85 protein-coding genes and 2 pseudogenes are annotated in these 83,240 nt (G+C 53.9%); 34 read left to right on the forward strand and 53 right to left on the reverse strand.

The window, feature by feature from the left end:
* Window positions 1-71: 71 nt before the first annotated feature.
* From U8U68_RS12275 to U8U68_RS12350, 17 genes are all read right to left on the reverse strand, one after another.
* Entirely contained in the window at window positions 72-1,460 is a 1,389-nt protein-coding gene (locus tag U8U68_RS12275; RefSeq protein WP_322201200.1) for a VaFE repeat-containing surface-anchored protein, read from the reverse strand.
* Between the two features lie 96 nt (window positions 1,461-1,556).
* The gene (locus tag U8U68_RS12280; protein WP_322201202.1) at window positions 1,557-1,898 is read right to left on the reverse strand and encodes an HNH endonuclease signature motif containing protein; all 342 of its coding nucleotides are present in this window, start codon (window positions 1,896-1,898) and stop codon (window positions 1,557-1,559) included.
* A 101-nt stretch (window positions 1,899-1,999) separates the two neighbouring features.
* Window positions 2,000-2,401, reverse strand: coding sequence for a hypothetical protein (locus U8U68_RS12285; protein ID WP_322201204.1), 402 nt, complete (start codon window positions 2,399-2,401; stop codon window positions 2,000-2,002).
* Window positions 2,402-3,195: 794 nt separating this feature from the next.
* On the reverse strand, window positions 3,196-6,087 hold the full coding sequence (locus tag U8U68_RS12290) for a SpaA isopeptide-forming pilin-related protein (protein WP_322201206.1): 2,892 nt from the start codon (window positions 6,085-6,087) through the stop codon (window positions 3,196-3,198).
* A 162-nt stretch (window positions 6,088-6,249) separates the two neighbouring features.
* On the reverse strand, window positions 6,250-6,651 hold the full coding sequence (locus tag U8U68_RS12295) for a hypothetical protein (RefSeq protein WP_322201208.1): 402 nt from the start codon (window positions 6,649-6,651) through the stop codon (window positions 6,250-6,252).
* Between the two features lie 27 nt (window positions 6,652-6,678).
* Entirely contained in the window at window positions 6,679-7,089 is a 411-nt protein-coding gene (locus U8U68_RS12300) for a hypothetical protein (protein WP_322201357.1), read from the reverse strand.
* 119 nt (window positions 7,090-7,208) lie between these two features.
* Complete coding sequence (locus U8U68_RS12305; protein ID WP_322201210.1) at window positions 7,209-7,847, reverse strand: hypothetical protein; 639 nt, start codon at window positions 7,845-7,847, stop codon at window positions 7,209-7,211.
* A 152-nt stretch (window positions 7,848-7,999) separates the two neighbouring features.
* Window positions 8,000-8,305, reverse strand: coding sequence for a type II toxin-antitoxin system RelB/DinJ family antitoxin (locus U8U68_RS12310; protein ID WP_322201212.1), 306 nt, complete (start codon window positions 8,303-8,305; stop codon window positions 8,000-8,002).
* A gap of 85 nt (window positions 8,306-8,390) precedes the next feature.
* Window positions 8,391-10,247, reverse strand: coding sequence for a VirD4-like conjugal transfer protein, CD1115 family (locus U8U68_RS12315; RefSeq protein ID WP_367575820.1), 1,857 nt, complete (start codon window positions 10,245-10,247; stop codon window positions 8,391-8,393).
* Window positions 10,240-11,391 (reverse strand): hypothetical protein, encoded by a 1,152-nt coding sequence (locus U8U68_RS12320; RefSeq protein WP_322201217.1) that lies wholly within the window; start codon window positions 11,389-11,391, stop codon window positions 10,240-10,242. The genes U8U68_RS12315 and U8U68_RS12320 overlap by 8 nt, the downstream gene beginning before the upstream one ends.
* A 156-nt stretch (window positions 11,392-11,547) precedes the next feature.
* On the reverse strand, window positions 11,548-12,243 hold the full coding sequence (locus U8U68_RS12325; RefSeq protein ID WP_322201219.1) for a DUF6100 family protein: 696 nt from the start codon (window positions 12,241-12,243) through the stop codon (window positions 11,548-11,550).
* Window positions 12,227-12,766 (reverse strand): DUF5697 family protein, encoded by a 540-nt coding sequence (locus tag U8U68_RS12330; RefSeq protein ID WP_322201222.1) that lies wholly within the window; start codon window positions 12,764-12,766, stop codon window positions 12,227-12,229. The genes U8U68_RS12325 and U8U68_RS12330 overlap by 17 nt, the downstream gene beginning before the upstream one ends.
* A 258-nt stretch (window positions 12,767-13,024) precedes the next feature.
* Window positions 13,025-14,530 (reverse strand): VirB4 family type IV secretion system protein, encoded by a 1,506-nt coding sequence (locus U8U68_RS12335; protein ID WP_322201224.1) that lies wholly within the window; start codon window positions 14,528-14,530, stop codon window positions 13,025-13,027.
* Between the two features lie 33 nt (window positions 14,531-14,563).
* Window positions 14,564-15,379 (reverse strand): TraC-like domain-containing protein, encoded by an 816-nt coding sequence (locus U8U68_RS12340; protein WP_496196381.1) that lies wholly within the window; start codon window positions 15,377-15,379, stop codon window positions 14,564-14,566.
* Window positions 15,333-15,773, reverse strand: a complete 441-nt coding sequence (locus U8U68_RS22795; protein WP_496196380.1) for a hypothetical protein — start codon at window positions 15,771-15,773, stop codon at window positions 15,333-15,335. Before U8U68_RS22795 ends, U8U68_RS12340 begins: the two co-directional genes overlap by 47 nt.
* Before the next feature lie 2 nt (window positions 15,774-15,775).
* Window positions 15,776-18,817 carry an NlpC/P60 family protein gene (locus U8U68_RS12345; protein ID WP_322201227.1) on the reverse strand — a complete coding sequence of 1,014 codons (3,042 nt, stop codon included), beginning with the start codon at window positions 18,815-18,817 and terminating at the stop codon, window positions 15,776-15,778.
* Between the two features lie 17 nt (window positions 18,818-18,834).
* Window positions 18,835-19,194, reverse strand: coding sequence for a hypothetical protein (locus U8U68_RS12350; protein WP_322201229.1), 360 nt, complete (start codon window positions 19,192-19,194; stop codon window positions 18,835-18,837).
* A 481-nt stretch (window positions 19,195-19,675) separates the two neighbouring features.
* Between U8U68_RS12350 and U8U68_RS12355 the strand changes: the two genes are divergently transcribed.
* Together U8U68_RS12355 and U8U68_RS12360 are read left to right on the forward strand one after the other, a co-directional pair.
* A complete protein-coding gene (locus U8U68_RS12355) occupies window positions 19,676-19,948 on the forward strand; it encodes a hypothetical protein (protein ID WP_322201231.1) in 273 nt (90 codons plus the stop codon).
* The gene (locus tag U8U68_RS12360; protein ID WP_322201233.1) at window positions 19,941-20,162 is read left to right on the forward strand and encodes a hypothetical protein; all 222 of its coding nucleotides are present in this window, start codon (window positions 19,941-19,943) and stop codon (window positions 20,160-20,162) included. Before U8U68_RS12355 ends, U8U68_RS12360 begins: the two co-directional genes overlap by 8 nt.
* Window positions 20,163-20,292: 130 nt before the next feature.
* On the opposite strand, the gene U8U68_RS12365 is transcribed toward U8U68_RS12360, so the two are convergent.
* From U8U68_RS12365 to U8U68_RS12395, 7 genes are all read right to left on the reverse strand, one after another.
* Window positions 20,293-20,562 carry a hypothetical protein gene (locus U8U68_RS12365; RefSeq protein WP_322201235.1) on the reverse strand — a complete coding sequence of 90 codons (270 nt, stop codon included), beginning with the start codon at window positions 20,560-20,562 and terminating at the stop codon, window positions 20,293-20,295.
* Window positions 20,550-20,711, reverse strand: coding sequence for a hypothetical protein (locus U8U68_RS12370; RefSeq protein WP_322201237.1), 162 nt, complete (start codon window positions 20,709-20,711; stop codon window positions 20,550-20,552). The genes U8U68_RS12365 and U8U68_RS12370 overlap by 13 nt, the downstream gene beginning before the upstream one ends.
* The gene (locus tag U8U68_RS12375) at window positions 20,704-21,045 is read right to left on the reverse strand and encodes a nucleotidyltransferase domain-containing protein (protein ID WP_322201239.1); all 342 of its coding nucleotides are present in this window, start codon (window positions 21,043-21,045) and stop codon (window positions 20,704-20,706) included. The genes U8U68_RS12370 and U8U68_RS12375 overlap by 8 nt, the downstream gene beginning before the upstream one ends.
* A 61-nt stretch (window positions 21,046-21,106) precedes the next feature.
* Window positions 21,107-21,736, reverse strand: coding sequence for a hypothetical protein (locus U8U68_RS12380; RefSeq protein ID WP_322201241.1), 630 nt, complete (start codon window positions 21,734-21,736; stop codon window positions 21,107-21,109).
* On the reverse strand, window positions 21,633-22,784 hold the full coding sequence (locus U8U68_RS12385) for a hypothetical protein (protein ID WP_322201243.1): 1,152 nt from the start codon (window positions 22,782-22,784) through the stop codon (window positions 21,633-21,635). The genes U8U68_RS12380 and U8U68_RS12385 overlap by 104 nt, the downstream gene beginning before the upstream one ends.
* 88 nt (window positions 22,785-22,872) lie before the next feature.
* Window positions 22,873-23,190, reverse strand: a complete 318-nt coding sequence (locus tag U8U68_RS12390; protein ID WP_322201245.1) for a helix-turn-helix domain-containing protein — start codon at window positions 23,188-23,190, stop codon at window positions 22,873-22,875.
* A 3-nt stretch (window positions 23,191-23,193) separates the two neighbouring features.
* Window positions 23,194-23,523: a type II toxin-antitoxin system RelE/ParE family toxin gene (locus U8U68_RS12395; protein WP_322201247.1), complete on the reverse strand. Its 330-nt coding sequence runs from the start codon at window positions 23,521-23,523 to the stop codon at window positions 23,194-23,196.
* A 429-nt stretch (window positions 23,524-23,952) separates the two neighbouring features.
* On the opposite strand from U8U68_RS12395, the gene U8U68_RS12400 reads away from it, so the two are divergent.
* From U8U68_RS12400 to U8U68_RS12435, 8 genes are all read left to right on the forward strand, one after another.
* Entirely contained in the window at window positions 23,953-24,252 is a 300-nt protein-coding gene (locus U8U68_RS12400) for a 23S rRNA methyltransferase (RefSeq protein ID WP_322201249.1), read from the forward strand.
* Between the two features lie 316 nt (window positions 24,253-24,568).
* On the forward strand, window positions 24,569-25,048 hold the full coding sequence (locus U8U68_RS12405; protein ID WP_322201251.1) for a hypothetical protein: 480 nt from the start codon (window positions 24,569-24,571) through the stop codon (window positions 25,046-25,048).
* Between the two features lie 15 nt (window positions 25,049-25,063).
* Window positions 25,064-25,537 (forward strand): hypothetical protein, encoded by a 474-nt coding sequence (locus U8U68_RS12410; RefSeq protein ID WP_322201253.1) that lies wholly within the window; start codon window positions 25,064-25,066, stop codon window positions 25,535-25,537.
* A 90-nt stretch (window positions 25,538-25,627) separates the two neighbouring features.
* Window positions 25,628-25,855: a hypothetical protein gene (locus U8U68_RS12415; protein ID WP_322201255.1), complete on the forward strand. Its 228-nt coding sequence runs from the start codon at window positions 25,628-25,630 to the stop codon at window positions 25,853-25,855.
* Window positions 25,855-26,112, forward strand: a complete 258-nt coding sequence (locus U8U68_RS12420; RefSeq protein ID WP_367575821.1) for a Txe/YoeB family addiction module toxin — start codon at window positions 25,855-25,857, stop codon at window positions 26,110-26,112. The genes U8U68_RS12415 and U8U68_RS12420 overlap by 1 nt, the downstream gene beginning before the upstream one ends.
* A 496-nt stretch (window positions 26,113-26,608) precedes the next feature.
* Window positions 26,609-26,950 (forward strand): hypothetical protein, encoded by a 342-nt coding sequence (locus U8U68_RS12425; protein ID WP_322201257.1) that lies wholly within the window; start codon window positions 26,609-26,611, stop codon window positions 26,948-26,950.
* Complete coding sequence (locus U8U68_RS12430; RefSeq protein WP_322201259.1) at window positions 26,902-27,525, forward strand: hypothetical protein; 624 nt, start codon at window positions 26,902-26,904, stop codon at window positions 27,523-27,525. Before U8U68_RS12425 ends, U8U68_RS12430 begins: the two co-directional genes overlap by 49 nt.
* A 601-nt stretch (window positions 27,526-28,126) precedes the next feature.
* The gene (locus tag U8U68_RS12435) at window positions 28,127-29,497 is read left to right on the forward strand and encodes an S-layer homology domain-containing protein (RefSeq protein WP_322201261.1); all 1,371 of its coding nucleotides are present in this window, start codon (window positions 28,127-28,129) and stop codon (window positions 29,495-29,497) included.
* 236 nt (window positions 29,498-29,733) lie between these two features.
* Here U8U68_RS12435 and U8U68_RS12440 read toward each other — a convergent pair whose 3' ends face one another.
* On the reverse strand, window positions 29,734-30,318 hold the full coding sequence (locus tag U8U68_RS12440) for a helix-turn-helix domain-containing protein (RefSeq protein ID WP_322201263.1): 585 nt from the start codon (window positions 30,316-30,318) through the stop codon (window positions 29,734-29,736).
* 293 nt (window positions 30,319-30,611) lie between these two features.
* On the opposite strand from U8U68_RS12440, the pseudogene U8U68_RS22405 reads away from it, so the two are divergent.
* Both U8U68_RS22405 and U8U68_RS12445 read left to right on the forward strand, forming a co-directional pair.
* Window positions 30,612-30,755: pseudogene (locus U8U68_RS22405) on the forward strand (helix-turn-helix domain-containing protein); the annotation flags it as partial.
* A gap of 184 nt (window positions 30,756-30,939) precedes the next feature.
* Window positions 30,940-31,410, forward strand: a complete 471-nt coding sequence (locus U8U68_RS12445; protein WP_322201265.1) for a hypothetical protein — start codon at window positions 30,940-30,942, stop codon at window positions 31,408-31,410.
* On the opposite strand, the gene U8U68_RS12450 is transcribed toward U8U68_RS12445, so the two are convergent.
* The 14 genes and pseudogenes from U8U68_RS12450 to U8U68_RS12510 form a co-directional block, all read right to left on the reverse strand.
* Window positions 31,297-32,037: a hypothetical protein gene (locus U8U68_RS12450; protein ID WP_322201267.1), complete on the reverse strand. Its 741-nt coding sequence runs from the start codon at window positions 32,035-32,037 to the stop codon at window positions 31,297-31,299. The genes U8U68_RS12445 and U8U68_RS12450 overlap by 114 nt on opposite strands.
* A complete protein-coding gene (locus U8U68_RS12455; RefSeq protein ID WP_437124430.1) occupies window positions 31,946-32,281 on the reverse strand; it encodes a ParB/RepB/Spo0J family partition protein in 336 nt (111 codons plus the stop codon). The genes U8U68_RS12450 and U8U68_RS12455 overlap by 92 nt, the downstream gene beginning before the upstream one ends.
* Window positions 32,235-33,089: pseudogene (locus U8U68_RS12460) on the reverse strand (ParA family protein). Before U8U68_RS12460 ends, U8U68_RS12455 begins: the two are co-directional and overlap by 47 nt.
* Before the next feature lie 135 nt (window positions 33,090-33,224).
* On the reverse strand, window positions 33,225-33,404 hold the full coding sequence (locus U8U68_RS12465) for a hypothetical protein (protein WP_322201269.1): 180 nt from the start codon (window positions 33,402-33,404) through the stop codon (window positions 33,225-33,227).
* A gap of 311 nt (window positions 33,405-33,715) precedes the next feature.
* Window positions 33,716-34,411, reverse strand: a complete 696-nt coding sequence (locus U8U68_RS12470; RefSeq protein ID WP_322201271.1) for a hypothetical protein — start codon at window positions 34,409-34,411, stop codon at window positions 33,716-33,718.
* Window positions 34,412-34,670: 259 nt separating this feature from the next.
* Window positions 34,671-35,450 carry a hypothetical protein gene (locus U8U68_RS12475; RefSeq protein WP_367575822.1) on the reverse strand — a complete coding sequence of 260 codons (780 nt, stop codon included), beginning with the start codon at window positions 35,448-35,450 and terminating at the stop codon, window positions 34,671-34,673.
* Window positions 35,371-35,619 carry an AAA family ATPase gene (locus tag U8U68_RS22410; protein WP_367575823.1) on the reverse strand — a complete coding sequence of 83 codons (249 nt, stop codon included), beginning with the start codon at window positions 35,617-35,619 and terminating at the stop codon, window positions 35,371-35,373. The genes U8U68_RS12475 and U8U68_RS22410 overlap by 80 nt, the downstream gene beginning before the upstream one ends.
* On the reverse strand, window positions 35,573-35,710 hold the full coding sequence (locus U8U68_RS12480; protein WP_322201275.1) for a hypothetical protein: 138 nt from the start codon (window positions 35,708-35,710) through the stop codon (window positions 35,573-35,575). The genes U8U68_RS22410 and U8U68_RS12480 overlap by 47 nt, the downstream gene beginning before the upstream one ends.
* Window positions 35,691-36,782 carry a dsDNA nuclease domain-containing protein gene (locus U8U68_RS12485; RefSeq protein ID WP_322201277.1) on the reverse strand — a complete coding sequence of 364 codons (1,092 nt, stop codon included), beginning with the start codon at window positions 36,780-36,782 and terminating at the stop codon, window positions 35,691-35,693. The genes U8U68_RS12480 and U8U68_RS12485 overlap by 20 nt, the downstream gene beginning before the upstream one ends.
* Entirely contained in the window at window positions 36,779-37,696 is a 918-nt protein-coding gene (locus U8U68_RS12490) for a nucleotidyl transferase AbiEii/AbiGii toxin family protein (protein ID WP_322201279.1), read from the reverse strand. The genes U8U68_RS12485 and U8U68_RS12490 overlap by 4 nt, the downstream gene beginning before the upstream one ends.
* Window positions 37,696-38,304 (reverse strand): type IV toxin-antitoxin system AbiEi family antitoxin domain-containing protein, encoded by a 609-nt coding sequence (locus tag U8U68_RS12495; RefSeq protein ID WP_322201281.1) that lies wholly within the window; start codon window positions 38,302-38,304, stop codon window positions 37,696-37,698. The genes U8U68_RS12490 and U8U68_RS12495 overlap by 1 nt, the downstream gene beginning before the upstream one ends.
* Window positions 38,305-38,481: 177 nt before the next feature.
* Window positions 38,482-38,694, reverse strand: coding sequence for a hypothetical protein (locus U8U68_RS12500; RefSeq protein WP_322201283.1), 213 nt, complete (start codon window positions 38,692-38,694; stop codon window positions 38,482-38,484).
* A gap of 829 nt (window positions 38,695-39,523) precedes the next feature.
* The gene (locus U8U68_RS12505; protein ID WP_322201285.1) at window positions 39,524-39,724 is read right to left on the reverse strand and encodes a hypothetical protein; all 201 of its coding nucleotides are present in this window, start codon (window positions 39,722-39,724) and stop codon (window positions 39,524-39,526) included.
* A 102-nt stretch (window positions 39,725-39,826) separates the two neighbouring features.
* The gene (locus U8U68_RS12510) at window positions 39,827-40,504 is read right to left on the reverse strand and encodes a DUF421 domain-containing protein (protein ID WP_322201287.1); all 678 of its coding nucleotides are present in this window, start codon (window positions 40,502-40,504) and stop codon (window positions 39,827-39,829) included.
* A gap of 123 nt (window positions 40,505-40,627) precedes the next feature.
* On the opposite strand from U8U68_RS12510, the gene U8U68_RS12515 reads away from it, so the two are divergent.
* Genes U8U68_RS12515 through U8U68_RS12525 form a run of 3 tightly spaced genes read left to right on the forward strand, consistent with a single transcriptional unit; the run spans window position 40,628 to window position 44,279 of the window.
* Window positions 40,628-42,082 (forward strand): spore germination protein, encoded by a 1,455-nt coding sequence (locus U8U68_RS12515; protein ID WP_322201289.1) that lies wholly within the window; start codon window positions 40,628-40,630, stop codon window positions 42,080-42,082.
* Between the two features lie 13 nt (window positions 42,083-42,095).
* Window positions 42,096-43,181 (forward strand): GerAB/ArcD/ProY family transporter, encoded by a 1,086-nt coding sequence (locus U8U68_RS12520; RefSeq protein WP_322201291.1) that lies wholly within the window; start codon window positions 42,096-42,098, stop codon window positions 43,179-43,181.
* Window positions 43,182-44,279, forward strand: a complete 1,098-nt coding sequence (locus U8U68_RS12525) for a Ger(x)C family spore germination protein (RefSeq protein ID WP_322201293.1) — start codon at window positions 43,182-43,184, stop codon at window positions 44,277-44,279.
* 133 nt (window positions 44,280-44,412) lie between these two features.
* Here U8U68_RS12525 and asnB read toward each other — a convergent pair whose 3' ends face one another.
* The gene (gene asnB, locus U8U68_RS12530) at window positions 44,413-46,266 is read right to left on the reverse strand and encodes an asparagine synthase (glutamine-hydrolyzing) (protein ID WP_322201295.1); all 1,854 of its coding nucleotides are present in this window, start codon (window positions 46,264-46,266) and stop codon (window positions 44,413-44,415) included.
* Between the two features lie 465 nt (window positions 46,267-46,731).
* Between asnB and U8U68_RS12535 the strand changes: the two genes are divergently transcribed.
* From U8U68_RS12535 to U8U68_RS12555, 5 genes are all read left to right on the forward strand, one after another.
* Window positions 46,732-47,157, forward strand: a complete 426-nt coding sequence (locus U8U68_RS12535; RefSeq protein WP_322201297.1) for a Fur family transcriptional regulator — start codon at window positions 46,732-46,734, stop codon at window positions 47,155-47,157.
* Complete coding sequence (locus U8U68_RS12540) at window positions 47,132-47,608, forward strand: GNAT family N-acetyltransferase (RefSeq protein ID WP_322201299.1); 477 nt, start codon at window positions 47,132-47,134, stop codon at window positions 47,606-47,608. The genes U8U68_RS12535 and U8U68_RS12540 overlap by 26 nt, the downstream gene beginning before the upstream one ends.
* Window positions 47,609-47,743: 135 nt before the next feature.
* Window positions 47,744-48,286 (forward strand): NADH peroxidase, encoded by a 543-nt coding sequence (locus U8U68_RS12545; protein ID WP_322201301.1) that lies wholly within the window; start codon window positions 47,744-47,746, stop codon window positions 48,284-48,286.
* A gap of 12 nt (window positions 48,287-48,298) precedes the next feature.
* The gene (locus U8U68_RS12550; protein WP_322201303.1) at window positions 48,299-48,532 is read left to right on the forward strand and encodes a hypothetical protein; all 234 of its coding nucleotides are present in this window, start codon (window positions 48,299-48,301) and stop codon (window positions 48,530-48,532) included.
* 11 nt (window positions 48,533-48,543) lie between these two features.
* On the forward strand, window positions 48,544-48,699 hold the full coding sequence (locus tag U8U68_RS12555; RefSeq protein WP_322201305.1) for a rubredoxin: 156 nt from the start codon (window positions 48,544-48,546) through the stop codon (window positions 48,697-48,699).
* Between the two features lie 60 nt (window positions 48,700-48,759).
* Here U8U68_RS12555 and U8U68_RS12560 read toward each other — a convergent pair whose 3' ends face one another.
* From U8U68_RS12560 to U8U68_RS12575, 4 genes are all read right to left on the reverse strand, one after another.
* Window positions 48,760-50,157: a hypothetical protein gene (locus U8U68_RS12560; protein WP_322201307.1), complete on the reverse strand. Its 1,398-nt coding sequence runs from the start codon at window positions 50,155-50,157 to the stop codon at window positions 48,760-48,762.
* A gap of 371 nt (window positions 50,158-50,528) precedes the next feature.
* Window positions 50,529-51,431, reverse strand: coding sequence for a glycerophosphodiester phosphodiesterase family protein (locus tag U8U68_RS12565; protein ID WP_322201309.1), 903 nt, complete (start codon window positions 51,429-51,431; stop codon window positions 50,529-50,531).
* A gap of 143 nt (window positions 51,432-51,574) precedes the next feature.
* The gene (locus U8U68_RS12570; RefSeq protein ID WP_322201311.1) at window positions 51,575-52,522 is read right to left on the reverse strand and encodes a hypothetical protein; all 948 of its coding nucleotides are present in this window, start codon (window positions 52,520-52,522) and stop codon (window positions 51,575-51,577) included.
* Window positions 52,523-52,680: 158 nt separating this feature from the next.
* The gene (locus tag U8U68_RS12575) at window positions 52,681-52,914 is read right to left on the reverse strand and encodes a helix-turn-helix domain-containing protein (protein ID WP_322201313.1); all 234 of its coding nucleotides are present in this window, start codon (window positions 52,912-52,914) and stop codon (window positions 52,681-52,683) included.
* A gap of 150 nt (window positions 52,915-53,064) precedes the next feature.
* Here U8U68_RS12575 and U8U68_RS12580 point away from each other — a divergent pair, with 150 nt between their 5' ends.
* The 6 genes from U8U68_RS12580 to U8U68_RS12605 all read left to right on the forward strand — a co-directional run bounded on the left by U8U68_RS12580 (window position 53,065) and on the right by U8U68_RS12605 (window position 61,925).
* Window positions 53,065-53,697, forward strand: coding sequence for a hypothetical protein (locus U8U68_RS12580; RefSeq protein WP_322201315.1), 633 nt, complete (start codon window positions 53,065-53,067; stop codon window positions 53,695-53,697).
* 96 nt (window positions 53,698-53,793) lie between these two features.
* Entirely contained in the window at window positions 53,794-54,606 is an 813-nt protein-coding gene (locus tag U8U68_RS12585) for a PHP domain-containing protein (protein ID WP_322201317.1), read from the forward strand.
* A gap of 435 nt (window positions 54,607-55,041) precedes the next feature.
* The gene (locus U8U68_RS12590; protein WP_322201319.1) at window positions 55,042-55,992 is read left to right on the forward strand and encodes an ABC transporter permease; all 951 of its coding nucleotides are present in this window, start codon (window positions 55,042-55,044) and stop codon (window positions 55,990-55,992) included.
* A 17-nt stretch (window positions 55,993-56,009) separates the two neighbouring features.
* Window positions 56,010-56,930, forward strand: coding sequence for a carbohydrate ABC transporter permease (locus tag U8U68_RS12595; RefSeq protein ID WP_322201321.1), 921 nt, complete (start codon window positions 56,010-56,012; stop codon window positions 56,928-56,930).
* A 205-nt stretch (window positions 56,931-57,135) separates the two neighbouring features.
* Window positions 57,136-58,833, forward strand: a complete 1,698-nt coding sequence (locus U8U68_RS12600; protein ID WP_322201323.1) for a type 2 periplasmic-binding domain-containing protein — start codon at window positions 57,136-57,138, stop codon at window positions 58,831-58,833.
* A 527-nt stretch (window positions 58,834-59,360) separates the two neighbouring features.
* Window positions 59,361-61,925 (forward strand): beta-mannosidase, encoded by a 2,565-nt coding sequence (locus tag U8U68_RS12605; protein WP_322201325.1) that lies wholly within the window; start codon window positions 59,361-59,363, stop codon window positions 61,923-61,925.
* Window positions 61,926-62,015: 90 nt separating this feature from the next.
* On the opposite strand, the gene U8U68_RS12610 is transcribed toward U8U68_RS12605, so the two are convergent.
* The 6 genes from U8U68_RS12610 to fucO form a co-directional block, all read right to left on the reverse strand.
* Window positions 62,016-63,179 (reverse strand): glycoside hydrolase family 130 protein, encoded by a 1,164-nt coding sequence (locus U8U68_RS12610; protein ID WP_367575824.1) that lies wholly within the window; start codon window positions 63,177-63,179, stop codon window positions 62,016-62,018.
* 307 nt (window positions 63,180-63,486) lie between these two features.
* Window positions 63,487-63,663 carry a hypothetical protein gene (locus U8U68_RS12615; protein WP_322201327.1) on the reverse strand — a complete coding sequence of 59 codons (177 nt, stop codon included), beginning with the start codon at window positions 63,661-63,663 and terminating at the stop codon, window positions 63,487-63,489.
* 294 nt (window positions 63,664-63,957) lie between these two features.
* Window positions 63,958-64,161 carry a nucleoside triphosphate pyrophosphohydrolase family protein gene (locus U8U68_RS12620; RefSeq protein ID WP_322201329.1) on the reverse strand — a complete coding sequence of 68 codons (204 nt, stop codon included), beginning with the start codon at window positions 64,159-64,161 and terminating at the stop codon, window positions 63,958-63,960.
* Window positions 64,162-64,377: 216 nt separating this feature from the next.
* Entirely contained in the window at window positions 64,378-64,809 is a 432-nt protein-coding gene (locus U8U68_RS12625) for a GNAT family N-acetyltransferase (protein WP_322201331.1), read from the reverse strand.
* Window positions 64,810-64,821: 12 nt separating this feature from the next.
* Entirely contained in the window at window positions 64,822-65,985 is a 1,164-nt protein-coding gene (locus U8U68_RS12630) for an AGE family epimerase/isomerase (protein ID WP_367575825.1), read from the reverse strand.
* Window positions 65,986-66,086: 101 nt separating this feature from the next.
* Window positions 66,087-67,232, reverse strand: a complete 1,146-nt coding sequence (gene fucO / locus U8U68_RS12635) for a lactaldehyde reductase (protein WP_322201335.1) — start codon at window positions 67,230-67,232, stop codon at window positions 66,087-66,089.
* Between the two features lie 219 nt (window positions 67,233-67,451).
* Between fucO and U8U68_RS12640 the strand changes: the two genes are divergently transcribed.
* From U8U68_RS12640 to U8U68_RS12650, 3 genes are all read left to right on the forward strand, one after another.
* Complete coding sequence (locus U8U68_RS12640) at window positions 67,452-69,614, forward strand: Tex family protein (RefSeq protein ID WP_322201337.1); 2,163 nt, start codon at window positions 67,452-67,454, stop codon at window positions 69,612-69,614.
* Window positions 69,615-69,779: 165 nt separating this feature from the next.
* On the forward strand, window positions 69,780-72,578 hold the full coding sequence (locus U8U68_RS12645) for a glycoside hydrolase family 3 protein (RefSeq protein WP_322201339.1): 2,799 nt from the start codon (window positions 69,780-69,782) through the stop codon (window positions 72,576-72,578).
* A 228-nt stretch (window positions 72,579-72,806) separates the two neighbouring features.
* On the forward strand, window positions 72,807-73,835 hold the full coding sequence (locus U8U68_RS12650) for an aldo/keto reductase (RefSeq protein WP_322201342.1): 1,029 nt from the start codon (window positions 72,807-72,809) through the stop codon (window positions 73,833-73,835).
* 228 nt (window positions 73,836-74,063) lie between these two features.
* Here the strand turns inward: U8U68_RS12650 and ilvD are convergent, their stop codons facing one another.
* Window positions 74,064-75,788, reverse strand: coding sequence for a dihydroxy-acid dehydratase (ilvD, locus tag U8U68_RS12655; RefSeq protein ID WP_437124431.1), 1,725 nt, complete (start codon window positions 75,786-75,788; stop codon window positions 74,064-74,066).
* 342 nt (window positions 75,789-76,130) lie between these two features.
* Here ilvD and aroD point away from each other — a divergent pair, with 342 nt between their 5' ends.
* The 5 genes from aroD to U8U68_RS12680 all read left to right on the forward strand — a co-directional run bounded on the left by aroD (window position 76,131) and on the right by U8U68_RS12680 (window position 81,833).
* A complete protein-coding gene (gene aroD / locus U8U68_RS12660) occupies window positions 76,131-76,862 on the forward strand; it encodes a type I 3-dehydroquinate dehydratase (RefSeq protein WP_322201344.1) in 732 nt (243 codons plus the stop codon).
* Between the two features lie 16 nt (window positions 76,863-76,878).
* Window positions 76,879-79,005, forward strand: coding sequence for an AAA family ATPase (locus U8U68_RS12665; protein ID WP_322201346.1), 2,127 nt, complete (start codon window positions 76,879-76,881; stop codon window positions 79,003-79,005).
* Window positions 79,006-79,076: 71 nt separating this feature from the next.
* A complete protein-coding gene (locus U8U68_RS12670; RefSeq protein WP_322201348.1) occupies window positions 79,077-80,069 on the forward strand; it encodes an ABC transporter substrate-binding protein in 993 nt (330 codons plus the stop codon).
* Window positions 80,023-81,063, forward strand: coding sequence for a FecCD family ABC transporter permease (locus U8U68_RS12675; protein WP_322201350.1), 1,041 nt, complete (start codon window positions 80,023-80,025; stop codon window positions 81,061-81,063). The genes U8U68_RS12670 and U8U68_RS12675 overlap by 47 nt, the downstream gene beginning before the upstream one ends.
* Window positions 81,060-81,833: an ABC transporter ATP-binding protein gene (locus U8U68_RS12680; RefSeq protein ID WP_322201352.1), complete on the forward strand. Its 774-nt coding sequence runs from the start codon at window positions 81,060-81,062 to the stop codon at window positions 81,831-81,833. The genes U8U68_RS12675 and U8U68_RS12680 overlap by 4 nt, the downstream gene beginning before the upstream one ends.
* Window positions 81,834-81,945: 112 nt before the next feature.
* Here the strand turns inward: U8U68_RS12680 and U8U68_RS12685 are convergent, their stop codons facing one another.
* The gene (locus U8U68_RS12685; RefSeq protein WP_322201353.1) at window positions 81,946-82,128 is read right to left on the reverse strand and encodes a hypothetical protein; all 183 of its coding nucleotides are present in this window, start codon (window positions 82,126-82,128) and stop codon (window positions 81,946-81,948) included.
* A 192-nt stretch (window positions 82,129-82,320) separates the two neighbouring features.
* On the reverse strand, window positions 82,321-82,998 hold the full coding sequence (gene tsaA / locus U8U68_RS12690; RefSeq protein WP_322201355.1) for a tRNA (N6-threonylcarbamoyladenosine(37)-N6)-methyltransferase TrmO: 678 nt from the start codon (window positions 82,996-82,998) through the stop codon (window positions 82,321-82,323).
* Between the last annotated feature and the right edge of the window lie 242 nt (window positions 82,999-83,240).

An 83,240-nucleotide genomic window follows, 5' to 3' on the forward strand; every position in this document is an offset into this window, starting at 1 on the left:
TTTCTTCAAATTGTTTCCGACTGATGTCACTTGGATAGCTTTTCCTCACCTGTCTTCCCCCCTCATCCCCTCTATTTTATCACTGGACCGGATGGTTGGCTAGATACTAAACAGGTTCTAAACCAGAACAGGAACAGCGTGGCCAGTCCGGCTAAAGACGCGCCCAGCAGAATCAGCGGCAGGGTAATATTGCGGTCGTCGCCAGTCTTGGGAACATCTGGAGTTTTAGGCTTCTCCGGGGTCAGGGTGACGGTCTGGCCTTCGTCGTTGATGTCCACATGGGCGGCAAACACTTTGCCGTCACGGTACAGGGTCTCGAACACCACAATGTCGGTCTTGGCGGTGATTTTGCTGCCATCGAACTTGAAGGTTACGGTGACCTCGCCCTCGGATTTCTCGGGAGTAAAGGTGGCCTCAGCGGTTATTTCCTTGCCATCCACCAGGAACTTTTTGCCCGTAGACTTGTCCATGAGCACGCCTTTCACGGTGTACTCCTTGCCGGGAGTCAGGCCGGTGTAGGTGACCTTGTCCTCCAGCACCAGTTCTTTGGCAACCGTAGTTTCTTTCTTGCCGTCAATGGTTGCGGTGGTCTTCAGCTTGGGCTGACGGATGACTACCGTCTGGTCATCATCGTCAATGTCAGCGTGAACAGCAACCTCGATGTCCTCATGATATAGGGTCTCGAAGGCCACGACTGACTTGCCCGCGAGGCCGCTGGCGTTGAAGGTAAAGGAGAGGTCAACCGTGCCGTCGGTCTTATCAGGTGTGAACTCGGTCTCAGCGGTGATTTCTTTGCCGTCAATCAGGAGCTTTTTACCTGTAGATTTATCCATCAGCACACCCTTGACGGTGTAGGCCTTGCCCGGTGTCAGGTTGGAGTAGGTCACAGTGTCGGTCAGGGTGATTTTCTCCAGCGGGTCAGCCTCTTTTTCTCCGTCTACGGTGGCTTTGGTCTTGATATGGGGCTTGTCCGGCTCCTCGAACTCTATGGTCTGGTCTTTGTCGTTGATGTCTGTGTGGGCGGCGACTTCCTTGCCATCATGGTACAAGGTTTCAAAGACTACCACAGATTTTCCGGCCAGAGCAGAGGCATCGAAGGTGAATGTAATTTCTTCCGTACCACTGGCCTCTTCCGGAGTGAACTCTTTTTCTGCTGTAACTTCTTTGCTATCCACCAGCAGTTTTTCACCAGTGGCCTTGTCCATGAGGATACCAGAGAGCTTATAGGTCTTACCGGGGGTCAGGCCGGTGTGCATAGCCCTTATTGCCCTCACACCGTAACTCTTGGAGAGATAATAATCATATGGCAGCGCGCAAAGCCCATCCTGGGTTTCCACCATCCAGTCCTCGGTGGTCTTGCCGAACCAAGTACCTGCCTCGTCAGTCCACTCGCTTTCAGGCTTATCATCATTGCCGTTGGTGTTCAGAGTGTGGGCGTTCCATTTGGTTTCTGTGCGCACTTTTTGCGATAGGTAATCCTTTGAAGTAATCTCCAGATTTTCCCCCGCTTAGCACCGTGCGCGACAGTTTCCCGTCACACGGCGCCCCATCAAACATTACCTATATTCGATTTTACAGTTGCCAACCAATGAGCGAAATTTGTTCAGCTTGGCAAAGTTCAGTTTCACGTCTTTCAGCTTGTCCAGGTATTTCTGTATGGTGTTGGATTCAGTAGCGTGAATGAGCTTATGTACATCCCCTGTTACCAACGCGAGGTTAGAATAATTATCCAACCTTTTACTGGCTTTAGGAATTTGGTGGTGTACCTCCATATCTCCCAACCTTAGCGGCTCCTTTGAAATTGCACACTTCCCACGCTGGGAAACGTACAACGAGATACGGTTATCGTTCAATTCCGCACTCTGCCCTTGGATGGGATTCTCCATTATCTGCTGCAAGATGTATGGACTCACTGCCTTTTGCAGCTCATGAATTTTAGCCCTTCCGATTTCTGCATAATTGCTTATTTCTTGAGAAAAGCACATAGGCGGCTGCGTCGTTATCCTTGCAACAGGGAACAGCGCGATACCAGCCACATTTCCATGGTAGGAATACCCAATGGGCGCATACGTCCATCAGGCTTGGGAATCTCTACCCGGCGTACTGACTGGGGGTGGAAGTTTTGCAGTCTTTGGCGGACATAGGCAATCAATTCTTTGGGCTGTTTTTCTCCTACCTCTATAATGGTAGTCGAATTTACCCCATTAGTCTTACTGCCCTTATTTTTCTTGATAGAGCGGTATGCCAGCATGATATTTTGTTCGCTGACAATCAGCTCCATCAAGTGTGTGAAAACGTCTTCGCACTGACTGCATTTGTACAAATCATCAAAAATCGCTTGGGTATCATAATACTCGTTGTTTCTTAATAACTGTCTTTTCTTTGGCTTATTGGCTGCCATAAGTCGGCACACTCCAATCTCTTGAAGTTTTTGCCTCTCTTAGTCATACTCGAACCTTATGCAGAATGATATTTCATCATCAGAACTGTAACATCGATTTACTGTAATATCTGACTAGTGGCTATCCCTCCATGGGTCTTTTATCCCCACTTCATCGGTACTATGCCACCACATTCACCAGCACAAGGGCAGGTTATATCAATGACTTTCCCTGCCGCCGTTTCATCGGGTTCAGGCCCTCCGCGTTGCTGGCTTACCACGTTCCAATCATCCTATCCGTAATAGTTTTACTATCCAGTACCCTTAGGTCTTCTCTATAAGCCTGTCTGCTTGCCACCGCCTGTAACGGTGCAGGGGCTTTCATAACGGGCGAGTTTTACTCATCCCCACAGACCTCACTCTCAGGTGAGATTGGCCTTTCGACCAATTCCGGATTTAGACCCGTACAATCGAGAATACGCCTCCACCATGCTGTAACATAATGGATTCTAACCATAGATACTGAGAGTTGACCTCCGGTCAACTCTTGGACTCCCGGCCTATCACGCACTCGACCACCTCTGGTTCGCTGTTCCTGTACCGCGTTGCCGCGGCCTTAGGGCGCGCTCTCAGCCGACTTCACCGAGCTCATAACACTTCTGCCCCTGAAAGCATCCATGCCATTCGGAGTATCAGAGCAGGCGTTTCCGGGCGTTACCCCTTCATTCCACCTGTCGGACGATTAGTTCTATGAGACCATCTTATGAAGCTCCTTTCAATCTTCTCTTTCTTGGCTCCACGCCTAACCTTTTCAGTTAGGAACGTGTCGCACCGCCATTTTCGTCCGTGACAAGGATATGGCTCTCACCAGTAGTCTGAGAGGTCAGCTTAAAGGCCACGTTCGCAAAGCGATGCATGGTGTCCTCGCACACCTTGACAAACTTCAGCTCGCCCCGGATCACCTGATTATAGGCCGCGTCCCCCTCCCGGAACTCGGTGATTTCACCATCCTTCCGGACTGTGAAATCCCGGACCTTCTTGTCGGTCCACAGATAGCCTTTGCCGGGCTTGCTCTCCGCAAGAGTATAGGTGCCGTAGGGCAGGGCGCGCACATCGGACTGCGCCACGCCATCCTTGACCTCGATGGTAAGGCACACCTCATCCGGCTGGTACAGAGCGCCGTTTACATACACGGCATTCCGGCTCTTGTTGGTAATCTCAAACAGTGTACCGTCCAGACTGGCCATGCCCAGGGGGGTCAGCAGCAGGGATTCCAAGTCGCGTTTCTCGATGAGAACGCCGCCGCGAACCACCTCGTTGTCCATGAAGAACGGATAGACCTTGAGGTTTTCCGTGACTTCCACCTGCTGGTCGGGGGCGGTGTTCAGCATGGATTCATTGGTGGCGCTTTCGTGGAGGATATAGGAGCCGTAGGGCAGAGCGTCCGGGGCGGTGCTGGCCTTACCCTCGCTGTCGGTGGTAAGAGTCAAAGCTACCTCGCCGGGAGCTATGCTCTTATCGTTGACAATGACCGGATTCCGGCTGTCGTTGATGATTTCAAAGGTAATGCCGGAAAAGTCCGCGTCACCCTGGGGCGTGCTGCCGGTGATGGTGTCCCGTTTCTCCACGGACAAACCGCCGCGCACCACATTGTTGTTGGCGGTTACAACATACGTCTTTTTGTACTCAGTAACCGTCACGGTCTGCTCCGTAAAGGTGTGGAGCATGGAGGCGTTGGTAGCAGTCTCCCGCAAGGTATAGGTGCCGTAGGGGAGGGTTTCATCCTCGGTGCTGGCATAGCCGCTCTCGTCCGTAATGAGGGTAGCGACTACTTGACCGGGGGCGTAGGTGGTGCCATCCACTTCTACCGGGTTCCGGCTGCTGTTGACGATCTCGAAGGTGATACCGGAAAAGTCCGCGTTGCCCTGGGGCCGTTCCCCGGTCTGGCTGTCACGCTTTTCCACGGCAATGCCGCCCCGCACCACATCATTCTCAGCCGTGAAGGTGTACATTTTCCCATTCTCGGAAACGGTGACAGGGATTTCTTCCGTGAAAGTCTTGAGCATGGAGGCGTTTGTCTTGCTCTCCCGGATGAGATAATCACCATAAGGCAGCACATTGGGGCCGGTGGTGGCTACGCCCTGGGCGTTGGTGGTGATGGTCATGGCAACCTCGCCGGGAGCGGCTTTCTTGCCGTTTACCTCCACGGGATTCCTGGACTTGTTGACGATCTCAAACTGGATACCGGAGAAGTCAGCATCACCCTGGGGCTTCTTGCCGGTCTTGCTGTCCCGCTTCTCAACAGAAACACCGCCCCGGATCACCTCGTTGCTGGCAGTGGCGGTGTTGTCATTGAACTCATCGTTGGAGCCGGTGGGAATCTCGCAGAGTTTAGTGGAAACGGTGCTCACCTGATAGCCGGGGCTGGCGGAGATTTCCCGGAGGGTCCAGTCTTCGCCGTAGGGATAGTAGTCGGTGGTAAACTGGCCGTTTTCGTCCGTTGTATACTCCTTGACCAGCGTACCGCCCTGGTATACCCCAAAGGTCGCGCCCTTAAGGGAGCCGTTGCCCTGGGGTGTGGAGCCGGTCTTGTTGTCGGCTTTGGTGACCGTGACCCGCCAGCGCTTCAGCTTATTCTCAAAATGGATGGAGGCGGTCTGGCCCTCGGTCAGGGTAAAGGTCTGAGAATCCGGCTTGACGTACTTATTGGGAACATTGATCTCTGTAGCAGTGTAGGTAATCTTACTGCCGTCAGCAGCGTAAATAGGTAGGCCTTCAATGTCGATATTTCCGCTCGCATCTGTAGTCTTGGTAGTGCTGCTACCATCACTGCCGGTAATCTGGAACTGGATGCCAGAAACTTTGCCGTCCTCGGAGGTCTTCTTTAACCCGGCGCTGCCCACCGCATCGGTCTTGACCTTAATATAGCATCGAACGGGATCGCCGCCGTCCGCGTTGTATGTGGCAAAATCCTGGAAATTCCTGTCGCTGGTGCGCCAGACCGCTACCGCGCCTTTGCCTCCTGCTGTAGACGCACTGCTCTCCACCGCCGAAGAAGTTTTGACGGTCAAAATCGGCTCCGTAGAGGATAGCGTCAGCTTATTTCCGTTCGCCACAGCCTGAACACCGGGAATTGCGTTCCTGAAATTGTAGTTGGCCAGAACGCCCTGAGAATCCGTAACAGTGGCGCTATACTTACTGCCGTCCCAGCGAAGGGTGATGGTCTCTGCCTTCGCTGCCTCCTTGCTGGCAAAGCTGGGAACCTTGAAGTAATCGTTGAGCCGTTTCTTGAGGTCCCGGTAATATTGCATGAATTTCGTGGGATTGTGAGCGCTGGCTGAAATCATCTGCATATCATCGTCCACGCCAGCCTTTATGCCGATCAGCCCATTTGCCTGGACAAAAGCATTCCCGGCAACAGTCTCCCAGATGAGCACCTGGGTCACGAGCCATTTATCGCTATCGTCACTCCGGGCGGCGTATGGGCCGGACGCGTTCCACTGGAATCCCAACGCGAGAATTGTTCCGATGGTCTCCTGGTTGCCGGTGGTGAGGTCCATCCAGGTATGGTAGCCTGTGGCGGAGCACTCTCCTCCGCCGCAAGAGTCGGTGCAGGAGTGAAACTCGGCTTCTCCGATGGTGCTGGAGAGGGGAGCGGTTCCGGTTCCGACTCCGGCGTGGGGGCGGGTACGGCTGAGCCAATACAACTCAGCTGATAGCAGGAGCTGCCGCCGATCTCCAGCCGGAGAACGCCGTCGTCCCCAACAGGGATCGTGCCGGGGTACATGCCGGAGTCCGTCTTGAGTCGGAACTCCACCCCAGCCCAAGAGGAGCGCACTCAAAAACACTCCACCAGTGCTTGTCGGAATTTACAACTGTTTTTTCAAAATTTTTTCATAGCCACGCTCAGCTTCGCCCATACAGCGGTTCAGCATCTCTATGAATCGCTCCCGGGTCAGCTCGGTGTCCAGCCATTGAGTGGCACGGTAGGCGTAGCAGTGGGTGTCGCTGTTGATAGTGTGGCAGCCCAGGATGCTGTGCAGGTTCATGTCGTTAGTATCGAGGAACTGGGCCACGGAGGCCGGTATCGGGATGGCCCGGGCTAGGCAGATTACCATGAGCGGATGGAGCGGGGAGAAAGAGATTTGCAGATACCACCCGCTCAGATTGACGGACAGGCTCATTCCGTCTTCATACTCTATGGGCAGCGCCTCTCGAAGCATTGCACGGGCATTGGACGCAAGCTCAGCACGGCGGGCCTGCTCTTTCACTGATATAGTCCCTATACGCGCCGCCCCCTATCTCGCCGCCGCGATGTGGGTAATGGCTCCCCAAATCCGATTGCTCTCGTGGTTGATACCAAGAATGCGCACGGTGACCCGCGCCCCTCGGGGCGGCCTGCCCCTCTTGGGATAGCTACACAGACAGTCGATGCCGCCGTCAAGAGCCACGAACACGCCGTTCACATCCACCATGCTGACCGTGCCCACATAGCAGCTGTCCACCGAGTACATCCTCAGCGCTTTCTCATAGGGATTCTCCCCTGCCTGCTTGACCGAAGCGGTCACTTTAACGCTATCCCGACCGCTGCGCTCCACCTCCAGCACCTTCACCAGCACCCGCTGGCCCGCCTGGAAGTACAACCCTGCGTCCATCCAGCGCTGGTAGCTCAGTTCACGGAGGGGAATATAGGTCTCCAGGCCGAACAGGTCAACGAAAACACCTGCTCAGATGACGGAGACGATGCCGGCCTCGGCGCATATGCCGGAGTAGATACGATGGTTGCCGTCCCGGTCCGTGCCGAAGTAATACTCTTTGCGCTTGGCCGTCATAGCGTCCAGCCGACTGCCAACGGCAAGATTGGACTGCTGGTCGAGCCCTTGACAACGTAATCCACTTCCGCACCCAGGCGTTTTGTGAGCATATAATGGTAGAGTTCGTCCGGGGAACGCCCACGGGTGTCCTCCGGCAATGTGACTGCCTCCTCAGCGGGAATGATGACCTTAAACGCGCCGTGGTAAATGACTGCCATGGAACCGGTCTTGGAGTTCACCGCGCGCTCCACGCCCTGCAGGGTACCGGTCAGGATGCGCCCCGTTTTCTGGGATTCCACCAAGTCCAGCAGGTCGTTGCGTGCTTTGTCCGCCTCGGTTTCCACGGTGCGGCCCGTGTCGATGCTCAGGACAGAAACCGGTCTGGCAGCAGAGCGCTGGCGCACTCTCCTCCGCCTGATCACGACGCCGTCGCCGGGTGCAGGTGCCTCTGTACCAGACTGGGTTGAAATTGAGGTCGTCTTCCGCTGTCGGCCCGCCTTCAGGGTGGTTTCAGAGTCGGTCTGGGGAGCAGCGCCTTCATCGTCCGGAGCGATTTCGCTTCCTTCTGCCAATTCTGAGCTGGTCTGGAGAAACGGGGGTTCACCATGCTCGATGGGGCCCTCTTCAGCGCTGAGCGGATTATGCACACCCATTTCAGGACCGGTCTGGGGTCATTTCCGTTTCGGTCTGGGGGATTTCGTTTTCGTAAATATCGGTTATAGTTATAATAATTCCTCCTTTTTTGCATGGAAAAAGCACCTCACAAAGAGGTGCGGATTGGTTTCTAATGCTATTCTATAATGTGTCATTTAGTGCAATCTTTTCGGATTTCCTCAAAGACCTTGCCAGCCGGTTTGGTTCTGCCCTCAAGAACATCCTGGTACCCCTTCTCCAATTCCGCGTCAAGCTCCTGTGGGGTCAGCCTACTCATGTCCACAATCTTTGCCTGTGGCAGCTTTATTTCAAAGGGAATACCTCGCTGCAAGATGATCTGCTTGTAAAACATATTGATGGCATTAGAAACAGGGATGCCAAGCGCGGTCAAAATGCTCTCGGCCTGTTCCTTTACCTCCGGCTCAATGCGGGCATAGAGATTTGCTGTTTTTGCCATGAAAAACGCTCCTTTCCTGTGGCACCGATTGGCTTTTCTTATATTATATCCTATTGTCCGCACAAAAGCAATATGTTTTTGTGAATTAGAAATCTGCCGGCGGCTTTGCAGAGCTGTACAGGCTGGACGTTGACTTTCGTGCCGACTTCGGCTCATCCCGTTCTGGTGGTGATTGAGCAGGCTTTGGAGTAAGTTGCCGCTCTGCCCAATAATTCAAAATAGAAGTCCTCTCCAGCTCGCCCGCCATAGAGTGCTTGGTGTAGTCCAGCTTCTTGAGTCTGAGAACATTGCAGCCCCGAATGATACACAGCAGCTCCTCGTTTGGCAGCCTCAGCACTTCATCCGGGGTCAACAGTTTCCTCCATCCTTGCCCTTCGGTCTGCCTATACTGTGGTATGAACTGGGTCACTGCCATAGTTTGCCGGGTGGTGGATGTGGAGTCCACCCGGATGCTCATGTCCCCGCTCCGGGAGGAGAAATACTGCGCGGTCATGTCGTCCGTACACCCCAGCATGAGCTGGATGTCAGCATTGCCGATTATCTCCGACCATAGATTGTTGGGGTACCGGTTCTGTAGCTGCCCCAGGCTCTGCACCGCCAGCATCACTCGGATGTCCCGGGAACGAATCACCGAGAGAGACCTGGCAAAATCCGAACCGTCCGCCGCGCCGCCGATTCTGCCGATATTGTTGAACTCGTCTAAGATTAGATTCACCGGCACGACACATTTCCCACCCGGCTGGCTGTCCGCGAATCGGGTCAACCTTATAAACAGGAATGAGAAAAACAGCGAGGACAGGAACGCCATAGTAGCGTCTTGGTCGCTCAATATAATGTAATATGCACACTTTCGCTGCCCAGGCGCGGTCAGGTTGATGTCCGAGCGAGTGATAATGTTCCGCACCGACTGGTTCTGCAGCACCTGCAGCCGGGTGCCCAGCCCAAGCACGATTCCAGAACGCACCGCGTCACTGGACTGAGAGAACAGGTTGAAAGGCGCCCGGGCCGGGTGGCTCAGAGGGAGCTTACTGAACATAGCGGTGAGCTGGCGCTCGCTGTTCTGGGTGAGGGTCTGGTAAACAGTGGCCAGGTTCTTGGATTCAGCACCAAGCGTACTATCCTGGTCTATATAAAGGATAAGCGCTTTCAGCAGATAAGCCTCTCCGTTGTCCCAGAAATGATCCGTTTCGCCGGAACTGGTATTTCCGATGATGACGTTCGTCAGCACCTGGGCCATGAGGGTATCGCCGCCTAAGTCAGCCATGCAGTTCCAAGAGTCGCCGTGGGCGGGGTCTACCAGATTGAACACCTTGACCTCATACCCATGCTTGCGGTACAATTCCGAGGTATCGTCATACAATTCTGACTTTGGATCAGTTATTACCACCGACTCCCCTCGCCTAATAGCCTGGAACAACGCGTTGCGTATGACTGCCCGGGACTTCATGGTGCCGGACGCGCCAAACACCGCGACGTGCCGATTGAGCCGGGTGTCCTCGGGCATACAGACCGCCCTGCCACGGTGCTCACCAAGAATCGTACCCTTGGCTTTGTTGATGGAATTGATTTCCAGAACCGACTGCATCTCCTTCTCACTCATCCAGCCTGCCGTGCCGTAGGCCCCGGTGGAGCTGGTCTTGAACCCGCGAGGGTCAAAGTCTTTTCCAGCAAACCGGCCTTGCAGCTTGAAAAAAATCGCAAGGCCACCTGTCAAAGCAAGAATCAGGCCCATGCCTTTCAGCCCGTTCAAACTAAAGGCTGCCGGAAAGCATACCACAGGATTCCAGTCCACCGGCTCCATCTGCACCTGCCCAGCGATACCGTCCCGCGCCAGCCAAACCTCATAGTTCGTAAAAAGTTGCCCAAGCACCTCTCCCAGATATAGCAGCGCCGTGACCGCCAGCACAATGCTGATAATCACGGCCACCCGGCGCTTATTCAAAAGTATCACTCTCCTTAATTTCTAACGCTTCCTCTATCGCCTCCAATTCTATCGTTTTTATGACTGCCCGACCCTCCAGATACTCTCGCAAGAACTCCACCTGATGTGGAAAACAAAGCACCTCGAAGGGGCCGGGGATGTGTTCGATTGCCTCCTTGAACCGAATGAGCCGGTTGAGGTCACTGTCCAGATGGGAGAAAATGTATCCACCGTCCACACAGGCATCGTACTCGAACCGGCCTATTCCATAAGAACGGGTCTCGGGAAGAAATAGTGCGTCAAGTATACGCTCTTTCCAGTTGGGTACGGTCAAAATACGCATTTGCCGCACTCCCATCTCATTCAGCGGAACAAAGTGGATATGCTGATATGCCGCGTCCGACCGCATGGTTTTATGCTGCCCCGCACTTTTCTCTGAGAATGATTGCAGGGCAATTCCCTCAGAGGCCCCGAAAAGGATCGCGGAGTCCACCGTCTGCACCCCGGCGTTCAGGCGGGCAAGCTCTGTGAGATAGTATACCGTCTTGACCTCGCCCATGCCGTTCCACTTCATGGCGGTGTCGCGGGTATTATAGACCCCATAGCACCCGCCGGGGTAGAACGTCGCGCCGATCATCCTGGTGAAAGTGGTCTTTGCCGTTTCCGGGCCGGAAATCCTCTTTATATCCTTAGAAAGATACAGAGAGGGAGTTTTGAGAACAACCGACTGGATAGCATCATTTTGCAGCCTGGGCAGCAGGTATGGTCTAAGCTCCATTCCCGCCCGCATACAGACTGCCGCTGCCTCCGCCACCCGGTGGTTCCTGTCCAGATGCTGACTGTCACCAGGGAAGTGGTGCTCCCAGAAAGATCCCATATAGTACCGGTAAGCGTCCTCATGCACCCACTCCAAGATAGGTAACGCCCGCTTGTAGAGCCGAACCGTTTTTGCCTTTCCGCTCCCGGTAACAGTGAACAGCCGGCAGGACAACTCGTCACCTGTTTGCGTATTCCGAAACACCTCGGGAGCGCTCAATTTTACGACCAGAGCCTTATAGACCCGCTCACTCCCAAGCAGCCCCAAAGACAGGAACGGGAACTCGCCCGCGAAAGACAGTAGAGCCACCAGCTTTGACATATGACTGCCGGGCCTGAACTGCACCATTGAATCACCTCTTGAATATTGGAAGAACCCGACGTTGGCCGAACTCTCTCGGTCGGGTATCTCCAAGTTTTTTCGCTTACAAAAAGCTGAAAACATCAGCATTTTCACGTTGTCGTTGAGTTGTGTAAATCTAACAACCCCGAAAATTGGCCTATTTTACATATCTTTTCGGGGCAAATCTCCGCAATTTTCGTAGAGTGGCAGGCCCTCCTCGGGCATTGATTTCTCGACAGCCAGCCATTTCTGGAATTCTGCCTTGGGAACAACATAGACCTCCGTGCGCTCCTTCTCAGCGGCAGCACTGCAATAAAAATGATTGCACACCCCGGGGCTGTCATCCGGCATGGTGTAGAGGGCCACAATATCGCTGACGATGTTGACCTCCAGGTTGTCGTGGTCCCGCCACTGGCGTTCTGGCTTGTCCCTGCTGTAGACGTGTCGCAAAATCAGGACACAATCAGGGTAATGCACCGGCGGCTTGTCCTGGAAGAAGCGCCGCATGGCAGGGTAAAGATACCCGCGAATATAGTCGGCGGAACGCTGATTTTTCCTCGGGAGCAGCAGTGGCAACCGTAAGGAAAACCACCCCTCCGCTGTATACCCAACCTCCACCGGGACAGCCTCCCTTATTGCTTTCTCAACGTGCGCCTTTGCAAGCGGGTTCCCGGTATACCCCGGCAATGCCCGGGTCAACAGCGTCAGCCGCTCCGAGTTGTACTCCAGCCGCAAGGCGTGCTCCAAAGCCGCATCGTACCGGCCATTTTCAGCCATCCAGCGGATATTATCCATCTGCTGGGCCATCTGTTTCAACTTGGACTCGGCCTGTCCAAGCACCTCAAGAAATATGCTCATTGTGTACCTCCGTGTAAAATTTTACCTCTGGTTCATCTCTCCCCTGGAACTCCACCGTTGCGAACAGGCACGGTGCTTTGGGAAGTTTCAACCCCTCTGCCATAGCAATGTGGGGCAGGACAATGATATACTTTAGGTCCTCCTGTGGCTGCAAAAGCCGTAATTGGCTCTGCTCGCCCTCATATAGCACCACGATTTCATACCCAATATCCTCCTTGAGGAAGAATAATTGTGACGGATATACCGCCGGATAGTGGTCCAGTGGCCCTACCTGGTCAAAAAATTTCAGCAGTATCCATACCGCCAGAATTGTCCGCTGGTCTGGCTTGCTCATAGGGTCAAGCCCAACATAGTACCCGCCTGAGATATCTTCTATCTGTCCCCGGCGGTGTAGGTTCTTCAAGATTTTCTCAGCCGTGCCCGGCGGTTTCTTTAACATCCGGGTCACTTGGGACCGGGGCAGGGCTCCATATTGGCTCAGCCATTGTACCACATACTGCTCGTCGGCAAGCAGCATGGGCATCACCTCCTTGTAATATGCGCATTTTCAGGCGAATACTCATTTGCCCTGAAATGCGTTTTTTGTAGTTTTCCTTACGATTTCACCCCCAAAATGGCCTGTTTTAGCATGAAAATGGGCCACATAGGGGGCTTTATACGTATTTCAAGCACCAATACGCATTTTACCAGAAATACGCTTTACGCATTACTCATTCCCGGAATTGTGCGCATTCCGCTGTTTCTCTCAATATCGCCTCCAGTTCCGCCCGGTCGGTGGTAATCATTTCCTGCTCCTCGCGTGAGGCTTTGATAACCACCGGCACCTTGTTATTATTTGAATAGACCAGCGCCTCCCCCCCCGCTCGAACCGGGTGATAGAACGGGTCACGTTCTTGGTAAGCTTCAGCACCTCCTGGACGTACCGGGCCTCGTCCGGCTCCAGATTCAAGATAATCTTGTTCTTGGAGTTGTTGATGATAGCCCGCCCGTACTTGCCGTCCTCCAGGCCAAAGAAGTCCGAGAGGTCTTGGGTAGCGGAAATTGCCGCACCGCCGAAGCCCCGGATGGTCTTGAAGATGGTCAGGCAGAAGTCGGCGGCCTGCTTGTTGGAGGACGCGCCCACCAGCTGCCATATCTCGTCTATCATAATGGTTTTTTTCTTGGTGCGGTTGGCCTTGACGTTGTCCCAGACGTAATCAAGCGCTATCATCATACCCACGGGGAGCAGCTTGCCCTTGAGCTCCGAGAGGTCGAGTACGATGTACTTGTTGCTCAAATCCACATTGGTCTGCTGGTTGAAGCTCTGTGCCGAGCCGGTCACGAACCGGCTGACAATGATAGCCACTCTTTTGGTCAGAGGATTTTCCAGCAGATTCTTGTGGAGGTCGCCCAGGATGGGCATTTTCTTCATTTTGGGCGGAGTAGCCTTGCTGTCAAGATAGAGGCTGTCGTTATCGTGAGTAATGCCGAAGTCGGCGTAGGTCTTGATAAGCGCTTCATCCAGCATCTGCTCCTCCTCATTGCTCATATCAGGAATGAGCAATGAAAAGAAAATCATAAGCTGCTGAATTTTCCGGGCCAGCATGGAGTCTTCCTCGCCGGAGTCGCCGTCTATCAGCTCCATCTCCGGCGAAATGGTGTGGCGTATCTCCATCACGTTGATACAGTGCGGCGAGCCAGGCGCGATCTTGATGTACTGCCCACCGATACGGTTGCAGGCCCGCCGGAACTCATGGCCCTTGATGGGGGCCAGGATATAGCACTGGATACCCCGCATCCTCATTCTGAGGGCCAACAGTTGGAGGGTAAAGGTCTTGCCCGCGCCGCTGGTGCCCAGGAGATTCAGGTTGGCGTTTTTGTTCTTGCGGGTATCGAACAGGTCAACGATGCACAGCGAGTTGTTATGCCGATTGACCCCCAGCAGCACGCCGGTATCGTCTGACATCTCGAAGCTGGTAAACATATAGGTGGATGCCGCCCCGCTTGTAAGGACGTTTCTCTGAGACTTTCGCTCCAGAGAGCTGTCCAGCTTGAGGAACGGCATGACCGAGCAGAGAGCCTGTTCTTGCTGAAAGCGGCAATCACTGACTTGCATATCCATTGACTTGAGCATATCAACCATCTGCTGCTTGCGCCAGACAAGTTCCTCATACGTTCGGGCCGAAATCGTGATGAACACGGACATATAGAACAAGTCCTCATTGTTGTTGGCGATACCCTGCTTGATGAAATACCCGGCTTGGATGGAGTTCGTCAGTTCCTCATAGTCGGTGCTGGTGTCCTGCATACTCCTGAGTTTAGTGCGGTTCAGGCGTATGCGCTAAGCCACCTTGTCGATGGTGCGGCTTCGATTTTCCCGGCGAAGATGTACGTCCACGTCAATGCCCTCACCGGCGTTTATCAGTGATGACATCCAGCCCGCCCGAACCGCGCCCGGATAACCGTTACCCCTTATATATAGAAAGGCGTAGTACAGACCGTCCATGACGGTATAGTTGAAATGGGTCAGGTCAATGCCCCGCGGGGCCAGGAAGTGGGTTATATTGATTTTTGGCACCGGGTCAATACCAATCACCTTGCCCCGCGCCGCCATAGTGTCCAGCACCACCCGGTTCACCCTTGCGCTGAAAGGCTCGTCCACACAGGATTGCCGGTTGAAGAACATATACAGAATTTCGGCAGTGGCCTCGTCCGGGTCAGCGGGCTGGATAATGGAGTTACCACACTGCAAAAAGTACGCTCGGGCGTTCTGCTCGGCTGTCTGCAGGGCACTGTATACCCGCCCAACATCCTCCGAATCACCTCGGCGCAACTCCTCATACTGGAATATCAGGAAGAACCGGCGGGTCAACGCCTCCCGGCTGCCAACATCTTTTATGAGGCGGATGTAGCCCTCACCCAGGGACTTGCACTGGTCGTTTTCCTCTGTTTCCAGCTCCCGACGCACCATAGCCACATGGCGGTCAGAATCTGCCTTGCGAGTAATGCTCTTGAATTGCAGCCGCATGGGGGATATCTTCAGCCAACTGGCGAAGGTAGAGATAATATTGAACTGCTCCTCGTCTGAGCGGAGCATAAAGTTGATGGGCTCAATCTCCAGTATCTTCAGATAGCGCCCGTCCACGGTTTCTATCACGCCGTGCTCGATTTTTCTTACCGGCAGGAACCCTTGCGCGGTTAGCTTTCTTTGCTTTTCTCGCTTTCTTTGGGTCATGATAACCCACCCTTTTCATGTGAATTTTTCTTCTGCTCCCGGCAAACTTTATGACGTGCCCCAGGTATTGAAACAGGGAATCGCCGTCAATGCCCATGACCGCAAGCACTCCCAGGGGGAGCAGGGTCACGGTCATGATGACGATTTTTATGGTGCCGGTGACCGGGAGCCACATCAGTTCCGGGTAGCCCGCCAGAATCAGCAGGAACCCAGCCTCGACCGTGTTTCTCAGTTCCAGCATACCGCCGAGAATCTTGCCGGAATCAGTGTAGTTCGCCGGGATAGCGAACACGTTATTGTAAGGTTTTTCGTCCATTTTCATCGTCCTAATCTGTAAATTTGTGCTGTGGTGGTGAAACGGCCCAGACGTAGGGCCTCGTTGTGGTCGAGAACGTAGATGTCAACTCTATGAATATCGTTCTCAATACCCGAACCGCCTCTATCTTCCACCGTGTACATCACGCCGTTTATCTTGATCTGCGTGCCAAATGGATAATGGCTCGACATTGCGACCATTCCCTGACTGACCCGCTTGCCGCTGGCGGTGATACCGGCGGCGTTCTCGCCACAACAAAGAGTGCAGGCACAGTAGTGGGTCACGTCCACCTCCAGGGTGGAGATGGGCGTTCCTGTTTCTGACCCTCCTCCGGGCGCTGGAGCGTCAAAATCAACACCATCTATCCGGCGAAGGTTTAATCCCGCCTCATAGCTAGGAGTATTCAGTATGACGCCCTCGCCGCCTGAGGAGTGTACCCACATCCTCTGCCCGCTCTCACCATAGCCCGCAAACATGAGCACATGCGACCAGTCGTAGCGGCCACCCAGAAAACCTAAGTCACCGGGCTGAAGGTCAGCGGCAGAAACCGCGTGGGAGCTCTCCCACTGCATTCCCAGCGTCCCCATGCCCAGCGCAGTCTTGTAGACCCAATCGGTGAACCCGGAGCAGTCCAGGCCGTAGGGCTGAATCATACCGCTTGTGTGGTCGCCCGCCGCCCAGACCAGCTTGGGGGTGTTCCAATCGTCGTTCCAGCCGGCTTCAGATTTGCCGCCCCAGAAGTAGGGAACTTTGCCCACCAGGGAGAGCGCGGTAGTCAAGATGTGCTTGCGCATATCTGAACAGTGCTGAGCATTGACAAAAGCGATAAGCTCCTCATCGGTCAGTGGAACCGACGAACCAGCCACCACTGAGCCGTACATGGTACGCTTCAGCGCGTTGGCCATGTTCTCAATGGCCTGCCGGTAGGTAATGCCGAACTCGCCGTAGGGTGCGTCCAAATCCAGCCCGAAAGCCGTGGCAATCACCGATGTGTCGAACTGGTGGATGGTGCATTTCACATATTTGACGGTGACGGTAGTGGGAGCAGGCGTGGCCCCAGGTGATGGGGAAGGCGCCGGAGTAGCCTGCACCTCTTGCTGAACCGTGCCCTCGCCGGGGATAGCGTACCACTGACCGCCCTTGACGTCCTCATACACCTTGTAGTCACCACGGGGCGCGGCGTAGCGGGTGGTGTCAAAGAACATCGTCCCCGAGCCATTCTCATGCCGTACCTCAAAATGTCCGTCCTGCCGGGTAGAGCCGTCCACATTGGCGACCTTCTGCTCGAAACCTGGCATGAACGCCTGGAACTGGGCCTGATTGTAGGCCAGAGCTGGCTCGCCGGTCTCGAACTCCGGGGCCTGAGCGTTCTGCTGCATAGCGTACCAATCCACGCCGTTTGCGGACTGCACGATGGAGTGGGGAGCGTCCGGCTCGTCGTAATAGGCCGAGTTATACCAAAGGCTGTTACCCTCCGGCGTGCTTGCCTCCATAACGCCCTCTCCCACCGTGCGGAGCATGGTGCCCTCATCCGCGCCGGGGAAGGCCGCCGCAACCTGGGCGTTCTCGCTGGCGCTGCCGGAGAATGTGGGCGCGTCAAAGAACGCTCCTGCCCCGGCACCAGCGGCCAGCTGATACCACTGACTGCTATCCGAAGCGGTCACCACCGAATGTGGCCCACTGGGAGCCTCGTACTGGGCCGTGCTGAACATCGCGACCTCGGCGGACTTTCCGTCCGCGCCGACTGCCGTGGTGCTGATCTGCCCGCCAGTGATTGACGTACCCTGCAACTGGTAACCGCTCATTTGCGGTATGTAGTTACCCAGAGAGCGGTCAGCAATTTCACCACCAATAGACCCGGAAACGCTGGGTTGACGGCTGGCCACCGAACTGATGGATTCGCCCGTAAGCGTAGCGCCGTTTCGGGCAGCCATGCCACCGAAAGCTCGGCCTACAAAGCCCATCCCGCCGCCTGCTTCCAGAGGAGTGCCGCCAGCGACCACCGCGTCGCGTACATAGCTATTACCCTTGAACTTGCTGGCAAAGCCGGTTGCGAAGCTGCTGCCAGGTGTGCCAACCGAACTCGCCGCAGACCAGCCGCCTGAACCGGGAGAGTGGAACGCCTTGCCAGCACTTTTTGCCCCACTGGCAGCGCCGCTCAAAACCTTTGCTGCCATGAGCATCTCCATGCCCATGCTGGAACCGGTCTGAGCCACGTTCAATCCCAAACTAGCGAGATAGCTGTCAAACCGCTGGGCGGTCTTGAGGAAGGCCAGCGCACAGAAAAGCCAGAGGAAAATGCTGCCATTGCCGTTACTCAGCGCACCGCCGTTACCGATGAACTGTCCAACTGAGGTGCTGAACCCTCGGAGGAACCAGACGTTCATGGTAAGCAGCAGGAGCTGGGAGCCCACCATCCTGCACCAGCTTTTGAAAACCGCCGAGGTGGCCTTGGACGCTCCCATGGAGAACGCCAGCGGCGAGGTGTAGCAGAGCACGCCTACCACAACATACCGCTCTACGGTCTCCAGCAGGAGCTTGAAGTAGTTCCAGCCCAGGGCAATCAGCAGGATGAGGATAAGCAGAGTTCCAATCACCGAAGTGATGGCCACAAAGTTGGCGATGCCGTTACTCAAGGTCTCCTCTACCCCGGCAAAAGTGAAATCTTCGCCGGCCATGCTGATTTCCAGTAGCGCCGTGTAGGGTGCTCGCGCGATGTCCAGCGTGATTAGGAAGATGGGCTTGGCGTAGGCGATAAGGACTGCAAACAAGCCGTTCCGGGCTATGAGGGTCAGAGGGTTTTCTGCTTCCGTGATTGGTCCGCCGAACACTCTAAAAAGCTGCCAGACCGTGATAAGGAACAGGATGGCCCAGGAGCAATACTGCATGACCGTGAACGCTTTTGTCACAAAGGGAAAGTATTCTTCCATAGCCGTCATGTCTGTGCCCAAAGCGTTCAAGAACAACCCGGACACCGTGTCCATGAGCTCCGAAGCTACCCCGGCGACCCACTTGACAATGCCCTCGAAGATCCAGTCGAGCATTTTCGGTCACTCCTCTCTTACGGGCCTGTGTAGTTGCCTCCGGCGATAAGCGGCTGCAAGTACGTCACGATGAATCCCAGCGAGTTTAGTATGATCCATGTAATGACGATTCTCTTGAGCCAGCTTGTGGCCTCGTCTACGGAGCGCTGATTGCGGGAGATCATCCGCACCAGCAGGGCGATAGCCGCCGCTGTGACTGCTACGATGGTGCTGATGGTGACGAGCTGACCGTACACGTCCTTCATGATGGTGGAGAAGCGGGTCCAGATGGTGTCTGCGAACACCGGCTGCAGGGAGAGCAGCAGGGCAGAGCCTGCTCCTACCAGCGACCAGTAGGCGGTTGCAAGCCTCTGGCCCTTTTTCTTTGGTTTTGTCATTTTGGCCTCCTTGAAAAATTTTTAAGGCAGCAAAAAAGGCCATTCCAAGCTGTTGCTTGAAATAGCCTTTACCGCTACCCCCAATTTGGTACGATACAATCTTAGCACATTTTCATTTGCGTGTCTACAGCATAAGTGGGCCAATTTTGCGCCATTTTTGTGCCATTTCCGATTTTGACCGGATTTAGCTCAAATCAGCTCCGAAAAATCACGCCTGCTGTACAAGATTCTCCGTACTAAAGAGCGGGAGAAACTCTAAGCTTATACTGTTTCCCGTCCATGAATACGCTCCCTCACACGGCTGAACAGTTCATTCTCGAAAGCCTTTTTGTTGTGATCGTAGACGGCGCTTTCCGCTAACACACTGCCCTTGCATATCAGGCAGAAATGTGGTAAATTACAATAAAGGGGTGAGCGCTTGCGGTTATACATCTGGAACTCAGCTTTTTCCTCCAAAATACCAGTTGAAGTGAGCTCCGCCGTGCCTGACGATTTGGCGCAAACCGGTGAAAAGAAACGATATCACGGTATTGCAAGGGCGCTTTTTGTCTACGCCGCTGCAGTTTCGCAAGAGGCTGGCTTTGGCGGAGTGGTTTTCTTCAAAGCCAAAACTACCCGATTGCGGGAATACTATATTCAGCAATTTGGGGCGATGCCGCTGGGCCATTACGACCCTTTCCGGCTTATTATTTGGGAGGACGCCGCCCAGCGGTTAATTGCGGAATTTTGCGAGGAGGCTGATACGCATGACTGAACAGGAAAAGAGAGAAATAGTGGAGTTGGAGGCCCATGCCAGCGAAAACGGCTGGGTAGCGCCCCTGACAGACAATGACCGGGATTATCTCGTATATTTCCGATCTGTCTGCAAGCGGTATAACATTGTTCCCTCCCGGGCGAATCGCTTAGAGTATGAGTTTGTCACCCGTGTTGCGGAAAGTGAGTTCTATTTGCAGCGTGTCCGTACATAAACAAATCCGGCAGCCACCTTGAACAAAGGTACTGCTGGATAATATATTTTTGTGGCGGCATGTTTCCGGAAGAGTTAGCCTACAGGCCAGCTCTTGTAGGCGCGAATATGCGCCATTTCTGGTTTTGGCCCTAAAGCCGCTCGTTTTTATCTCCAAATTCTTTCTGAATATAGGACTGGACTTCCGCTAAAAACTCCTCCGCGCCCGCGGCAAGTGCTTCCGTATCCGCCACAGAGCAGATATAAAAGTCCTCATAATCGCTGCGGTTGCAGATCAGCGAAGCATTGGTGATAAGACTGCTGAACTTTCGCGGCAAGAGCTCCGGCTTGAGGTATAGCAGTGTGAATTGCGAAATGACTGCGGAATGCTTTTTGTAGTCCTGCCCGTTTAGGGCCAGCACAGCCCGCATCGAATGGAAGATGCAGTAGTACCCCGATTGTTCGCCGAGGCATAATCCTCCGCCGCCATGTCGCGCTTAGCGGATTCCAGCATTTCTCCCGCCTTTTGCAGACGGTACCGTGCAAGCTCCAAAGCTGTTATTTCAGGCACTGACGCGCACCCCCTCCCGGTCTACATTTCGGAAAAATGGCAGCACCTCCGCATTGGAATAGAAGTATTCCCGGTTCTCAACGATAGGTGAAACCAGCACGCCATACTTCATCAGAAGCTCTGCCGCCAGTTCTCCAAGCCTCCAGTTCCGCTCCATAATTATCTCTCGGGAGGAGTCAACCAGGAAAAGCACGTCAATGTCCGAGCCCTTCTCCGCATCACCGCGGGCATATGAGCCAAACAGGATCGTTTCCATCTGTCCCTTTGCGAATATAACGGACACTCCGTCCATCAGTTCTTCCACGATTTGGTTTACTTCCTGCAAGCTGCACATACCGCCCACCTCCTTGGCTATCTGGCTATATTATAACCCAGACCAGCCATATTTGCAAGATTTAATCCAGTTCTTCCAGAAATTCCAGCATATCCAGCCACAAGTCAACCTCTGCTGAAGGTACAGACCAAAGCCGAATTGAAAGAATGGTAATGGCCTGCTGACGAAGGCGGTAGTAGTGCCGAGAGGACATATCCAGCCGGTAGAGCAGCTCCGTGTGGCTAAGCTGCTCCGGCGCTATGTAGGTCAGATAGATAAGCCGGTACAGCTTTTTGCCGTTGCCGGGTTTGTGCTTCAGGACGGTCAGAGCGTCGTTGACTCTGTCCAACAGCAGCCTGGACTTCTTTGCCCCTTCCAACTGGTTCTCCAACTTGCGGTTGCCCATGGCAAGCTGGAGGTCCATCTGCTCCAGCAACTCGTCCACACCCGAAAATGGCCTGTCCAGTTCCTCTGCAACGGTCTCGGGGAAACACTCCATCACCCAGACCAGCGTGCGGTAGTTCTGCAGGAGCAGAAGGGTATTGTGGTAGCTGTCACGGTCTTTCTTCCGTCGGGCGGCACGTATTTTCTCATCGGTGACCTTTGGATTAGCCAAAATCCCACGCTGGGTCAAAAGATTGATGAAAGCTTGGGACTTCTCCGCAATTTGGGCCTCTTGCTGCTCGTATGTCAATTTTTTCGTGTCCTTCATAGTCAAAAAACTCCTTCGGTGATTTTGAGAGGTCAATGGGCGCAGTACACCCATGGCTATCATGGTTCTCCATAACTGTAGGATCAGTAGTACAGTAACATTCCTTGCAGTCATAACTACAATTCTTCCAACTCTTGTGTGAAGAAATATACGCGCGTATTATAGGGGCCAAAAGTGCAACGCGATTTTTTGAGCGGACGGCTCTGGCAGGGAACCTCAACTTCCTGCTGAACCAGGCCACCAGCTTCCCAAAGCGCGACTGCCCCACGTTCCCTTTGTGCGTATTCGTACCGAGAAAACGTATTTCCTCAAAAATGCGCACAACTTCCATCTGAGTTGGTAATGAAACCTCCGTACCTGTTGGGTACGATTTATTAAAAATGAGGCAGCCATATGAGCCGGGCAGACGGTATAGAGAAAAGGCATCCCCATGCTTCATTAGAAATCTCCATACCTTCGTTTTCTCCCAGCCCCAGCGCTGTCCCAGGGTTTCCAATGTGAGATTAGTGCCGTACTTGCCGTACTGTATTGTGGGCGCTAAAAAGGAGAACCCGTTATCCGGGTCCTCCCAAACTGTATGACACCATAGGTCGAGCCAGGCGTCTGTTTCTTCAAATTTGTAATGCCGTTCTACTAATCGCTCCGTGATGTTCCGAGGCAGGCAGAGGAAGCCGAAGCCGTCTGTGGTGTATACTGCACCGTTCATGCACTCCTTGCCGGAACACTTCACCACCCAGTCGGTGATTTGGTAGGTCAGCTTCTTGGTCTCTTTGCCCAGCTCATAAGTCAGGTAGCCGAGCTGGGATAGCTTATCCAGCGTCTCCAGGGCCTTGGCGCGGCTCCTTACGCCCAGAATACGCTTTAGGCCCACAACACCACCAGCCCACATCCCGGGCTCCACAGCGTTCTCGTAGCCGCAATAGGAGGCCACGCCCTTACGGAACGCCGCGCGGCTGGCGAGGCGCATCCAGGCGCCCATGAGGCCCTTGCCAGTGGGCAGGATGTTTCTGGGCAGCTTGACCCAGTTGTACTTTTGCAGGCATTTCATGGTGGGACCTCCTTTCAAAAAGCATAAAATAATGAGCGGTCTACCGAAAGACCGCCCACTTTAACAGAAAATATCTCAAAACGACTGACTATCTGACAGTAAGACGCTCCAGCAAAGAATGGTCGCTGTCAAGCAGGTAGAGCAGACGATTTGCGGCTCCCGAAGGCTCATTCCTTCCCGCCTCCCATGCCTCTACTGTTCTCGTTGATACCCCTATCGCCAGCGCCAGCCCGCTTTGCGTCAGATTGAGTTCTTTCCGGGTACGGACCACATCCTCCGCGCGGTACGCATGGATCGGCTCGGATGCCTTGACCTCAACTGCCCTTGCCCGGGAAGAATCCCCTTTGGCGAACGCGGCGGCGTCCTCCAGGCTGGAGATCAGTTCATCAAAATATTTCTTCTCCAATGTTCATTCCTCCTTGATAGATTCTATCAGCTTTCGTACTGCTTTCTGCTGCTCGGGCGACAGGTCGGTTTGGATATTTTTGGGATAAGCCATTAGGAGATATATCCTCTCCTTAATGACCACATCGACATATATCACTCGACCGCCTCCGGATTTTCCCCGGCCGCCCAAAGGTATTCTGACTTTTCTGGCTCCGCCGGTGCCTTGGATAACATCACCGGCTCCCGGGTCCTCTATCAGCAAATTCTGGAGCATCAACAGTTCATCATCACCAAGGCCCATACGCGACCAGGATTGTTCAAATCCTTGAGTCATAACAAACGATCTGCTCACATGTTTTCACCTCTTGTAGTCATTATATACTATTCAATCGTAGTTTGCAACAAAAATATCAATTGGGCAGCCTGCCAAATAAAAGCCTCTCTAAATCTCGATTATCTCTATTATCTCAATAGAATCGCGATATTATTGCAGATTACAGGCCAGAGACAAAGGCTATAGGAAACGATTTGCTTTCCGTTTTTCTCCCGCAGGGAAAGGTATCTGCTGTGCGTTGGTCTTAAAAGTTTTCCCTTATTTTTTCCCTTACGGGGAGGTTTTTGGATGGTACAAGAAGGTACTCATGGGACAAAATGTTCAACCGAAACACAATATGTGGTATTTTGCAATATCTCCCGACACATTAACATAGTGATATGGTCGGTTCGATTCCCGCCATCTCCACCAAACGTCAAGTATACGAACACCACGTCAAGAATCAGGTTGGCGGTGTATCGTAACGTGTTCGCCCTTATAGTCGAGATAGACGGCTATGAGGGCGAAACGCGTTTACAGACAAAACGCGCCACCTATAAGGACATCCAGGCATGGGTCAAGGAGCGGTATGGCCTCCATGTCAGCAATCTTGCCATATCCCAGACCAAGGAACTCTGCGGCCTTGCCAAGACGAAGTATAAGGGCTATGGAGATGCCGAAGGGCAGCCTGCCCCAAAGCTGGCCGCAAAGAAAGAGGCGGCTATCCGCGAGGCGTTCATTTGGTTCGGGTTGATAGAAAAGGAATAGTGGAAAGAGGCCATCCTGGACTTGCTGCCGGGGTGGCTTTTTTGCATCTCCCGATGCCAAGGGTGGCGGGAAATGACGCTGGCCCCGGCCAGCGAAAGGAGATGAGCAGCATGTTCTACCAGAAAGTCAACCGTCGTAGCCGGGAGGCCATGACCGGCTTCCTAGCCCGCCACTACCGCAATAGTAAACGCACTTGAAAATCGGTAATTGCCGATTTTCAAGCAGAGCGGCGCGGGCACACCCGTACCGCCAGGTTCCAAGGAGGTGATACCTCAGAGGTATCACCTCCTTGGAACTGTGTTAACTATACCACACCATGAACTCCTGGAACCGCTCCACGTCCTATGCCAACGACGTCAAGGTGCCGAACCTGGATATCCCCAGCGAGCTGCAAGACCTGGCCTATGACGTGGCTAGCGGCGAGGTGGAGGCTCCCGATTGGGACATATTCTTTGCCCGTACTGTCTCGGACTTCTACCGGCGTACCGGCTACCACATTGGCTTCAATGGCCGCAGCAGCGGTTACCTGGTACTGTACGAAGGCCAGGCCAACGAGGAGGGCGCCTACTCTGTCTACCCCGGCCGGTCCATCGACAGGTACGAGGATTTTTCAGACTGGGACATGTCCGGCCTTCGCCGCAGGGTGGAACTGGTCCAGGACTTTGACCGCACCTGTGACCGGCTGCGGGAGGGCTTCATTTTCATGCTGGAGCACTACGCCCCCGGCGAGTACACGGAAGTCAAGGAGATACCCCACCGCGTCATGGAGCCAGCAGGCAAGGGCCTGTTGGCCTGATGGAAGGAGGAAACTATGCAGCCTATCCCGCAGATTCTTGTCCGCAATTTTGAGCGGTGCAGCCGCGTGCTTTGCACGGAATCCGGCACCCTGGACAACCTCAACCTGTCCAGCATCTCCACCCGACTTATCCAGGACGTGGGCCGGTTTTGCGAGCGGTACGCCAGCGACTTCCTCATCAGCTGGGACGCCGTTCGGAAGCAGCTGGAACCCCGGCACATCACAGAGCCCTATCACGCTGTAGAGCTTTTCGCCATCCGCCGCTCGGGTGTGGACCACAACAGCTTCTTCATGTCCCGCCTAAGAAACGACAGCCAGGGCGGCTTCTTCTGCTGCGAGCATGTCTACAGGAAGGTGCTGGCCCTGGGCGTGGAAATCCTGCCTGCCGAGTACCCGGATAGATTCCCCCGTGCCGCCTGCACGCTGAAAGACTTAACAGACGAGTCCTGGCATATAGAAGCCGGAGACCTGGAAGAATCCGCGGCCTGATGCAGCCAAAGCCCTTGCAAATCCTGCGAAAAAGGAATATACTATTGGTAACGGAATTAGTTGTGACAGGCTCTAAAGGGAGGTATCAAAATGAGCAATCGGGAACAGTGCATATCTGTAATCAACAGCATGGAGGAATGGCAGCTGCAGAGTGTTTTGGAGATGCTGCAAGCTGTGAAAGGCACGATGGATAAACTGGAATCGGGCGCTTTAGAAACCATGCGGCTTTTGTCAACTCCCGGGATGGCGGAAAAGCTTACTATGGGCAAAGACACCCCACTCTCGGACTGTGTGCCGGAAAGCGAGGTTCACTGGTAGTGTACGAGATTGTCTACACTAAAATGGCGGTAAAAGATATCTCTAAGTTGAAAGCAGCCCATTTGGATAAAAAAGCCAAAAGCCTGATTGAGGTTATCCGCAACAATCCCTATGAAACCCTGCCAGACTACGAAAAGCTTGTAGGGGATTTGCAGGGCTTGTATTCCCGCAGAATCAACCAACAGCACCGGCTTGTTTATCGAAGTTTTGGAAGACAAGCGAATTGTGAAGATAGTTTCTTTATGGTCGCACTATGAGCGGCTGTAAGAGAATAGGCGGCAGTTTCAGCAGACCGGCCGCCTGCCTTTTTTCGTGGCAACTTGTTTTATATGTTAGGGTGGTTAGGCTCAAATACAAACCCCTAAAATATTGCAAAAAGCTTGGATAAAACACAGATAAAGAATAGAAAGAGCGTCTGGCGACAGGCGCTTTTCTTTATGCCCGCCGCATCGTCCCGATGCCGGAGCGGCTATGCTGTAATCTTATAGTAAACACACTTGAAAATCAGTAAATCCCGATTTTCAAGCAGAGCGGCGCGGGTACACCCGCGCCGCTAAGTCCAAAAGAGGTGTTACCGCTTTTGGACTGCGTTAACTATACTTGAAAGGAGTGTGCCGCCATCCATCCAATATCTTTATGGGGCCGGCTGCAAAGCCTGGGGGAACTGGGCTGCGCCGACCCTGCCATACTGCCCAAAATCCTCCAAACCTGGGGGAACACCCCCGCCTCCTATTTTTTCCCCAAGGCGGAGCAGTGGGAGAGGATGCAGCGGATTCTCGGCCTGGCTCCGGCCTATGCCCCTTCTCAACAACTGCCACCATTGCCTGTACTTGGGCGGCCAAGACGTGGAAACCGCCCGGTACAGGGGGGGGCAAGGCGAACCGCAGCGTGGGCACCATGCTATCTATGCCCCTGGATTCCGCGTGGCTGTTCGCCCGGGGGGAGCAGGCGAGGCTCACCAAGAAATTCGACCTATACGGCCACCGGAGATACCATGAGCGCCGGGACTGCGAGAAGGCCGGGGAAAAGGAAAAGGAGGCCCAGCTATGCCCCCTGCCTATGATTCACTCCGCGCCCTCAGCCGCCAGACCATGAAGGGGCTGCTGAACGTGCCGGGCTGGCAGAAGTTCCTCGCCTTTGCCAGCCGGAGCTTTAAGCTGCCGTTCCCAGCCCAGGTGCTGGCCTATGCCCAGCGCCCGGACGCTTCCGCCCTGATGAAATCCAGCGAATGGGATGTCTACAGGCGGCCCGTCAAGAAAGGCAGCCAGGGCGTCCCTGTGCCGGAGGGCGGCGGGAAGAAACTGGTATATTACTACGACATAGCCGATACCAGAGAAACAGATGAGTCTAAGCCTGTCCCGCTCTGGCACGTCCGGCCAGAACATCAAAAGGGGATAGTCAAGGCTATGGAATCTTACCTGGGCCAGCTGGAGGACGCCTCTGGCTTTGCCGAAACCCTGCTTGCCGCTGCCCGGAAGGCCACCGCATACACGATAGGCAACACCGCACAAAGACCGGCCTACGTGTCTCGCCTGCCGGCTCGGTCGGCTCGGAAGGTCCCCCCTGGGGACCCTCGCCCTTTGCACAGGATTTGCTTGCACTTTTTCTGCATTAGCTGCTTTGCGGCTATGGCGCACCAGCTTTCCCTTGCCAGAATCGCAAGACCATAAATGGTCTGATTGACGGCGCAACTCGTGCACAATCTTTGTGCGGTGTTGCCTTAATACGGGGCGCCTGCCAAAAGCAGACGCTCCTTTTTTTATGCTCAACATGCCCGGCTGCGTCTATTTCCCACAAAACAGAAAAAGGCCCAGGGGGGAACCTGTGCCTTTTTGTATTTCTCTCTTGCATTCCGGCCGCGAAAGCGCTACAATGAAGCTACCAAGATAAATAAAGGGCAGGTCTGGGAGGACTGCAATCCCCCCAGGACCCTATGCAGGAGCGAACGCCTCCTACACAGAAACCTCATGGTTTCGCCAACCCTATTATACTGAATCCCCGGGTGATTTGCAAGCAATAATTTTGTCTGGTGGGGACGTGGGATAGGGCTGTGTTTTGCATACGATTTGTGCGGTGTAGGTAATAAGCCTGCGCCGCTTTTTTGTTTGTCTTGGGCGGAAAATCCCAAGAAAAAGCGGGGCCCTTGTGGGGGCCTCGCTGGGAATACCGCTCTATGACATTTTCTGGCCGGAGGTGGCTTCTAACACCACGCCATCTTCCCCATCGGGGCGGTGCTTTGAATCATTTTATGAAAGGAAACGGTAGCACACCATGAAAAAATCCACTCGCCTGATGGCTATTCTGTTAGCCATCATCACTGTCCTGTCTGTCCTTCCTATGTCCGCGCTCGCGGCAAACGCCAGCTTCACCGATGTGCCTGAGAACGCCTGGTTCTACGAGCCTGTCACCTACATGGCCGAGAACGGCTATATGTCCGGCACCGGCGGCAAGTTCAGCCCCAACCAGACCACTACCCGCGCCATGTTCGTCACGGTCCTGGGCCGTATCGCGGGCGTCGACCAGAACCAGTACAAGAACACCTGCACCTTCCGCGACGTGAAGAAGGACTGGGCCGAGCCTTACATTGCCTGGGCCGCGGAGAACAAGATTGTCAACGGCCTTGGCGACAACAAATTCGGCCCCAACAACTACGTCACCCGCGAGCAGGCCGCCCTTATTCTGTTCAACTATCTCAAGAGAGACTACACGCTGACGGTAAGCGACGAGTTTCTGAACAAGGCGCCTGACAAGGCCAACGTCAGCTCCTGGGCCCTCGAGGCTATGAAGTGGGCCACCAGCGCGGCCCTGATGCGCGGCGACGGGGGCGGCACCCTGCGCCCCAGATACTCCGCCACCCGCGCCGAGATTGCTACCATTTTCAAGCGCTTTATCGAGATTAAAGACGACCTGGAGGCCAATAAGCCTGACACACCCCTGGGCTGCGACCATGTGTGGGAGACGACTGAGACTGCTATGGTTGATGTTGTTGTGCATGAGGATGAAGAAAACTGGGTCTATATGAAAGATGTAGACTCCATGTCGATTTGTAACGGTAGTGGAATGGACACATATCAATGGTACGTAGACAATCGCGACAATTACAAAACTGCGGCTGATGCCAGTGAGGCACTCAGCCTTCTTGGTGATGAAACTGATTGCCCTTGCCATCATGGTGCAACTAATAACTTTCATAATCTTGACCAAGTCGCACCTATTATTGAAACAAAGACCTATGCCGCAGAACTCCCCGTCATGAAAAAATGCACCCTTTGTGGCACCACTAAACCTTGGTCCACCAATAACATTTCCAACAGAGACATCTGGATAGAACACACCAAGGAAGTTGTTGTTCGCGAGGCATGGGATGAGGAGCTTTATATTGACGAAGACAGCGAAAAATTTGATGAGTATGGTAATGCGACATTTGTACCCGCTGGCTCTCTAATTGACACCATTCATCATCCTCGTTATATCAACAATGAAGTCGAATACCTTGAAAATATTAACACTGGCGAGAAAATCTATGTTACAGTATCTAGTTGTAAACACCCAGCATTTGAATATGTTAGTTCATCTAGTTACAGACTTCGTTGCGTTAATTGCCCAGTGCTCCAACCATCCGTAAACGAACTTTTCCAATAGCATTTAATATTCATGGTATATATCGCCCTTCCAACTGCACTCTGCTATAAAGCGGAGTGCAGTTATTTTTATAAACGCTCACAACACAAAAGACTATTATTCTTTCAGATATACACACCACATACTTGTTTTTCCATCTATGTCCATATTAGCCGCGATGCCGTCGCGTAACCGGCAGCAAAACAAAGCAGGAAAAAGAGCCCTCTGGATGGGATTCCAGGGGGCTCTCCTGCACTTTAAGGCGTTGTTTCTTTCTGGTACTGCGGCACATAGGTAAGCTCCTTCACGCGCTGGATGGCCACCCGCTTACCCTGTGGGTTCAGGTGCTGGAATGAATCCAGGACAGACTTCACATCGCCTGTGATATCGCTGTATTTTCTGCGCAGAGTATGGATGTTTTCCTCTATATTCTGTTCCCTTAAACACAACGCCGCCACATAACATCGAAAGACAGCAGGGTCAACTTCCGCTTTTGTGGTTTCGTCGACTTTCCCATTTACCTTCAAAAATATTTCAAGGGCTTCCCTGATTAGGGTGGCGGCAGTTGTAAGAGCCCTGGAATCGGGCATATCCAAAAGCCTAAACAGATACAGAATCTCGTTGCTGAACTTGATACTGTCCGAGCCCTTTGTCTTGCCCAGCAGTACGTCCACCGTAGTTTCAAAGTAATCCGCCAGCTGCATCAAAGTGGCCGCGTTCGGCGTCAGCCCCCGGGACTTCCATGACCCCATGGTGGATTGGCTGATGCCAAGCTCCTTGCGCACCTGCGCGGGGGTTTTATCTCGTTCTTTACACAGCTTTTCAAAGCAGTCGTAAAACATTGCGGTCCCTCCCTCCGGGAATGTTAAATTATTATGACTTTCCTTGCGTTCCTCGCGTATCTATGCTATACTATCGATGGAAACGACGAATAATCATTGGAAGTATCGACATTATAACATATCCCATTTGGGAACGCAAGCGGTACTGGTTATTTGACGCAAAATCATCCAATGAAAGGGGGAACAGCATGCTGTAGATTGATGTAAATGGGTTTCGGGGTGGCCCCAGGACTAAAGAATGACGGGTGAAATAAAAACATATGCGGTGGGAAGCACATGAGAAAGGAAATACTATGCCCTCCAAATGTTGTTTTTCAATAAACGAGGCTGCTGAATATTCCAGCGTTGGAAGACAGACTCTTAGAAATCTGATTAAGGAAAAAAAGATTCCCTGCCTCCTGGTAGGAACACGGCAGCTTATCCTGGTACAAGATTTAGAGAACTTCCTGTTTATCAACAGGGGGAAAGACTTGCTTGATATGGCTAATTTGGAGTCCGTTGAACTGCATGAGAACCGGATGCAGACGGAACTGCGTGAGAGCCGGATACAAGTCCATTCAGCAGTAGAAATCGGCTAAGGCCAATTATAATTACCAATTCGATAAGAATGGAGGCATAATCATGCCGTTAATTATTCTCGCCGTCTATATGGCGGCACACGTAAGCGAGCGCTATTTCCGCGTCAGCTTTCCTATGGAGGAATTTATGGACAAAATGAAAGCTCTGGCGTCCGACTACCTCAAGCAAGCACACCATACTCAAGACGGAATTACCTGGGATGACGCCCTGGAAAATATTCCGAAGACTCTATGGGAAAAATACGGCTTTTATAAAGCTGACGGCGAATACCTGCGCCAATCCACTATCACAAGTCTCTGCCAGGATTTGAGTAAGTCGCTGTCTGGCCTGGGACATTTCCACTTCCATCAGCTCCGGCACCCGTATGTCAAGCCCACGACAACAAATTTCCGAAGTTTTTTACAATTCTCTTTGGGAAAGCTCAAACCCAGCTATCTTCCAAACGATTTCAATCTCCTGCCCTGGATAGACGTACACCCTCTCGATCAGCGCATCCACCAGTTCGGAGCTTAACTGACCTGTGTCCATCACTTTCTGCGCCAATTCTCTATTGGCGTTTTTTGTCTTCACATCGGCCTGCCGCTGAGAAAGTTGGGTAGAGCGAGCGGTTTGTACTTCCTTCAATTGTGCGAGGTCGTTATCAATTGCCGCTTTCTTCATTTGGTAGTATTGTTCAGTCAACTTATGCAAAACCAGATGCTCAAAAAGAGTTCGCTTTTGCTCCTGTAACTCCCTGATTTGTTGGCTATTCCCAGCGTGTTCGGCAGCAAGAACGCTCACGCTGGTCTGTAACATTCCATTTACTTCTGTAACAGCGTAATCCATTGTCCCCCCGTCAGATGCAACAATTTTTATGCGATAATCTGAGTCAGCCGGATACACGATGGATTTTTCTTGACCACAAACCATAACTGCTATTTTTTCATCAGTATATGTACTGATCGCATCATCAGTAATCGCAAGAACTAGATCTCCGGCAGTGTTGTATAGAAACACATCAACAGGGCACTGAATCGATACATATTTACTCTTGTCCTGAATTAGATTATCATGGCATTTTGCTATTTGCCACGAATTTGAGCGTTTCAAGCCCTGCAAGCTCGCAAGCCTTTTTCCGTCTGTGACCGCTGATAAGCTCATAACCCCCGTCCTCTTTCATGCGGACGGTGGCGGGTGTCATAACGCCGCTCCGCTTGATGCTGTCAACAAGCTGCTCCATGTCCTCGTCCATTAAGACCTTGAACGGGTGGTCTGGGAACTCGTCAATCTCCGCAAGGGGAATGTCCCTTATCTTGCTGAGTGCCGCTTCTTCACGGCTCTGGTCTGTCTCAAACAGGTCATCGTATGCAGTCAGTTCGATTTTGCTTTCTCTGCTTCTCGCCAAGCTCTGCCACCTCCTTTCCGAACTGCTCATAAGCTGCGGCTACCTTGCCGCTTTTGTCATAGGCAAAAATGCTTTTCCCCTCTGCGGTGGCTTCCACGGCACGGATGGAATGGGGTATCTGGGTATCGAACACCTTGATTTTCTGCCCATAGGCACTCCTTACCGTGGCGGTGATTTCCTTGGAGATGTTCGTGCGGGGCATTACTATCGTCATAAGGATGCCGTCAATCCGTAAAGGGGGATTGATTTGCCGTCTGACTTTCGACACGGAGCGAAGCAAGCAGCTCAAGAGTTCGCTTTATCAGCGAACTCTTCGCCTTCTGGCAGAAAGATAGTGGGGCTGTGTGGGGATAACCACGCTGTCAGCCGCCGCCAGTGCATTGATGGTGAGCATACCAAGGCTCGGCATACAGTCCACGAGTACATAGTCATAATTCTTTCTGACCTCGCTTATGCAGGTTTTCAGCACACTTTCACGGCTTATGGCGTTAATCAGCCGTACCCCCAAGCCCGACAGCTCGATGTTGGACGGGAGCAGGTCAACGCCCTCGCCGTGTTGCAGGATGCCTTGGGCGACATCAACGGATTTATCGTCTATGATGTCCTGCATGATGGTGGAGAGAGTGACCTGTAAATCGTCTGGTCTGTGGTAGCCGAGGGACATGGTTAGGTTCGCCTGTGCATCGGCATCAATGAGCAGGACTTTCTTTCCCTGCTGTGCCAGAGTTACGCCCAGATTCACCGCCGTTGTGGTCTTGCCGACACCGCCTTTCTGGTTGGTTAAAGCGATTACTTTGCAATTTGACATAGGGTGCGTCCTCCTTTCGCATAGATTTAGCCGCTTTGTCAAGGCGGCTATGTAACTGTACCAGAGGACGCAGGACGCAAAAAAGCCGCTTACTCTTAAAATCCATAAGAATAAGCGGCTTCATGGTGATGTGCCTTAGACATATTCGATTTTCACTTTCTTTATCGGGGCATTGGCTACCTTGAAGATAAGCTCGTCAACGCAGTCCCCGTATCTGCCCTGCTGTATGAGCTGGTTTTTCAGCTCCACAAGGCTATGTAAAAGTAATGTCCGCTCCCTGCTGTCTACATATAAGTGGGTTTTCTTTTCCCTCATGCCGTCCACCGTCCTTTCTTGGCTTCATTGTATATAAAGGCAATCAGTCCTGCAAAGGTATAAATCCTATACGGCAGGAATAGCGCAATAGATGTCGATTTTTTGCTGAGAGCCTTGTCAGATAACGGTTGGTTGTTCAGCGTATGTAAAATGGTTGTTCTTTCCGTACCTTGTGGGCTTGTCCTTTGTTACAATGTCATCTACCCAGAAGCCCACAAATAAAGGCTGTTCGGGCATTTCGGGAGAGTGGAACATTTCCGATGCTTCAGTAGGTCGAGGTCACGAAAATGGCTCACTTCACTAATATCGAATCATTCCTCAATTATTGGGTCATTTTGCTTTTTATGATTTTCTGCAACCCAGCTAATAGCTATTTTTTGTACCATTTGAAGAAATTCAATGTGTTCATTATATTTGTTAGTTAAGCACCTACGCTTTTCGGTTAGCGTAATTACATTGCTTGCTCTCTTTTCAATGCCAGTTTCCCGCTCAGTACCAACAATAACTTGCCCTTCGTTAGATAAAAACAATTCTAAGGATTCAAATATACTTTGCAAATTATCTGCATCTTGCCCCTGCTGATTAGGCGTATCGACCACATAAAAATTGAATGGACTATAGGCTCTCCCCAGATTATATAGATACAATGCAGATTGATACATATAAACTAATCGTGGAGTTTCACTACCCGTACGATTTATTACCTGCACGAAATCTCTTAGTTTTATAAATGTTTTTGGCAGATTTATTGCATCTGCTAATGTGCGACAGTATCCCTCTATATCATCTCGTATTTCTTTTGAACGCTCTTTGGACTTCTTTTCGTTCAATTTTTCATCAATTATCGCAATTTTAGAAACATAAGAATCTATTTCGCCTTGAAGCACTTCCAACTGTCTTTTGCAGGATTCATATATCTCATATTGCCCTTTATTTTTATAAAAAGATGAATAGGATAACAACTCTTGGGTATTCTGAACTTTTTGCTCAATAGATTGAATTTCCAAGGAGACACTATTGCATTTCTCCTTAAGTTCTTGCAATTTCTTTGTAGCAACAGATATGCTGTTTTGTAGTTCTGTAATAAGATTTTCACAATGAGCATAGGGCTTGTTTGAAAAATCGAAAACGCCGTCTTTTTACCCAGAAGCAGCCATCTTCTGCGTCGAAAATCCTCGTAATACGCAAGTATTCCTTGCGGTTTTCTCCTTGAAGCTGACCGCTTCTGGTCAAAAATCCGTCATTTCCTCTATTTTCAAACAAGCCCTAGTCAGATGTTATATTTAATTGCTCATTTATTCCGTTTGAATAAATTGTACCACAAAATGGACAGACCAACTTATCTTCTTGGGTCATTGCATATTCAATATCTTTTTTTGTTTCTGCAAGATTATGTTCTACAATATACAATTTATGTTGACTGATATATATGTCGTTTTCTAAAATTGTCATATCTGCATTATAAGAAAATTGAACTTTTCTCAGTTCTTCCGCCTTAGCAAGTAAGGACTCAATATCTGTTGTAACTTCTTCAACCGATTCAATATCCTCTATTTGCGTTAGTGTAGATGTGATACGAGAAACAAAGGTCTGATTATAGTTCAGTTCTCTTTTCTTATCATCTCTTTCAAGCATATGTTCTGCTTTTTGTGCTTGCAGGGCATAATAGGTATCATCTAAATATCCACATACATATTTATTTGTGTTTGATTTCCAATCCTTGATATATGCGACATTGCTAAATGAATCAGCTATTTTACTCCACCCCTCATCTTGGTCAATATATTGAAATCTAAAAAGTAACGGCGGAGTTACATTGAATTGCGTACCATCTTTTGAAATGCAGGGCATTTTGATTTCTAAAATATCCATTAAACAATTACTGTATTCATGAAAGGCTTCTGTTCCAATAATACAGGAATAAATATTGCTGATATTTTCAAAAATCTGAAATTTCCTACCTTGTCTAACAACACAAAATTGTTTTTCTCCGTATTTTAAAGAATAGCAAATAAGCGGAAATGAGTTTCTTCCAATCACTTTCAATTCTTTTACACTCACATCCCAAAGTAGTAAATATACTTTTGATAATGGAAGACTTTCCTGTTTTATTTCCTCCCAAAATAATATTAAGCCCATCTTCAAAAGGAACCTCTAACGAGCGAGACTCACTTTGACTGATTACTATCAGCTTTTTTATCGTTAGTCTTTTCATTATTTTTTTCCTCCTGCTGCTTTCGTAAATTTCTTATTAAAATTTTGTACTTTTGCTCCTGCATAATTGTTTCAACTGAATTTTTGCTCATAATATAACACCTCAATTAGCGATTTATCAAGAGAATCTGATAGGAGATTATGCTTTTCTAACTCCTGAATACATAATCTTTTCAGTTCATCACTAAACCCATTTGCCTTAAATGATTCACAATATGTAGAAATTGTTTTTCGCAACATAATTACAATTTCTTGATATCTAACATCTCTTACATCAAGCCATCTCGCATCGTGGAGTGTTTTAGCTGCTTCTATACGGCGAATATCATTGTCTGGCAAGGCTTCGGCAATCAAGGAACAGTGGAAAGCATCGTAATTTCCACTGCTTTTTATATTCCCATCAATCTTCTTGCTTATTTTAGAAATATCTACACCTTTTTTCTCAACCAAACTTTTCATGCTAATTGGTGCTTTGATTTTTTCTTTGCTCTTTTTTCTTACATCATTTAGCAACTGCTGAAAAATAAGATTTGCCGTATTGGACGGAATATTTTTGTCAGCTAAATGATTAAAAAATTTTCCCATAGTTTGGGTGTCATAAGTCGTTAGTTGTAATTCGGATTTATGGATAAAAGTCCTCTGGATAAACTCATCAAAGATAGAATCAAAATCACTTGGCATATCGTTCGTGAATTCATTTTTAATTCTGTCTTTGATTTTCTCATATAATTTATTATTTTCTGTCTGTAGTTTTTTCTCGTCTTCAATATACGACTGCCATAACGAAACCTCTTTATCAAAATCATTATTTGATACGAAGTGGCAATGTGAGCATTCTGCACCAAATATCAGATAGTTATAGAAAATGAATCCTAAAAAAGACTTTTTGTATCCACCGTCTTTTTTCTTCTCTCGTTTGGACATTTCCGCAATAGTCCAGTCTGAAGAGTCATCTTTGGTTTTTATTTGAAAAAACTGATACTGCTGATTATTTGGAGAAAATTCTGCCATATCATCGTGAAACTCACAAAAAGCAATGCACTCTGCATCTTCTTGAAGTTTACCTATTATGTGACAGACAATCCAATGAACTTGGTATTCAAACCTATTATAGGAGTCGGAGCCTGCCTGCTCACGCTGTTCAATAGTAAGTACTTTACTCATAATTGAAGACTCCTTTCATTTTCGTTCCATTTTGTAAGGAAATTCCAATGTTTCTGCCACTCGTCCTCATTCACAATCGCTTCAAATACAGGCTCAAGGAAAGTCTGTATTTCCTCAATGACCACCGAAAACTCAAGCGAATTATCTTTTATGGTTTTCAAGAAATATTTCCACCGCTTCTGCATGTCCGCATCCTCGGCAAGTGAAAGAATACGCTTGAAACTGTCCTTATCGTAAGGCCTCCCTCGCCGTTCCAAGGTTCTGGATATTGCCGTCTGCAATTTTGCTCCATCAAAATCAAAAGTCCTCGCTAAATAGTAAATATCGTAAAAGTCCTTCATTCTGCCTGTCAGTTCAAACCGTTGCAGGATAGCGTCAAACTTTTCCGCAATAGTGCTTTCAAGAGAATAGGTCATAATAACAGGAGCTTCAAAATCGGGGAGCTGTGTATGGATAGTCCGCTGCTCGGCACGGGGGACAATCACATCGCCCATACCAATATCCACATTAAAGGGAACTCGGACATTTTTTATCTTTCCGATAATCTGTGTGCTGATACCGTGATATTTCCTTTGCGGAGAGATTTCCTCAAACCCTTTCGCAGTCATCTCAATATAATCATTACCCGTAGGTGTAGCAAGGATTTTTAGGATAAGGGCTTTTACCTCGTCCAATGAATTGGAAACGCTGCGAAGCAGGAAATCCACATCAATCGTTGCTCGGCTTTCAAAATTGGTGAGCGTATAGATAAGCAATCCGCCCTTGAGAATAAGTGTATCATCATATCCAGACTTTGAGAGCTTCCGCAAAAACTCCTCCTGCATAAAAAGCTGTAGGCACTGCTGATAGCTGATACCAGCCGCCTTTGCTTTATTCTTAAGCTTTGCCAAAACAGCTGCCGCTACATCAGCCATCACAACCACACTCCAATCAATTCTTTTACACACTTTTGCATACGCAATACTTTTGCATACTCCATAAGATTCGGTATATTTTTTTTCGGGTCTTTCACATACCCTTGTATTGCCTTATTAAAAATCTCCTTATCCATTTTGTTCATATTCCGCAGCACATCACAAATGGTACGGTCACGGTCATAGATACGGACATCCACAAAGTTAATGCTGCCTTTTGTTTCGCCAAGGGGGACTAAAACAGGCTCAACCCGATATGCCTTTACAAATGGATAATCAATGTTTGTACGGCTTCTGGAGACATTTTTATCAATCGTAATATTCCACTCAGCAGGGTTGCGGTCGCTGTACTGATAGTAAAAGAGGGCAGTTTCCATGCAAAGCACCGCATCGGGAAACAGGCGATTTATAATTTTAACTTCCTGTTCGCCATAGATTTCCGTCCAATGATAATAGCCCCGTTTGATTTTTTCGATGAAGCCCTCATTTAATAGCTGCTGAATATCCGCATAGTAAATTCTGTAGGAATCCAGCTCTGCTGTCGTCATTATATAATCGTGTTGAGAAAAAATCTTTCTAACAGCGTTTATCGACTTTTCATCAAGCATTGTCTCACCTCTACTAAATCACACGCAAATTTATCGACGATTGTGTACTTTACTATAGTATACCCGATTTTTCTCAAAAAGTCAACTTAGTAAAGCACACATGAGTAAAGCTAACGATGGTGTAGTTTCCTATAGAAAAATGAGCTTGTCCAACTTCTTTCAGACAAGCTCATTCTCTCACGCTTCATAGTTATAATAGACATCTGCATCCGCTACCGCATAGAGATTTATCCATCTCGGAGTGCCGCCAAGCTCGATAAAATAAGGCTTTCTGCCGCCTTTTCTGTATCTTTCCTCATCCCGCTTTCCAATTCTTTCATAGCTGACAAAGCTATGTACAAATAAGCCTAAAGCACTGGGCTTGTCCGCATAGGGCTTGATTTGGAACATTTCTGAGCACAATGTAGGTATATACTTTAGCATAAGCATTACTAAAGAGCATATATGATACGTCCAATCGTGAATACTAGCCTTAGTAGATGAATCTTTTTGGCCAAAAGACTGAAATTCATCTCTAGCGTGTTTTTTGTATTATATATCGTGATTATTTTGGTGACAAGTGCTAATTTTATAATTTTCCAATTTTTTCATAATTATTAAATATATGTATCTGACATTAAACGATAAGGTGCACTGCAGCATGTATGATGAAATACATATACCGCAGGATTTCTTTTTCCTTGATATGGTCGCACCATAATAGAAGCAATAAAGACTAAAACCCGATATTAAATATAAGCTTGAATTGATTTAGGGCTTGTTTGAAAATAGAGGAAATGACGAATTTTTGGCCAGAAGGGGACAATTTCAAGGAGAAGAACCGCTGTGGTTAGCTGCGCTAACTACGTCACTCTGGCGATTGACGAGGATTTTCGACGTAGAAAGTGGCCTCTTATGGCCAAAAAGACGACGTTTTCGATTTTTCAAACAAGCCCTAAATAAGGACTTGTTCATTCTGCAAAAGGGAAGGGCAGAACAGTTTTGTGCTGTTCTGCCTTTCCTTCTTTTATTTCGGAGCTAAAATTTATTTAAGGCAACACCGCACCATTCTAAGCACCGTCTTGCTTGTACATTTTCCGTGATAGAGCACAGCTTTCGCTGGTCAATGGTGAGATGGACGGCGCTCAATCTGTACACTCTGACGAAAAATCTGACTGCGCAATGCGGTACTTAGAATTGTGCGGTATTGCCAAAATATGCTCTAAGCGGTCCTCGCCTATCACCGAAAAATCAGTGAATTAACAAGCCGTTTAGAGCATATATCACCCGCCGTCATTTTGCGTTTCTTATATTGGCACACCGTAAAATATTGTGGGCTGCGTTTTTCCGGCGCGTCAAACACCAGATCAACGGCGTTTTTGAAGTTTTCATCATCCTCCCGCACCTCGGACGCATTAAGCATTTCCAGCAGGGGGGGCATGTTCTTTTCTTCCTCCGGCGCTTTGTACCAGATGTGGGCAATCAGCCTGGACCGTAGGGTCGTTCAATATCTTTGGGGGCGCTGGGCTTGGTTAGCACTCTTTCATTTGCGCTTCTCCTTGCGGATAATCTGCTGCTTTCCGTCTGTACGGGCGGTCATAATAAATACATCCTCCAGCTGGGCGCCCTGGTCCTTTAGCTGCTCCAGCAGCCAGGACGGGGTGTGGCCGCAGAGCTTCAGGGAGTTTTGGGAAATCTTCCCGTCGCTGATCACGACCACCTCCAGGGCTTCGGCAGGAGCCTTTACCCCGGCTTGCTTGGGGGTCAGTGGGCTGGCAGGAGACTTTTTTAGCACGCTTAGCTTGCCGTTGGTCTCTACAATGGCATAGGCCACGTCCTCCAGGGCGAAGTTTCCGGCCAGGCGCAGCTCTTCAAATAGGTCCTCAGTGCTCATGCGCAGGCGGCGCATTTGGTCTTGCAGCACTCGCCCGTTTTTGATGACTACCATGGGGCTGCCGCACACTACTTGCCGGAACTTTCCGCTTTTCAGCATGAGAATGGCCACCACGATCTCACAGACCACCAGTACCAGCATGGGCACCAGGCCGTTCCACAGGGGTTCGTCGTGTTGCTGGATGGGCATGACCGCCAGCTCGGAGATCAGTAGGGTAACGACCAGCTCGGAAGTTTGCAGCTGGCTGATCTGCCGTTTACCCATCAGGCGGACACTAATGAGAATGGCGGCGTACATAATGATGGTCCGCAAAAGAGATGTTACCATAGGGCCCCCTTATTTCCATTTTGATGTTGTCTATAGTATCTCGCAAAGGGAGGGATTTTATCCGCATATTTTCCCGGCTTGTGGCAAATATAGAGGATGTATCTCATGGTTTGGGGGGATTCTGTGGAGAAAATATCGGTTAAACTTGAGGAGAACAAGCAGTATTTGCAAGAGCGGTTTAAAAACGCCATGGACTTTATGATGCGGGAGCTACAGGTTTCCGGCACACCGGCGGCGCTGTTTGGGCTGGACGGGCTGGTGAGCAAGCAGATTATCACCCTAAGCGTTTTGAATCCCCTGATGAAGGCCGAAAATCTTTCGGGCCAGGGCGACGCGCTGCTATCCGCTATTGAGAGCGGGGTGCTGGGCTCTATGGAGCAAAAGCGGGAGAGCCGGATGGAGCAGATCCTTTTCCTGCTTATGAGCGGCTTCGCGGTGCTGTGTTTGGAGGGCTGTGGAGAGGCTCTGGTGTTTGGGGTGCAGGGCTTCGAGAGCCGGGGCCCCGACGAGCCCCAGAATGAGGTGATGCAGCGAGGGGCCAAAGACGGATTTACCGAGAGCTACCAGAACAATATCTCTCTGATCCGCAGGCGGATGAAAACCACCTCTCTAAAATTTGAACAGGCCCAGGTGGGGGAAAAGAGCCATACCCCTTTGGCCATCTGCTATCTAGAGGGAGTGGCCAGCCCAGAGATTTTGGCGGAGGTGCGCCGCCGCTTAAAGACCTTTGACCTGGACACCGCCCTGGGGGCTGGATATTTGGTGAGCTTTTTAAACCAGGGCGGGGTGTTCAGCGGGGTGGGCATGACCGAGCGCCCTGACGTGGTCTGCGGCAAGATTGAAGAGGGCCGGGTGGCTATTCTAATGGAAGGTACGCCCAGCGTAATCCTGGTGCCGTTCCTGTTTGTGGAGAACTTCCAGACCCTGGACGATTACTTGTCCCGGCCCTTTTATGGCACATTCATCCGCTGGTTGAAATATGCCTCTTTCTTTTTGGGGGCCTTTCTGCCAGGGCTGTACGTGGCTATTGCCACCCACCACCCGGAAATGCTGCCCGAGGCGCTGCTGCTGAAAATTGCCGAGAGCGAAGCAAAGACCCCCTTTCCGGTGATGGCGGAGACCTTGCTGTTGTACTTTCTCTACGAGGTGCTGAGAGAGGCGGGCCTGCGGGCGCCCCGGTCCCTTTCGGCCACGGTAAGCATTGTGGGGGGCCTAGTCTTGGGAGATACGGCGGTGTCCGCGGGGCTGGTCAGCGCCTCGTCTCTGTTGGTGGTAGCCCTTACGGCCATTGCGGGCTATGCGGTGCCCAGGCTGTACGAGCCCCTGGCCCTGCTGCGGCTGGGATTTCTGCTAGCGGGGGGATTTTTGGGGGTATGGGGTGTAATGTTGGGCCTGGTGCTTTTGGTCATGGACTTGTGCGGTACCCAAAGCTTTGGGGTTCCACTGCTGGCCCCGGCCGCGCCTTATAACAGCCGGCTAGCTTTTCGAGATGTGTTTGTTCGGGCTGGCTGGAAGCGGCTGGCCAAAGGAAAGGCCCGGGTACAGGATATGCCTGGCAGCCGGGAAACGGGAGAATAGAAAGGAGAGCGCCATGAAGCGGACAAATATCAGTGCGGGGCAGTTTTTTATAGCCATGTTCGTGTCAGGGTCAGTGGTCACCCTGGCCCTGAACAGCCGCTACACAGGTGGGGAAAACCTGCTGGAAAGCCTGGTTTCCTGTGTGGCGGCCATGGCCCTGGGGGTGCTTATTGCCCTGCCCATTGGCTTGGCTCTTGGAGAGAGCAGAGAGGGCGGTGTGCCGGAGCTGGCCATGAAGCGTCTGGGACCAGTAGGCTGGGTGGTGCCCCTTTGCTATGTGGGATACTTTGTACTGGCGGGAAGCTCTACCCTGGCCCTATTCCTGATTTTTTTGATGGATACGGTTAATCCGGGATTTTCCGCCTGGCTGGTGGGGGTAGCCCTGGTGGGGGTGGCCCTGTTTGGAGCCCTGCGGGGGCTGGAAACTGTGGGCAGAAGCGCGACCTGCGTGTTTGCGGCGGTGGTGCTGGGCTGCGGGCTGGTGTTTGGCCTGGTGGCCTGGCGCTTTGACCCAGAGAACCTGGAACCCCTTTTCTACCAGGGGCTGGGTCAAACGGTGCACAGCGTGGGGTTGTTTTTGGCCCGGGCCTCTATTTTTGCGGATATGGCCGTACTGCTGCCCCAGGTGCGGGGGAAAAGGGCCCGGGGCTTTGCCGGCTGGATGGCCGGCACGGTGCTGTTTGTGGGGATTACCATTTTGCTAACCGCGGGATGCCTGGGGCGTTACGCCTATACTCAAAACTTTCCGGTGTACGTGCTGGCCTCTCTCACCCAAGTGCGCTCTCTACAGCGGCTGGATGCGGTATTCACCGGGGTATGGATGATGGGCCTGGTGGTAAAGCTGGCTTGGGACCTATATGCCTGCCGGGTGTGCTTTTGGGCTCTTTGGAGAGGAAACAAGGCCCGAAGCCGGTGGGCCCTGTGGGCCACAGCAGGGGCCGTACTGGCGCTGGCTATGTTGGGGGCGGGCCTGCGGCCTGTACAGCGGGTGCTGATGAATACCTGGCTGCTGGCCCTGTGCACAGGGGCGGTGGGGGCCGTTCCGCCCCTGCTGGTGTGGCTAGCGGGATGTTTCCAGAGGAAGAAAGGGGGCGGGTAGATGAAACAAGAAAAACGGCGTCTGAAAAAAATTATTTCTGTTCTGTTGATAGGGACCCTGCCCCTGCTGTTTTCTGGCTGCGGGTACCCGGAGCTCTACGAGCGAGTGATTATCCATGGCATTGGCGTGGACTGGACCGGCCGGGAGTACCAGGTAACAGTACGTTCATCGGTCTCGGCAGAGGATGAGGGGGAAGAGTTGTTTACCTGCCGGGGCTCCACAGTGTTGGAGGCTCTTTCGTCCCTGTCTTTGGAGACTGGCCGAGAGCCCTTTTATTCCCACAATTATTTGGTGGTGTTCGGGATGGATTGCGCCCGCCGGGGCCTGGACGACTGCCTGGACTTTTTTGTACGTTATTACAACACCCGGCCCGCGGTGAAAATGTTTTTAGCGGCGGGTACAGCAGAGGAGGTACTCTCCGTACAGCAAGAGGGCAAGCTGCTAAGAATGTCTGAAATCGAAGCTCTGGGCAGCGGCGGACAGTATAATGGCATGACCGTGGACGTGGAAATTTTGGACTTTGTCAATGGTGTAAAGGGCCAGGGCATGTCGCCGGTACTGCCTGTACTGGAGGCCACAGACAACGGAGCCCGGGTGGCGGGCACCGCCTACTTTGAGGGGTACAAAATAAAGGGTCTGCTCACGCCAGAGCAGACCCGGGGATTTTTGGCGGCCACTGGCCGGTTGGATAAGGGCGAGCTGGCCCTGGAGGGCCCGGCCCGGGCCACCCTGAGCCTGCGCAGCGTGAAAAGCGAGATCAAAGAGACCGCCGCCCACCCGCCGGCTTTTTCCATTATAATAGAGGCGGATGCGGACGTCAGCGCGGCAGTGGAGGCCCAAGGGAGTGAGGGGGAATTTTACGCTAATCTGGAAAAAGAGGTCGCCCAGAAGCTGGAAGAGGAGATCCGCGGAGCCCTGGACCAAGCCCTGCTGCGGGACGGATGCGATATTTTCGGCCTGGGAAGACAGATGTACCGGGAACAGCCGGAACAATGGCGGGATATTCGCCAGTGGCCGGACCCAGAACTGACCTGTGAGGTTCGGGTAGAATTCAAAGTGCGGCGGATGGAGCAGGAAAATCTGAATGGAGTGGCGTAAAAAGCCATCCTGGGCGCCGTGGGAGCCTTACTCCGTGCGGAGAGCTTAGCATACAGAGAGGGCTTTGGTACAGCTGGGGCCCAGGAGTGCTTTTTCTTATGAAAGATAACAGGGGCTTGCGTATTCCTGTTAACTATACCTCGATATAGATGTTGTAGTGCAGCAGCCAGTAGTTGATCTGAATCAGGTACGCCAGCATTTGGGGGCCAGCCATCAGCTGGCCAAACCAGGGCTTGCCGTAGTCGAAGCTCTGGCCTAAAAGGCCCTGTACCGCCTCCTTGGACAGAATCTTATGGATGGGCTGTAGGCTGTCCCGTAAAATATAGGTAAGCCGTTGTTTTAGGATAGCTTCATAGCCAGGATTGTGGGTTTTGGGGTAGGGGCTCTTTTTCCGCTGGAGGACCTCCCTTGGCAGCAGACCCTGGGCGGCGTCCCGCAGCAGGCCTTTTGGTACTCCGCCCGGGCACTTAAACTCCCAGGGCACGTTATATACGTACTGGGCAATGCGGTGGTCGCAATAGGGCACCCGTACTTCCAGGCCGCTCCACATGCTGCACCGGTCTTTGCGGTCCAGCAGGGTGGCCATGAACCACCGCATGTTCAGGTAGCTGATCTCCCGCATCCGCCGCTGCTCCGGGGGTTCTCCCGGCAGGGTGGGCACAGCCCGCAACGTCTCGTCCAAACGCTTGCCCACGTATTCCTCCATGCCCAGCTGTTCTTGCAGCTCTGGGTCCAAAAGGGACTGGCGCACGTCCAGGTTGTTGCTCCAGGGAAAGTGGGTACCGTCGAACATTTCCCGCCGGTGGAACCAGGGGTAGCCGCCGAAGATCTCGTCGGCACACTCGCCGCACAGGGCCACCACATGGTTCTGCTTTACCTGGCGGCAGAAGTGCAGAAGGGAGCCGTCAATGTCCGCCATGCCCGGAAGGTCCTTGGCAATGACCCCCTCGAAGAGGGAATCGGCCAGCTGGTCGTTGCTGCACAGCAGGGTGGTGTGGTGGGTGTCCAGCAGCCCGCTGACCTTTTCGGCCCAAGCCTGGTCCCGGTCTGGCTGAAAGGAGCTGGGGGTGAAGAATTCTTCGTTACCCTCAAACTCAAAGGAATAGGTAGAAAGCCCCTGGCCCCGCTCTTTTAGAAGTTTTGCGGCAATGGCTGTTACCACGCTGGAGTCCAGCCCCCCAGAGAGAAAGGTGCACAGGGGCACGTCGGCGGCCAGCTGCCGGTCCACGGTGTCCATCAGCAGATCCCGCAGGGCGTTCACAGTCTCTTGGTATGTCTCGGTGTGGGGGGCGGCGGTCAGATCAAAGTATTTTTGCTGCGTAAACCCCTCCCGGCCGAACACAGCCCAGTGGCCGGGCTTCAGCTCGTGGATATCCTTAAACACCCCGCAGCCCGGGGTGCGGGCGGGTCCCAAGCCAAAGACCTCGCACAGGCCCTGGCGGTCCAGCACGGGGTTGACCCCGGGAAATTCGAACAGGCCCTTGATCTCCGAGCTGAAAGCCAGCCGGTCCCCCTGGAAAGTATAGAACAGGGGCTTTACCCCAAAGCGGTCCCGGCACAGGAAGGTACGCTGCCGGCGGGTGTCGTCCACGGCAAAAGCGAAAATACCGTTCAGCTTTTCTGGACAATCCTCGCCATAGATGATGTAGGCGTTGAGTACTACTTCGGTATCACAGTGGGTGTAAAAGGTACAGCCCTTTGCCTCCAGGTCGGCTCGAAGCTCGGCGGCGTTGTACAGCTCGCCGTTATAGGCAATGGTATACTCCTGGCCCTCCCGCTGGGCGGTCATGGGCTGGGCCCCGTTTTGAGGATCGATTACAGCCAAGCGCATGTGGGCCAGGGCGCAGTGGCCGCTAACATGGGCCCCCTGGCTGTCGGGCCCCCGGTGGCTTAGACGACGGGCCATGCGCCGGGCTAGAGCCATCCACAGGTATTTTTCGTCTAATAGATTATCATCGTAGTCGCTGAAACCAGCAAATCCACACATAAAACCAGACCCTTTCTAAACGAAGTATTCATTTGCGCTTTTCTATTATATGTGGAAAGGGCCAAGGGTTTCCTCACTATGGAGAGGGTGTGAACTTTTTAAAAATAATAACGATTCTCACTTTACAAATTTTGGAAACTGTGGTATAATGGGTTCTCATAAACCTAGGGAGAAGCCCTGAAGGGCGAAGCAACTTTCTTTTGTTATGCAAGGCGCTGGTTTTCCCTAAGCGGATATGATTTATAGTATCATTCATAGTTATAGCCCGGTGGCTGTCTCGGTTCAGCGGGCAAGGGTGTGAAGAGACTTTTGTTTGGGCTTATCAGGCCTTTGGCGGGGGCATTTGCTTGCTTTGGGTCCTATATAAGCTGCTTATCTTGAATTCGTTTAAACTGTGACGCCCCTATTTTGTAAGATAGAGGCCAGCCGCCCTCCAGGGGCGTGGACAAACAAGGGGGAAGGCTGTTGGAAAAGCGGGAGAATTTCAGCCGGAAGCGGGCCGCCATTTTGCGGGCCCTGCAAGAGGCACGGAACCACCCCAGTGCGGAGTGGATCTACCGCCAGCTAAAGCCCCGGTACCCGGACCTTAGCCTGGGCACTGTGTACCGCAATCTGGGTCGCTTCTGCGAAAGCGGCCAGGTGGTAAGTCTGGGGGTGGTGGGGGGACATGAGCGCTTTGACGGCGACATTTCACCACACGCCCACTTGGTTTGCGCTGGGTGTGGGGCGGTGGTGGATATTCCCCGGGAAATGCCAGGGGAAGAGGAGCTGGCGGCGGTTTCCAACGAGACGGGCTGCCGGGTTAGCGGAGCCAGCGTTACCTTTACCGGGCTGTGCCCCCAGTGTGTGGAAAGGGAGAAACAGGATGGAACTAAGGAAGATCACCTTTGACAATGTGGACGCGGTTGTCTCTATGTCTGTTCGGGAGAACCAGCGGGGCTTTGTGGCCCCTAATGGGGCTAGTCTGGCCGAGGCCTATGTGGCGGTGTCTAATGACTATTGTGCCCAGGCCTTTGCTCTGTGTGAGGGGGACCAGCCCGTGGGCTTTGTAATGTTTGGCTATGGGAGCCTGGGCGATTTGGATGACCCGCCGGTGGCCAAGGGCAGCTACTGCCTGTGGCGGTTCATGGTGGACCAAAAGCACCAGGGCAAAGGCCTGGGAAAGGCAGCCCTGGAGGCCAGCCTGGACTATCTCCGTACAAGACCTCTGGGCCCGGCGGAGACGGTTTGGCTTAGCTATGAGCCGGAAAACGTGGCGGCGCGGGCTTTGTACCACAAATTTGGCTTTCAAGAAAACGGCCAGATGTGTGGGGAAGAAGTGGTGGCTGTGCGAAAGCTGTAAAGCCAATTGCCCCACAAAGAATTATTTGCGGCAATGGGCCCCGCGCCTGCCAAAGGCCGGAAGCAGGACCCTTTGTATAGATAGTAAACGCCAAGCGCATTAACTATCAATCAAAATTTAGGAGGAATGATTACTATGAAGAAGTTTGTTTGTCCCGTTTGCGGCTATGTGCACGAGGGCGATACGCCCCCCGAAAAGTGCCCCCAGTGCGGCGTTTCCGGCGAGAAGTTCAAGGTGCAGGGCGCTGACATGACCTGGGCCGCCGAGCACGTGGTAGGCGTGGCCAAGGGCGTGGACGAGAAAATTCTGGAAGGCCTGCGGGCGAACTTCCAGGGCGAGTGCACAGAGGTGGGCATGTACCTGGCAATGGCCCGGGTAGCCCATCGCGAGGGCTATCCCGAGATTGGCCTATACTGGGAAAAGGCTGCCTATGAAGAGGCCGAGCATGCGGCCAAGTTTGCCGAGCTGCTGGGCGAGGTGGTCACCGACAGCACCAAGAAGAACCTGGAAATGCGTGTTGAGGCCGAAAACGGCGCTACTGCCGGCAAGATGGACATTGCCAAGATGGCCAAGGAGCAGGGCTTGGACGCTATCCATGACACAGTGCATGAGATGGCCCGGGACGAGGCCCGCCACGGAAAAGCCTTTAAGGGCCTGCTGGAGCGCTACTTTAAGTAACGCGGGGCCAGTATGGACATCAAGAAAAAGATAGAAGAGCTGGCCGGGCGGCTGAAGGAAGATAAAGACCTTCAGGCCAGATTTTTCAAGGAGCCAATTGCCACCCTGGAGGAGCTTTTGGGCGTGGACCTGCCAGAGGAACAGCTGAAACAGCTGGCCGAGGGCGTAAAGGCGAAGATGGGTCTGGACAAGGCTGGAGACCTGGCCGGGGACCTGCTGGGCGGGCTCTTCGGAAAAAACAAGTGAGGTAACGGATTATGGACAAGTATGTATGCCCCTGTGGTTATGAGTATGACCCGGCTGTGGGTGACCCGGATAACGGCATAGCCCCCGGCACCCCCTGGGAGGACGTGCCCGAGGACTGGGTGTGCCCCACCTGTGGGCTGGGCAAGGACGCGTTTGAAAAAGCGTAAAAACAGCATAAAAAAGGGCCGGGAGAGTTCCCGGTCCTTTTATTTTGGCAGTTTCTTGATTTACTTGTAGCTGGTGAAGCCCAGGTCGGCTAGACCAATCTCATAGAAATAGTTTAGAACGGAGTCCCAATAAGCCATAAAGTCCTGAAGAATAGCGTTATAGATTTCTGTAGCTTCAGCATCTACAGCGGACTCATTATCAGCGTATTTCAACTCCAGTTTCGTGTCTTTGGCATATTCGGACATGACCATCTTGACAGGCACAACCGTCGTGCTCTTTGTGCCGTTTTCATACTCCCAAATGACAGGAGGAGCGGTTTTTAGATTACCAGAAGTGTGGAAAGACATGATAGAAGAATAGGTGTATTTCTCATCGTCTTCCTCGTGATTTTGGATAATGCTAAAATAGACTTCGTGTTCCGCAGGTACATAACCTATTTCAACAGTGATATTCGGCAACTGCGCAGTTTCATAGTAGTTGCCGTCATCATCCTTAGTACCATTCTTTTCAAGCTCGGTGGCAATACCTTGGATGTGGTTTATGACAGGAGTAGAGGGCTCCGGTGTGGGCTCGGGCGTCTCGGTGGGCTCGGGAGTCTCACTGGGCTTTTCAGAGGGATCCGGCGTTACGGTGGGGTCAGGAGTCTCATTGGGCTTTTCAGAGGGATCCGGCGTTACGGTGGGGTCAGGAGTCTCGGTGGGCTTTTCAGAGGGATCCGGCGTTACGGTGGGGTCAGGAGTCTCACTGGGCTTTTCAGAGGGATCCGGCGTTGCGGTGGGGTCAGGAGTCTCGGTGGGTTCGGGCTCACGCAGAATAATGCCTGCCACGTGGGCCAGGGTCTGCTCGCTGTCCTTTACGGGGGTCTCCAGTGCGGCTACGGAGATGACGGCCATGTAGCCCCGGGTAAAGGTGCTGGCGGTTTCGTTGATGCCCTGGCTAATGCCCAGCTCGTCGGTCTTTTTCCAGGCGGTGCGCCAGTTAAAGTCCTCGCCGTCCTTGTAGCCCATGGCCCGCAGCACCATAGTGCAGAACTGGGCGGGGGTGACCAGGGACTTGGCGTCAAAGCGAGTGGTGGAAACGCCCTTGACCAGCTTCTGGCTATAGGCGTAGGCCACGGCCTTTTTGCCGTAGTTGGGAATCTCGTCGGTGAAGGGGGCCGTGCCAGTGAAAGCGTTGGCCTCGTTCACTTTACCCAGCAGGCGCACCAGCATCACGGTGGCGTCTACGCGGCTTAAGGGCGCTTCCAGATTAAAGATGGGATTGCCATCCTCGTCATAGCCGGTGCCGTTCATCAGGTTGTTAAAGGCCAGCAGCTCGGCGGCCTTTTGCTGCTCGGCCAGGGTGGGCGGTGAACCGGGCGCGGGCGCGCCGTCGTCGGGGGCATCCTCGGCAAAAGCCACAGGACATACGGACAGGACCATAATGGCTGCAAGAAGCAGGGCAAGCAGTTTTTTCATGATGTTTCATCATCCTCTCAATTATATTTTTGTTTGGGGAGCGAGACAAGCCTGCTCGTCAAAACTGCCACTGTATATTGTAGTATCTTTGGAAGAATTTGTCAATATTTCCTTTATAATTGGTTGGCGCGATATGATTTCTATGACCATATTGGGGTATAAAAAAATCTCCCCAAGATCCGCCGGGGGAGATTCAAGGCAATACCGCAACAAAGACTTTGCATGGGATTTGCCTGCACTTTTTCCATCATATCGCATAGCTTTCGCTTGCCAAAGAGTTGGCTTCGCCAACTCTTGTATACCTTTGACGAAAAAAATTGGCTGCGCAACTTACGCGCAATCTTTGTGCGGCATTGCCTTAACAGCGCGGGTCATTTCGCCGTGTTGGTCTTTTTTGCGATCACGCACACTGCCGCGTCCAGCAGCTCCTGATAGGTTTTGGGCTGGGGCCCTTCTACACCCGCGGGCAGGATGTGCTCGAAGATGCACAGGTTGCCCAAAGCTTTCATCTGCCGGTACTCCTCTTCGGTGCGGATGGTCCAGCTGACCTCCTGCATCCGGAATACCCCCCGCACAGCCCGTATGGCGGGGATGTCCCGGTTGTGCAGGTCGTAGGCCTCAAAGTTGGGGCGGGTGTACCAGTTGGTCATTAGGTTGCGGCCGAAAAAGGCCTGGGCGGCGGTCATGCCGTCATCCCCCTTGCGGAAGCGGCCCATCAGCTGTCCCCGGACCACATCTGGACGGTTTACCCGGAACCACCGCACAATGCGGGGGTCGAAAGACTCGATACAGTACAGGCCCTGGTAGCCCTCCAGCTCTTTCATGACCAAAGAGCAGAGCCGGGCGGGATCGTTGTAGCCCTTTAGCTCGATAATCAACGGCGTTTGGCCTGAAAGCCCCGCCAGTACCTCCCGAAACAGAGGGATGGGTTCCTGGGTGCCGAAGAGCCGGTACTGCTTCAGCTGGTCCCAGGTAAGGTCCGCGATGGCTACAGGAACGCCACAGCTGCGCTTTAGGGTGGGGTCGTGGTGTACCACAACTTGGTTGTCCTGGGTGAGTTGCAGGTCGAACTCCATGCCAAAGCCGGCCAGCTCGGCCAGCAAAAAGCCCTTCATAGAGTTTTCGGGCACACTGTTCTCAATGTTGTGCAGGCCTCGATGGGCGTAGTCGAACCGGTGGAAGGGGGCAAAGCTGGGCCTGCCCCACAGCTGGGGGGCGATAAGCCACAGCCAAAGAACCAGCAGCGCCGCAAGAACCAGAAGCAAAATGAACATGATACCACCCAATCCACAGTATAATTGATAGAACCTATCATACCGCAAGGGACGGGATTTTGCAAGAGCGGGGGCGAAATTTTTGAAAAAAGTTTTCATAAAGAGAAAGGCCCGCCACGGGGGCGGGGCTTTCTCCAGTGAGCTTATGTGACAATTGTGTGTCTAGTTTTTACAGTGGTATTGCATGACCGTGAGTTTGTACTAAGGCGACAGCCAACGGGCGTATTGTAGGAGCGGACTGGAATAGATGCTTGAATAGGAACGTCTCTATCTGTATAGTTTCTACCATGGGCAATATCTTGTCCATTCAGCCCGTCTGTATATCCTACATTATAGCTTGTGGTTCCAGAAGGTAATTCGGGAACCCAGCACAGAATGATGGACCGAAGGTTTCGGGGAGCGGTCACTGTAGTAAAAGGCACTGCGTTATGGTTGGGATTATTGGGATGAATTGGTACATTGTAATAGGTGCGTTCTATCGGAGCGTTAAGAGGTTGTATATCATTATCGGCCGTTAAAGTCTCTTCCTCAACATTGGATTCATCTGGTATCGAATCAATGATGAGGGACTCGTCCACAGGAATTTCCCAGCCAGGAAACAAGTCGCTGAACTTCGGTGGAATTTCAATCACATTTGCGGCAATATCCACGCGCATGGCAATAAAATCATCGTTACGCCAATCGTAGCTGTAGATGATTTTTTTTCGTGCCGCCAATATTTTGGCCTTTAGTTCTTCGTCAGCCTGTTCGATATCCATGTAGGCGAGCTTCCGGGTTTCTTCTGACACATTATCAGATTGTGCGCAAACAGTCACATCGGGAGAGTGGTCCTCAAACCCAGCATCCAGATAAGTTTGGCGCATCCACTCTACCTGTTCGTCAAGAGACAGGTTTTGAGGAGCTCTGCTAAGAACAGCCGCCATTTCCATGCAGTTTGGATCATCGAGGTCGATTTCCATTGTGGTCGTTTCCTCGACTGTAACCTGCGGTTCCGTGCTATTCTGGAGACCATCATTTGAGGCCGCCGAAGCCGAAATAGCCAGCGCAGCCGCCAGGAAAGCGGTACACAGGGCAAAAAGTGCTTTCTTCATAAAGATCCTCCTTTCCAGAGTATAGGTTGATAACGGACAAGAAAAAACTTCACCTCCTACTGTGATTTTTAATGACTAAACATATTATAGTACATATAACCTGAGTTTGATTCCCCAAAAGAATTAAGTGAATAATTTTGGGGAAAAGTGGAATTTTTTTACCCCTCATCTCTTTTCTTTCGGGGATAGGGCGCAGACTGGTCCGTCAGCCCCAGCAGATAGTCCACGCTGGTGCGGTAGTAGGCGCTCAGCTGGATGAGCACCTCGGTGGGGATGTCCCGCTTGCCCAGCTCATAGTTAGAGTAGCAGGCCTGGGTGCAGTTTAGATAGGTGGCCAGGTCAATCTGCTGTAGGTCCCGGTCCTCTCTCAAATCACGAATCCTTCTGTACATGGGTGTTTCTCCTTTTGCTCCTCTAGGCTCTTTTTTCAATCTATTTTTCCTCAAAATTCAGTATACGTAAAACGTTTTGTTATATTGACTCATTCAACAAATTGTTGTAAAATGAGATGAAAATAGATTTTTTGTATAAGGAGAACCCCTATGGAATTCGGCCCTGCTTTGTCAACGGTCCTAATAATTTTAGCTTTTTTCATTATAATAGCCCTGGCGGCTGGCATCAAAAGGGGCTACGCGAAACGAGCGGCCAGCCGGCGGGAGCGCCCGGAAAGGGCGGCTTTGGAGCGCTACCTGCAAGATGAAGGCCTGTGCGCCCTTAGCTACGCCATCCATTTACTAAACCTGCGGGGGCTTTCCCACCGGGAACGCACCGGGGCCATTGCCGAGGTCATCCGGACCGGGGCGGACGTGCTGTTTATTGGAGAGGACGGCATCCGGTTCGGGCGGCCTATTACCCGCGCAGTCTTAGTAAAAGATGGGTTTGTGTGTTCAAACTGCTGTGCGGCCCTGTTTTTTGACCGTCCGCTGGGAGATTTGCCCCCCTACCGGCTACAAGTAATGCCAGGAGAACAGGCGGGTACATATGGACTGGCCATGGGCAGGGGAAAGCCACTGCTCCGGCTGGCGGCCATTGGATGCAGAAAAAGTCTGATTGGCGACCGGGCGGTGGAGCGGCAGTATGTCTATGGGGAAGATGGGGACGTGGTTCTGCTGAACGTGGACGGCTGCTCGGAAGAGCAGGCCAAAGGGCTGGCGGCATTCTTTAATGAAAGATAGAGGTAAATGAAGAGAAAGGAAATTCCCGCTTTGACAAGGGAGGCTAGGAGTGGTATAATTAACCCAAAAGCATCTTTTGTAAAGGGGGAGGCCACCATGAGTATTGCCGATTTGCACACCCACAGTACCGCCTCAGACGGACAATACGCGCCCGCCCGGCTGGTAGAGCTGGCCAAGGAGCGGGGCATTCAGGTGCTTGCCTTAACAGACCACGACAGCGTTGATGGCGTGGAAGAAGCTGGCCAGGCCGGGGAACGATTGGGGGTCACTGTGGTACGAGGTATAGAGCTAGGAGCACTGGAGTATCGAAACCTGCATATTCTTGGGTACAATTTTGCGCCAGAGGCCCCGGCTCTTGCCAGTCTGTGCCAAAAGCTGCGGACCGGCCGGGAAGAGCGCGTGGCACGCTTACTGGACTTTTTGGAGGAGAAAGGTGTTCCTGTTGCGGAAGAGGAAGTGCGGCGTATAGCCGGCGGTGGGGCGATCGGCCGGCCGCATTTTGCCCGGGTGATGGTGGAAAAGGGCTATGTGCAGAGCAACCGGGAGGCCTTTGACCGTTATCTGGATACTGAGGAGTACCAGCGGATCGCCCCCTGGAAAGCCACGGCCCGCCAGTGCCTAGAGGCCATTAAAGCCGCGGGGGGAAAGGCATCGCTGGCCCACCCCTACCAGCTGGGTCTGGGGGACGGTCCCTTGCGGGAGCTGGTGGCCCAGCTAAAGGGCTGGGGCCTGGAGGGAATAGAGTGTTACTACCCAGTGCACACCCCCCGGCAGCAGGCCTTCTATTTAGAGCTGGCCAGGCGTTATGGCCTGCACCCCACGGGCGGCAGCGACTTCCACGGGGAGAAGGTAAAGCCGGACATTCAGCTGGCTGCTCTGGATTTAAACACGGATTGGATTTTTGTATAAGCTGCCTATGTGTAGTAGAATAGAAGTATATGCCGCCCAGGTTTTTGACCTGACCGGCACTTTTTTTGTGGTGGACCCGGCAAAGGTTAAAAATATGACTAAACAGAATGCACATAAAGAGTGTTGTGTGATATTACCAGATTCTTAGAGTGAAATACAGCCTGGTTTTTTCGGCTAATTGCGCTAAATCGATAACAAGAAATTTAAAAATAATATTCAAAAAAGTTACAATTCTGTAATGACTAGCAATATTTTGTAAAAACCTCTTTACAAATAGGCCAATCGTTGATATAATGTGTACAAATCTTATCTGCCACCGAGAGGGCGCCCTCTCGGCAATCCCGGTAAAACCGGGATTATAGGCAGACTGTGGACCGTTTCCAGGGGGGCGCTCCTGAAAAGGCACAGTCAAAATCAATAAGAGGAGGGCTCTATATGGCAACCGCCACCGCCAAGCCGCAAAACGAGAAAAGCAACGGCTACTGGTCCAGACTGTTTCGTGACATGCTTCGGGACAGATGGCTATACCTGCTTCTGCTGCCTGGCTTGATCTTCTTTATCATCTTTAAGTACATACCCATGTACGACCTGCGCATCGCGTTTATGGAGTATAACGCGTTCGACCCATCCTCCAGCCCTTGGGTGGGGATGAAGCAGTTTACCGACCTGTTCACCAAGCCCCAGTTCCCCAAAGTTTTGGGAAATACCCTGTACATTGCCATCTTGAAAATGGTTATCGGTTTCCCGATTCCCATTATCTTGGCTCTTATGATGAATGAAATGCGCAACCTGAGGTTTAAAAAGGTGGCCCAAACCCTTTTGTACCTGCCCTACTTTGTATCTTGGGTTATCATGGCCGGCCTGGTCATGAACTTCCTGGATCCTTCTAACGGTATCGTTACCGACCTTATTGAGATGATTTCCGGCCAACGAATTCAGGTACTTACAGATAAAGGCGCTTTTGTGCCCATGTTGATTGTTAGTGACATTTATAAAGGGATGGGCTGGGGCACCATTATCTACTTTGCGGCTCTTTCCGGCGTAGATCCCCAGCTGTACGAAGCCGCTTCTATTGATGGTGCCAAGCGTTTCAAGCAGTTGCTGCATGTGACGATTCCGGCCATTATGCCTACGGTCATTATTATGTTGATCATGAACTGCAATAATATTTTGAACGCTGGCTTTGACCAGATCTTCATGCTCTATTCCGCGCCTGTGTACGACGTGGCCGATATTATAGACACCTATGTGTACCGCATCGGCGTACAGAAGAACAGTTATTCCTTCAGTACTGCCGTGGGTATGTTTAAGTCGGTTATTGCCCTGCTTCTTATCGTCACGGTAAATACGGTGGCTAAGAAGACTGGCAATGAAGGCATTTGGTAAGGAGGAGGTAAAACATCATGGCAAAAAGCATTGCGGCTGGTGTCACTGGACACAGCAATAAGATCAAGACCTCCCTGGGCGAGAAAGTATTTACCGTGTTTAACTATGCGTTTTTTACGGTTCTTTGCCTGATCATGCTCTACCCTTTTTGGCACGTGTTTATGCAGTCCTTCTCTTCCACGGACGCAGCCCTGCGCGGCGGTATCTTCCTGTACCCCAAGGGCTTTAATCTGGGCACCTATGAGTCAGTATTTAAAAACCCCCAAATCTATAAAGGCTTTGGCGTCAGCATTTTTGTTACGGCAGTGGGCTCTGTGATGGGTACCCTGGTTACCGCTATGACAGCCTATCCTCTTAGTAAGTCCCGGCTGCGGGGCAGCGGCATTATGATGTTCCTGGTACTGTTTACCATGATCTTTAATGCGGGCATGATCCCGAACTATTTGCTGATTCGTAACCTGGGCATATATGATACCCTGGCGGCTTTAATTCTGCCGCTGCTGGTTAGCGCCTATAACTGCATTATTATGAAGAGCTTCTTCCTGTCTATTTCCGAGAGCCTGGAGGAGGCGGCCCGTATTGATGGAGCAAATGATTTCCGTATTTTCTTTAGCATTATCCTGCCTCTTTCCAAGGCGACGATTGCCACGATTATGCTGTACAACGCGGTTATGTACTGGAACGATTACTTTAGTACAGTTCTGTACATCACCAACCCCGATTTTTGGTCCTTGCAGGCTGTGCTGCGGTTCATGCTGACCAACACCCAGCAGGCCATGCAGCAGGCGGGCGTCAATGTGCGTGTGCAGGAGAGCGCCAATGCCGTGACCATCAAGGCGGCTTCTATTGTGGTAGCCACTGTGCCGATCCTGCTAGTGTATCCCTTCGTGCAGAAGCATTTTGTGAAAGGCGTCATGATCGGCGGCGTAAAGGGCTAACCCAGCATAGACGCTGGCCCCGCTTTATAGGGGTTCGCTTTACTGGCCAGGTCAGAAAAGTTAGTTATGTGTTGTTTTACGCGCGTTAGCCAGCGTGAACGTAGACTGTATATGGGTCTACAGAATTATTGGGATTTGCGGCCGCTGCCTTTCAGCGGCGGCTGTGATCTATATTTTCTTACAATTGTGTTAGGAGGAAAACAAATTGAACAAGCAAGTGAAACGGATTCTCAGCTTGGTTCTGGCTCTTGCCATGTGCGTTGCTTTGTTCGCTGCCTGCGGCAACGACAGTGGAAGCAGCTCGAGTAGCACAGCCAGCACCGGCGAGGACAAGAGCAGCTCTACCCCCGAGAGCAGCACCGCTGGCGGGAATGAATCTAGCACACCCGAGGGCAGCGAGACAGGCACCGGCGAAAAGCTGGACGTTCTGAACATCTCTGAGCCCATGGACCTCTCCATCGCTGTTATGACCGGCTTTACCCAGTCTGACAGCCGCGTAGAGAAAATGCTGGAAGAAAAGTACAATGTCAACATTGAGCTGGTTGTTATTCCCGGCTGGGCTGATGGCCAGTCCTTTATCAACCTGCGGATGGCTGCCGACGATACCCCCAATATCATGTGGTGGTGGGGGATGGATAACGACTTCCTACAGTGGAAGCAGGCAGGCCGCTTGGTGGATGTGTCTAAGTACATGAATACCTATACCAACATCCGCGACTACTACAACAAGATGGACCCCAAGACCCTCTTCTATGCCACCGAGGAAGATGGTTCTATCTACCGCATTCCCGGCGACGTGGCCGAGCCTTCCTGCGAGGTCACCTGGATCCGTCAGGACTGGCTGGATAACCTGAATCTCAAGGCTCCCACCAACTTTGAGGAGCTGGAGGCTGTTATGAAGGCCTTTACCGAGGACGACCCCGACAAGAATGGCAAGAACGACACCTATGGTCTGGGCGGCGACGGTTACGACTTCCGTTCCTTCTGGCCCTGGATTCAGGGCTACGACTACACCCATTATGACCGCTGGGTTGTGGACGACAACGGCAAGGTAGCCTACGGCCCCGCCACCGACAACACCAAAGAATGGATTTCTGACGTGGCCGATCTGTACGCCAAGGGCTACATCACTCCCAACATCACCCAGGACACCGACCGCGACGAGGAAATGGCCAACGGCGGCTTCGGCATCACCTACAGCTGGTGCGCCTATAATAACCCCGATTCCGGCACCATGATGAGCTTCTATAAGTCCAATCCTGATGCCAAGTGGGTTCCCATTGATCCCATCTCCGGTCCCAACGGCAATCCTCAGGAGGATCCTGCCACCAGCGCTGCCTGGGCTCACTTTGGCATCACCCATACCTGCACCGATCCCGAGCGTGCCTATGCCATTTATGATGACATGTGCGGCCTGGAGAACTACATTGAGCGCCGCTATGGTGTTGAGGGCCAGGAGTATACCTATGATGAGGATGGTGTTTACCAGCCCATCATCTCTTGCGAAGGCGAGGAGAACAATGCCCAAAACATCGGTCTGAACCTGTTTAACAACCTGTTCAACCGTAAGGACGAGGGTTTGATCACCAATATTCCCTCTACCACCGCGCTGTTCCAGAAGTCTGGTGAAAACAGCCGCGATGCCGCTGCCCATCTGGTGGAGTGGCAGAACCCGGCTCTGCTGACCCAGTGGGTTGAATGCGGCACGGACATCACTGATGAGAAGAACCGTTACCTGTGGGGCGTCATTGGTGGCCAGGAGTCTGTTGATACCTGGGATACCTACATTGCTACCCTGAACGGCTTTGGACTAGAAAGCGCTACCGCGGAGGCCCAGGAAGTGTATGACGCTCAGGCTCAGCGGATGCAGGAGTACATGGACAATAAGGTCAACCAGCAATAATTTTTGAAATTATTTCATATTAGCTATTGACATTGTGAAATAAAGCTGTAGAATATGGGAGAGGCGAGATACCTCTCCCATATTTCTTTTTTATAGGAGTCAGAAGCTCATGGCGAATAATGGACACACAAAAGACATTTGTGTCCTGGGATTCTTAAAGGGGAGCTGCTGCCTACTGGTAAGGCCTGAGGGACGCAGACCCTAAGCTCCTGAAGCGCAGAATGTTCCCATGTTTGTGCCCAGCCGGTTTAGGGCTTGTTTGAAAAATCAAAAACGCCGGCTTTTTGCCCATAAGCGGCCATCTTCCGCGTCAAAAATCCTCGTCAACCGACAGGTTGACTTGCGTTTTTTTCTTGGAATCTGACCACTTCTGACCAAAAATTCGTCATTCCTTTTATTATCAAACAAGCCCTAGTCGAGTCAGAATGCTTCCCGCTGGGAATCTTTCCGGTTCTGAGATTGCGCTTTGACGATTCGCTCCGTCCTTTGCCAGCCTCACATTTTTTCCTTTTAAGGAGGAACTTATTATGCGTACTTTGGACCTTTCCGGCCCCTGGAAACTACGGGCCGAGTTTCTGGACATGACCCCTGGGCGCTTTCAAGAGGTGCTGGACCGCCCAGAGGGGAAATTTGACGTTTACCACGGGAAAATGCCCAATGCCTTTCCCAGCAAAGAGGGATTTATCACCGCCAATGTGCCCTGTGATGTGATTACCCCCCTGGTGGAGGCGGAGATCATCAGCGAACCCTTCCTTAAAACCAACACCAAGGACTGCCTGTGGATCCGGGATTTTTCTTGGTGGTTCATCCGGGAGTTCCAGGTGGAAGAAGACCTGTTGAAAGAGGAAATTGTTCGCCTGTACATTGAAATGCTGGACTTTAAGGCAGACATTATTATTAATGGAAAGCCCGCCGGCCACCACACCAATGCGTTTTGTCCCTTCTGTGAGGATGTGAAGCGCTTTTTAAAGCCTGGCGCAAACCAGATTATTATCCGCTTAACCTCCGGCATGGAGGACCACTATCCCAAGGACAGCATTGCCTTTTACTGTGCCAGTGAAAATGCGATCTGCGACCAGCGTGTCTATACCCGCAAGCCCCAGTTTACTTATGGCTGGGACTGGTGCCAGCCAGTACCCACCTGCGGCATTGGCCGGGGCATCCGCATTGAAGCCTTCACCGGGGCCCGGGTGGCTGCCAGCCGGGTGGATACGCTTTCTGTGGACAAGAACTGTGCACAGGTGCGCTTTGCCTTTGAACTGGAAAAAAGCGACATGTGCTCTTCGAAAGAAGCTATACTGGAATATGAGCTGCTGGATGGCGAGATCGTGGCTTTTGCTGGCAAACAGACCTTACTGCTTACCGGCGGCGTGAATTATGCGGAAGAGTCCGCTGTGGTGGAAAATGCTAAGCTCTGGTGGCCGAACGGTTATGGAGACCAGCACCAGTATATCTTCCGGGTAAAAGTAACCTGCGGCGGGCGCAGTATTATTGCAAAGGATAAAAAAATCGGCCTGCGTACGGTAGAGATCGACCATTCCAAGCTAGAGGACGGTACCCGGAATTTCTTCTTCAAGGTTAACGGCGTGCGGGTTTTCTGCAAGGGCGGAAACTGGGTGCCCACGGACTCCGTGTATCTGCGTACGCCAGACAGCAGCTACCGCACGCTGGTAGACGAGGCTAAGGCCGCGGGCTTTACCATGCTGCGGATGTGGGGCGGCGGCACCTACGAGCCGGACTGCTTCTATGAGTACTGCTCAGAGGACGGTATTTTGCTGATGCACGACTTTATGTATGCATGCGGCTACTACCCAGACCATGACCCGGCCTTTTTGTTTGAGGCCGAGCAGGAGGCCGAGTACCAGACCAAGCGCCTGGCCCACTATGCCTGCATGGGGGTGTGGACAGGCAACAACGAGATTGCGGAGTCCTACACGGACTGGTTCCCGGAGCCGATCAAGCTGCCTCGGTTCTATGGCGAAAAGATTTTCAACTATATCCAGCCTCGGGCGGTGCATCGTAATAGCCCGCTGATTCCCTACATGCCCTCGTCCCCCTACTTTGGTGACCCCAGGGCCAACCAGGTGGATGACGGCGACGTGCATGCCTGGACCTACCTGGGCAGGGACCCCAACACCAAGTTTAAATTCCAGTATGAGCTGGAGGCCTTTGACCGGATGCCCGCCCGGTTCTCCAGCGAATATGGCTTCTTCGGGGCCCAGATGGAGAGCACAGTCCGCCGGTACCATGATGGGGAAGAGCTGGACCGGGAGGGAGCTATTTGGAAGCACCACGGCGAGTTCGACCGGAAGCGCGAGCCTATCGACGGGGCCATCAACCGGCACCTGACGGACTTCTCCACCCTAGACACCAAGGGCTATCTGTTGTACAGCGGCATCATGCAAGGCTGCTTGTACGCGGAGATGGCCGAGGCCATGCGTCAAAAGCCCTATGGCGCCGGAGACCTGATCTGGATGTACAACGACTGCTGGCCCGAGACCGGCTGGACCATCATCGACTACTATCTGACCCGCAAGGTAAGCTTTTACTTCCTAAAGCGGGCTTTTGCCACCCGAAAGCTGATTGTCCGGCAGAGCCAAGGCGGCGCGCTGGTAACGGTGATCAACGAGACCCCCGAAGCCCTGGAGGCTAAGCTTGGCATTGGTTATATGGGGTTTGATGGCAAAACCGGCGCGGTCGTAGAGAAGAGCATGCAGGTAGGGGCTCATAGTTGGCAGCAGTTTACCGTTGAGGTATCTGGCGATCTGACAAAGGGTTTCTTCTTTGCCAAAGGAGATGGCTTTGAGACTGCCGACAGCCTGCGGGCCTATTACCGGGACTATACCTTCCCCAGGGCCCAGGTGAAGATCGACCGGGTGGAAGAAGACGGGAACGATCTGCTGGTTACAGTTTCGGCAGACGCCTATGTGCCGGTGGCCTATTTGCAGGCTGAGGACGACCGGGTACACTTTAGCGACAATTACTTTAAGCTGTACCCAGGAGAGAGCAAGACCATCCGTCAAGAGGGAAGCCACACCCCGCCGAACCTGGTAGTGGCGGAGATGACCCCGGGAGAGAAAGAAAAGATCTAAATATAATTGACAGATAAAGCAAAGAAAGACGCCCCCGCTGTTGGGCTGTACAGCGGGGCGTCTTTTATGTAGTAGGGCGTGTTTCCGCCCCTACTGATTCAAAAATTCCAGGTTCTTTCGGATAAATTCCACCCGCTGGCGCACACAGTCTGCGGTGCGGTATGGGTCCCGGGGAGTGTTGAACACATAGTCCGTCAGCCGGCCGATGTCCGTAGAGGCCACGTGCAGCCGGGTGTCGCTGGAGGCGTAGTAGATGTACACCTTGCCGTCCGGGGTATCAATGGCCCCGTTAGTGAATACCACGTTGCTGACATCGCCTACCCGCTCGCCGCCATAGGGGGCAATGAGGAACCCGCCGGGTTCGGCAATCACCTTGGCGGGGTCATCCAAGGCGGTGGCAAAGGCATAGACCACATACCGAAGGCCGTCGGCGGTATTGCGCACCCCGTGGGCAATGTGAATCCACCCCTTGTCCGTCTTAATGGGCACAGCGCCCGCGCCGTTTTTGCTCTCGGTAATGGTATGGTAGCGCCGGATGGAGGTCATACGTTCCTCGTCGATTTCGGCGTGGGCGATGTCCTTGCACAGGCCAAAGCCAATGCCCCCGCCGCTGCCGGTATCAATAAAGTCGTCCATGGGCCGGGTGTAAAAGGCGTACTGGCCGTCCACAAACTCCGGGTGCAGTAACACGTTCCGCTGCTGGGGAGAGCGCTTGGTCACCAGGTTGGGCAGGCGTTCCCAGGTTTTCAAGTCCTTGGTGCGCACAATGCCCGCGGCGGCCACAGCGGCGGAGAGGTCCGAATTTTGGGGGTCCTTGCTCTCGGAACAGAACACGCCATAGATCCAGCCGTCCTCATGCTTTGTCAGCCGCATGTCGTAAACATTGGTCTCTTCCGGGCAGGTATCGGGCAGTACGACAGGCTCGTCCCAGAACCGGAAACCCTGGGTGGGGCTGTCGCTTTGGGCCACGGCAAAGAAGCTCTTGCGGTCCGCACCCTCCATGCGGGCCACCAGGGTGTACTTGCCGTCCAGCAGAATGGCTCCACTGTTAAAGGCGGCATTCACCCCCAAGCGCTGCATCATATAGGGGTTGGTGGTGGGATTTGGGTCGTACATCCAGAAAGGCGGCACGTGTTCCCGGGTAAGCACTGGGTGCATCCAGCGCTCATAGATGCCATTGTGGTGGCTCTCGTCTACCATATTAGGGCGGTTGATCAAAGCCTCATAGCGGGCATTAATTTCTTGATAGGTCATTGGTGGTCACTCCTTATTTGTGTTCTTGCCAGAAAAATCATCACTTTAAAAGACCAGCCTGCGGTTGTGGGCCAGATAAACCAGGCAGCAGGGGGGCATTCCTTGTAAAAGCCGGTAACTTCCTCATTTCAAAGCTGGGACATGGCCGCCATCCGCAGAAAGGGCATTTGTTCTTTTCTGGGAAACGCCTTTAGGGAAATATGCCGGATGGCGCGGCTGCTTAGCCGGAGCTTTTCGCATGTAAGGTTGTATAAAAGAGCCTTTCAGATGTTGGCCTGTAGAGCGTGGAGAGGGCGGCGGGCCACGGTCAGGGGAACAGCTGGTCTTGGTACCCTTTGACTTGCATCAGGATATGCCCCATATTTCCCTCTCCCGCATACTGTGCAGCGTCGAAAAAGTCCTGGTCTAAGGTAGACCAGCACAGCTGGTTCTCGTTGCCGCGCACCTGGCTAGGATGCGGCAGTTTCCCTACAGAGACTTCCAAATAGCACTGGCTAATAGGCGGAGGAGATGAAAGGGGGCGGCCAGATTGCCTGCTAGCCAGATTTCCATGATTCGGTCTAGGGCTTGTTTGAAAATAGAGGAAATGACGAATTTTGGGCCAGAAGGGGACAATTTCAAGGAGAAGAACCGCTGTAGTTAGCTGCGCTAACTACGTCACTCTGGCGATTGACGAGGATTTTCGACGTAGAAAGCGGCCTCTTCTGGCCAAAAAGACGACGTTTTCGATTTTTCAAACAAGCCCTAGTTGGTCAGGATGAAGGGGATGGATCATCCGTCACAGGTCTCTTTCCAGCCGCGTTTGAGAGCGCCCGCAGTTAAAGCCCTTTGGATAGCGCTGGCGCATCTGGTCAATGTTAGCCTGGAAAATCTCTTCCAGGGGCAGGTCCAGGGCAGTGGCGGCCTTGGCCAGATACCAGGCGACATCTCCCAGCCCTCTGCCAGATGCGTCCGCTCCAGCTGGTGGCCCTGGGCCAGCCACTTTTTTACAATGTCAATGGCTTCGCCAGACTTGCCGCACAGGCCCATTACACAGTTAATCAACACATCCCGGCGCCGCTAGCTTAGGGTTCAGGAGGGTCATGGGCCAGGGCCTGGTATTCATGAATGGTCATGGTGTCCGCCTTAATGTCTATATTGATAACCGAAAATCCTCGCTCAAACAACCTTTGCAGGCTGTAAATACAGGTTCTAATAATTATTTTACGGGAAACTCAGTCCAATCGACGCGGTTCAGCTGCATCACATCCTGTGAAAACATCAGGCCTTGTTTTTCATAAAAGGGTACGGCGTCCTGGGCGGCACAGGTATATAGGATGATGTCCCGCTGGCCCCCGGCAGCTTCGTGGGCGGTATGCAGCAGCTGGCTGCCGATGCCTTGGCCCACATAGTCTCGGTCCACCCCCAAGTCGGTGATGAACAGCCAGTAGGCAAAATCTGTAATGCCGAAGCATACCCCCAAAAGTGTTCCGGCCTTGTCCCGGGCAGTCAGGCTGATGGGCGCGCTTTGGACCAGAGTCTCAATACGCTGCTGGAAGCGCTCTTTTGGATACTGAGAACCTAGGTCTGTGCGCTTGAGGAAATCGATGTACTGGGTGGCGGTCAGGCGCTCCGGCTGTATGGTAAACATGGCCAGGCTCTCCTATAGCGCCGGGTCCCGGCGCAGCACCTCTAGGCACATGCGGCCGTTGTGATACGGGCATTTCCAGGGCTCCACAATGGGCTTTTGGATGGGTGTGCCGTCCGCCTGGCAGGACCAGTACCATTCTGAGCCGGGGCGCTTGTCCACCATCACGTCCCGAATATAGGCCCACTGGCTGCGGACCGCCTCTAAATAGCGCTCCTCGCCAGTGTGCTGCCAGGCGTTGAGAAAGCCCAACAGCGCCTCGGCCTGGACCCACCAAACCCGGGTGGCGTCCACCACGCCGTTTTCGCTTTCATTGGCAAAGCCATTGCCCGGGGTATAGGCTGCTTCCAGAGTATGCTCCGCCATGCTTAGTAGCATGGGCCGCAGCCGGGCGGTCAGGGCCGGGTCGCCCAGCACGTCCAGGGTGTGGTCCAGCAGCCAGGAAGTCTCTATATCGTGGCCAAAGCTGTGCAGGTCGATGAGGGGATGGTAGTCTAGGTCAAAGAATACCTCCTGCCGGCGGCGGTCCGGGTTGTAGATTTTCTCCGCCCAGGTGTTCAAGATCCATATCAGCCGGTCCCGCACCTGCTGGTCGCGGCCCGCCTCATACAGGCCGGTGTAGCCCTCCAGCACATGGAGCAGGGTGTTCATGGTGCGGCCGGCCTCCACGCCGTTTTCGCTTAGCTTTTCGTTGCCTGCGGGCCGCCAATCAGCGGTAAAGGCCTCTAGGTAACCCGCCCCGTCAAAGCAGCGGGCTTCGATTTGATGAAACAGCTTCTGGGCCAGCTCCAGGGGCTCCTCCTGGCCGCTGGCCTGAGCGTAGGCAGAGAGGGCATATACCGCGAAGCCCTGGTTATAGGTGTGCTTCGTGCTGTCAAATACCGTGCCATCCGGGTTCATGGACCAGTACACGCCGCCGTGCTCTGGGTCCAGCATAGTGAGCAGAGCCTGATAGGCGTGGCGGGCCTCTTTCAGCAGGGCGGGGTCCTTAAGGAACTGGTAGGCTTGGGAGAAAAACCAGAGGATGCGGCTGTTGAGAATACAGCCCCGCTGGGCCTGTGGCTGGCGGGTCAGGTCAAAGTCCACCTGGCCCATATAGCCGCCCTGGCGGTTATCCCGCAGGCCTGTCCAGAAAGGGATAATGCGGCCGGTGAGCTCCTGGCGGATCTCCTGTACCATTTCTGTCAAAAAAATCATCTCCTAAAAATAGGGATTCCCGCACGGAACAGACCAGAAAGGCCGGTGGGGAGCCCTGAAATTTTATGGATTGCGTTATACCATTACATCAATTTGCGGAACAAAACGGTAAAGTCCTCCACCCCCGCTTCCCTGGGGTTGCCCGGGGCGCAGGCGTCGGCTGCGGCGGACTGGGCCAGAAACTGTAGATCTTCTTCCTTCAAAGCTTCCAGCTTGGTGGGAATGCCAACATCCACGCTAAGCTTCCGCACCGCGTCAATAGCAGCCTGGCGATAAGCGGCCTGGTCCATGCCAGTGGTGTCCACCCCCATGGCCTGGGCCACGTCCCGCAGTTTTTCGCCAGTATATGCCTGATTATACTCCATGACAATGGGCAGGCACATGGCGCAGGCCACACCGTGGGGAGTATCGTACACAGCGCCCAGAGTATGGGCCATAGAGTGGGCAATGCCCAGGCCCACGTTGGAGAAAGCCATGCCAGTGACATACTGGGCCAAGGCCATGCCCTCCCGGCCGTGGGGCTCGTTATTTACAGCGGCCCGCAGATTTTTGGAGATCAGCTTAATGGCTTCCAAGTCCAAGCAATCGGCCAGCTCCCAGGCTGCGCGGGTGGTGTAGCCTTCAATGGCGTGGGTCAGGGCGTCCATACCTGTGGCGGCGGTAAGGCTCTTGGGCATGGTAGACATCATGTCTGGGTCCACCACGGCAATGTTCGGGATGTCGTTCACGTCCACGCACACGAACTTGCGCTTCTTCTCCACGTCGGTGATCACATAGTTGATAGTTGCCTCGGCGGCGGTACCTGCGGTGGTGGGCACAGCAATGGTAAACACCGTGGGGTTCTTGGTGGGAGCTACACCCTCTAGAGAGCGTACGTCGGCGAATTCCGGGTTATTGATAATAATTCCAATGGCCTTGCCAGTATCCATGGAGGAACCGCCTCCAATGGCAATCATGTAGTCGGCCCCGGACTTTTTATAGGCCTCCACGCCGGACTGAACATTCTCAATGGTGGGGTTGGGCTTGATGTCAGAGTAAACCTCATAGGCCATGCCTTTCTGGTCCAGCAGGTCGGTAACCTTTTTAGTAACCCCAAATTTCAGCAGATCGGGGTCGGTGGCAATGAAGGCCTTCTGAAATCCCTTTGCCTGGACGATGCCGGGAATCTCTTGGATAGCGCCCTTGCCGTGATACGAAATGCCGTTGAGCACGAAACGATTGACAGCCATACTGTATTGCCTCCTGAATAAAATGTTTTGGATGCCATTCGCTTTATTATATTACATTTTGCCAAAGATTGCAAGGGCGAACTGGGAGAAGAGACTGGCCAAAGCAGGCTGTTCCCTTGGAAAAACCCCTTGGCAAAGCCCTGCCTTTGGTGTTATAATAATCGAGTCCGCCTGTTCCGGCGGCGGAAACCCATCCTAATAGCAAATGAGGTAATTTATATGGACCATATCATTGAAAATCTTTCTCAAGAGCTTCATGTTCGTCCAGAACACGCCCAGGCTGTGGTGGCCCTTTTAGACGAGGGCAATACCGTGCCTTTTATTGCCCGCTACCGTAAAGAGCAGCACGGCACCATGGACGACCAGACCATTCGCACGCTGGCCGACCGGCTGCAATATCTGCGGGGCCTGGACCAGCGCAAGGCCGAAGTCATTGCCGCAGTGGCCGCCCAGGAAAAGCTGACCCCAGAGCTGGAGGCTGCTGTGAACGCCGCCGCCACCCTTACCGAGGTGGAGGACTTGTACCGCCCCTACCGGCCCAAGCGCAAGACCCGGGCCAGCGTGGCCCGAGACCGGGGCCTGGAGCCCCTGGCCCAGGCGGTATGGACCGGCAAAGACCCCGAGGGCAGGGCCCTGACCCTGGCCGGCCTGGAGGCGATGGCCAAAACCTTTGTGGACGAGGAAAAAGGTGTGGCCACCCTGGAGGAGGCCCTGCAGGGAGCCGGAGACATTATCGCCGAGGATTTTTCCGATGACGCGGCCCGCCGCAAGGTTCTGCGGGAGAATATCAATCGCAAAGGAGACTTGCGCTGTGCCGCCAATACAGAGGAGGACACGGTCTATAGCACTTATTATGATTTTCAGTCGCCTCTGCGCCGGCTGCAAGGCCACCAAATTCTGGCCATGGACCGGGGTGAACGGGAGGGCGCCCTGAAGGTCTCGGTGCTGCCCGGAGACTTTGGCCCAGTGGGTATGATCTTGCAGGGCGTGGCCCTTGGACATCCCTTCTTTAGCCGCCTACAGGACATTGCTCAGGACGCCTGGGATCGGCTGATTTTCCCCTCCCTAGAGCGGGAGGTGCGCAAGGCCCTGACAGAACAGGCCGCAGAACAGGCCATCTCTACTTTCGCCCTCAACCTTCGCCCCCTGCTGATGCAGCCCCCGGTAAAGGGCAAGGTCACCCTGGGCTTTGACCCGGCCTATCGCACCGGCTGTAAGCTGGCGGTGGTGGACGAGACCGGCAAGGTGCTGGAAACCGCCGTGATCTACCCCACCAAGCCCCATAACAAGACCGAAGAGGCCAAAAAGGTGCTGCGCCGCCTTTGCGAGCGCCATGGGGTCAGCTGCATTGCCATCGGAAACGGTACTGCCAGCCGGGAGTCGGAAATTTTTGTCAGCGAGTTTATCAAAGAGTATCCTGGCCAGGTTTCTTATATGGTGGTCAGCGAGGCCGGGGCTTCGGTGTACTCCGCCTCTAAGCTGGGGGCAGAGGAGTTCCCGGACTTTGATGTCAGCCTGCGCTCGGCGGTATCCATTGCCCGGCGGCTGCAAGACCCCCTGGCCGAGCTGGTGAAGATTGACCCCAAGGCCATCGGCGTGGGGCAGTACCAGCACGACATGCCCCAGGCCCGGCTGGGAGAGGCTTTGGACGGGGTGGTGGAGGACTGCGTGAATGCCGTGGGCGTGGACGTAAACACAGCCTCCCCGGCCCTGCTGCGGCGGGTGGCGGGGATTACCCCCACTGTGGCCAAGAACGTGGCCGCCTACCGGGAGGAAAACGGCGGCTTCCGCACCCGGAAGGAGCTATTGAAGGTGCCTAAACTGGGTCCCAAGGCCTTTCAGCAGTGCGCGGGTTTTTTGCGGGTGCCCGAGAGTGAGAGCGTGCTGGACAACACCGCTGTGCACCCAGAGTCCTATCAAGCGGCGGAAAAGCTGCTGGCGCTGTGCGGCTATACGCTAAAGGACGTGGGGGGCCTGGGCGAACTGGGCACCCGGCTGGAAAAGCTGGGGGCAGCTAAAGCCGCCGAGGCCTGCGGGGTAGGCGTGCCCACCCTGCGAGACATTTCCGCCGAGCTGCAAAAGCCCGGCCGGGACCCTCGGGACGAGCTGCCCCCGCCGCTGCTGCGCACAGACGTAATGGACATCAGCGACCTGGCTCCAGGCATGAAGCTAAGCGGGGTGGTGCGCAACGTGGTGGACTTCGGCGCATTTGTGGACATTGGTGTACACCAAGACGGCCTGGTACATGTATCCCAGCTGGCGGACCGGTTTGTGAAAAATCCCAGCCAAGTGGTCACTGTAGGAGACGTGGTGGAGGTGACAGTGCTGGAGGTAAACCAGGCGAAAAAGCGCATTGCCCTGACCATGAAAAAACAGGGGTAAAAACTTTTTTAGACCACTCCGCATGTGGTTTTATAAAAAGGTCTTGTATACATTCCCAGCGCCCGCTTTTTCTATTGAAAATATTTCGGAACTCGTGTATAATACCTATAGATCTTTTCTGTGTCTTTTTGAGCATAATTTATAGAAAGGAAAGGCGGAAAACGGATGGAACACAAAACGTTTGACCTAAAGGCCTATGCGGCCAAAGCGCGGGAGACTGTGGCCGAGGGCGCGGTGCTTTTGCGCAACGAAAACCGCACATTGCCCTTTGACAAGGGGGAAAAGCTGGCGGTTTTTGGCCGCAGCCAGTTTAACTACTATAAGAGCGGCACAGGCTCTGGCGGTCTGGTGAATACCGCCCCAGTGCCCACCATTACCCAGGCTTTGGAAAAAAGCGGCCGGGTCCAGGTGGACCAGGCGCTGAAGGGGGTCTATGAGGAGTGGCTGAAGGATCATCCCTTCGACGTGGGCGTGGGCTGGGCTGCCGAGCCCTGGTACCAGGAGGAGATGCCTTTGGACCCGGCCCTGGTGGAGAAAGCCAGCAAGCAGAACGACGCGGCCCTGGTGATTCTGGGCCGTACCGCCGGGGAGGATAAGGACAACTCCGCTGCCGAAGGAAGCTACCTGTTGGCCCAGGCCGAGCAAGACGTGTTAAAGGCTGTCTGCGCTGCTTTCTCTCGGGTGGCCGTGGTGCTGAACACCGGCAGCATTCTAGACATGAAATGGGTGGAGGAGTATAAGCCCGGCGCTGTGATGTACGTGTGGCAGGGGGGACAGGTGGGCGGCCTGGGTACCGCCGACGTGCTGACTGGCGCGGCCCAGCCCTCTGGGCGGCTTTCGGACACCATTGCCTATGACATCAGCGACTACCCTGCCGCTGGAAACTACGGCAGCGAAACCCGCAATATTTACGCCGAGGACATCTATGTGGGCTACCGGTACTTCGAGACCTTTGCCCCTGACAAGGTGCTGTACCCCTTTGGCTTTGGTCTGGGCTACACGGAGTTTGAGGTAAAGGCTGTCTCCATGGGAATCGACGGGACCAACGTGCACTTTGAGGCAGAGGTAAAGAACACAGGCGCTGCTCCTGGCAAGCAGGTGGTGCAGGTCTACTGCGGGGCCCCTCAGGGCCAGCTGGGCAAGCCCGCCCGGGTGCTGTGTGCTTTTGGCAAAACCCGGCTGCTCCAGCCTGGAGAGAGTGAGGTTCTCTCTCTGGAATGCCCGGTAAACAGCCTAGCCTCCTATGACGACTGCGGCGCTACAGGCCACAAGTCCGCCTGGGTGCTGGAGGCCGGCGAGTACGCTTTCTATGTGGGCACGGATGTGCGGCGGGCCAAGCTGGCGGGCTCTGTCACCCTGGAAGAGACCGTGGTGGAGCAGCTGGAAGAGGCCTGCGCTCCTGTAACAGCCTTTGACCGTCTGCGCCCCGGCCCGGCGGCGGAAGGCATCTTCGCCAAAGAATATGAGCCGGTCCCTCTGCGTACGGTGGCCCCCATGGACCGCAGGGCCCAGCGCATGGCCCCAGAGCTGCCCCAGACCGGCGACAAGGGCTGGAAGCTGTGGGACGTGGCCGACGGAAAGGTGAGCCTGGACGACTTTGTAGCCCAGCTTAGCGAGGAAGAGCTATGCTGTATGGTTCGGGGCGAGGGCATGTGCTCTCCCAAGGTGACCCCTGGTACCGCTGGAGCCTTTGGCGGGGTGACCCAGTCTCTGCTAGATAAGGGCATTCCCACAGGCTGCTGCGCCGACGGCCCCAGCGGCATCCGCATGGATTGCGGCACCATGGCTTTCTCCATGCCTAACGGCACCTGCCAGGCCTGCTCGTTCAACCTGCCCCTGGTGGAGGAGCTCTACGAATATGAGGGCATGGAGCTGCGGAAGAACCGGGTAGACACCCTGTTGGGCCCTGGCATCAACCTGCACCGCCACCCCCTGAACGGCCGGAACTTTGAATATTTCTCCGAGGACCCCCTGCTCACTGGTAAAATGGCCGCCGCCCAGCTGGCCGCCATGCAGAAGTACGGGGTCACGGGCACCATCAAGCATTTTGCCTGTAATAGCCAGGAGTTCAAGCGTAATGACGTAGAGGCCGTGGTTTCCGAGCGGGCCCTGCGGGAACTGTATCTTAAATGCTTCGAAATTCCCGTAAAAGAGGCGGGGGCCTATTCTATTATGACGAGCTACAACCCCATCAATGGCTTCTGGTCTGCCAGCAACTACGACCTGCTGACCACCATCCTTCATAGCCAGTGGGGCTATAAAGGCCAGGTAATGACCGACTGGTGGGCCAAGTCCAACGACGAGGGCCAGCCCGGCGACCGGACCAATACCGCGGCTATGGTCCGGGGCCAGAACGACCTATTCATGGTGAATACCGACGCGGGGGCCAACTCTGGCCACGACAATTCCGCCGAGGGCCTGACCGCCGGTACGGTTACCCGGGGGGACTTCCAGCGCTGCGCCAAGAATATTTGCGGCTTTCTGCTGCGTTCTCCGGCCCTTTTGCGGCTGCGGGGCCAAGAGACCCAGCTGGACAAGGAACTGGGCGAAGCGCCCTCCTTTGACGATGCCAGCGCCGGGGAAATGCACTATGCGCGGGCCGGGGAGGATAACTGTGTGACCCTGGACACATCCCTTATTGGTCTGGAAAAGGGAAGTAATACCCGGTTCGCGGTGACGGTGAAGGAACAGGGCATGTATAATATGAAACTGGTGCTGAAGAGCACAGACAGCAACGACGTGTCGCAGCTGCCTATTTCCGTATTCCAGGACCGGAACCTGCTGGGGACTGTGACCCTGACCGGCGCGCAGCGGGAGTGGGAGACGATAGAACTGAATGTAGCGGCTTTCTCCGGCAACTTCTACCTGCGGTTCTTCGCGGCCCAGACTGGTCTGGCCATTCAGTCCTGCACCCTGGAACTGACCGAGACCCTGGAGCAGTTCCGTAAGCGGATGGAGAAGTAAGTGCTCGCTTTTCTTCTACCCGGTTTGGGCTTTGGGGACTACAATTAGGCAGGAGCTTGACCTTTTGGTCAAAGGCGGACAAAAGGGAGAGGCTCTGTCCCTCCCTTTTAAATCCTCTCCCCACTAAGGGGGACCGTGTCCCTTGTAGAATCTCCCCTTGACTTAGACCCCGCTTCCTATGTTAGGATGATACAGAGAACGTATTGAAAAACAAAGGAGGAGTCCACCATGAAAACCGTCGCCCTGGGCCGCACCGGCCTGGTGGCTAACAAAAACGGCTTTGGGGCCTTGCCCATCCAGCGGGTCAGCGCCGAATACGCCGGTCAGCTGCTGCGCAAAGCCTATGAGGCCGGCGTCAACTTTTTCGATACGGCCCGTTCCTATACCGACAGCGAGGAAAAGATGGGCCTGGCCCTGGCGGACGTGCGAGAGCAGATCATAATAGCCACTAAAACACCTTCCACCACGGTGGAGGGCTTCTGGAAGGACCTAGAGACCAGTCTCTCGCTGCTAAAAACCGACCATGTTGACATCTACCAGTTTCATAACCCCGCCTTTTGCCCCAAGCCCGGGGATGGCACCGGGCTGTACGAGGCCATGGAAGAAGCCAAGGCCCAGGGGAAGATCCGCTTTATCGGCATTACCAACCACCGGCTGGCCGTGGCCGAAGAGGCAGTGCGCAGCGGGCTGTATGACACCCTGCAATTCCCCTTCTGTTATTTGGCCACCGAGAAGGACCTGGACCTGGTGGAGCTGTGCAAAAAGCAGAACATGGGCTTTATTAGCATGAAAGGACTCTCCGGAGGGCTGATTACCAACTCGGCGGCAGCCTATGCCTGGCAGGCCCAGTTCGACCATGTGCTGCCCATTTGGGGCGTGCAGCGGGAGGCAGAGCTGGACGAGTTTCTCAGTTACATAGACGACCCGCCCAGCATGGAGGACCCTGCCATTCAGGCGGTGATTGAGAGGGACCGGACCGAGTTGATTGGAAACTTCTGCCGTTCCTGTGGCTATTGTCTGCCCTGTCCGGCCAATATCAACATTCCCCAGTGTGCCCGGATGAGCCAGCTTATCCGCCGCAGCCCTTCGGCGGGTTGGCTGACCCCAGAAGCCCAGGAGATGATGCTGAACATTGAGAACTGCAAGGACTGCGGCCACTGCAAGAGCAAATGTCCCTATGAGCTGGACACCCCCACGCTGCTGAAGCGGAACCTGGCGGACTACAAGGAAATTTTGGCGGGCAAGGTGCCGCTGTAGGGCTTTGGCCGGCGTTCCTTCTTTTCCTTGCGCTGCGCCCCGCCTTTAAGGTCAATGTCATGGGCAATGATGCCTCGGCCGGCTCGAGGACGCTCCGCGCCCAAAACCCTGCCAGGGCTTCTCGTCTTGGATCCCGGAAGGGGCCCGCCCCTTCACCGCGCAATGATGCCCCTCTCCGGCTGATTTGTAAAGAGAACAGCGGTGCTTTTACAGCACCGCTGTTCTCTTTTAGCACATATATCCGCCCAGCATGGGGGCCGAGGCGTTTTTGGTATACAGACCCAGCACGCCGGTCTTGTACCGGGGCTGGGGGGGCTGCCATCGGGTTCTGCGCTCCGCCAGCCCGGCAGCAATTTCCTCCTCGGTCATCTCCCGCCCCTTCAGGCCGCACAGGCGCAGTACTCGCCGGGAAATGTCCAGCTCGATCAGGTCTCCCTCTTCCACCAGGGCAATGGGCCCACCCTGGGCCGCCTCGGGGGAGAGGTGACCAATAGCGGGCCCTTTGCTGGCCCCAGAAAAGCGCCCGTCCGTGATCAGGGCGATGGACGCGGCCAGTTCCGGGTCCGAGGCGATGGCCTCGGTGGTGTAGAACATTTCTGGCATGCCGCTGCCCCTGGGGCCCTCGTAGCGGATGATCACCCCGTCTCCAGGCAGGATCTTTTTGTGAAGAATGGCGGCGATGGCCTCCTCTTCGCTGTCAAAGGGGCGGGCCCGCAGCACGGCCCGGTGCATTTCTTTGGGCACCGCGCTGTGCTTGACCACCGCGCCCTGGGGGGCCAGGTTGCCTTTTAGCACCGCTACGGCGCCGTTGCTGCCTATGGGCGTGTCGAAGTCTCGGATAATGTCCGTGCGGCCCAGCCCGCCGGTTAAGGCCGCCACATGGGCCTCGTGCTCCTCAAAATAGCCGCAGCGGTGCAGGTCCTCCAAATTCTCCCCCAGGGTTTTGCCGGTAACGGTCATCACGTCCAGGTGGAGCATGGATTTGATTTCCTCCATCACCCGGGGCACGCCTCCAGCGTAGCTAAAGTACTCGGCAGGCCAGCGTCCAGCCGGGCGGATGTCCAGGAGATAGTGGGCCCCCCGGTGTAGCTGGTCAAAGTCCTGGCCAGTCAGCTCTACCCCAAACTCCCGGGCAATGGCGGGCAGGTGTAAAAGGGTGTTAGTAGAGCCAGAAATGGCCGCGTGGACCATTACCGCGTTTTCAAAGCTTTGGCGGGTTACCATTTTCCGGGGAGCCAGGCCCTCCTGGGCCAGCCGCGCCGCCCGTTGCCCAGAAGCCCGGGCCAGCTCTTCCAGTTCTCTGCGGCCCGCTGGCAGCAGGGCCGCGCCAGGCAGGGTGAGGCCCAGGGCCTCGGCCATAATCTGCATGGTGCAGGCCGTACCCATAAAGGAACAGGCCCCGCAGCCCGGGCAGGCGTGCCGCTTATAAAAGGTAAACTGCTCCTCGCTGATCTCTCCCCGCTGGAACATGGCGCTGTACATGCCAATCTGTTCCAGGGTTAGGCGGTCAGGTCCGGCGGGCATTACCCCGCCAGGAACCAGAATAGAGGGGATATTCACTCTGCCAATGGCCATAAGCTGGGCGGGTACAGATTTGTCGCAGGAGGAGAAAAAGATCCCGGCGTCAAAGGTGGTGGCCTTAGCGTGGATTTCAATAAGATTTGCAATGGTGTCTCGAGAGGCCATGGAGTAATTAATCCCATCGTGGCCCTGGGCCATGCCATCGCAGATGTCCGTGGCAAAATATAGTGCGGGGCGGCTGCCGCCCTTTTGAATCTCGGCGGCGGCGGTCTGGGCCATTTCCAGCAGGTGGGCGCTGCCAGGGTGGCTTTGACCATAGGTGCTTTCCACTAAAACCTGGGGCCGGTCTAGGTCCTCTGGAGACCAGCCCATACCCAGGCGCAGGGGGTCCATCTCTGGGGCGATTTTGCGGACTTCTTGACTTTTCAGCATGGAGAAAGAACCCTTTCTATAGATAAGATAATCTGGTCTTTCCCTTACTAGGCCGTGTTTGAAAATAGAGGAAAAGACGGCGCTTTTGATGCTTCATACAGGGCCTAAGCCCAGCGGACGCAGAAAAAGACGCAAAGCGCTGCGGGGTCAGGCAGAGCTCCTAGCGAATTTTTTAGGGGCAGGGCCCTGATTACGGCATGCTTCCACTGGGCAAGGGGAACACCTTTATATTATATATGAATTTATTCTTACTGGCAATAGGGATTCAATTGACTTTTTACGTTCCGGCAATTATACTATGTGGTATAGTAAGCGTAAAAGATCAACAAGGAGATGCCTTTTATGAAAACCATAGAGATAGCCGGGCTAAGCTTTGGCCAAGGCCCGCCCCAAATATGCCTGCCCCTTACCGCCCAGGACTTGCCCAGCCTGTTAGCCCAGATGACCACCGCCCAGGACTTGCCCGCAGGCTTGTACGAGTGGCGGGCGGATCTGTTTAGGGGGCCTCTTACGGTGGCGCTGGAGGAGCTCTGTCAAAAAGCGGATAAGCCGCTGCTCTGCACCCTGCGCACCCGGGGCCAGGGGGGCCAGGGGACGGCCTCTCCAGAAGAATATGAAGAGATTCTGCTGGAAATGATGGAGACGGGGGGCTTCTCTCTGCTGGATGTGGAGCTGGCCCAGGGGCAGGACAGGGCTTTACGGCTGATACGGGCAGCGCACCGTTGGGGCCTGGGGGTAATCTGTTCCCACCATGACTTTCAAAAGACGCCCACCCAGGGCCGCATGGTGGCCATTTTAGAGCAAATGAAAGCTTTGGGGGCCGACCTGCCCAAGCTGGCGGTCATGCCCAACAGCCCCCGGGACGTGCTGCGGCTGATGGATGCCACTCTGCTGGCCTATGAGCGGCTGGGGCCAGTGGTGACCATGAGCATGGGGCCTTTGGGTCAGCTTAGCCGGGTGGCGGGGGGGCTTATTGGCAGCTGCATGACCTTTGGCGCGGGGACAGAGGCCTCGGCGCCAGGGCAGCTGCCGGCTGAAAAGCTTTGTGAGATATTACAGGCACTTGACCAATGAGAAAGAGGGCGCACTGATGAAAAATGATATAGATTCTATTTTAGACTCCATGTTTCGGGATGGCCGGATGAATTTCCGCTCAAGCGGGGCGGGCAAGCCCCCAAAGGCCGCCAAAGTGGCCCAGCCGGAGCCAGAGGACTATTTGCAGGAGAGCCTGCGGCGGATGCGGCGGGAGAGCCAGGAATTGGACGCGGCCATAGGCCGAAGCGCCCAGGCCGGAAAAATGATACAAGAGGCGGAACAGGCCCAGCAGGGGCTTAGCGAGTCCTTGCAGGAAAGCATTGAGCGCATGACCCGGGAGGCCCAGGCGGACATGGAGGACCTGCGCCAGCACCTGGAAATGGATGGGGTGAAGGAGGAGCGGGCCGACAACGGCGGCGGGGCTCTTGACCTGGAAAAGGCTTTTCAGAATGCCCGGGAGGAAGCCCTGGCCCAGGTCTTTGGCCAGGAGGAGTTTGTAGAGAGCCTTACCCTGGCCTTTAAGCGGCCCTTTGTGGCAGGCAGCGCCGGGGACATCCCCCTGTGCCGGGCGGCGCTGCTGGGCAGGCCGGGAACTGGGCGGCACAGTGGAGTAAAAGCCCTTACAGCCTCCTTGGGGCGGCAGGGGGTGCTGAAAAGCCCAAAGACCGCGTCCCTAGATTTGGGCGCATACGCCGCGCCAGGCTCGGAAAAACTATTTGTACAGGACCTGTACGCGGCCTTAAAGGGCGGAGCCTCCGCGCTGTTCTTTGAAAACTATGGCCAGTGCCACCCCTCGGTGCTGCCTATGGCGGCAGCTCTGTTCACCACGGGCAGCGTGCCCCTGCCTGGCCGCTATGCCGAGCAAAAAGGCCTTTTGGTGGATGTGGGCAGTGCCCTGGCCCCAGGGGCGGTGTCCAAGCTTTCGGCAGGGGGCAAGTACCTGTTCCTGCTGGCTGGGCCAGAGCTCTCCCGGCTCACCGGGGCCTTTGGCGGGGCGTTCATAGCCGCTTTGGACGATGTGCTGTTTACCAGGGCCTTTACCCAGGAAAGCCTTGAACAGATTGCCCAGGCCAGCCTGGGCGCTCTGAGCCAGCGGGCGGAAAAGCAGCTGGGCTTTCTCCTGCGGTTTGGCACAGAGGAGGTAAAAGCCTTGTCGGCAAAATATACCAGGGAGCAGGGCGCGGCCGCGATAGAGGCCGGGGCCCAGGCCCTGTATAAAGCCATGAGTGAGGAAAAGCTGCGCAAATCTCTGCGCCCGCCGGTGCAGGCCTTCTTAAAGGCCCAAGAAGGCGGGCTGGCCGTGGAGTACAGCACAGGGGAGAGCGTTTCAGGTAGGATTGTGCCCCAAGAACCCGGCCGGGCTGCCAGCCAAGCCGAGCTGGCCGAGGTAAAGGCCCAGCTGGAGGATATTGTGGGCCTGCAAAAGGTAAAGGATTACATTCTCTCCCTGGAGGATACTTTCCAGATGCAGCAGCTGCGCCGCCGGCGTGGCCTAAAGGCCGAGCCGCCCTCAATGCACATGATTTTCACCGGCAACCCCGGTACGGGCAAGACCACTGTGGCCCGCATTGCGGCCCGGTATCTCAAAGCTATGGGAGCCCTTAGCGGGGGCCAGCTGGTAGAGGTGACCCGGGCGGACCTGGTAGGCCAGTATGTGGGACACACCGCGCCCCTGACCCAAAAGGCGATTCAGTCGGCCATGGGGGGCGTGCTGTTTATTGACGAGGCCTACGCCCTGTACCGGGGCCGGGACGACAGTTTTGGTCTAGAAGCCATTGACGCCCTGGTAAAGGGCATGGAGGACCACCGGGACCGGCTGGTGGTGATTTTGGCAGGGTATTCCCGGGAGATGGAGGAATTTCTTTCAGCCAATTCGGGCTTGCGCTCCCGGTTTCCCAACCTTATCGAATTCCCAGACTACACAGCGGAAGAGCTGGTGGAGATTACCGAGAGCATTGTAGAAGGGAAGGGCTACCGGCTGGACCCGGCCTGCCGGATGCCGCTTCTGAACTATTACCGGGAAAAGCAGCTGACCGGCGATTCCCGGGTAAACGGCAATGGCCGCATGGCCCGGAACAAGGTGGAGGCCGCGGTGATTGCCTGTTCCCGGCGAAATATGCGGGCCGAAGAGGCAGAGCGGGACCTAGAGCTGCTGCTGCCCGAGGACTTTGAGGTAGAATAACTAGGGCTGTGGGAGCCCGCCCTATACAGTTAACGTGTGTTCTTTCTAGTCTATAAAAACGGAGTGTATCTATGAAACCCTTTTTCTCAATCGTCCTATCTTTTATGCTGATTCTGTCCCTCTGCGCCTGTTCGGCTCCGGCTTTTTCCGCGCCAGAAAGCAGTGGGGCGGCGCCCTTTCAGCCGGACGAAAGTTCCTCTGGATCCCCTGCCGCTGAAACCGTTACTCTGACGGACAGCGGTGGAGAGAGTGTCCAGGTTCCCGAAAATCCCCGGGTAGTCAGCCTATACGGTTCCTACAGCGAGGCCTGGCTGCTGGCTGGGGGCAGTCTGGCGGGGGTTACCCAGGATGCTGTGGACGAACGGGGTCTGGACGTGGGCGGAGCACAGGTAGTGGGCACAGTAAAAGAGCCCAGTGCGGAGGCCATCATTGCGCTGGAACCGGACCTGGTAATTTTGTCCTCGGATATTGCCGCCCAACAGGACATGCTGGACGTGTTGGAAAACGCGGGGCTCGCCTGCCTTAGCTATCGTATGGATACCTTTGAGGACTACGCGTCTATGATGGAGCAGTTTTGCAGGGCCACCGGCCATCCGGAACTGCTGGAAGAAACCGTGGAGGTACCCAGAAGGCAGATTCAGCTGGCAAAAGAAAAGGCGCCCACAGATGGTGCAGGCCCCCGCGTGCTGCTGATGCGGGCTTTTTCCACGGGCATTAAGGCCAAGACTGACGACGAACTGGCCGGGGCCATTCTTCAGGACTTGGGCTGTGAGAACATTGCCGACGGCAGCCCAATGATGCTGGAGGACCTGAGCCTGGAAGAGGTCATTGCCGCCAACCCGGACTTTATCTTTGTCACCACCATGGGGAACGAGGAAAAGGCCCTTGGCTACCTGCAAAGCGCCATAGAGCAAAATCCCGCCTGGTCCGGCCTAACGGCGGTAAAAGAGGGGCGCTATGTGGTGCTGCCCAAGGACCTGTTCCACTATAAACCCAACCACCGCTGGGGGGAGAGCTATGAGTATTTGGGCAAGATCCTCTATCCAGAAGCTGGCTGGGACTAAGCTGCCTGCCAGGGCCAAGCTGGCCCTGCTGCTGGGCCTGGCGCTGGGGGCAGCGCTGCTGGGCCTGGGGGCCGGAGCCCAGCAGATTGACTTATGGACTGCCTTAAAGGAGCTGGCCACCCAGGGAGCGGAGTCTGCGGGCAGCCGTATTTTGTTATATGTGCGCCTGCCCCGGGTGTGCGCAGCGCTACTCTCGGGGGCGGCCCTGGCGGTAAGCGGTATGCTAATTCAAGCGGTGCTGGGCAATCCCTTGGCCTCACCCAATGTGATTGGGGTCAATGCGGGCGCGGGGTTTTTCACCTTTTTGGCCTTGGCGGTGCTGCCCGGGGTACCTGGCGCGGCGGCGGGCGGAGCTTTTTTTGGGGCGCTGCTGGCAACCCTGGTGGTGTACGCTGTGGCGGCCGGGGCCGGAGCGGGCAGGCTGACCATTATCCTGGCGGGGGTGGCGGTGAGCAGTATTTTCACCGCCGGGCTCAACGCGGTAAAAACTTTTTTTCCAGATACGGTCTATAACGGCAGTACCTTCCTCATCGGCGGTTTTGGGGGGGTGTCGTTGCAGAACCTGTCTCCAGCCTGGGCCATGATTTTAGGAGGGCTCTTGCTGGCCGAGCTGCTCTCGGGGCAGGTAGACGTGCTATGCCTGGGGGAAGAAACCGCCCGCAGCCTGGGGCTAAACGTAGCCCTTATCCGTTTTTTGTTAATTGTCACGGCATGTGTGCTGGCAGGCAGCGCGGTAAGTTTTTCGGGGCTATTAAGCTTTGTGGGCCTGCTGGCGCCCCACATGGTGCGGCGGCTTTTGGGAGAGGCGGCCACTGGCCACCGGGCGCTTCTTCCGGCGGCGGCGCTGCTGGGGGCCGGGTTTGTGGCCCTGTGCGATCTGCTAAGCCGGGTTCTTTTCGCGCCCTTTGAAATTCCTGTGGGGATTTTACTTAGCTTAGTAGGCGCCCCCTTTTTCCTGTTTCTCATTTTACGGCAGAGGGGGCGGGGCAGGTGATCCAGTTCCATCAGATCAGCGTGGGCTATGGATCTAGGGCAGTGGTAAAACAGGTCAGTTTTATCGCGCCCAGGGGCCAGATAACCTCCCTAATTGGCCCGAATGGTTGTGGAAAGACCACCCTGTTGAAAACCGCCTGCAACCTGCTAAGGCCCAGCGGGGGGCAAGTTTTGTTTATGGAGCGCCCCGTCAGCCAGCTGTCCCGTCGGGAGCTGGCACAGCTGGCAGCCCTGCTGCCCCAGACCCGGGAGATCCCAGCCATTACTGTGGAGCGGCTGGTGGCGCATGGCCGCTATCCACACCTAAGCTTTGGGCGGCAGCTTACCGCCCTGGACCGGGAGAAAATTGCCGGGGCCATGGAATGGACGGGAGTACAAGACCTGGCTCACCGAGAGCTGCAAACTCTTTCCGGCGGTGAGCGCCAGCGGGCCTATATTGCCCTGGCCCTGGCCCAGGACAGCGAAATCTTGCTGCTAGATGAACCCACCACCTACCTGGACATTGACCAAAAATACCAGGTGATGGACCTGGTAGCCCGGCTGCGGGACCGGGGAAAGACCGTGCTGATGGTCTTGCATGACCTGCCCTTGGCTTTTGCCTATAGCGACTATATCGCGGTGCTGGGAGAAGGAGAGCTGAAAGCCTTTGGCCCGGCGGAAGAGGTGTTTCAGGCCGGCGCGGCCCAGGCGGTCTTTCATGTCCAAGGAAAAAAGCTCCCGGTGGATGGCCGGGAGTACTATCTCTTTTACAATCAACGCGGGGAAGATTGATAAGGCAATACCGCACAATTCTAAGCACCATATTGCGCAGTCAGATTTTTCTTCAGAGTGTACAGATTGAGCGCCGTCCATCTCACCATTGACCAGCGAAAGCTGTGCACTATCACGGAAAATGTGCAAGCGAGACGGTGCTTAGAATTGTGCGGTGTTGCCATAAACCTTTTGTGCCTTGATTAGCCCCTGTTTGAAACATCGAAAACGCCATCTTATTGCCCAGAAGCGCCTCTTTCCGCGTCAAAAATCCTGGTGAATCGGGGAAGATTGCCTTGCGTGTTTTTTCTTGCAATGGACCCCTTCTGGACAAAAGTCCCTCATTTCCTCTGTTTTCAAACAAGTCCTAAATATACCTTTTTTCGGAGGGAACACAGGCAACAGATTTGGGAAAAGCTTGCAAGCGGGGCCGCTTGCAAACTTCTAGTACGGTATCGATTAATGGAGGCGGGGATAGGGAGCCTAGAAGATTGCTGTAAAGCGGCCGCTAGCTTTTTGCCACGTCTGTTACCCGCAGAATGCCGCCCTCCACCGTGAATTTCACTTCCACGCCTCCAAAGACCATACCATACACCCGCTGGGGGTCTTTGTGGTAATGGGGCCGGGGGTCCGCCGCTAGAACAGCTAGCAAGGCCTCCCGGCTTTCGGCAGGGACCCGGGTCAGCAGCTCCGGCGGGCACTCTACGGAAAGGGTCCGCCAGGGCGTCGCCTGGGCAAAGCCACCGGTGGCTTTCGGCTGGCAGTCCGCCTGGGGTAAGTAGGGTTTTATGTCGAAGATAGGCGTGCCATCCACCAGGTCGGCTCCCCGCACCAGCAGGCTGGGACCCTGGGGACCATCCAGTTCCACCTGCTCAAGGGCTACGCAGGAGAGCCCCAGGGGATTAGGGCGAAAGGGCGACCGGCTGGCGAATACGCCCACCCGCTGGTTGCCCCCCAGCCGGGGCGGGCGCACGGTGGGGGACCATTTGCCGGCTGGACACTGGGAGAACTGCCAGACCAGCCAGAGATGGGAAAAGCCCTCTAGCCCCCGAAAAGCCTCTCGCACCTGATAGGGGGGTTCAAACACGATTCGGGCCCGGAGGGCGTCGATGAGGCCGCTTTGCCTGGGTACGCCGAATTTTTCGGGAAACTGGCTTTGAATATGTGCAATGGGAAGTAGTTCCATATGCTCCTCCTAACAAAAACAGGCAGCCGTTGGGGGTTGCCTGTTTTTTGTGCTTGATGATTTGTCTAAGCTGAAAAAATCGGAAAACGAAACGCGAAACAGAGTGGGATTCTTAAGGGCATGCTATTACTCCTCCGCCGAAAGATAGGAAAGAAGCGGATGGAGGAAAAAACGAATAACCCGAGAGGGATTATGCTGGAGCCGACGCATAAATGAATGAATGTTATGAGAGATATCCTGCG

This window comes from Acutalibacter intestini, assembly GCF_034334985.1.
Lineage (GTDB): Bacteria > Bacillota > Clostridia > Oscillospirales > Acutalibacteraceae > Acutalibacter > Acutalibacter intestini.

Bases quoted from the DNA above. Each gene is read 5' to 3' on its own strand.
- U8U68_RS12330 (WP_322201222.1), bottom strand. From the start codon at position 12,766: ATGCCCATGCTGCTTGCCGACGAGCAGTATGTGGTACAATGGCTGAGC.
- U8U68_RS12480 (WP_322201275.1), bottom strand. From the start codon at position 35,710: ATGAGCAAAAATTCAGTTGAAACAATTATGCAGGAGCAAAAGTACAAA.
- U8U68_RS12505 (WP_322201285.1), bottom strand. From the start codon at position 39,724: ATGCCCCCCCTGCTGGAAATGCTTAATGCGTCCGAGGTGCGGGAGGAT.
- U8U68_RS12605 (WP_322201325.1), top strand. From the start codon at position 59,361: ATGCGTACTTTGGACCTTTCCGGCCCCTGGAAACTACGGGCCGAGTTT.
- U8U68_RS12525 (WP_322201293.1), top strand. From the start codon at position 43,182: ATGAAACAAGAAAAACGGCGTCTGAAAAAAATTATTTCTGTTCTGTTG.
- U8U68_RS12645 (WP_322201339.1), top strand. From the start codon at position 69,780: ATGGAACACAAAACGTTTGACCTAAAGGCCTATGCGGCCAAAGCGCGG.
- U8U68_RS12565 (WP_322201309.1), bottom strand. From the start codon at position 51,431: ATGTTCATTTTGCTTCTGGTTCTTGCGGCGCTGCTGGTTCTTTGGCTG.
- U8U68_RS12670 (WP_322201348.1), top strand. From the start codon at position 79,077: ATGAAACCCTTTTTCTCAATCGTCCTATCTTTTATGCTGATTCTGTCC.
- U8U68_RS12405 (WP_322201251.1), top strand. From the start codon at position 24,569: ATGAACTCCTGGAACCGCTCCACGTCCTATGCCAACGACGTCAAGGTG.
- U8U68_RS12575 (WP_322201313.1), bottom strand. From the start codon at position 52,914: ATGTACAGAAGGATTCGTGATTTGAGAGAGGACCGGGACCTACAGCAG.
- U8U68_RS12285 (WP_322201204.1), bottom strand. From the start codon at position 2,401: ATGGCAGCCAATAAGCCAAAGAAAAGACAGTTATTAAGAAACAACGAG.
- U8U68_RS12415 (WP_322201255.1), top strand. From the start codon at position 25,628: ATGAGCAATCGGGAACAGTGCATATCTGTAATCAACAGCATGGAGGAA.
- U8U68_RS12380 (WP_322201241.1), bottom strand. From the start codon at position 21,736: ATGAAGGACACGAAAAAATTGACATACGAGCAGCAAGAGGCCCAAATT.
- U8U68_RS12545 (WP_322201301.1), top strand. From the start codon at position 47,744: ATGAAGAAGTTTGTTTGTCCCGTTTGCGGCTATGTGCACGAGGGCGAT.
- U8U68_RS12440 (WP_322201263.1), bottom strand. From the start codon at position 30,318: ATGTTTTACGACTGCTTTGAAAAGCTGTGTAAAGAACGAGATAAAACC.
- U8U68_RS12580 (WP_322201315.1), top strand. From the start codon at position 53,065: ATGGAATTCGGCCCTGCTTTGTCAACGGTCCTAATAATTTTAGCTTTT.
- U8U68_RS12585 (WP_322201317.1), top strand. From the start codon at position 53,794: ATGAGTATTGCCGATTTGCACACCCACAGTACCGCCTCAGACGGACAA.
- U8U68_RS12560 (WP_322201307.1), bottom strand. From the start codon at position 50,157: ATGAAAAAACTGCTTGCCCTGCTTCTTGCAGCCATTATGGTCCTGTCC.
- U8U68_RS12590 (WP_322201319.1), top strand. From the start codon at position 55,042: ATGGCAACCGCCACCGCCAAGCCGCAAAACGAGAAAAGCAACGGCTAC.
- U8U68_RS12570 (WP_322201311.1), bottom strand. From the start codon at position 52,522: ATGAAGAAAGCACTTTTTGCCCTGTGTACCGCTTTCCTGGCGGCTGCG.
- U8U68_RS12675 (WP_322201350.1), top strand. From the start codon at position 80,023: ATGAGTATTTGGGCAAGATCCTCTATCCAGAAGCTGGCTGGGACTAAG.
- U8U68_RS12320 (WP_322201217.1), bottom strand. From the start codon at position 11,391: ATGGTGCAGTTCAGGCCCGGCAGTCATATGTCAAAGCTGGTGGCTCTA.
- U8U68_RS12630 (WP_367575825.1), bottom strand. From the start codon at position 65,985: ATGGTACAGGAGATCCGCCAGGAGCTCACCGGCCGCATTATCCCTTTC.
- U8U68_RS12350 (WP_322201229.1), bottom strand. From the start codon at position 19,194: ATGACAAAACCAAAGAAAAAGGGCCAGAGGCTTGCAACCGCCTACTGG.
- U8U68_RS12435 (WP_322201261.1), top strand. From the start codon at position 28,127: ATGAAAAAATCCACTCGCCTGATGGCTATTCTGTTAGCCATCATCACT.
- U8U68_RS12360 (WP_322201233.1), top strand. From the start codon at position 19,941: ATGACTGAACAGGAAAAGAGAGAAATAGTGGAGTTGGAGGCCCATGCC.
- U8U68_RS12640 (WP_322201337.1), top strand. From the start codon at position 67,452: ATGGACCATATCATTGAAAATCTTTCTCAAGAGCTTCATGTTCGTCCA.
- aroD (WP_322201344.1), top strand. From the start codon at position 76,131: ATGAAAACCATAGAGATAGCCGGGCTAAGCTTTGGCCAAGGCCCGCCC.
- U8U68_RS22795 (WP_496196380.1), bottom strand. From the start codon at position 15,773: ATGGACGAAAAACCTTACAATAACGTGTTCGCTATCCCGGCGAACTAC.
- U8U68_RS12540 (WP_322201299.1), top strand. From the start codon at position 47,132: ATGGAACTAAGGAAGATCACCTTTGACAATGTGGACGCGGTTGTCTCT.
- U8U68_RS12445 (WP_322201265.1), top strand. From the start codon at position 30,940: ATGCCGTTAATTATTCTCGCCGTCTATATGGCGGCACACGTAAGCGAG.
- fucO (WP_322201335.1), bottom strand. From the start codon at position 67,232: ATGGCTGTCAATCGTTTCGTGCTCAACGGCATTTCGTATCACGGCAAG.
- U8U68_RS12310 (WP_322201212.1), bottom strand. From the start codon at position 8,305: ATGGCAAAAACAGCAAATCTCTATGCCCGCATTGAGCCGGAGGTAAAG.
- U8U68_RS12485 (WP_322201277.1), bottom strand. From the start codon at position 36,782: ATGAGTAAAGTACTTACTATTGAACAGCGTGAGCAGGCAGGCTCCGAC.
- U8U68_RS12665 (WP_322201346.1), top strand. From the start codon at position 76,879: ATGAAAAATGATATAGATTCTATTTTAGACTCCATGTTTCGGGATGGC.
- U8U68_RS12550 (WP_322201303.1), top strand. From the start codon at position 48,299: ATGGACATCAAGAAAAAGATAGAAGAGCTGGCCGGGCGGCTGAAGGAA.
- U8U68_RS12345 (WP_322201227.1), bottom strand. From the start codon at position 18,817: ATGCTCGACTGGATCTTCGAGGGCATTGTCAAGTGGGTCGCCGGGGTA.
- U8U68_RS12385 (WP_322201243.1), bottom strand. From the start codon at position 22,784: ATGAAATGCCTGCAAAAGTACAACTGGGTCAAGCTGCCCAGAAACATC.
- U8U68_RS12510 (WP_322201287.1), bottom strand. From the start codon at position 40,504: ATGGTAACATCTCTTTTGCGGACCATCATTATGTACGCCGCCATTCTC.
- U8U68_RS12650 (WP_322201342.1), top strand. From the start codon at position 72,807: ATGAAAACCGTCGCCCTGGGCCGCACCGGCCTGGTGGCTAACAAAAAC.
- U8U68_RS12625 (WP_322201331.1), bottom strand. From the start codon at position 64,809: ATGTTTACCATACAGCCGGAGCGCCTGACCGCCACCCAGTACATCGAT.
- asnB (WP_322201295.1), bottom strand. From the start codon at position 46,266: ATGTGTGGATTTGCTGGTTTCAGCGACTACGATGATAATCTATTAGAC.
- U8U68_RS12450 (WP_322201267.1), bottom strand. From the start codon at position 32,037: ATGAGCTTATCAGCGGTCACAGACGGAAAAAGGCTTGCGAGCTTGCAG.
- U8U68_RS22410 (WP_367575823.1), bottom strand. From the start codon at position 35,619: ATGAAAAGACTAACGATAAAAAAGCTGATAGTAATCAGTCAAAGTGAG.
- U8U68_RS12495 (WP_322201281.1), bottom strand. From the start codon at position 38,304: ATGCTTGATGAAAAGTCGATAAACGCTGTTAGAAAGATTTTTTCTCAA.
- U8U68_RS12465 (WP_322201269.1), bottom strand. From the start codon at position 33,404: ATGAGGGAAAAGAAAACCCACTTATATGTAGACAGCAGGGAGCGGACA.
- ilvD (WP_437124431.1), bottom strand. From the start codon at position 75,788: ATGCTGAAAAGTCAAGAAGTCCGCAAAATCGCCCCAGAGATGGACCCC.
- U8U68_RS12335 (WP_322201224.1), bottom strand. From the start codon at position 14,530: ATGCAGGACACCAGCACCGACTATGAGGAACTGACGAACTCCATCCAA.
- U8U68_RS12410 (WP_322201253.1), top strand. From the start codon at position 25,064: ATGCAGCCTATCCCGCAGATTCTTGTCCGCAATTTTGAGCGGTGCAGC.
- U8U68_RS12375 (WP_322201239.1), bottom strand. From the start codon at position 21,045: ATGTGCAGCTTGCAGGAAGTAAACCAAATCGTGGAAGAACTGATGGAC.
- tsaA (WP_322201355.1), bottom strand. From the start codon at position 82,998: ATGGAACTACTTCCCATTGCACATATTCAAAGCCAGTTTCCCGAAAAA.
- U8U68_RS12305 (WP_322201210.1), bottom strand. From the start codon at position 7,847: ATGGGTGTGCATAATCCGCTCAGCGCTGAAGAGGGCCCCATCGAGCAT.
- U8U68_RS12430 (WP_322201259.1), top strand. From the start codon at position 26,902: ATGCCCCCTGCCTATGATTCACTCCGCGCCCTCAGCCGCCAGACCATG.
- U8U68_RS12325 (WP_322201219.1), bottom strand. From the start codon at position 12,243: ATGAGCATATTTCTTGAGGTGCTTGGACAGGCCGAGTCCAAGTTGAAA.
- U8U68_RS12610 (WP_367575824.1), bottom strand. From the start codon at position 63,179: ATGACCTATCAAGAAATTAATGCCCGCTATGAGGCTTTGATCAACCGC.
- U8U68_RS12490 (WP_322201279.1), bottom strand. From the start codon at position 37,696: ATGGCTGATGTAGCGGCAGCTGTTTTGGCAAAGCTTAAGAATAAAGCA.
- U8U68_RS12595 (WP_322201321.1), top strand. From the start codon at position 56,010: ATGGCAAAAAGCATTGCGGCTGGTGTCACTGGACACAGCAATAAGATC.
- U8U68_RS12520 (WP_322201291.1), top strand. From the start codon at position 42,096: ATGAAGCGGACAAATATCAGTGCGGGGCAGTTTTTTATAGCCATGTTC.
- U8U68_RS12555 (WP_322201305.1), top strand. From the start codon at position 48,544: ATGGACAAGTATGTATGCCCCTGTGGTTATGAGTATGACCCGGCTGTG.
- U8U68_RS12500 (WP_322201283.1), bottom strand. From the start codon at position 38,694: ATGTTCCAAATCAAGCCCTATGCGGACAAGCCCAGTGCTTTAGGCTTA.